Source organism: Acidovorax sp. LjRoot194, from assembly GCF_964253015.1.
GTDB lineage: Bacteria > Pseudomonadota > Gammaproteobacteria > Burkholderiales > Burkholderiaceae_C > Acidovorax.
Map to the genome: position 1 here is coordinate 392,260 of NZ_CAXUQB020000001.1, position 109,095 is coordinate 501,354.

Here is a 109,095-nt window from a genome sequence, read left to right on the forward strand (position 1 = left end):
TGCGGCCAGCTTCGCGCAGGACAGACTGCCCATGAACGCATTGTATTGGACCAACCGGCGGAAGGACTTCTCCTGCGTCGCAGCATTATCAAATCGCGATATCGGAGTCGGTTGAGGCTGAAAGCGTCGCCAACGTTCATCAGACGCGAAAGTTCAGCGATCACGCTGCGCTGAGTATCGACTACGACTTCCGCATGCACGAAACGAACAGACGTAAAAATGTGGGTTTTTTGCCGCACTATCTAGTCCAGACGCCACCCCACATTGTTCGCATACGCCTGGCCGCGATTGCTCCACCAGGTGTAGGCAGTGTCCGTGGCGGTAGGTTGTAACTGACGGTAAACGTCGATCAAGCCGCCGCCTTCATCAGTTGTGTGTAACAACTTTGTCATCCACGCACGTTCTTCGGGCAGGAAGCCGCTGTTTTTCTGGTTGCTGCGCCAGTTTTTCAGGTCGATCTGCTGGTGGGCGATGTTGACGTCGCCACACAGGATGAAATCGCGTTCGCCCTTGGTGCGCATGAGATGGGGGTGGAACTCCGCCAGGAAGCGGAACTTGGCCAGTTGCCGTTCTTCACCCGACGAGCCGCTGGGGAAGTAGGCACTGATGATGGAGAGCTTGCGCGCGGGCGTATCAAAGCGCAGTTCCACATAGCGGCCCTCGGCGTCGAACTCGGCCGAGCCATAGCCCACGACCACATCGGAGGGCTCGTGACGCGTGTAGATGCCCACGCCGGAGTAGCCCTTTTTCTGGGCGAAGTGAAAATGCCCCTGCAGGTCCGCCACGCGTTCGAAGCGGTTGGCAATGTCGGCCGCCTGGGCTTTGACTTCCTGCACGCAAATACAATCCGGCCGCGTGGCTGCCATCCAGCTTTCCACGCCTTTGCTGGTGGCCGAGCGGATGCCATTGAGATTGAGGCTGGTTAATTTGAACAAGGATTTTCCCATGGTGGATGTTGGCGCACAAAAAGATGGCCAGGGCGAGCTGGCACAGGATTTTGTACGTTTTGCCGTCGAATCGGGTGTGCTGCGCTTCGGCGAGTTCAAGACCAAGGCCGGCCGCCTGAGCCCGTACTTCTTCAATGCGGGGCTGTTCGACGACGGCAGCAAGATGGGCCGGCTGGCGGAATTCTATGCAAAAGCCTTGATCGCCAGCGGCATCGAATTCGACATGGTTTTCGGTCCGGCCTACAAGGGCATACCGCTGGCCGCCACGGTGGCCGTGGAGCTGGCGCGGCTGGGTCGCAACGTGCCTTTTGCGTACAACCGCAAGGAGGCCAAGGACCACGGCGAGGGCGGCACGCTGGTGGGGGCGCCGCTGAAGGGCCGCGTGCTCATCGTGGACGACGTGATGTCCGCAGGCACGGCAGCCCGCGAGTCGATCGCCATCATCCGCGCAGCCGGTGCCACTCCGCACGCGGTAGCTATTGCGCTGGACCGCCAGGAGAAAGCCACCGAGAATGGCCAGGACGTGGACCACAGCGCGGTCCAGTATGTGCGCCAGCAACTTGGCATGCAGGTGTGCACCATTGCGCGGCTGGCAGACTTATTGCTGTATCTCTCGCATAACGGGGGGGAGGGGATGCGTTCCCATCATGAGAATGTGCTGGCGTACCGCCAGCGGTACGGCGTCAATGAGAGGTAAATGACTTGAGCAGGTTGGCGTGGACCGTTGGGGCGGTGATGTGTGCCATGTTGGGTTCGGAGGCCGCGCGCGCGCAACCGCAGCCGGGCGGTATCTACACCTGCGTCGACCGCAATGGACGCAAGCTCACGGCGGACCGGCCCATTCCAGAGTGCCTGGACCGTGAGCAGCGCGAATTGAGCCCTTCGGGTACGGTCCGCCGCCAGATCGGCCCGTCGCTCACGGAGAACGAGCGTGCGGCCCAGGAAGTGCAGCGCCGCAAGGAGGCCGAAGAGCGCGCCCGTGTCGTCGAAGAGCGCCGGCGCGAGCGCGTGCTCACGGCCCGCTACCCCGACAAGGCCACGCACGATGTCGAGCGCGCCGCCGCCATCCAACTGGTGGACGACGTCACGGCCACGGCAGAGAAGCGCATTGCCGAACTCAAGCAGCAGCGCAAAGGCTTCGATACCGAAATGGAGTTCTACAAGAAGGACCCTAACAAGGCGCCCATGACACTGCGCCGCAAGATCGCCGAAAACGAAGACAGCATTGCCGAGCAGCAACGCTTTCTGGCCGGGCAGGACCAGGAAAAGCGACGGGTGCACCAGCGCTTCGATACCGAGCTGGCGCTGCTGCGCAAGCTGTGGGAATCGCAGCGAGCGCCTGTCCTAGCACCTGCGGCCACCGGCGCAGGAGAGCTTGCTGCGCCTGCGGCGTCACGCTAGGCGGTAGATTCAAAGAGCTTGTATCCGGCCTGCGCGCAGCGGGGCGATGGCACAAAAAAAAGGGGCGTGATGCCCCTTTTTCGTTGCTGCATGCCGGGGAGTTCTCCACCCCCGGAGTTGATCACTTAACCTGCCAGCTTGGCGCGCAGCACGTCGTTGACCTGCTGGGGGTTCGCCTTGCCCTTGCTGGCCTTCATGATCTGGCCGACCAGCGCATTGAAGGCCTTGTCCTTGCCCGCGCGGAACTGCGCCACGTTGTCCGCGTTGGCAGCGATGACTTCGTCGATGATCGCCTCCAGCGCGCCGGTGTCGTTCATCTGCTTGAGGCCCTTGGTCTCGATCACGGCATCCACCTCGTGGCCGTCACCGGTCCACAGCGCGTCGAACACCTGCTTGGCCGCGTTGTTGGAGATGGTGCCGTCGGCAATCCGAGTCAACAAGGCGACCAGTTGCGGTGGTTTGACCGGCGCATGCTCAATCGCAACCTCATCAGAATTGAGTCGGCGCGAAAGCTCGCCCATGATCCAGTTGCACGCGATTTTTGGTGAAATTGGTGCACCTGCCCCTTGTACCACCTGCTGAAAGTAAACCATCGTCGACTTGCTTTGCGTGAGGGCTGATGCGTCGTACTCCGACAAGTCATAGTCCTTTACGTATCGCGCAGCAACAACGCGGGGCAGCGCATCCATTTGGCTTCGCAGCTCATCGATCCACTGCTGCGAGATGTACAGCGGCGGCAGGTCCGGGTCCGGGAAGTACCGGTAGTCGGCTGCATCTTCCTTGGTGCGCATCGCACGCGTCTCGCCCGTGTCGGGGTCGAACAGCACGGTGGCCTGCTGGATCGCGCGGCCGTCTTCGATCTCCTCGATCTGCCAGCGGATCTCGTAGTCGATCGCCTGCTGCATGAACTTGAAGCTGTTCAGGTTCTTGATCTCGCGGCGCGTGCCCAGGGGCTGGCCCGGCTTGCGCACCGAGACGTTGGCGTCGCAGCGGAACGAGCCTTCCTGCATGTTGCCGTCGCAGATGCCGATCCAGGTCACGATCTTGTGCAGCTCCTTGGCGTAGGCCACGGCCTCTTCGCTCGAGCTCATGTCGGGCTCCGTCACGATCTCCAGCAGCGGCGTGCCGGCGCGGTTCAGGTCGATGCCGGACTGGCCCCCACCTCCGAGTGCTGAGTCCTCGTGCAGGGACTTGCCGGCATCTTCTTCCAGGTGAGCACGCACCAGGCGCACGGTTCGTTTCTCATCGCCCAGAAAGAACTGCACTTCACCGCCCTGCACGACCGGGATCTCGAACTGGCTGATCTGGTAGCCCTTGGGCAGGTCGGGGTAGAAGTAGTTCTTGCGGGCAAAAATGCTCTTCTCCGCAATGTGGGAGCCCAGAGCCAGTCCTAATTTGATAGCACACACCACCGCTTCGCGGTTCATCACCGGCAGCGTGCCGGGCAGCGCCAGGTCCACCGGCGATGCCTGGGTGTTGGGCTCGGCGCCGAAGGCCGTGGGCGAGCGGCTGAAGATCTTGCTCTGCGTGGCAAGCTGGGTGTGGGTCTCGAAGCCGATGACGACTTCGTAGCCGTGGATCAATTTGGGGGTCGTCGTCATGTCACAGGCCTCCGGGTTGGCGGAGGTGGTAGTCGGTGGCTTGCTGCAGGCGGTGCGCAGCGTTCAGAAGGCGGGCTTCCTGGAAGTAGTTGCCGATGAGCTGCAGGCCCACAGGCATGCCGGCTTCGCCAAAGCCGGCGGGCACGCTCATGCCGGGCAGGCCGGCGAGCGAGCCGGGCAGGGTGAAGATGTCGGCCAGGTAGTCGGCCAGCGGGTCGTTGCCGTGCTCGCCCAGCTTCCAGGCCACGGTGGGCGCCACGGGGCCGGCGATCACGTCGCAATCCTTGAACGCGTTCTGGAAGTCGTCGGCGATCATGCGGCGGATCTTTTGTGCCTGCAGGTAGTACGCGTCGTAGTAGCCGTGGGACAGCACGTAGGCGCCGATCATGATGCGGCGCTTGACCTCGTCGCCAAAACCTTCGGCCCGCGTCTTCTTGTACATGTCCACCAAGTCGGTGTAGTCCTTGGCGCGGTGGCCGAACTTCACGCCGTCGAAGCGCGACAGGTTGGACGACGCCTCGGCCGGGGCGATGATGTAGTACACCGGAATCGACAGCTCCGTGCGGGGCAGGCTGATGGGCACGAGTTTGGCGCCGAGCTTCTCGTATTCCTTGAGCGCGCCGTCCACGGCCGCGCGCACGTCGGGGGCCAGGCCTTCGCCAAAGAACTCGGCAGGGATGCCGATGCGCAGGCCGTCGATGGAGTCGTTGAGCGAGCGGCTGAAGTCTTCCGCAGGCACATCCAGGCTCGTCGAATCACGGTCCGGATCGGGGCCGCACATGGCGGACAGCAGCAGCGCGCAGTCCTCGGCACTGCGGGCCATCGGGCCGGCCTGATCCAAGCTGGAGGAGAAAGCGATCATGCCGTAGCGGCTGGCGCGGCCATAGGTGGGCTTGATGCCGGTGATGCCGCAGAACGACGCCGGTTGGCGGATGGAGCCGCCCGTGTCGGTGCCGGTCACGGCCGGCGCCAGGCGCGCAGCCACGGCCACGGCGCTGCCGCCCGAGGAGCCGCCGGGGACGCGGCTCGTGTCCCACGGGTTGCGCACCGGTGCGGGCGCATCGAAACCCACCGGGGCCACGGCAGAATTTTCATTGGCCGAGCCCATCGCGAACTCGTCGCAGTTGAGCTTGCCCAGCGTCACCGCGCCGGCGTCGGCCAGCTTGGCCACCACCGTGGCGTCGAACGGCGACTGGTAGCCCACCAGCATCTTCGAGCCTGCGGTGCTGGGGAAGTCGCGCGTGACGAAGATGTCCTTGTGCGCCAGCGGCACGCCTTCCAGTGCGCCTGCCGTGCCGGCCGCCAGGCGGGCATCGGCGGCGCGCGCCTGCGCCAAGGTGGCTTCTGCGTTCAGCGCCACAAAGGCGCCCAGTTGGGGGTGGGCCTGGGTGCGCGACAGAAAATGCTGCGCGGCTTCCACCGCAGAAAATTGCTTGGCGCGCAGGCCGGCGGCCAGTTCGGTCACGCCCAGGTCGTGCAGGGCTTTGTTCGTGGTCATGGTCATGCGGGCCTTCCTTACTCGATCACTTTGGGAACGAGGAACAGGCCGCGCTCCACGGCAGGGGCGCTCTTCTGATTGGCTTCCCGCTGGTTGGGCTCGCTGGCCACGTCGTCGCGCAGGCGCAGGGCCACGTCCTGGATGGCCGCCACGGGGTGCGCCAGGGGTGCCACGCCCGATGTATCCACAGCCCGCATCTTCTCCACGATGTCGAAGAAGCCATTGAGCTGTGTCAGCATGCGCTCACTTTCGGAGGGTGTCAGCTCAAGCCGCGCCAAATTGGCAATGCGGCCGATGTCCTGGGGGGTCAGTGCCATAGGGAGGAGAATCTAGAGAAACCAGAAGTAAAGCTGTGATCCACGCCGCGCCGGGGGGAGTTATTCACAGGGGATCGGGTATTATCCCGGCTTTGCCGCAATACCCTCTTTTCAGCCGGTCATTGTGCGAAAAAAGCGATATTTGACCCCCACTATTCCCTGACACACCCGGCGATGGCAGGCCGACGTGCATGCCGTGCCTGAGAGGATTTTTGAATGTTCGGAGCTTTCCGTCGGTACTTCTCCACCGACCTTGCCATTGATCTTGGCACAGCCAACACCCTCATCTTCGCCCGCGACAAAGGCATCGTCCTCGACGAGCCTTCCGTGGTGGCCATTCGCCACGAAGGCGGGCCCCACGGCAAGAAAGTCATCCAGGCCGTAGGCCGCGAAGCCAAGGCCATGCTGGGCAAGGTCCCAGGCAACATCGAAGCCATCCGGCCCATGAAGGATGGCGTGATCGCCGACTTCGTGATCACCGAGCAGATGATCAAGCAGTTCATCAAGATGGTGCACCCGCGCACGCTGTTCACCCCCAGCCCGCGCATCATCATCTGCGTGCCCTGCGGCTCCACCCAGGTCGAGCGCCGCGCCATCAAGGACGCCGCAGAAGCTGCTGGCGCCACCGCCGTCTACCTGATCGAAGAACCCATGGCTGCCGGCATCGGTGCGGGCCTGCCGGTCTCCGAAGCCTCGGGCTCCATGGTCGTCGACATCGGCGGCGGCACCACCGAAGTGGGCGTGATCTCGCTGGGCGGCATGGTCTACAAGGGCAGCGTCCGCGTCGGCGGCGACAAGTTCGACGAAGCCATCATCAGCTACATCCGCCGCAACTACGGCATGCTGATCGGCGAGCCTACTGCAGAAGCCATCAAGAAGAACATCGGCTCGGCCTTCCCCGGCTCCGAAGTGCGCGAGATGGAAGTCAAGGGCCGCAACCTGTCCGAAGGCGTGCCGCGCAGCTTCACCATTTCTTCCAACGAAGTGCTGGAAGCCCTGACCGACCCCTTGAACCAGATCGTCTCCGCCGTCAAGAACGCGCTGGAGCAGACCCCTCCCGAACTCGGCGCCGACATTGCCGACCGCGGCATGATGCTGACCGGCGGCGGCGCGCTGCTGCGCGACCTGGATCGCCTGCTGGCCGAAGAAACCGGCCTGCCGGTGCTGGTGGCCGAAGACCCGCTGACCTGCGTGGTGCGCGGCTGTGGCATTGCGCTGGAGCGCATGGACCGCCTGGGCAGCATCTTTACCAGTGAATGATGGCACTCCCCCCTGAGTCGCTTCGCGGCTTCTCCCCGCTCTCGCAGCGCCGTGCGCTGCGGGCAGGGGGACGCACCCAGCAGCCTGGCAAAGCCAGTTCTGCGGGTGCACTGGCGTTGATCTCGCCAGGTTCGTAGGCCGGGGGGCTGGCGCACAGCGCTATGAATCACTGACATGCCTCTGGGTACCCTCGAGCGCAGCGCTCCCCCCTTCTTCAAGCAAGGCCCTTCGGCCCTGTCGCGTTTGGCCGTCTACAGCGCTTTGGCGCTGTTTCTCATGGTGGCCGACGCTCGCTTTCAGCTCACCGGGCCTTTCCGGCAGGCGGTGGGCACGGTGCTGTACCCCGTGCAGTGGCTCATGCTCAAGCCGGTGGAGATGGCCGGCCACAGCTCGGACTATTTTCAGTCGCTGACCACGGCACAGCAAGAGCTGGACGACGCGCGCAAGAAGATGACCGTCATGGGCCAGCGCGCCACCCAGGCCGAGCAGCTGGCGCTGGAAAACACGCGCCTGCGGCAACTGCTGGCGCTGCGCGAGCGGCTCGAAACGCCGGCCCAGGCGGCCGAGGTGATCTACGACACCGCCGACCCGTACACGCGCCGCGTGGTGCTCGACCGTGGCCAGATGGGCGGCGTGGAGCTGGGCTCGCCCGTGATGGACGAGGCCGGTGTGCTGGGCCAGGTCACGCGGGTGTTCCCGCTGGTGAGCGAGGTCACGCTGCTGGTGGACCGCGACCAGGCCATCCCCGTGCTGAACATCCGCACCGGCGCGCGCGGCGTGGCCTACGGCGACCCGGTGGCAGGCCACGGCGGCGGGATGGAGCTGCGCTTCATGCCCGCCAACGCCGATGTGCGCGAGGACGACCTGCTCACCACCAGCGGTGTGGACGGGCTCTACCCCTCGGGCTTGCCCGTGGCCAAGGTCGTGCGTGTGGAGCGCCGGGCCGACTCGGCCTTCGCACGCATCTACTGCGTGCCGCTGGCGCAGGTGCAGGGCGCGCGCCACGTGGTGGTGCTCAAGCCGCTGGCCGACAACGTACTGCCCCGGCCCGAGCCTGCCCACCCGGCGCCGGCCAAACGCGGCACGCGCAAGGGATGACGACGATGCGGATGCTGCAACACGCGCTCGTCCGACCCGTGGCATCGCCCAGGCCATGCGCCCCGGCGGACACACTGCTGCAATTTCTGAAAGGCCCCACGCCATGATCATGCCGCGCGGCGAGCCCTTGCTCCTGCCGGTCAACCCGGTGTTCATAGGCGTCAGCCTGGCCGTGGGCCTGGCGGTCAACATGCTGCCGCTCGGCCGCATCGTCTGGACGCCTGACCTGCTCATGGTGCTGCTGGTCTTCTGGGGCGTGCACCAGCCGCTGCGCATCGGCATGGGCGTGGCGTTCGTACTGGGCCTGTGCATGGACGTGAGCCAGTCGGCGCTGCTGGGCCAGCATGCGCTGTCCTACACCGTGCTGTCGTTCGGCGCCATCGCCGTCCACCGCCGACTGCTGTGGTTCAGCGTGCCGTCGCAGGCGCTGCAGGTGCTGCCGCTGTTTGCGCTGGCGCATGCGATCGAGCTTTTGCTGCGCATGGCGGCGGGGGGCATCTTCCCCGGATTGTGGAGCTTTCTGGCGCCGCTGATCGAGGCGCTGCTGTGGCCGCTGGCCAGCTGGGTGCTGCTGGCGCCGCAGCGTCGGCCGCCGGACCGTGATCAGAACCGGCCGTTGTGATGAAGCTCCCCCTGAGTCGCTTCGCGCCTTCCCCCTCTCCTTCGGGAGGGGGACGCCACCCGTGGCCTGGCAGAGCCAGTTCCACGGTGGCGCTGGCCTGGGCCGTGCGCTCGCAATCGCTGCGCCGAGTGGTGAGGCAGCTTCTGCGCCACTTCGCGTCTTCGCTCTTTCTGTCGGGACGGGGGCACGCCCGTGGCCTCTTGCCGTCAGCTCCAGTGGTGGCAATCGCCGGGGGCATAGCCGTCTCGCAGAGCGCGCTTGGGTTTTGCCATGGAGCGCAACGATGACTGAGCTGCGCAACAGCGAAGCCGACGCATCGCGGTTTCGGCTGCGGGCGTTCATCATTGGGCTGGTGGTCCTGTTCGCGTTCGGCTTGGTGGTGTCGCGGCTGGTGTATCTGCAGGTGGTCCGCCATGACGACCTGGCCGCGCAGGCCGAGAGCAACCGCACGGCGGTCGTGCCCATCGTGCCGAACCGGGGGCTTATCCTGGACCGCAACGGCGTGGTGCTGGCCACCAACTATTCGGCCTACACGCTCGAGATCACACCCTCGCGCGCGGGCGTGCTCGATGAGACCATCGACGAGCTGGCCAAGATCGTGGACATCCAGACGCGCGACCGCCGCCGCTTCAAGCGGCTGATGGAAGAGTCGCGCAACTTCGAATCCCTGCCCATCCGCACACGCCTTACGGACCAGGAGGTCGCGCGCTTCACCGCGCAGCGCTATCGCTTTCCGGGCGTGGACATCAAGGCGCGGTTGTTTCGCAACTACCCGATGGGCGAAGTAGGCGCCCACGCCGTCGGCTACATCGGCCGCATCAACCAGCCGGAAAAGGCGCGCATCCAGGACTCGGAAGACGAGGCCAATTACCGGGGCACCGAGTACATCGGCAAGCTCGGGGTCGAACAAAGCTTCGAGTCGTCGCTGCACGGCACCACCGGCGTCGAGCAGATGGAGACATCGGCCGGCGGCCGCGCGGTGCGCAAGCTGTCGAGCCACGCGGCCACGCCCGGCGACAGCGTGATGCTGTCCATCGACATCAAGCTGCAGAAACTCATCGAAGAGCTCTACGGCAGCCGCCGCGGCGCGCTGGTCGCCATCGACCCGCGCAACGGCGAGATCCTGGCGCTGGTGAGCAAGCCCACGTTCGACCCCAACCTCTTTGTCGAAGGCATCGACGTGGAGAACTGGGCGGCGCTCAACGAATCCATCGACAAGCCCCTGCTCAACCGCGCACTGCGCGGCACGTACCCACCGGGCTCCACGTACAAGCCCTTCATGGCGCTGGCGGCCCTGCAGCTGGGCAAGCGCTCGCCCAGCCTGGTGGTGAACGACCCGGGCTCGTACACGTTTGGTGGCCACACCTTCCGCAGCCACGAAGGCGGCCTGGGCGGGGTGGACATGCACCGCGCCATCCAGTTCTCGAGCAACACCTACTTCTATTCGCTGGCCGTCGAGATGGGCGTGGACGCCATCCACGACTTCATGAAACCGCTGGGCTTTGGCCAGAGCACGGGGATCGACCTGAACGGTGAAGTGCGCGGCACGCTGCCCAGCACCGAGTGGAAGCGCAACACCTACAAGCGCGCCGACATGAAGCGCTGGTTCCCGGGTGAGACCGTGTCCCTGGGCATCGGGCAGGGCTACAACAACTTCACCATGCTGCAGCTCGCGCTGGCCGAGGCCACGCTGGCCAACGGCGGCACTCGCTACCGCCCCCACCTGGCCAAGGCCATCAAGAACTCGGTCACCGGCGTGGTGACCGAGATCGTGCAGCCCCCGGGCGAGAACCTGGGCTATTCCCCCAAGAACGTGGAGATCGTGCGCAACGCCCTGGTGGGCGTGAACAAGGGCGGCACCGGCACGCGCGTGTTTGCCGGCGCACCCTACACCTCGGCGGGCAAGACCGGCACGGCGCAGGCGGTCAGCCTGGGCCAGAACGTGAAGTACAACGCCAAGGCGCTCGAAGAGCACCAGCGCGACCACTCGCTATTTGCTGCCTACGCCCCCGCCGAGACGCCTTCCATCGCCCTTGCGGTGATCGTGGAGAACTCGGGCTTTGGCGCAGCGCATGCCGCGCCCATCGCGCGCCGTGTGTTCGATTACTGGCTGCAGGGCGACTACCCCAGCGAAGAAGACATCGCCGCCGTGCAGAAGGGTCTGGCCTCCGCCCCCATCGGCAAGCCCCGCCGGGCGGCCGACGTGCCCTTGCCGCTGCCCTGACGCAGCGCACCAACGTGTGAGGGGGGGCACCAGCCCCAACGGCTGCCGCCTGTGTTGCAGGGGATTGGATTTGCTATTGTTTTAATAGCTTTCCGCGCTTGTCCAGAAAGCGGTAGGCGGCTGTTTGATTTGAAATTGTGTGGCTTGATGAGCGACTTCCATCAGATGCCACATCCCCCAACCGTTCGTGCCGAGCTCGTCGAAGCCTTGCGCGCCCGGGGCACGCCCTGGCTTCGACAGATTCAGCCCGAGCGGCTTGGGGTGGACTGAGGCCTGCAGCGCATCCGGCGGTGGGACTTCAGGCCGGCGGCCGCACCTTCGCGTTGGCGGATGGCGCCAGCTGGCTGAACACCAGCGCCACCACGATGAGCGCCGCGCCGGCAAGGCCTGCCCACCCCAGCCGCTCTCCCAGCAGCGCCCAGGCGGTGAGCGCGGCAAACACCGGCTCCAGCCCGAAGACGATGGCGCTGCGCATGGCATCCACCCGCTGCTGGCCCCAGGCCTGCAAGCTCACCACCACCACGCTCGCCAGCAGGCCCAGGTACAGCAGGGCCACCCAGGCATCTGTGGGCAGCCGTGTGGCGGACTGCTCCAGCCAGCCCATGCCGTCACCCCGCCCCAGCAGCAGGGCGGTGGACGCCAGTGCCATCACCGTGGCCTGCGCAGCCGCCATGCGCGTGGCCCGCAGCGGGTGCGCGGCCGTGCGGCTGGCGCAGGCCTCCAGCGCCAGGATGTACAGCGCGTAGAACACCGTGCTCGCCAGCGTCAGCGTATCGCCCAGGTTCCAGGGCTCGTTCTCGTGGAACATCAGGGCCATGCCGGCACACGCCATGGCGCACGCGGCCCACAGTGCCCAGCCGTAACGGCGCCCCAGCGCGGCCATGGCGATCAGCGGCACCACCAGCACATTGAGCCCGGTCACGAACGCATTGCGGTTGCTGCTGGTGCGCGCCAACCCCTCGATCTGCAGCCAGAACGCCAGGAACAGCAACACCCCCAGGGCACAGCCCCACACCCGCTCGTCGCGCCGCATGCCCCACCACAGCGGCGCCAGCACCACCAGTGCGATGACAAAACGCAGCCAGATGATCTGCAGTGCATCGAGGTGCGCGGACAACAGCTTCATGGCGGGGAACGTGGTGCCCCACACCACGGTCACCACCAGCAAGGCCACCAGGCCCAGACGTTCGGGTTTCATTGGCTTTAAAAAAGAAAGGGCTGGTCGGTTCCCCGAACAGCCGCTTGCAAATGATGTCCTGCTCAGCGCCCTGTGCACAGCCTGCTGCCGCCGTACAGGCGCGGCCCACGCCAGGTAGCCGCGGAACTGGCTCTGCCAGGCCGCTGGCTGCGTCCCCCTCCCGTAGCGCGCAGCGCGTAGAGAGAGGGGTGAAGGCGCGCAGCGCCTCAGGGGGTGTCAATTAAAAAGATAGCGAGCCTGGAGATTCAGGCGCAGCATGTCGCCCTGCTGGCCATCAAACGTCGTGCGGCGGCCGCCGATCAGCTCGCCGCCCAGCTCCACGTTCTTGATCGGCAGGTAGTACATGCCGGCGTGCCATTGGTACAGCTTGTGGTTGCCTTCGGCGCCGTACGCGTTCACGTAGGCATCGCCCAGCTTGTTGCGCGAGCGCACCATGCCCAGCGACACGGTGCCGCGCAGCTTCTCGCTGAACACGTTGGACAGGCCCAGCACCACGCCGTGCGATTTGTCGAGGCGCACCGTGCCGCCATCCAGCACCGGGTAGTTGGTGCCCACCAGGTAGGCGCCATCACCGTCGCCGTCCAGGCGCGTGTACTGCGCCATCAGCGTGGTGGTGCCGGTGATCTTGTAGCCCGCGCCCAGGCCGAAGCCCATGCCGCGCTTGCTCACGCCGTCCACACGCTGCTCGTGCGACATCAGACGGGCGTTGACGTTGCCCCAGTCGAAGGCCTTGTCCACGCGGGCCACCAGGTTGGGGCTCCTGGCGCCGTCGGTGGGTTCTTCGATGGCGAACTGGAACTTGGCCAGGTTGGGGTCGTTGTACGTGTAGCGCACCTGCGTGGGGCGGCGGAAGGTCGCGCCGGGCGGGCCGTTGAAGTCCACCGTCTCGGGCAGGTTGTCGGTGTCCATGAAGGTCGACCAGGTCTGGCCGATGAGCCAGCCGGCGTACTCGCCGTAGGCATGGCGCAGGCGCAGGCGGCCCCGGTTGCACTCGCTGCCGCAGTAGGCATAGAAGTCGGCTTCGATCTTGGTGTTGAACGTGCCGATGGAGGTGGGCGTGGAGGTCTCGAAGCCGAAGCGCGAGGTCTGCGCGGTCAGGCTGGCCTTGCCCGAGTGGTTGTCACCCAGAGGCTGCTCCATCAGGTTGGTGAAGGTGTCGCCGGGTGCGGTGCCCTTGAAGTCCTTGACCATGTTGGCTTCTGCAAAACCGTAGATGCGGATCGATGTCTCGCTGCCCGGCAGGCGGAAGCTGCCCGGAATGTCGCCCAGCACCACGGCGTCCTTTTGCTTGAGCTCGACCGCGTCGATGCGGTCGTTCCAGGCCGATGCCGACGCGCCAGCGGGCGCTGCAGCCGGTGCCTGGGCCTGCTGGGCCTTGAGCTGGTTGAGCTCGGCACGCAGCGCCTTGAGCTCATTGCGCATCTCTTCGAAATCCTTGGGCGTTTGCGCAAACGCTGCGGGTGGCAGGCTGCACAGGCCGGCGGCCAGCAGGGCGAGGAACGTGTGGTTCAGTTTCATGGTCACTCCGGTAGGGGCTTGTGGTGGTTGTCGCAGAGCACCTGGATCTCAGGCGCCCATGCGTCCGATGAAGGCTCGGATGCGGTCGTTGGCGGGGTTGGTAAAAAATTCGCTGGGAGGTGCGTCGTGCGCGATGCGGCCCTGGTCGAAGAACATCACGCGGTCGGCCACCTCGCGGGCAAAGCCCATCTCGTGGGTCACCACGATCATGGTCATGCCGCCACGGGCGAGCTCGCGCATCACGTCGAGCACCTCCTGCACCATCTCCGGGTCCAGGGCCGAAGTGGGCTCGTCGAACAGCATCACCTGGGGCTGCATGGCCAGCGCGCGCGCAATGGCCACGCGCTGCTGCTGGCCGCCCGACAGTTGCCAGGGGTACTTGTGCGCGTGGTCCTGCATGCCCACGCGGCGCAGCAGGGCCATGGCCTGCTCGTTGGCCTGCGCACGCGGCGTGCGGCGGATGCGGCGGGGGGCCAGCGTCACGTTGTCCAGCACGCTCATGTGGCCGAACAGGTTGAACTGCTGGAACACCATGCCGACCTCGCTACGCTGCTTTTGCAGCGTGGCCAAATCGTCGGTGACTTCTTCGCCGCCGATGGTGATGAGGCCGGAGTCGTGCGGCTCGAGCCGGTTGATGGCGCGCAGCAGCGTGCTCTTGCCGGAGCCCGACGCACCGATGATCACGGTGACCTCGCCGGTGTTGAACACGGTCGACACATCCCGCAGCACCTGGTGGGCGCCGAACGACTTGCAGACCCGGTCCACCACGATGAAGGGTTTGGACGCGCCCGTCATTGATTGCGGCCTTCCACGTCGAAGCGGTATTCCACCGCGTTCGAGATCTGCGTGACCAGGGTGGTCAGCAGCAGGTAGGTGATGGCCACCGTGGACAGCGTGGCAATGGGCTGGAACGTGGCCGACTGGATGCGATTGCCCACATTGGTCAGCTCCACCACGCCGATGGCGTAGGCCAGCGACGAGTCCTTGAGCAGCGCCACGAAGTTGCTCACCAGCGGCGGCAGCGAGATCTTGAACGCCTGCGGAAACACCACGTCCATGAACACGTGCATCCGCCCCAGTCCCAGGGCCTTGGCTGCCTCGGTCTGGCCGCGCGGCACGGCCAGCAGGCCGGCACGGATGGCCTCGGCGTTGTAGGCACCCACGTTCAGGCCCAGCGCCAGCACGGCGGCCGCGAAGTCGGGCAGGTTCAGGCCCGGCACCAGCACCGGCAGCGCGAAGTACACGAACAGAATCTGCACCAAGAGCGGCGTGCCGCGGATGACCCAGATGTAGAAGCTCGCGACCCAGCGCACCGCTGCAAAGCGCGATGTGCGGGCGAGTGCCGCGGCGGTGCCCAGCACCAGCCCCACGCTGCCGCTGATCAGCGTGAGCCACAGGGTGGTGCGCGCGCCGTCAGAGAACGCCTGGGCGTTGGGGCCGATGGGATCGGGCAAAAAGGACAGCAAGGTGCCCAGCAGAGACAGCGCCAGCACCATCAGGATGACGGCCGAGACGAGCGTGGCGTTGCTGCGCTGCTGGCGGCTCCAGCGCTGCGGCCAAAAGGCAGTGAGCATGAAAAAAGACCCCGGTAGCTACAAGCGGGTCGTGCTTACTGGCAGCGGACGTCTTCGTTGAAATACTTCTTGGACAGCGCGGCATAGCTGCCGTCGGCCATGACTTCGGCCAGGGCCTTGTTCCAGCCGCCGGCCAGCGAGGTGTTGCCCTTGGCCACGGCGGCGGCGATGCGCTCGATGAACAGCATGTCGCCCAGCTTGAAGCCCGCGCCGGGGTTCTTCTCGGCCACGGCCTTGGCCACGAAGCGGTCGGTCACCCAGGCGTCCACGCGGCGCGAGTTCAGCGCGCTGCGGGCGTCCACGTCGGTGGGGAAGTTCTTCATTTCCTTGATGGAAGAGACCTTCTGCACGTTCTCGAGGTAGCTGGTGCCGGTCTGCACGGCCACCACCTTGCCCGCCAAGTCCTTGGCGCTCTTGATGGCGGGGTCCATGGCGATGATCATGCCGCCCGAGCAGTAGTGCGGGTCGGTGAAGGTCACGGCCTTTGCGCGCTCGTCGGTGATGCCGTGCGAGGCGATCACCAGGTCCCAGCGGTCCTGGCGCAGGCCGGTCAGCAGGGCATCGAAGCCCAGGGTCTTCCACTGGATGGTGACACCCATCTTCTTGGCCACCAGTTCGGCCGTCTCCACTTCGAAGCCCGTCAGCGTGGTGCCGTTGAAGAAATTGAACGGAGCGAACTGCCCCTCGGTCGCAATCAGGATCTTGCCGTCCTTCTTGACCTCTTCCAGCGTGCGGGCCTGGGCAGAAGTGAAAGCGGCACAAAGCGCGAGGGCGGTGGCTACAGCCTTGAACAATTTCATGGGAGGGGTCCTGTCAGGGGTATTTCAGGTACAAAAAATCCGGCATGCGGGTAGCAGGCCGGAGGCTGGTGGTTCGGACGCACAGCCATCGCAAAATGCGAAGCCTGCCGTCATCAAGTGGTAACGATTATAAATATGCGAATTTTTTCCTTGGGCCTGCGGACAACCCTCAAAGCCCCGTTGTGTGCCAATTCACAACAGGTTTAGAGCGGTGACTCCGAACTGGATGGGGTCCTGAAGCGCAAGCTACGGCCGACGGGTGTTGATACTGGCACGCGGCAGGCGAGTGCACCCGTGGATCCGGCTTCGCCGGTCCAGGGGGTGCGTCCCCCTTCAGGGGGAAGGCGCCGAAGGCGACTCAGGGGGTCATCTCAAGAACCCGTCGTAGCCGGTCTTGAGGATCAGCGTGCTCACCACCACGATGAAGATGCCGCGTACGAAGCCCGTGCCGTGCTTGAGCGCCAGGTGCGTGCCCAGCAGGCTGCCCACCACGTTGGCCACCGCCAGCGTCACCGCGAAGTGCCACCACACGTGGCCCTTGGCCGCGAACAGTGCGATGGCGGCAAAGTTGGTCGCGCAGTTGAGCAGTTTGGCCGACGCCGATGCGTTGAGGAAGTCATACCCCAGCAGCCGCACGAACAAAAAGACGAAGAAGCTGCCGGTGCCGGGTCCGAAGAACCCGTCGTAGAAACCGATCAGCACGCCGATCAGGCTGGCGGCCACCACCTCCGTGCGGCCGCTGTAGCGCGGCGTGTGGTGCCGCCCCAGCTCCTTCTTGGCCAGGGTGTAGGCCAGCACACCCAGCAGCACCAGCGGCAGCAGCTTGCGCAGAAAGTCCGCCGACATCACCGTCACGGCCCACGCGCCGGCGAAAGAGCCCGCGAACCCCGCGGCGGCCGCGGGCAGCATGGCGTGCCACCGCACCTGCACGCGCCGGCTGTACTGCCAGGTGGCCATGGCCGTGCCCCACACCGACGCGGCCTTGTTGGTGCCCAGCAGCGTGGCCGGCGGCGCCGCCGGAAAAGCCGCGAACAGCGCCGGCACCATCACCAGCCCCCCTCCGCCCACGATCGCGTCCACAAACCCTGCCAGCAGCGAGGCCAGGGTGATAAAAATCCATTCCATCGCTGGATTGTCGCACCCGGTGCGCTATCAATTCAGGAGTCATCGGTGCGCCCTGCGAGGCCGCACACGCTGCGAGCAGGCAAGAAAAAGGCGCTGGGATCGCCAGCGCCTGGAAAGGGTCTGCACCTCGTTGGGTGCTTTGAATATGTTTATTGGTAGAAAGTGTCTCCTCGGGCCCCTCGCTTGGCACACCGAAGCGCGCTCTCGAGTGCCGCAACTGTAACGGCCGCACCCCTGTGGTGCATTGGGGGTTTCCCGACCCCTTTCCGGGGCATGGGGCTGGGGCACCCCCTGCATCTCCCTGGCATTTTCTGCTGGCATGGCTCGTGCAACCTGCTTGTAACAATTTGCGATAAGGAGCCTTCATGCGGGGAACTGTGCACCGGATTGTGGCGTGGGTGGTCTTGACCTTGGGGCTGTGTGCGGCTGCGCTCGCGCAGGGCACGCCGCCGGACGCAGTGCCTGCGCCCGTGCGGCCCATGCTGGTGGCCCAGGACACGATCAGCGCTGCGCACACCGGTTGGATGATGACCTCGACCGCGCTGGTCCTGCTGATGACGCTGCCGGGCGTGGCGCTGTTCTATGCCGGCATGGTGCGCAAGAAGAACGTGCTCAACACCATGGCCAGCGTGGTCGCCGTCGCGGCGCTGGTCAGTCTGTGGTGGCTCGCGGCGGGCTATTCGCTGGCCTTCACGCCGGGCAGCCCGTGGTTGGGCGGGTGGGATCGGGCGGGCTTTGCCGGGCTGGACTTCGATCTCGCGGGCGGCAAGCTCGCGGTGAGCCATGTGGCGCCGCACATCCCCGAGTCGGTCTATGCCATGTTCCAGCTCACCTTCGCCATCATCACCGCCGCGCTGCTGGTGGGGGCGCTGGTCGAGCGCATGCGGTTTTCTGCGCTGCTCATCTTCACCAGCCTGTGGACCCTGCTGGTCTACGCCCCCGTGGCCCACTGGGTGTGGGAGCCCGGCGGCTGGCTCGCAAAGATGGGCGCGCTCGACTTTGCGGGGGGCTCGGTGGTGCACGTCAACGCGGGCGTCGCGGGCCTGGTGTGCGCCTGGTACCTGGGGCGGCGCACCGGCTACGGGCGCGAGCCGTTCGAACCCTACAACCTGGGGCTCACCATGGCGGGCGCCGGCATGCTGTGGGTGGGCTGGTTTGGCTTCAACGCGGGCTCTGCCGTGGCGGCCGATGGCCGTGCGGGGCTGGCGATGGCGGTCACGCACCTGGCGGCGGCCGCGGGCGCCCTGTCGTGGATGGTGGGCGAGTGGATCGTGCGCGGCCGCCCGTCGCTGCTGGGGCTGTGCTCGGGCCTCATCGCGGGCCTGGTGGCCATCACGCCTGCCGCAGGTTTTGTCACGCTGCGCTCGGCGGTGGTCATCGGGTTGGTGGCGGGCCTGGCCTGCTACTGGGGCGCCACGGGGCTCAAGCGCCTGCTGCGTGCCGATGATTCGCTGGATGTGTTCGGCGTGCATGGCATCGGCGGCATCGTGGGCTCGCTGCTCACCGGCGTGCTGGCCAGCCCCACCGTGGGCGGTGTGTCGGGCAGCCTGCTCACCCAGGCCATCGGTGTGGGCGCCGTGATGGCCTACAGCTTGGTGGTCACGGGTGTGCTGCTGTGGATCACCAACTTTGTGGTGGGCCTGCGGGTGGACGAGCTGAGCGAGCAGACGGGGCTGGACATCGCGCAGCACCGTGAGCGGTTGGGGTAGCTATGGCTCCCCCTGAGTCGCCTTCGGCGCCTTCCCCCTGGGGGGGGACGCCACCGGTGGCCTGGCGAAGCCAGTTCCACGGTGGCCCTCGCCTGGGGCGTGCGGGCTCGAAGGCCGTGGGCAGGGCCACCTTCAGACGTTACTTCCACTGAACTGTGATCCCTATGTCTCAAGGAGCGACCATGCCTGATTCCGACAAGCTGGCCATTGCCGCCCACCTGCACGTGCTGCTGCGCCGCAAGACGGGGCGTGTGACGGACACCGAGTGGATGGCCGTGAACGTGGACTATGCGGCCGAGGTGGTGCGCTTTGCGCGCCAGCGCGCGCTGGAAGACGGTGTGCCCGAGCTGGCCGACTGGGCCGACCGGCTGGACCACGCCATGCACGCGGTGCCACCGCCTGCGCCGCGCCGCCCCCTGCTGGACGTGGCGACCCAGGCCATGCGCCAGCGCAGTGCGCCTGCCGCGCCCGAGCCCGCTCCCGAGGTGCCGCGCTATGTGGGCGGTATCCGCTAGCGGATGTCCCGCCGCCGGTATGGCTCAGTGCGCGGGAGCGCCGCCGCCGGCAAACAGGGCGGCAGTGGGCAGCAGGCCTGTGAGCTTGTCGTCGCCATAGGTGCGCAGCCCCTGCGACACCACCACCTGGTAGCCGTTCAGCCACTGCGCCTGCGCGGCCTTGGCTTCGAGGTGGGTGGGGTGACTGATGATTGCCTGCAGGGCCTCGAGCGACTGCCAGTAGTACACGTTGGAGACGAGGCCCCGCGCCGTGTCCTCCCACGTTTCCTCGCCCAGGTAGCCGTCGATGGAGCGGGCGGCGGTGGCAATCGCCTGGTCCAGGCGGTGGAACGTGTCGTCGAACTGCCGGGTGGCAAAGATGAAGGTGGAGGAGTACATGGGGCGCGATGGTAGTCACATCGGATGTGGTCACCTCAGCTCACCTCCGATCCCGCTTGATTGACTGCCTGCCTGCGAGCATTGGCGGGTGGTGCAGGGGATCGCTGCGGTTTGTTCCGGGACCCTGCCCAGTGACTCCAAACAACCAAGAACCGTTCACGCTGAGCCCGTCGAAGCGCGGCGCAGGCTTCGACAAGCTCAACCCGAACGGATGGGGGAGTGCTTGAACCCGCCGCCCATCACGCCCCGCATCACTTCCGCATCAGGCCCCCGTCACGCCCCCAGTCACATCCCACGTCATGCCGCTTGGCGCGCGGCCTGCCGCGCTTTCACGATCCACTCCGCCGCCTTCTCCGCCAGCATCAGCGTGGGAGAGTTGGTGTTGCCGCTGGTGATGGTGGGCATGGCGCCCGCATCCACCACGCGCAGGCCGGCCACCACGGCGCCGGGGCCGTTGCGCGGGTCGCGCACGCGCATCTGCGAGTCCAGCACGGCCATCGGGTCGCCGTCGCGGCCCATCTTGGTGGTGCCCACGGGGTGGAAGATGGTGGTGGCGATGTCGCCGGCCAGGCGGGCCAGGTCTTCGTCGCTTTCGAACTGCACGCCGGGCTTCCATTCTTCGGGCTGGTACGCGGCCAGCGCGGGCTGGGCCACGATGCGGCGCGTGACGCGCAGGCTGTCGGCGGCCACCTGGCGGTCTTCGGGCGTGGAGAGGTAGTTGGGCGCGATGGCCGGTGCGGCCTTGAAGTCGGGCGCCTTGATGTTCACCGTGCCGCGGCTCGTGGGGTTCAGGTTGCACACACTGGCCGTGAACGCCGGAAAGCTGTGCAGCGGCTCGCCGAAGGCATCGAGCGACAGCGGCTGCACGTGGTATTCGATGTTGGGGTAGGGCTGGCTTGCGCTGCTGCGCGTGAACGCGCCCAGCTGGGACGGCGCCATGCTCATGGGGCCGCTGCGCTTCATGGCGTATTCCAGGCCGATCTTGGCCTTGCCCCACAGCGAGCCGGCCATGGCGTTGAGCGTGGGCACGCCATTGACCTTGAACACCGCGCGGATCTGCAGGTGGTCCTGCAGGTTGGCCCCCACGCCCGGCAGGTCGACGGCCACGTCGATGCCGTGCTGGCGCAGCAGCGCGGCGGGGCCGATGCCCGACAGCTGCAGCAGCTGCGGCGAGTTGACGGCGCCGGCGCACAGGATCACCTCGTCGGTGGCGTGGGCGGTGACCATCTCGTGGCCGTCCCACACCTGCACGCCGGTGCAGCGCTTGGTGCCGTCGGGCTGGGTCTCGACGACGAGCTTGGCGGTCTGCGCGCTGGTCCACATCTCGAAGTTGGGGCGGCCGTAGCAGGTGGGGCGCAGGAAGGCCTTGGCCGTGTTCCAGCGCCAGCCGCTCTTCTGGTTGACCTCGAAGTAGCCCACGCCTTCGTTGTCGCCGCCGTTGAAGTCGTCGGTGGCCGGAATGCCCGCCTGCTGCGCGGCCTGGGCGAAGGCGTCCAGCACGTCCCAGCGCAGGCGCTGCTTTTCGACCCGCCACTCGCCGGTGCTGCCGGTGGACTTGTTGCCGTGCAGGCGCTTGAAGTTTTCATTCACGCCGCCGGGCTGGTCCAGGCGCCAGTGGTCCTCGTGGCGGCGAAAGTGGGGCAGGGTGTTCTCCCAGCGCCAGCTGGCGTCGCCGGTCAGCTCGGCCCACTGGTCGTAGTCGCGGGCCTGGCCGCGCATGTAGATCATGCCGTTGATGCTGCTGCACCCGCCCAGCGTCTTGCCGCGCGGGTAGCGCAGGGTGCGGCCGTTCAGGCCCGCGTCGGGTTCGGTGTGGTAGAGCCAGTCGGTGCGCGGGTTGCCGATGCAGTACAGGTAGCCCACGGGGATGTGGATCCAGTGGTAGTCGTCCTTGCGGCCGGCTTCGATCAGCAGCACGCGGTAGCGGCCGTCGGCGCTCAGGCGGTTGGCGAGCAGGGCGCCGGCGGTGCCGCCGCCGATGATGATGGTGTCAAACGTGGTGTCGCTCATGGGCAGGGCAGATCGGATCGGGGCAGCGGTGCTGGCAGGGTGGGTCGGTGCGCCATTGTGCGGATCGCACATGCCCTGTCGATAGGGGTCCTGCCTATTGCTATTGTTTTAATAGCTGGTGGCGCTTTAAGGTCCAGCGGTAGGGGGCTGTTTGATATTAATTTCACGCACGGAAGGCCTGCAGCCCTGCCTTCGGCGGGCGTAAATCCTACGCGCTGCGGTGGCGCGGCTCCGCTACCATGCAGCCTCTCTCATCCCATGGCGGCCGCGCCGCCCAGTCCATGACCGACCCAGCACCCCGCATCGTTCGCACCGAAACGCCCCAGGGCGCGTGTGCGCAACTGCATGGGCGCTGGGGCGCGGCCGAGCTGGGCACCCGCAGGCAGTGGGCGGCCGTCTCGGGACAACTGCAATCCAACCCCGCCGCGCCTGACCTGGGCTGGGACCTGACGCCGCTGCAATGGCTGGACCATGTCGGCGCGCAGCTGGTGTGGAACCACTGGCAGCGGGCCTGGCCCGCGCAGCTGGACTGCACCGACGCCCAGCGCGACATGCTCGAACGCGTGGCGGAGCTCACCACCGGCACCGAACCGCCGCGCGAGCCGTGGCGGCTGGCCGAAGAGGTGGACCGGCTGGGCCTGCTGGTGCTGCATGGCGTGAACCACGCGCGCCACATGCTCGAAATGGTGGGCCAGCTGGTGCTGGACATGGGCCGCCTGGCGCGCAACCCGCGCCGCGGGCCCTGGCGGGATGTGTCGGGCCACCTGTACCGTATGGGAGCGACGGCGCTGCCCATCACGGCGCTGGTGGGCTTTCTGATCGGGGTGGTGCTGGCCTACCTCATGAGCCTGCAGCTGCGCCAGTTCGGGGCCGAGTCCTTCATCGTGAACATCCTGGGCATCTCGCTGATCCGCGAGCTGGGGCCCATGCTGGCCGCCATCCTGGTCGCGGGCCGCTCGGGCTCGGCCATCACCGCGCAGATCGGCGTGATGCGCGTGACCGAAGAACTCGACGCCATGCGCGTCATGGGCATCCCGCACGGCTTTCGGCTGGTGATGCCGCGCACCATCGCGCTGGCCATCGCCATGCCGCTCATCAGCCTGTGGACCACGCTGGCCGCGCTGGCCGGGGGCATGCTGGCGGCCGACCTGGCCATGGACATTTCTCCCGCCTACTTCGCGCAGGCGCTGCCCGCCGCGGTGAAGGTGGGCAACCTGGGGCTGGCCATGGCCAAGTCGGTGGTGTTCGGTGCCTTCATCGCGCTCATCGGCTGCCACTGGGGCCTGCGCGTCAAGCCCAACACCCAGAGCCTGGGCGAAGGCACGACGGCGTCGGTGGTGACGTCGATCACCATGGTGATCATCGTGGATGCGCTCTTTGCCATCGGCTTCAAGAACATCGGTATATGAGCGCCCTATCGAATCAATCGTCGCCCGGTGTCGCCATGACGGAGCGCATCGCGAAGCCCGAGCACATCGCCGTGGCGCCGGACGAGCCGCCGGTGGTGGACGTGCGCGGGCTGTGGAGCATTTTCGGCAAGGGCACGGAAGCATTCACCGTGCACCAGGACCTGAACTTCAGCGTGCAGCGCGGCGAGATGCTGTCGCTGGTGGGTGGCTCGGGCACGGGCAAGACGGTGCTGCTGCGCCAGATACTGGGCCTGGCCAAGCCGGCGCGCGGCACGGTGACGGTGCTGGGGCGGCCGGCGTCGGAGATGGGGCGCGAGGGCGCGGCCAGCCGCGTTGGCATGCTGTTTCAGCACGGGGCGCTGTTCTCGGCCTTCAACGTGCTCGACAACGTGGCCTTCGCGCTGCGGGAGCAGGGCACGCTGCCCCACGATTTGGTGCGCGACGCGGCGCTGGTCAAGCTGCAGATGGTGGGCCTCAAGCCCGAGCACGCAAGCCGCATGCCGTCCGATTTGTCCGGCGGCATGGTCAAGCGCGTGGCGCTGGCGCGTGCGCTCATCATGGACCCGCCGCTGCTGCTGCTCGACGAGCCCACGGCAGGGCTCGACCCGAACAGCTCCGACGAATTCTGCGCGCTGCTGCGCGAGCTGCGCGCGGCGCTGGGGCTGACGGTGGTGATGGTCACGCACGACCTGGACACCCTGTTCGCGCTGAGCACCCGCGTGGCCGTGCTGGCCGACAAGAAGGTCATCGTCACCGGGCCACCGCACGAGGTGGCGCATTTCAAGCACCCGTTCATCGAGCAGTTCTTCATGGGCGAACGGGGCCAGCGCGCCATGGCGCCGGTGCAGGCCCCCGCACCCGAATCCGCATCCGCATCAATCACTGAACCCGCACCTCCACCTGCATTGGCGCAGGGCCCCGCGCAGCCGGCCGCACCCCAGCCCGACAAGGAACACACCTGATGGAAAACAAATCCCACGCGCTTGCCGCAGGCGTCTTCGTGCTGGTGGTGGCCGCCATGCTGGCGGGCCTGGCCATCTGGCTCACGCGCGACAGCGCCAACTACGAGCAATTCGAGCTGTCCACCAAGGACGGCGTGGGCGGCCTGCAGCCCCAGGCCGCCGTGCGCTACAAGGGCGTGGCGGTGGGCAAGGTCACCCGCATCGGGTTCGACCCGCAGGTGAGCGGCAACGTGCTCATCCGCATCGCTGTGAACGAGCAGGCGCCCATCAGCCCCACCACCTTTGCCGTGCTGGGCTACCAGGGCGTCACGGGCCTGGCCCACATCCTGCTGGACGACGCCGAAAAGCCCTACCCCGAACTGCCCCCGGGCCCAAGCGGCCTGCCGCGCCTGCCCATCAAGGCGTCGCCGTTCGGCAAGCTGGCCGAACAAGCCCCCGCCATCCTGAGCCAGGTCGAAGAAGCCACGCGCCGCGTGAACCAGATCCTGTCGGACAGCAACCAGCAAAAGCTCTCCGAGGCCATCGGCAACATCGCGCTGGCCGCCGGCAGCGTCAACACGCTGACCCAGCGGCTCGATGCCACCGTGGCCCAGCGCCTGGACCCGGCCCTGGCGTCCATACCGCCCTTGGCCAACGACGCGCGCAAGACGCTGCAGTCGCTGCAGCAGGCGGGTGCCAGCGTGTCGTCGCTGGCGGCCGACGTGAGCAAGACCACCGAGCGCCTGGGCGCCGACGGCGGGCCCATCGACCAAATCACCATCGGCACGCAATCGCTGGCGCGCGCAGCCGACCAGTTCAGCACCACCACGCTGCCACGCCTGAACCGCGCGGCCGACGACACTTCGCGCGCTGCACGGCAGTTGAGCCGCACCGCGGGCGGCGTGTCGGACAACCCGCAACTGTTCATCTACGGCTCGGGACGCGTCCCGCCCGGCCCTGGTGAAGCGGGGTTCAGCCCCCCCTGAGTCGCCTGCGGCGCCTTCTCCCGAAGGGGGACGCACCCGGTGCCCCAGCGAAGCCGGTTCCACGGGTGCGCTGGCATCCCGGCAGCGCCAGTCGTGGTGAAGCGTGTGGCGATGCCGCCGAAATGGATCACTGAGGAATGCACATGAAGACTATCAAAAGCATAGCTGGCCGCGCTTATCTATCCAGCGCTAGCGCCGTTTTGGGCTTGATCCTGCTGGCTGGCTGCTCGGCCCTGCCCACGCCGCCCGCACGGCCCGTGCTGTACGACTTCGGCCCCGGCGCGCTGGCCCCGGTGCCCACCGACCGGCGCGCACCGCTGCCGCCGCTGGCGCTGGCCGACGTGGACGCGCCCGGCCTGCCCGAAGGCAGCAACGCCGTGCTGTACCGCCTGATGTACGCCGACACCCAGCAGCTGCGCCCCTACAGCCAGGCGCGCTGGAGCCAGCCGCCCGCGCAGCTGGTGCAGCAGCGCCTGCGCGAGCAACTGGGCCAGCGCCGCGCCATCCTCAAGGCCGACGACGCCGCCGCCCAGGCGCGCGACCCGGCCCAGGGCAGCCGCCTGCCATCGGTGCTGCGCGTGGAGCTGGAAGAGTTCAGCCATGTGTTCACCAGTGCCACGGACAGCGCCGGCGTGGTGCGGCTGCGCGCCACGGTGGTGGACCTGACGCTGAACGGCGAGGCACTGCGCGGCCAGCGCGTGTTCATCGTGCGCACCCCCGCGCGCAGCGCCGACGCCGCGGGCGGCGTGGCCGCTCTGTCGGACGCGTCGACACAAGTGGCGCAAGAGCTGGGCCAGTGGCTGGAGCAGGTGGCCGACGCGCGGCCCTGATGCCGCCGCCGTGAGGCGCGGCCCCGCGGGGCCACCCCGCCGTGCGTTCCATGGCGGTCTTTGTGCATGCACCGCCTTTCGTTCGAAAGAATTCCAGGCCGGTGCGCACAGCACGTGCGTTGCGTGATGGAAACAGGGACGCATTCCCAGGCGCATCCCCGGCGCACTGGCAGCCGCTGTGCGTACCATGCGGCTTCCCGTTTCCCAAAAATCACACAACACACCGAGAGGGGTTCCCATGTTCATCGTCTGGGGGAAGAAGCTCGTCTATCGAAAACTCGGCCATGTGGCCGATTTCTGCCCTATCTGCCGCAAGCCGCGGCCCTTCGTGCTGCGGCGCCTGGGCTCGGCGGGGCACGTGTACTACATCACCGTGAGCCAGGGCGAACTGGTGGGCTACGAGCGCACCTGTGCGCGGTGCGGCACCGCGTTCAACGCCGAGCCCACCCACTACGCGGCGGTGGCGTCCCAACCGGCGTCTTTGCCCGAGCTGGCGCGGCAGACCTTCCCGAACCTGGAGCAGGCCTGGAAGGAGCGGCTGGACCTGGAGCGGCAGCTGCGCGAAGACCCGCGCGCCCTGCATGCCGATGACCGCAAGGCGCTGATCCGCAGCCCGTTTTTGCTGCTGTCGCCCAAGGTCGAAAAGCGTTTTGCCTCCACCCATTTCGACAAGGAGGTCGGTATCTCGGCGCTGGTCGCGCTGGGCTTGATGATCGCCGGGCCCGCCCTCGTGCACAAGCTGTCCCCCGACTCGTCCGACCTGGCCGTGCTGGTGTTCATGGCCCTGGGCGTGCTGCTCGTGATCGTGCAGATGGTGCTGGCGGGCGGGCGGTTCATGCGGCGCGAGGTGGTGCCGGTGCTCGCGCAGTGCCTGCGGCCCCTGCAACCCACGCCCGGTGAGCTGCAGACCGTGATGGCAGAGCTCAAGACCCTGCGGCACAAGATGGCCTGCAAGCTCAAGCTGCCGGAGCTGGTGGCGCACCTCTCGGGTGAGGAAGCCGCGGCCGCTGTGCGCCGTTGAAGGCGGCTGGCGAAGCTGGTACGCGTCGCCGCTGCCTCCGCCGCTGCTGCTGGCGGACGCAGCGGGCCGCCCTGCGCCGCTGCACCTGCTACCGGCTAGGGGCTCTGGACTGTGCCTCTTTACTCCTGGCTCCTGCTGCGTGCATCCTGTAGCCACCGCCCATCAGGGCGGCGGTGCTGCCTTCGGCGCTGTGCCTGCCGCCACCGACGGCTGCCCCTCGATCCCCGTCACCACCCGCGCATAGCGCGCAAAGCTCCAGTACGCCCAGGCCCAGTCCATCAGCACGACCAGCCGGTTGCGAAAGCCGATCAGGAAGTACACGTGCGCGAACAGCCAGAACAGCCACGCGAAGTAGCCTGAAAACCGCACCGGCCCCGCGGGCGAGGTCAGGTCCACCACCGCCGAGTTGCGGCCGATGGTGGCCAGGTTGCCGTAGTCGCTGTAGCGAAACGGCTGCGTGGGCTGGCCCCCGAGCCGCCGCAAAATATTGGCCGCCGCGGTGCGGCCCATCTGCTTGGCACCGGGCGACACGCCGGGCACCGGCTTGGGCTCGTGGCCGGGCGCATGGCTCTGGGCCGAGGCCAGGTCGCCGATCACACTGATCTCCGGGTGGCCGGGCAGCGACAGGTCCGGCGCCACCACCACGCGGCCCGCGCGGTCGGTGGTGCAGCCGGTGGCTTCGGCCAGGTGCCGGCCCAGCGGCGAGGCCGCCACCCCGGCCGCCCACACAATGCATTTGCTCTTGATTTGATAGCTGTTGGCGCCTGCTGAACCAGCGGTAGCGGGCGATTCCACCATCAAACCTTCAGCATCAATGGCCGTGACACGGGCCTGCAGCCGCACCTCCACGCCCAGCTTCTCCAGTTGCTCCTTCGCGCGCTGGCTCAGCGCCTCGGGCATGGCCTGCAGCACCCGCGCGCCGCCTTCGAGCAGGATGATCTTGGCGCTGGCCGGGTCGATGTGGCGAAACTCGCCGGGCAGCGTGTGGTTGGCGATCTCGGCCAGCGTGCCCGCCATCTCCACCCCCGTGGGCCCGGCGCCCACCACGACGAAGTTGAGCCAGTCGGCGCGGCGCTGCACGTCGGCCTCTTTCTCCGCCGCCTCGAACGCCAGCAGGATGCGCCGGCGGATCTCGAAGGCGTCGTCCAGCGTCTTGAGCCCCGGCGCATGCGTGGCCCACGCGTCCTGGCCGAAGTAGCTGTGCGTGGCGCCTGCCGCCACCACGAGGTGGTCGTAGTGCAGAGGCTCGGACGGGTGGGGCCCGTCCTTCAAATGCACCGTGCGCGCCGCCACATCGATGCGCTGGACCTCGCCCAGCAAAGTGGTGACGTTGGGCTGCTGGCGAAACAGGTGCCGTATGGGCGCCGCAATGGCCGGGGCCGACAGCCCGGCCGTGGCCACCTGGTACAGCAGGGGCTGGAAGAGGTGGTGGTTGGTCTTGTCGATCAGCGTCACATCCACCGCGGCGCCCCGCAGCGCACGCGCGGCTTCCAGGCCGCCGAAGCCGCAGCCGATGATGACGATGCGGGGGCGGGGCGACGGAGGCGAAGAGGATGAAGGTGTCATCCGGCCATTATTAGCGCTCAGCATTGCGGTTGCTCTTCTTGGCCCTGACAAGCATGGCAGCACGACCTTGGCGCAGCTTGTCGGCCGAATTGTTCAAGTTCGGAGCTGCAACCCCTCGTTGGCGCGTTGATGGACGCAGCCCGCTGATGTGCGGAAGCGCTGCGCGAGGCTAGATTGAGTTAATGGTTAACGGTCTTCAATAAATTGAATTTAGAACCATCAAACTGGTAATAGTGGGTGCCAGATCCTTGCTCATTCCTGCTCCCTTGAACAATGAGAAGAGCACTGTCTTTCTGAAAAGCGAGGGGTTCCACGACCTGGAGCGGCCAATTGGATACAGTGAACGGCAGCATCACCACACGCCCCGTCACGGTGTCGATTGCACCGCCCATCACACAACCAGAACCGCAGCCCCACGTAGCAAGGATATAGTGCCCTGCAAAATTGATGGGTTGTCTTGCTGCGGATTTGAGTTGAGAGATGTACGGAGTAGCGTCAGCGGAAGTTAATTTCGGCAGTACTGAGCTTTTTTTAGTTGCAACGCCTATCTTGTATGTGTCGAAGCTGATGGGGTGAGAGTGGTCGGCGGCAGAAGCAGAGGTTGAATAAATGATTAATGCAATGCAAAGAGATTGCGGATTTATTTTCATTTTAGTACCAATGGTGCTTTTCCCAAAACGCTTTTGCCTTCTGTGATGAATGATAGCGTCCATATATATAGTGGATGCCCCCTTGGCATTCTTCCACTGCGTTGCCAAAAGATTTTTCTCCGTTGGGGTTTAACGGATATTGTGCCATCAGGAGTTGAAAAAGTCCTCTCGCTGTCGATGATCCATTGCGCACTCCAACAACACCTCCCGATTCTTGCGCCATGATCCATAGCAAATCGTCGAAATCCGTTACTGCTATATTTTCTTTCTCCATGGCTTCTTTTAGTGCCATTTGCACATGTAGCGACACAATGTTAGGGGATTTCGCTTTCCACTTGTGTCGTGCCGTTTTTAGAGGCCGGTGCGTATGCAGGTGGTCATGAGTCATACGAATTGAAAATATATGTAATTGTGTTGTTATGGGTACGCGACGCGAACCATAAGGGCCATGATTTCGTATGAAATATTACTTCGCAGTCATAGTATTGGTTGGTTTATTTTTGTCCAACTTTGATAGTCCATGCTGAAGACGTTTGACGCGCAGTTGATAAATTGGGCCTCATAATAGGCTGTAGCAAAATTCTGGATATGGCTGTCGTCGCGCAGGCACACCGTTGATTTATCAGTGGGCTGAGGAATCGATGGAAAGACGATCGGAGTGAAGCGGCTAGTTGAAATAATTAACCCTGCAAATATATCTGCAGGGTTTATTGTTGTTGGCATGTCTCGAATGCTCAGTTGCCGATTGATTGCAATTTAATAAAATATTAATTATTTAATTAAATATGCTGTTCGGCTTTTTAGTGCTAGGGTGGGGTGCAAATGCTATTGGGCATTGCTGTGGGGGTCACCCATTGAACGCCCCCTGAGCGCGAATGGCCCAATATGCGATTGAAATTCGAATACCGGGCTTTGCCGAATATATCTATCAATTAGATGGATCGGCAGTTCGTGAAATGGCTTGAACCTGACACAGGGCGGTCAGGCCCACCAATCTTCACGCCATGAATCCCAGATTCGCCGGATAGTCCGCCCCGCCAAAGTGGCTCAGATTCGGCAGCACGCCCGGCAGTTCGGTGTTGCTCACACCGAACCAGCTGGCCAGCGTGGCCGCGTACTGGTCGACCGAGGTGCTGGGCAGCAGGCGGCCCTGGCCCACGTGCCACTGGTCGTTGGCGTCGGCCGTGTTGGTGATGCTGACCGGCGGCGCCTTGCCGTAGAAGGCCTTGCCCTTGACCGCACCGCCGACCATCAGGTGGTGGCTGCCCCAGCCGTGGTCCGAGCCGTCGCCGTTGGAGCTGAGCGTGCGGCCGAAGTCCGACGCGGTGAACGCGGTCACCTTGTCGGCCAGGCCCAGCTCTGCCGTGGCGTTGTAGAACGCGGTCATGGCTTCGCTCACGCGCTGCATCAGGACGGGCTGCTGCGAGATCAGGTTGTCGTGCAGGTCGAAGCCTCCCAGCGACACCATGAACACCTGCCGTTTGCTGCCCAGCGCGGTGCGCGCGCCGATCAGGCGGGCCACCATCTTGAGCTGGTCTGCCAGCGGGTTGTTGGTGGGGAAGGCTGTGGTCAGGTTGACCCCGGCCAGCCCGGAGGTGATGGTGGCTTCGGCGCCGACGGCGCGTGCGGTGATGCGGTTGTATTCGTTTTCCAGCGCCTGGCCGCTGTTTTGCTGGATCAGCGAGGTGAGCGCCGAGCGCACGGCGGTCGAGCCGTAGACGTTGTTCTTGACGCCGTTGATCGGAATCGCGCCGCTGGTGCTGACCTGGTACTGCAGCGCCGAGTCGCCCGACAGGAACACCGCGTTGCCGGTGACGGAGATGCAGGTGAACAGCGAGGTACCGTTGGACGACAGCGCCAGGTCGCCCAGGTTGCCGCCCCAGCCGACGGTGGAGCCCTCGGGCGAGGACGACTGCCACACCGACTGCTGGTCGTTGTGCGAAAAGAGCTTGGGCGGCAGCGGGTACAGCGCGCGGTTGCTGCTGTTGTACTGCGCGCGCGTCAGCGGCACCACCAGTGGCCCCACGTTCAGCTGCACCGCAGCCTTGCCGGTGTTGAACAGGTTGGTCAGCCCCGTCATCGACGGGTGCAGCGCGTACTGGCGCCCGCCGGCCAGCGGCGTGGTGGGCGCCAGCAGCGTGGGTGTGAGCGCGGACTTTGCCAGGGCGATGCCACCGGCCGACTGCCCGCCACCGCCGCCGCGGATGGTGCTGTACTTGTTGTAGCTGTCGTCGTCGTAGGTGATGACGGTGTTGCCGTAGTCGTTGCCGCCATACAGAAAGACGCAGACGAGCGCCTTGTAGTCGGTGGCGGTGAAGGCCGCTGCCTCGCCGACGGCGGCGAGGTTGAGCGCAAATGGCAGGGCGGTGCCGGCGATGCCCAGTTGGGCCGAGCGGCGCAGGAAGGCGCGGCGGGAATGGAGTTCGGGCTGGATGAATTGCATGGCGGCCGCCTTACTTCTGGATCAGGTATTCGGCCGAGGCCATGACGAGGAAAATCGCAGCGGCGACGCGGTCGCGTTTGGCGTTGTCGGTGCTGGCCGCCGTGATGGCGGTCGCCTTGAGGGCGTCCGCAATCAGCTTGACGGTGCCTGCGGACAGCTGCCCGCCTGTCATGAGCAGGTTGACCCGCGCGACCAGTGCATCGGCGTCGGCGACGATGGCCAGCTCGGTGGTGTAGGCCGCCTTGATGTCGTAGCCGTTGGTGGCGTTGCTGCCGCCGTTGGGCAGGTCGGGCGCGTTGACGAAGATGCCGTTGCGGATCACGCCCTGCATGTAGTTGAGGTACCCGCCCACGCTGCTTTCGTTGACCAGCTGAAACTCGGGCGCCACCGCGCCGGCGGTCGCCAGCGAGGTCGAGGGCGGCACATAGCCGGGCCGAAAGAAGTTGAATACCGACGGCGAGCGCAGCGGGCTTTGCGCCAGGCGCGTGCCAACCGAGCTCAGGTCGCCGATCTTCCAGCTGCCGTACTGCGACGAGATGCCGAAGGTGCGTCCCCACTGCACGAAGCGCAGCATGGGCTCGCGCAAGCGGCCGAACATCGGGTCGGCCAGCCCTGCGGGACTGCGCGCATCGTTGTCCAGCAGCACGGCCTTGATCACGGCCCGCATGTCGCCGCGCACGCCGGCCCCGTTGTTGTTGAAGGCACCGGCCACGCGGCTCACGTAGCCGGGCGATGGGTTGCTGGTGACCAGGCGCTGAATCAGCTGCTTGCCGATGAACGGGCCCACATTGGGGTGGTTGAAGATGGTGTCGAGCGCCGTCTTGAGCGCCGCGGCGCCCGGTGTGCCAGCGGCCACCGTGGTGCCCAGAAAGCTGGCCGCCAGTGTGGAGTGCAGCGACGCGTTGAGCGACATGGGCAGCCGCGTGAAGTCGGTGCTGGGCACGGTGCGCGTGGTGCCGGGCACGGTGACCGGGCTGTTCTGCGACTGGTTGTAGTCGTAGCCGGTGAACACGCGCGCGAGGTTGGTGACGTCGCTCTGCGTGTAGCTCTCGACCACCTGGCCCGAGCCGTTGCGCTTGGCGGTGCCGTCTTGATTGAGTTCCACGAGACCGATGGACATCAGCTGCAGGATTTCGCGGGCGTAGTTCTCGTCGGGCTGGCGGCCTGAGGCGACGTTTTCCTTCTGGTTGCCGCGGGTGTTGAGGTAGTAACCCATGGCAGGGTTCAGCGTCACGTCTTCCAGCAGCTGGCGGAAGTTGCCGAACGCGTTGGCCACGAGCTGGTCCCAGTAGTGGGCCATGGCGTGGCTGCGCCAGTTGAAGTCCAGGCCCGAGAGCGACACCACGCAGATCTCCGACAGCGCGAGCGCCACCCGCTTGCGCAGGCCGTCGGTCGATGTCATGAGCTGCTGCCAGATCATCGCGTCGCCGGGGTAGGTGTTGTCGTAGTACGCGGTGGCGTTGTCCACGGCGTTGTAGCCGCGCTGGTTCAGCCAATCCCAGCCCTTGGTGCCCACGGGCTGGCCGAACTGGTCGTTGATCCACGCGTCGTAGCTGCTGGCCCGCAGGCTGGCGATGTCGGTGGTGGAGGCGGAGAACTGCGCCTGCAGCAGAAAGCGCGCGGCCTCCTGGTCGGTGCGTGCCGTGGGGTAGGCGGAGGTCGCCGGCGCGGGCGGTGGGGGCGACGATGGCGTGGGCGCCGGTGAGGGCGCAGGCGCAGAGCCGGGCGCGGGTGTGGGAGCGGGTGCCGGCGCGGGACCGGTAGGCGCAGGTGCCGGGGGGGCGCCGGGCGCGGGCGTGGCCGGGGGGGCCGCGTTCTCGTTGGCGGCATCGCCACCGCCGCCGCAGGCCGCCAGTGCGACGCTGGCCATCAGTGCGGCGAGTGTGGCGTCCCGGGGCAGGGGCGCGGCCGGGCGTGGGGCGGGTACGGGTATGGCAGCGCTGTGGGATTCCCGTGCAACCTCGGCGTCCGCTGCGGCGTGAGGCGCTTCTTTCATCTGTGTCATGGTGTTGTGCTGGTTGTTTTTCGCGAAGCACCTTCCCATGGAGCACACGCAGCACGCCTGAATCGGTGAAATGCTGCACGTCTGCTGAGGATGCCACGGCCCTGTAGCCAAGTGTATGGATTTGCAACTGGGAGCCTCCAGCGCTAAATCGTTATCAGTGACTACAAACAGTCACCAAATGAAACTGTTTCCACAGGGGCTCCGGTTTCGACTAGCTCCCAGCGTCGAGTCCCACACGCCCATCGTGCTGCGTGGCCCCTTGTCCGGCATGGCTGTAGTCCACCAGCCGACGCCGGCTTCCCTCCAATGCCTACGCGCCGCGGAGCGCCATGTTTTTACAGTGACTCCATCGCTGCAAGGCACCGTGAACCGCCATATCGGCGGAAGGCCACGGCGAATCAACCCTCTAGGAGGAAGACCATGAACGAAGACACCATCAAGGGCAACTGGAAGCAATTCAAGGGAAAGATGGTTGAGCAGTGGGGCAAGCTCACCAACGACGATTTCGATGTCATCGATGGCAAGCGCGAACAGTTCCTGGGCAAGGTCCAAGAGCGCCAGGGCATCGCCCGCGACGAGGCTGAAAAGCAGCTCAAGGACTGGCAGTCGCGCCACCCCGATTTCCGCTTCAACGACTGAAGCACCGGCTCTGCCGACCCTGATTCCCCTGACCCATACCAAATCACAGCAACGCTGATCGAGGAGAAAAACCCATGAAATTCGCACGTACCCTGATTGCTTCTGTCGCCGCTGGCCTGCTGGCCACTTCCGCCTTCGCGCTGACAGATGCCGAATACAAGACCGGCAAGGAACGCATTTCTGCCGACTACAAGGCCGCCAAGGCCCAATGCGACACGCTGAAGGCCAACGCCAAGGACATCTGCGTGAAGGAAGCCAAGGGCGCGGAAGACGTTGCCAAGGCTGAGCTCGACGCGCAGCACAAGCCCAGCCCCAAGGCCACCCGCAAAGTGGCTGAAGCACGCGGTGACGCTGCCTACAACGTCGCCAAGGAAAAGTGCGATGACCTGAAGGGCAACGAGAAGGATGTGTGCGTGAAGGATGCCAAGGCAGCCCACGTGAAGGCCAAGGAAGACGCCAAGGTTGCCGAAACCCAGGCCAAGCCTGCCGACAGCGCAGCTGAAAAGGGCGCAGCCGTGGCCGAAGCGAAGAAGGACGCCAACGCCGAGAAGAACGAAGCCAACTACAAGGCTGCCAAGGAGCGCTGCGATGCGCTGTCGGGCGACGCCAAGTCCAAGTGCGTGGACGACATGAAGCGCATGTACGGCAAGAGCTGAGCAATCAGCCTGATCACGCAGCCCTGCGCTGTTGATCGGGTGGCCATTGCGCCCATGGCCTGATGTTTGCCCAAGACAAATGCCCCGCCTCCGCGGGGCATTTGTCTTGGGCGCAGCGCATAGGGTCGCTGCGTTGCATCTGACCTGCATCAACATGCGGCGGGCCCCTTGAAACTAAGCTCGTTTCCTTGTCTTTCACACAGTGCGCGCGGCGCAGCAAGGGAACACTCCATGGCTCAACTCGAATGGTCGGACGCTCTCGCCCTGGACCTCGACCTGATGGACGACACGCACCGGGAATTCGTCGACCTGCTGGCCGTGGTCGACCACGCCGACGATGCGCAGCTGCTCCCTGCCTGGGAGCGGCTCGTGGAGCACACCGAGCAGCACTTTGGCCAGGAAGACGCCTGGATGGCATCGACACGGTTTGCCTCGGGCAACTGCCACAGCATGCAGCACCGCGTGGTGCTGCAGGTGATGCGCGAAGGCGCAGCGCTCGCGCGGCAGGGCGACGAGAAGGTGCTGCGCGTGATGGCGAGCGAGCTGGCATTGTGGTTCCCGCAGCATGCCCAGAGCATGGACGCGGCGCTGGCCCTGCACCTGCGCCGGGTGGGGTTCGACCCTGCCACGGGCGTGGTACATGCACCGCAGGCCTTGCCAGGTGAACTCATCCACGGCTGCGGCGGCGCCACCTGTTCGGACGCCTCCAGCCTGGGCGCAGTGCAGTCGGTGCAGGCCGCGTTGGCCTGACACCTGCGGCGATGCGGGGCTTGGCAGCGCTGCGCGGTGCTGTGCTGCGTGGCGGCCACGGTAGCGATGGCGTCATCCGTGAAAGTACGCACCCAGGCCGCCCCGCGGGTTCTTGCGCTGGGTCGCGCCGGCGGCGTATGGCATGCTGGCGGGGTGTTGTGCCACCGCCCCCTGCCATGGACACCCTCGCCTTCCCGGACCCCCTCATCGACGACGTGCAGCGTCTGCTGGCCCTGCAGCGCTACGCCATCCTGGATACGCCCATGGAGCCGGCCTACGATGAGCTGGCCGACATGGCGGGCCATGTCTGCGCCGCCCCGGTCGCGCTGGTGAGCTTCCTGGACCGCGAGCGCCAGTGGTTCAAGGCCGCGGTGGGCCTGGAAGTGCGCGAGACACCGCTGGACCAGTCCATCTGCCGCTACGCAGCACGCCAGACCGGCGTGTTCGTCGTGCCCGACCTGGCGCAGGATGCGCGCTTCGCGCACTTCGACATCGTGACGCAGGAGCCCCCCATGCGGTTCTATGCGGGCGCGCCCCTGGTCACCGCCGACGGCTATGTGCTGGGCACGGTGTGTGTGCTGGACTACGTGCCCCGCCTGCTGGCGCCGCGCCTGCAGGAGCTGCTGCTGGCCATCGCGCGCCAGGTGATCCGGCTGCTGGAGCTCAAGCGCGCCAACGAGCGCCAGGGCCACATGCTGGTGGAGCTGGAAGAAGCCCGCCGCCAGATGGCCGTGCTCGCCCACACCGACGTGCTCACCGGGCTGGCCAACCGCCGCTCGTTCACCGACCGGCTGCGCCAGGAGCTGGCCCTGCTGCAGCGGGGTGGCGAGCCCGCCTGCCTGCTGATGCTGGATGTGGACCACTTCAAGCGCGTGAACGATGTGCATGGCCACCATGCCGGCGACATGGCACTGCAGCACGTGGCCACGCTGTGCCGCGAAGTCTTCCGCGCTGCCGACGTGGTGAGCCGCTGGGGCGGCGAGGAGTTTCTGGCGCTGCTGCCGGCCACGCAGGTGGAGCAGGCCCAGGCCGTGGCCCAGCGCCTGCACGCTGCGCTGGCGGCCCGGCCTGTGCCGGGCATCGAGCCCACCCTGGTGCTGACGGCCAGCATGGGGCTGTCGCCGTTCGATCCGCAGCGCCCGCTGGACATCACGCTGCGCCACGTGGACGCAGCGATGTACACCGCCAAGCGCGAGGGGCGCAACCGCACGGTCGTGGCCTGACGCCGCGCGTTGCAATTTGCTATGTTTTTCATAGCTGATAGCGCTGTTGCAGAGCGCGGTAGAAGGCCTTGGGGACGGTATGGCACGCCTCATCCCTCGCGCTGGCGCGGCAGCATCAGGATCGCCATCCGCCAGCACAGGTCGCGCAGCGCCCGGCGCATCGCGGGGGACCCGGCACTGGCCCGGTCGGTGTCGGCGGCCCCGCGAAACGCGGCTTGCAGAACCTCCTGCTTGGCGCTGCGCAGCGCGCTGCGGTCCTGCGACCGCACGGCGGCCATGAGCCGGTCGCGGTAGCGCTGCACGCGCTGCGCCTCTGCCATCGACAACGCGGTGCCCGGCTGCGCCGCCGTGTCCTGCGGCAAGCCTTCGCGCACGCCCCGTGCGCCGTGCTCGCCGTGCTCGCCGTGCGCGCCGGGCTCGTGGCAGGCCGTGCCGGCCAGATGCCGCGCCCAGGCGTTGGCGGCCGGCGTGGGGGTTGCAGGTGCGGCGTTCATGAAGCCTCCGGGCGCGCAGGCGCGGGGCGAGCCGCCGCTGGCGCCGGGCGCTGGGGCGGCGTGCCTTGCGACAGGCCGTACCAGTTGACCTTGCGCGTGAGCACCATCACCGCCGCCAGCACCAGGAACAGCGCGATCGCGCCCACGGCCAGAGCGGTCTGCTCCAGCTGCAGCAGCGCGTAGAGCAGCCCGTACAGCAGCGCAATGCCCGCGCCCAGCGGAATCCCGCGCGCCAGGCCGCCCAGCATGTGGCTGGCGTAGTAGGCGAGCAGCAGCACGCAGGCGCTGGCGGCCGCCGCATACGACACGCCAAACGGCAGATGCTCCGACAGGCTCACCAGCAGCAGGAAGAAGCTGCACAGGGCGCTGCCCACCAGCAGGTACTGCACCGGGTGCACGCGCAGCTTCTTCATCAGCTCGAACAGGCCCACGGCCACGAAGGTCAGCGCAATGAACAGCACGCCGTATTTGGTGGCGCGGTCGCTCAGCGAGTAGGGGTTCACCGGGTCGACGAACGCCACGTTGAAGCTGTCGGCGCAGTCGCGCGGCGTGGCGCCGCCGGGGGCATAGTCGCCCGGGCTGTCGTCGTAGCCGCCGATGCAGATGCGACTGCCTTTTTCGATGTCCGCCTGCGCCGTGGTGGCCAGCGACGACAGGCGCCACTGGGCCGAGAAGCCATCCTTTCGGACCTCGCGCTCCGACGGCAAAAATCGCCCGCCGAAGGAGGGGTGCGGCCAGCTGCTGGTCATCTGCACCTCGGTGTTGCCTCCCAGCGGGACGATGGCGATGCGCTCGGTGCCCACCAGTTCCAGGTCCATGCTGACCGACAGGCCCGGGGCCTGGCCGCGCACCGTCTCGGGCAGCACCGCATGCAGCCCGCGGCTGTAGGTGGGGTGGAAGGTGCCGGGCTTGAGCGCCAGCGTCTGTTCGCCCAGCGTGAGCTGCGCCGTGCGGATGCCGCGGGCATCGCCGACGGCCATCATGATGATCGGCGCGCCGCAGTGCATGCGCGAGTTCTTCTGGGTGGTCTGCGGCTGCAGGCCGGCCAGCGAGCCCCATTGCGCAGTGAGGTGCGCCTTCAGGTTGAATGTGTTCACCTTGTGCAGGCCGCGCGCCCGCTCTTCCATGGCGGCGCCCGAACGCAGCTTGAGCTGCTCGGGCATGGCGGTCAGCAGGAACTCGCGGCGCTGCTCGACCACGCGGCGCTCGTCGCCCTTGCCGGTCTCCACGTCCCAGCTCTCCACGCAGGCGCTGTGGATCATGGGGCCCATCAGCGTCTGCGGCCCGGCCAGGCTTTCGGCCACGCTCTGCGCGGTCAGGCTGCGGTAGCGCTGGCGGTCGCGCACCACGTCTTCGATCATGGAAAGGCCAAACAGCAGCAGCACGGTGATGGCCGCCAGCGCTGCCAGTTTGGTAAAGAGTGGGTGTTTCAAGGAGTCCTCCGCAAGTGATGTGCAGGCAGTGTTGGCCGCGGGCGTGAGGTGTCGATGAAGTTTGTGAAGCGGGTGTGAAGTGACGAGCGCCACGCACTCCGCAGGTCGCGGGTCACAGGCTGACCTGGGCGGCGGCGCGGCGCCCGTTACCTGCGAGGTCATCGACGGCCGGCGCGCGCAGGGCTACAAACAGGCCTTCCATCCATGAAGAAAGGCAAGCGCATGCGCTGGATCGTCTCGGGAGTGCTGATGCTGGTGGCCGTGGTCCATGCCCTGCCGCTGGCCGGTGTGCTGGGGGCCGGCAAGCTGTTGCAGCTGTACGGCGTGCCGGTGCAGGACCCGGGCCTGGAACTGCTGCTGCGGCACCGTGCGGTGCTCTTCGGCCTGCTGGCCGCGCTGCTGGGATATGCGGCCTTGCACCCGCCGCTGCACCGCGCCGCGCTGGTCGCGGGCCTGGTGAGCGTGGTGTCGTTTCTGTGGCTGTGGTGGTCGACGGGCACCACCAACGCGGCGCTGGCCAGGGTGGCGCTGGTCGACGGGGTGGCGCTGGCGCTGCTGGTGGTGGGCGCGGTGGCACACCTCAGGGCAGGCGCTGCAGCCGCGCCCTAGCCCAGGCCGTGCGGTGCGCGGGGCGCAAACTCCAGCGCCACCCGCAAGCCCGGCGCCGTGTTGCCCACCACCATCTGCCCGCCATGCAGCGCCATCACGCGCCGCACGATGGCCAGGCCCAGGCCCGAGCCGCTGCGCTCGCCGCCGGGCCGTGCCGTGGTGAAGAATCGCTCGCCCAGGCGCGGCAGCGCGTAGTCGGGCACGCCGGGGCCCGTGTCCTGCACGGCCACGGTGCTGCCCTGCAGCGCCACCTGCACCGTGCTGCCCTCGGGCGCGAAATCGATGGCGTTGTCCAGCAGGTTGGTCAGCGCCAGGGTGACCAGCTCGGCCTCCCACGGGCCGCTGCCGCCTGTGCCTGCGAGGGCCAGGGTGATGCCGCGCTGCGCCGCGCGGCCGCGGGTCTGGCCGATGGCGGCTTCGGCGCAGGCCTGCAGCGCCACGGGGGCGCGGCCTTCGGCATGGTGGCGCTGCTCCAGTTTGGACAGCTCCAGCAGCCGGTCGATGATGCGCTGCAGGCGCTCGCTTTGCTGCACCACCTGGGTGGCAAATTCGGCCCGGTCGGCGGCGGGCAGCTCGTCCTGCAGCAGCTCGCCCGCGCCACGGATGGCGGCCACGGGGCTCTTGAGCTCGTGCGTCAGGGCGCGCACGTAGCCCTCGATGTAGTCGCGCCCCTCCAGCCGGGCGCGCATGCGGTCCATCGCACGGGCCAGGTCGCCCAGCTCTCCGGGCACCTGCGGCACGGCCAGGGCGGCGGTGGGTGGCGCATCGGCGTCGCGGTGTTCGCCGTCGGCGGGGCCCTGCACGCTCAAGGCGTAGTCGCGCAGGCGGCGCACGTTCCATACCATCCACAGCGTCACCGCCACGCCCACGGCGGCCGACAGCGCCAGCAGCAGCAGGCCGCCCATGAACACCTTGCGCTCCGCGCGGTCGATAAAGCGCTGCACGGTGCGCGTGGGCTTGGCCACCGTGAGCACGCCAGCGATCTCGCCCTTCACATAGATGGGGGCCGCCACATGCATCACGCCCGTGGTGTCATCGGTTTCCACATCGCGCGTGGAGCGCGCACCGTACTCGCCGCGCAGCGTGCGCGACACATCGCGCCACTGCGAATAGTCCGCGCCCACGGCCCGGTTCTCGGAGTCGAACAGCACGCGCCCCTGCCGGTCGGTCACGTAGATGCGGTAGTCCAGCGACTGCTTGGCAAACCCCCAGATCGCGGCATCCACCGGCCGGCTCGCGTAGCGGCGCACGTTCTGCGCAAACGGACTGGCCTGCCCGCTGCCGTCCGCCAACCGCCCGGCGGCCAGGTCTTCGCTGGCCAGCTCCGCGAGGATGTTGGCCGTGTCCACCATCATGTCTTCCATCACCTCGCGCACGCTCGGCTTGATCTCGGCCATGAACACCCGCAGCACGAAGAATGCGGCGATGCCGTTGATCAAAAAGAACGCGAACAGCAGCCGAATCCCCAGGCGCATAGCTAGCCCTTTGCCACGCTCGCACGCGTCAAAACCGGCGAGGCCCAGGCGAGCGCCACCGTGGAACCGGCTCCGCCGGGCCACGGGTGGCGTCCCCCTCCGGGGGAAGGCGCGCAGCGACTCAGGGGGGCTTCACTCATCGGGCTTCACACATCCAGGCAGTACCCCATGCCCCGGTGCGTGCTGATGTACTCCTTCGCTGCATCCACCTCGCGCAGCTTGGCGCGCAGGGTCTTGATGTGCGTGTCCACCGTGCGATCGGTGCTGTCGCTGTCGTCGCCCCAGGCGGCGGCCAGCAGGGCTTCGCGCGAATGGATGCGGCCTGCGCCGCGCAGCAGGTGGGACAGCAGGCGGTACTCGCGCCGGGTCAGCGGCAGCGGCTGGCCGCGCAGGCTGACGCGCTGGCCGGCCTCGTCGTCTTGGAAGAGGCTGCGGGCGCTGCCAGGGGCCGGCGGCGAATGGACTGCACCGGTTGCACCACCAGCGCTGGTGCGGCCACCCGCGCGGCGCAGCAGCGCCTTCACGCGGGCCGCGAGCTCGCGGGGGCTGAAGGGCTTGGCCAGGTAGTCGTCCGCGCCCAGCTCCAGGCCGAGCACGCGGTCGATCTCTTCGCCGTGGGCACTGAGCATCAGCACGGGCAACGTGGCCGTGGGGCTGGCGTTGCGCAGCTCGCGCAGCAGGTCGAGCCCGCTGCCGTCAGGCAGGCCCACATCCAGCACCAGCAGGTCGAAGTGCGCCGCGCGGATCTGGCGGCGGGCATCGTCCACCAGCAGGCTGTGCGTCACGGCCAGGCCGTCACGCTCCAGCGCATAGGCCACGGTGCGGGCGATCGCGGGGTCGTCTTCGAGCAGCAGCAGGCGGGCGGACATGGCTCAGCGGGCGATCAACACCGGAAAGATCTTGCCCAGACCGTCGGCCATCACTTCCACGGCCAGCGCCGCCAGGATCAAGCCCATGAGCCGGGTCATCACGTTGATGCCCGTCTTGCCCAGCACCCGGGCGATGGGGTCCGCCAGGGCAAAGCACACGGCGGTGGCCAGGGCGATGACGACGCCGTAGCCCACCAGCGCCAGGGTTTGCCAGACGCCCTGGGCGCGGTCGGCGTAGATCACTACCGTGGACATGCTGGCCGGGCCGGTCAGCAGCGGGATGGTGAGCGGCACCACGGCGATGGAGCTGCCCGCCGCGGCCTTCTCGGCGCCTTCTTCATATTCGTTGGTGGTGGGCTTGGCCTCGGCCGGCTGGGCGTTGAGCATGTTCATCGCACTGATGAGCAGCAGCATGCCGCCGCCCACCTGAAAGCTCTGCAGCGAGATGTTGAAGAAGTCGAGGATCTGCAGGCCCAGCAGCGCGCAGGCGGCGATCACGCAGAACACGCTGAAGCTGGCCACCTGGATGGTGCGCCGCCGCTGCGGGTACGAAAACCCCTGCGTGTAGTGGATGAAGAAGGGGACGATGGCCAGCGGGTTCACGATGGCCAGCAGGGTGATGAGGGGCTTGAGGTCCATCAGGGCGCTCCGAAGGTCAGGGGAGGGGCAGGGCGGTTCGTCGGCGGCCGGCGCGGGCGGCGCAACGGCGTTGCGGGCCCCCGGCTGTGCGCGAGTATGCGGTGTTTTCGGGCGGATTTGCCCCGCGCGCATGCTGCGCTGCAGCGGACCCGCGCCGGGCCCAGGCAGCGGTCAGCGCCCGCCCGACACGTCCATCAACGTGGCCGTGGTGTAGCTGGCCCCCGGCGACATCAGCCACACAATGGCCTCGGCCACCTCGTCGGCCGTGCCGCCGCGCTGCATGGGCACCTGGTACGACAGGTCGCGCACCCGGTCGGGCAGGCCGCCGCTGGCGTGGATGTCGGTCTCGATCAGGCCCGGGCGCACGGCGTTCACGCGGATGCCGTCGGCGGCCACCTCGCGCGCCAGGCCCAGGGTCATGCTGTCGATGGCGCCCTTGGCCGCGGCGTAGTCCACATACTGGCCGGCCGCGCCCAGGCGCGATGCGGCGCTCGACACGTTGACGATGCTGCCGCCCGCGCCGCCGTGCTTCGTGCCCATGCGCAGCACGGCCTCGCGCGCGCAGATGAAGCTGCCGATCACGTTGATGTCGAACATGCGCCTCCAGCGCGCCACGCTCATCGCCTCCACGCGCGACGGCACGTCCACCACGCCGGCGTTGTTCACCAGCGCGGACAGGCGCCCCAGTTGTTCATCGACCGTGCGGAACATCGCCAGCACCTGCGCTTCGTCGGCCACGTCGGCCTGCACGGCGATGGCCGTGCCGCCCGCCGCGGCGATGGACGCTACCACGGCCTGGGCGGCCTGCGCATCGCGGGTGTAGTTGACGGCCACGGCCCAGCCCTGGCGGGCGGCCAGGCGCGCGGTGGCCGCGCCGATGCCCCGCGAGCCTCCGGTGATAAGTGCTACTTGGTGGGTGTCTTTCACGGCGGGGCCTCCTGAAGAAAATGGCCCGCATTTGAACAGAGGACCGCGCTCCGTCCAGAATGTCGCTTTCGCCGCGCACATGGGTTGCATGCCGAAAGGCGTGCAGATGGCGGTCCCAGGCGCCGCAGCCCGCTGCCACGGTGGTGGTCAGCGCTCTGTCCGTTAACGTGTCCCTCCGCTTTTAGTCCCGCCGATCAACGCAGCAAGGAGTCATTCCATGGGTCAATTCGTCAATCTCACGTCCAGCGATGGTGTCGTGGTGCCCGCCTGGGTCGCGCAGCCCGATGGTCCGCCACGCGGCGCCGTGGTGGTGCTGCAGGAAATCTTCGGCGTGAATTCGCACATCCGCGCGGTGGCCGACCGCTTTGCCGCGCGCGGCTACCTGGCGGTGGCGCCAGCCACCTTTCACCGCGTGCAGCAGAACGTGGAGCTGGGCTACACCGGCGATGACATGCAGGCCGGCATGGGCCTCAAGGCCGCGGTCGAGGCTCTGCCCGCCCCGGGGGTGATGCCCGACATCCAGGCCGCCATCGACTACGCCGCCGCGCAGAGCGGTCGCAAGGTCGGCATCGTGGGCTTTTGCTGGGGCGGCCTGCTGACCTGGCGCGCGGCTTGCACGCTGACCGGCCTGTCGGCCGCCGTGCCCTACTACGGCGGCGGCATGACATCGGCCGATGAAGCGGCCCGCGTGCCGAACGTGCCGGTGCTGGCGCATTTTGGCCAGCGCGACCACTACATCCCGGTGGACAGCGTGCAGGCCTTCGCCCGCGCCCATCCCGAGGTCGAGGTGCATTTGTACGAGGCCGACCACGGCTTCAACTGCGACCAGCGCGGCAGCTACGACGAGGCCTCGGCCATGCTGGCGCGCGACCGCACGCTGGCGTTCTTCGACAAGCATCTGACGGCTTGATCCCCCCTGAGTCGCCTGCGGCGCCTTGTCCCCCCGGGGGACGACGCCCTCGCTGCGGGGCGGCCCTTGCTTGGTGTCGCTCGCCTGACCGCGCCCTCCGCGGGCGCCGGGTGTCGCGATGACTGCTCAATGTTTGGAGGTTGCCATGGCGAGTTCGACGCGTATCCAGGTGATGAAGCTTTTTTGGCCGCTACCGCTTGCCTATAAAGCGCTGGCAGCTATATCTTTGATAGCAATGGGGCTGCAAGCCCATGCCGCCGACTACAGCGGCCCGCTGTTCGACGCCCACTTGCACTACAACGAGGAGGCGTGGGACGGCAAGACCGGCCCGCACCCGCCCGCCGATGTGCTGGGTCGCATGCAGAAAAGCGGCGTGCGCGCCATCGTCGCCAACTCGCGGCCCAACACCGGCTCGCTCACGCTGGCGGGGCTGCCGCAAACGCGCGAGGCGGGCGTGGCCGTGGTGCCGTTCGTGCGGCTGTACCGCAACCGGGCGGACTACACCGGCTGGTTTGCCGACGAGAGCATCTACACCATGGTGCAGACGGAGCTGGCGCGCGGCACGCCCGCCGGGCCTTATCGCGGCATCGGCGAGTTCCACCTGTACGACAGCGCCAACGCCGACGGCCCGGTCGCCAAGAAGCTCATGGCACTGTCCGAAGAGCGTGACCTCGTGGTGCTGGCGCACGTGGACGACGCGGCCATCGATTTGCTGATGGCCAACACGCCGTCCAAGGGCCGCAAGCTGCGCCTCATCTGGGCGCACACCGGCATCGGCGGTGCGCCCGTGGAGCGTGTGGACGCGCTGTTCGCGCGCTACCCCGGCCTGGTGGGCGAGCTGTCGTACCGCCCGGGCCTGGTGTGCGACGACAACCAGCTGTGCCCAGCGTGGCGCACGCTGCTGCTCAAGTACCCCACGCGGTTCGTGCTGGGGTCCGACACCTGGGTCAACCAGCGCTGGCAGCACTACGAAAGCCTGATGGCGGGCTACCGCACCTGGCTGGGCGGCCTGCCCGCCGACGTGGCGCGCAAGGTGGCGTGGGACAACGCGGCGGGGCTTTTCGGCACGCCGGCACCGGCGCCCGTGGCGGCACGCTGACCCGCGGCGGGCGATGGGTGCTGGGGCTGTGTTCGGTCCCGAGCAGCCTCAGCCCCGCAACGCCGGGTGCTGCTGCAGGTCCAGCGCGTTGCCTGTCGCCGCACCGCTGGCCGTGTTGTCGAAGACGCACCACACACTGCTCGCCTCGTGCGTGGCGGCCTGGATGCGCCGGGCCAGCGCTTCGATCAGCGCGGGCTCGTAGGCGGAGTGATAGGTGCGCGGCGAGCCATGCAGCCGGCAGTACACCAGCCCGGGCCAGCCGCCCGGCATCCTGCCCGCATCGTGCAGCACCGGGTCGGCCAGCACGCGTGCGGCCTGCCAGTGGGACAGCAGTGCGTCGCCCTCGGGCGTGAACCAGCTGGCGTGGCGCGGCTCCACGGCAATGCCAACGGCGCCGCTCAACCGCCGCAGGTTGCGAAAGAATGCCTCAGCCACCGGTGTGTCGAGCACCAGGCTGGGCGGCAGTTGCACCAGCAGGCAGCCCAGGCGCTCGCCCAGGCCGTTGACCTGTTCCAGAAACGTTTGCTGCAGTGCCTCGGTGTCCTTGAGCCGCGCGTCGTGCGTGATGCTCCGCGGCAGCTTCACGCAGAACCTAAACGTGGGCGGCGTGGCCGCTGCCCAGCGTTCGTAGGTGCTGCGCTGGTGCAGCCGGTAGAACGATGAGTTGATCTCCACCGCCGGCAGTTGTCGGGCATAGCGCATGAGGTGCGAATCCGCCGGGTCCGCAGCGGGAAAGCGGTGCTGGCTATCGCGCGGCAGGCTCCAGCTGGCGGTGCCGATGCGCACAGGGGCGGGTGCTGGCGCTGGCGCAGCGGGGCCGGCGGCTGGTGCATTCATCTGCGAACTCCTGAGGGTGGTGCAGGCACCATGCTGGCCCCGCTGCGGCCGCGTGTGGGTAGGAAATGACCGCCGCGTTCGAGAGAGGTATTGCTTGCGCCGGAACAACGACCGATGGAATGAGTGCTGCGGGCTACGGGCGGCCGCCGGCCCCATAGCCACGCGTAGTTAATCCTCTGATCGCTTCAGCTAACCGCACTTTGGCGCACTGTTGGGGATACGGCCTTGGATGCGACTGACTGAACTATGAGTCGAAACAGTGTCAGGCGTAATTTAAATGTTGTGCGGGTCTCGTTGTTCAACCGATTCGCATAGTTTGGGCGCTGAACAACGGTGCCTGTTCTGGAATAGCTGCGGCTAGGATGGAGTTATGCGGGCCCATTCAGGGTTCGTGCAAAACGCCTAAGAGGTGATTTAGACATGCCGATACCTTCAGGACACTTTACAGGATAAGCAGAATGCCGAGGCCCTTGAATTTTTGGCTGAATACAGGCATCTTGTTTGCTGTTTCAATAGCAATTGGCCTTGCGATTATTGTTGGCGAGCAAAATCGGGAATCTGGTTATCTGTGGGTAAAATTTCTTGCATTAATTCTGCTGGCGTTTACGTATGCAAGATGGATCTTTAAAAAATTCTTTCAATTGACATTGAAGAATTTTATTCGGTATTTGTTGCTAATGCTTTTGCTGAGTGTTATCGCTGTCTGTATATTTTCTGTGGCAGTAGTGAAGTTGATCGGTCTTTAAAGACGATTTGCGCAAATAGGCACTAGCGTGACCAGCCTCCAGTTGCGCGACCAAGGTGGCCCAGCCGCCACCGCTGCCGATTCATGTCTCTCAGCGTTCGCGCAAGCGCTGGATCAGGCCGCTACGCTTGCGTACGCACTGGGCCGATATCGTCCCAATCGTCAACGAACAATCCACTGGCTCGAGAACGCAAGCAGCGTCTGGAAGGTGTCTGATGGTGCTCAAGCACCCGTGCGTGCGAGGTAGCGCTTGCGCCAGAACAGCGCCACCAGCGCCACCGCGATCGTGATCATCGAACCCATGGCCCACCAGAAGCCGTCGGCCTTGTGGATGAGCGGAATGAACTCGAAGTTCATGCCGAAGATGCCGGCGATCAGGTTCAGCGGCAGGAACACGGCCGTCAGCGCGGTCAGCGTGCGCATGATGTCGTTGGTGCGGTTGCTCTGTACCGAAAAGTGCATCTGCACGGCGGTCTCGGTGCTTTGCTCCAGCCGGCGCACGTGGTGCACCACGCGTTCGATGTGCTCCAGCACGTCGCGGCTGCGCACCTTGAGCAGGTCCAGCTCGCGCAGGCCGGTGGGCGTGTCGGGCAGGGCCCAGGTTTCCAGCGCGTCGATCCAGTCCTGCACGGCGGTGCGCTGGTCTTCGCAGATTTCGTCGAGCTGGTGCAGCGACAGCCGCGCCTCCAGCAGCGAGCTCCAGTTCACGTAGCGCGCGCGGGGCTTGAGCAGCTCGTTTTGCCAGTGGTCGAGCTGGCGCGTGAGTTCGCGGCGCAGGTCCAGGTAGCCGTCCACCATAAGGTTCACCACGCGCAGCATCAGGTCGGCAGGGCTGGTGGGTACTCGGGCCCCGGGCACCGGGCTGCTGCGGCCTTCGGCGGGGCCGGCGGGCAGGGCGGGCAGCGCTGCCAGCAGGCGCGTGGCGTAGGCGTCGCGCACCGAGCAGTCGGTGGGGTGCACCGTGAGCAGCAGCTGGTCGAACACCGCAAAGCCCACGGGGCTGGTGTCGATGCGCCGCAGTACGGGCGGGCCGCCGCGTCGCAGCGCGCTCGCCGCCGCCGCGTGGGCATCGTCCGGTGGCGATGGGGGCTGCGCTGCATCGCCGTGCGCACTGGCCAGGCGGCGAAACACCAGCAGGTCGTACTGCGAGGTGTAGTCGTAGTGCGACGGCAGTTGCGCGTTGAGCAGGTCGGACACGTGCAGGTCCACCAGCTGCAGGCCCACCAGCGCCTGCAGGCGGCCCTGGATCTCGGCCAGGCGGGCCTGGAACGTGGAGCGCGAGCAGGCGATCCAGACGAAACCCTGTGCGGGCATGTGCGCGGGCAGGCTGTCCAGCTCCTGGACGCCACCGCCGTGGATGTGAAAGATGCGCATCGAGGCCGGCTCGGTTGTGGAGGAGGAAGGCGCCGCTGGCGCGGGAGTGCCGGTCACCGTCGGCGGCTACCGGGTCAGCAGCCGGGCTGCGTCGCGTGCGAAATAGGTCAGCACACCATCGGCGCCCGCGCGCTTGAAGGCCAGCAGGCTTTCCATCATCACCGCGTCGTGGTCCAGCCAGCCGTTGGCTGCGGCCGCCTTGATCATGGCGTACTCGCCGCTCACCTGGTAGGCGAAGGTCGGCACCTTGAACTCGTCCTTCACACGGCGCACGATGTCGAGGTACGGCATGCCGGGCTTGACCATCACCATGTCCGCGCCTTCGGCGATATCGAGGGCCACCTCGCGCAGTGCCTCGTCGCTGTTGCCCGGGTCCATCTGGTACACGTTCTTGTCTGCCTTGCCCAGGGCGCCGCGCGTACCCACCGCGTCGCGGAAGGGGCCGTAGAAGGCGCTGGCGTACTTGGCGCTGTAGGCCATGATGCGCGTGTGAATGTGGCCCTGCACTTCCAGTGCATCGCGGATGGCGCCGATGCGCCCGTCCATCATGTCGCTGGGCGCGACGATGTCCACGCCGGCCTCGGCATGGGTGAGTGCCTGGCCGGTGAGGATCTCCACCGTCTCGTCATTGATGATGTAGCCGGTGTCGTCCAGCACACCGTCCTGGCCGTGGCTGGTGTACGGGTCCAGCGCCACGTCGGTCATCACGCCCAGGCCGGGAAATTCCTTCTTCAGCGCCCGCACCACGCGCGGGATCAGGCCGTCGGGGTTCAGGGCCTCCTTGCCGTCCGGCGTCTTCAGGGCCGGGTCGATGGCAGGGAAGAGCGCCATCACCGGGATGCCCAGCTTCACGCAGTCCTCGGCCACGGGCAGCAGCAAGTCCAGGCTCAGGCGGTCCACGCCGGGCATGGACGACACCGTCTCGCGCTGGCTCACGCCTTCATGCACGAACACGGGGTAGATCAGGTCGTCGACGGTAACGGCGTTTTCGCGCACCAGGCGGCGGGTGAAGGCGTCGCGGCGCAGGCGGCGGGGGCGGTTCTGGGGGAACGGGGCTGGGCTGGGGAGGTGCATGGTGAGATTATCCCCCTGAGGCGCTGCGGGCCGTCCTCCAAGGGGGGGCGCACCCGGTGGACCGGCGAAGGTTCTATGGTTCGAGTCAAGCGCTTGGGGTGATGCGATGAGCATCAAACGGCTTGCCCGATCGCCACACAGCAAAGGCAATGCGCAGCAGCTTGCGCGCCAGCACGACCAGGGCCTCTGTGCTCTTGAGCCCCCTGGCGCGCAGCGCTTGGTAGGTCGCCGCAAACGTGACCGTGTGGCACGCCGACATCGCCGCCATGAACATCTGGTGGCGCAGCGCCGGATTCCCTCGCTTGGACAAGTGCCTGCGCCCCCTGCTACGCCCAGAGTCGTGGGCCCGGGGATCCAGCCCGCTGTAGGCCACCAGCGCATCACAGCTGCAAAACGCCACGCGATCGAGCACGGTGACCAGCAACGCGCTCGATTGGGGACCGATGCCCACGATGCTTTGCAGCAACGTGCGAGCGCGGTGCAACTGCTCTTGCTCTTTGATCAACTGCGTAATGCGCCCATCGATGGTGTGCAGCAAGGTGCCAAAGGCGTCCTCCAGCCCCGCGGCCGCCTGCGCGATGCTCGTGCTGCAGTCGCGCAGCGACTGGCGCAGCGACTGGCGCAGCGCGGTGCGCTTGGTCACCACCGTCCAGCGCTGGCCCAGCAACTGCTCCAGTTCGGCCTGACAGGCGCTGGGGACACGGTGCGGGTGCAGCCGCTCGTGGTGCTCGGCCAGGTAGCGGGCAATGATCCGGGCATCCACCCGGTCGGTCTTGCCGCGCGCGCCCAGGCCCTTGGCGTAGAAGTACACATCGCGGGCGTTGAGCACGAACACCGTCAAACCCATGCCGGCGGCCAGGGTGGCCAGCAGCTGGTGAAAGCGGCCGGTGGACTCCATGGCCAGGAGCGCGCCAGGGGGCAGGGTGTGCAACCACTGCACGATGGCAGTGGACTCGTTAGCGACGGCAAGGCAAGCGTCCTGGCCGTGGGTGGCCACGACCAGCTCAGCCTTGGAGACGTCCACGCCGATGAAACAAAGGGGTACTTGCATGATGAGATTCCTCCAATGAACAATGACGATCGTTGGGGTGGAATCCCGCCACAGGCGTTAGCTTGCTTACAGATCGGCGCTGAGGTGCGGCTCAGTTCCTTATCGACGCTCAGGGGCGGGGTGGGGGCTATCTTCGCCAGTCGGTCAAAGCCGATAGCCGGTACTCAGGCCCTCCACCCCAACACCTCCACCATACAAGCTGGATCCACAGGTGCACTGGCCTGGGGCGAGCCGGTTTTGCAGGCCTGTTCCGGGGAGGGGCCGTTTGTCCTGGGGGAAGTCCGTTGACCGGTGCAAGTACGGTCATCCTGCACCCTGAAAAGGCCGCTTGTAACACGGTGTGTCCGGTGCTAAATTGGCGCCGGGCAGCTGGCTGCCCCCCGCTTTTCCTCCCTGAGCGGGGCCTTGAGTTGCAGCGATGCAAAAGAGGCTTCCCGGCCCGGCGGATTGCCGGGCTCTTTTTTTGGGCGTGGGGCGCAGCACATTGCTGCAAAGCGCATCCTTTGCGAGCCCTTGAGGGGCTTCTGCGCGCGAGGGGCTCGATCGGCCCTTAAACTGCCTCCATGCTCTGGGTCAAAGCCTTTCACATCGTCTTCGTGGCCAGCTGGTTTGCTGGTCTTTTCTACCTGCCGCGCATCTTCGTGAACCTGGCCATGGTGGCCCCGGGGTCGGTGGCTGAGCGTGACCGCCTGCTGCTGATGGCCCGCAAGCTCTTGCGCTTCACCACGCTGCTGGCGGTGCCGGCCCTGGCGCTGGGCGCGTGGCTGTGGCTGGGCTACGGCATAGGGCGCGGCCCCGCGTCGCAGGGTAATGGCTGGATGCACGCCAAGCTGGCGGTGGTGGTGCTGGTGATCGGCTACCACCATGCCTGCAGCGTGCTGCTGCGCAAGCTGGCGGACGGCAGCAGCCGCCGCAGCCACGCGTGGTTCCGCTGGTTCAACGAGGTACCGGTGGCCCTGCTGCTGTGCGCGGTGGTGCTGGTCGTCGTCAAGCCATTCTGATACCGGGGGCCAACGCCGGTGCACAAGACCTCCGCCTGGCCACTGGCGCTGATCTATGCAGCGCTGATCGTTTTTGCCAGCCTGTTCCCGTTTGACGGCTGGCGCGCCCAGGGCATCGACCCCCTGGTGTTCTTGCTGGCCCGCCTGCCTCCGCCGTACTGGACGGGCTTTGACGTGGCCACCAACGTGGTGGGCTACGCGCCGCTGGGCTTTTTGCTGGTGCTGGGCATGCTGCGCTCGGGCTGGCCGCGCGGCGCGGTGTGGCTGGCCACGCTGGCGGGCGGCCTGCTGTCGCTCTCCATGGAGTTTCTGCAGATTTACCTGCCCCGGCGCGTGCCGTCCAACCTGGACCTGCTGCTCAACATTGGCGGCACGCTGGCGGGCGCCCTGATCGCCGCGCTGCTGGAGCGCCTGGGCGCCATCGACCGCTGGAGCGATTTTCGGGGGCGGTGGTTCGTGAGCGACGCCAGCGGCGCCATGGTGCTGCTGGCGCTGTGGCCGTTGGCGCTGCTGTTCCCGGCGGCCGTGCCCTTCGGGTTGGGCCAGGTGCTGGAGCGGCTAGAGGCCTCGTTGATCGAAATCCTGGCCGACACGCCGTTTCTCGAATGGGTGCCGCTGCGCGAGGCGCCGTTCGAGCCCCTGTCGCCCGGCGGCGAGCTGCTGTGCGTCACGCTGGGGCTGCTCATCCCGTGCCTGCTGGGCTATTGCGTGATCCGCCAGATGGGGCGCCGCGCCCTGTTTGCGCTGGGCGTGGTGGGCGTGGGCGTCACGCTCACGGCATTGTCCGCTGCCCTCAGTTGGGGGCCGGTGCACGCCTGGGAATGGATGGGCATGCCCACGCGCGTGGGCGTGTGGGGCGCGCTGGCGCTGGCCGTGCTGACGCTGGGCCTGTCACGCCGCGCGTGCGCCGCGGTGCTGCTGGTGGCGCTGGCCTGGCACCTGGCGCTGCTCAACCAGGCGCCCACCAGCGCCTACTTTGCGCAGACGTTGCAAATCTGGGAGCAGGGGCGGTTCATCCGCTTTTACGGCCTGGGCCAGTGGCTGGGGTGGCTGTGGCCGTACGTGGCGCTGCTGTATGTGGTGGTGCGGGTGTCGAGGAGGGAGCGTACCCCCTGAGCCGCCTGCGGCGTCTCGGTGCGTTCGCCAGAGGCGACGGCTCCTCGGTGCCGTCCAGGCCTGCGCTGGCAAGCCTGGAGCCGCGGCACTCAGCCCCTCTTTCGCCGCGCGGGAGGGGGGCGCACCCGGTGGACTGGCAAAGCCCGATCCACGGGTGCGCTTGCGTGGCGCTGCGCCAGTGGTGGAGAGCGTGGTTCGTAAAATAGCGGAATGAGCGACACATCCACTGCGCCTGGCTACTACCAGCGCCACATCTTCTTCTGTCTGAACGACCGCGCCAACGGCGAAGACAGCTGTGCCCACCACAACGCCCAGGCGGGCTTTGACCGCTGCAAGTCCCTGGTCAAGGCCGCGGGGCTGTCGGGCCCCGGCCAGGTGCGCGTGAACAAGGCCGGTTGCCTGGACCGCTGCGCGGGCGGGCCCATCGCGGTGGTCTACCCCGAGGGCACCTGGTACACCTATGTGGACACGGCAGACATCGACGAGATCGTCGAATCGCACCTCAAGAACGGCCAGGTGGTGGAGCGCCTGGTCACGCCAGCGGAACTTGGGCGCTGAAACCGCGTCTGTCTCTGGTCTTGAATGTTTTGGGCCGCTACCGCTTGATGGTCAAGCGCTGGCAGCTATGAATTGAGTAGCAAACCACCGTGAACGCACACACCGAACGCCTGACCCTGTCCGGCCCCGCTGGCGCCATCGAGGCCGTGCGCGACAGCGCCGTGCTGGCCGACGGCGTCACCGCCCCGCGCGGCGTGGCCGTCATCGCCCACCCGCACCCGCTGTTTGGCGGCACCATGGACAACAAGGTGGTGCAGACCCTTGCGCGCGCTTTTGTGCACTGCGGCTGGACTGCGGTGCGCTTCAACTTCCGCGGCGTGGGGGCCACGGCCGGCGTGCACGACGACGGCCAGGGCGAGCTGCAGGACCTGCTGGCCGTGGTCGAGCAGGTGGCGCCCGCGGCTGAGGGGCAGCGCATTGCGCTCGCAGGTTTTTCGTTCGGCGCCTTCGTCACCAGCCATGCGCTGGCCGCGCTGTGGCCCGAGGGCCGGGTCGATACCGCCGTGCTCGTGGGCACTGCCGCCAGCCGCTTCACCGTGGCACCCGTGCCGCCCGACGCCCATCCGCACACCCTGGTTGTGCACGGCGAGGCGGACGACACCGTGCCGCTGTCGGCCGTCATGGACTGGGCCCGCCCGCAGATACTGCCTGTCACAGTCATTCCTGCGGGGGGGCATTTCTTTCACGGACAATTGCCGCTTCTGAAGAATCTGGTGGTGCGCCACCTGCAGGCCGGCGCTTGACGGCCGCGCCCATGGCGGGCGTCGCTGCCCGCCGGCCTGCCCAGCCAACCGGGCGCGTCCGCACTGTGCCCGCCATGCTCTCTGTTTCCTCTCTCCCTTTCTCCCTTTCTCCCATCCCAGCCCAGTCCCCTGCCCATGAAACGAATCCTGTCCGCGCTGCGATCCCTCGCCGTCTTTGTCGCAGTGGCCCCGGCCGCCTTTGGCGCTTTGGCCCAGGCGCCCCAACCCCCTGAAATCGCCGCGCGCACCTATCTGCTGGTGGACGTGACTGCCAACCAGGTGCTGGCCGCCAAGGACATCGATTCACCGGTGGAGCAGGCCTCGCTCACCAAGCTCATGACGGGCTACCTGGTGTTCGACGCGCTGCGCGCCAAGAAAATCTCGCTCGAGCAAAAGCTGCCCGTGAGCGTGCGCGCCTGGAAGATGCCCGGTTCGCGCATGTTCATCGACCCCAAGATGCAGGTGCCGGTCGAAGACCTCATCAAGGGCATGATCGTGCAGTCGGGCAACGACGCCACCATGGCCCTGGCCGAAGGCGTGGGCGGCACGGCCGAGAACTTCGTCAAGCTCATGAACGACCAGGCGCAAGCCCTGGGCATGAAGGGCACGAGCTACAAGAACCCCGAAGGCCTGACCGAGCCCGGCCACACCACCACAGCGCGCGACCTTGCCACGCTGGCCACGCGCCTGATGAAGGACTTCCCGGAGTACATGCACTACTACTCCACCAAGCAATACAGCTACCCGGGCACCCCGGCGTCGAACGGCACCAACCGCAACTCGCTGCTGTTCCGTGACCCGACGGTCGACGGCCTCAAGACCGGCCACACCGCCGCCGCCGGCTACTGCCTGGTGGCCACGTCCAAGCGTGAGTTCCCGGGCGTCGGCCAGCGCCGCTTGCTGTCCATCGTGCTGGGCGCCGCCAGCGAAAATGCGCGCGCCAATGAAAGCCAGAAGCTGCTGAACTGGGGCTACACCGCGTTCGAAGCCGTCAAGCTGTTCGACGCCGGCAAGCCCGTGGCGACACCCGCTGTCTGGAAGGGCACGGAAAGCACCCTCAAGATCGGCCGCGAAGACGCCATCGTCGTGGCCGTGCCTTCGGGCAGTGCCGGTAAGATCGCCACCCAGATCGTCCGTCCTGACCCGCTGGTGGCGCCTTTCACCAAGGGCCAGGCCATCGGCACACTCAAGGTCGTCCTGGGAGAGCAAGCGCTGGCCGAAGTGCCGCTGGTGGCTCTGGAAGAAGTTCCGCAGGCGGGCTTCCTGGGTCGCGCGTGGGATGCGATCCGCCTCTGGATAAAGTAAGGATCATCCCCCTGAGGCGCTTCGCGCCTTCCCCCTTCTCTCGAATGGCTGCGCCATTCGGGAAGGTGGACACCGCCAGCGCGGCGGGGCGGCCCTTGCGCGGCGGTCCTGGCATGGGCAGCGCGCTTTCACAGGGCGTGCCGCGTGTGGTGCATGGGCCTTCAACAGAGACGAGAAGCCGAGCGCTTGCCCGTTTTGGGTATTGCTGCTACATTAGAAGGCTTTTCGGAATTTCCGAAGGGATTCACGTTTTCGCTTTCACGAAGCAAATTCACGTTTAGGGACGTATTTCATGCCAACCATCAATCAACTGGTCCGTCAGGGGCGCGAGGTCGAAAAGACCAAGTCGAAAAGCCCCGCGATGGAAAACTCTCCACAGCGCCGTGGCGTGTGCACCCGTGTGTACACCACGACGCCCAAGAAGCCTAACTCCGCTCTGCGTAAGGTCGCCAAGGTGCGCCTGACCAACGGTTTCGAGGTGATCTCCTACATCGGCGGTGAAGGCCACAACCTGCAGGAACACAGCGTGGTGCTGGTTCGTGGCGGTCGTGTCAAGGACTTGCCAGGTGTGCGTTACCACATCGTGCGCGGCTCGCTCGACCTGCAAGGCGTCAAGGACCGTAAGCAAGCTCGCTCCAAGTACGGCGCGAAGAAGCCAAAGGCCAAGTAAGCCCTTTCGGGTTTCTTGCAAAGAATTTTCGGTGCTGTTTCCCGCGTGGCGCGGTGATACGGCGTAGTGGCCCCAAACGCAGGTGTTCTGCGCGGGTCGAGTAAGTGGGAGTCCTTCATTGGCTCTCGCGGTGTCTGAAAAGATGCCAACTGAAGCAAAGATAGAGGTGAAAAAATGCCACGTCGTCGCGAAGTCCCCAAACGTGAAATCCTGCCGGATCCCAAGTTCGGCAATGTAGAGCTGTCCAAATTCATGAACGTGATCATGGAAGGCGGCAAGAAGGCAGTTGCAGAGCGGATCATTTATGGCGCCCTGGAACTGATCGAGAAGAAGCACCCCGACAAGGACCCACTGGAAGCCTTCACCGTTGCCATCAACAACGTGAAGCCCATGGTGGAAGTGAAGTCCCGCCGCGTGGGCGGTGCCAACTACCAGGTGCCAGTGGAAGTGCGCCCTGTGCGCCGCCTGGCCCTGTCGATGCGCTGGATCAAGGAAGCCGCCCGCAAGCGTGGCGAAAAGTCGATGGCCCAACGCCTGGCCAACGAACTGCTGGAAGCGACCGAAGGCCGTGGTGGTGCCATGAAGAAGCGTGACGAAGTTCACCGCATGGCCGAAGCCAACAAGGCATTCAGCCACTTCCGCTTCTAAGCGAATCGACGACCGTTCTCGTCGCCAAGCGCAAGGCTGCCGGCATTTTTGCCTGCAGCCTTGTGGCGATTGAGGCGGTCACAAAATTGACGGATCGCCGCCCCACAATGGTTGCCCCGTCCCCCGAATAACACGACCCATCCAAGGACTCACCATGGCTCGCAAGACCCCCATCGAGCGCTACCGCAATATCGGTATCTCGGCCCACATCGACGCTGGCAAGACCACGACGACCGAACGTATCCTGTTCTACACCGGTGTGAACCACAAGATCGGTGAAGTGCACGATGGCGCTGCCACCATGGACTGGATGGAGCAAGAGCAAGAGCGCGGCATCACGATCACGTCGGCTGCCACGACCTGCTTCTGGAAGGGCATGGACATGTCCTACCCAGAGCACCGCTTCAACATCATCGACACCCCCGGCCACGTGGACTTCACGATTGAAGTCGAGCGCTCGATGCGCGTGCTGGACGGCGCCTGCATGGTGTATTGCGCCGTGGGTGGCGTGCAGCCCCAGTCGGAAACCGTCTGGCGCCAGGCCAACAAGTACAAGGTGCCCCGCCTCGCGTTCGTCAACAAGATGGACCGTACCGGCGCCAACTTCTTCAAGGTCTATGACCAGATGCGCCTGCGCCTGAAGGCCAACCCTGTGCCCGTCGTGATTCCGATCGGCGCAGAAGACAACTTCACCGGCGTGGTCGACCTGCTCAAGATGAAGGCCATCATCTGGGACGAAGCCTCGCAAGGCATGAAGTTCAACTACGAAGAAATTCCGGCTGAACTCCTGGAGTCCGCCAAGGAATGGCGCGAAAAGATGGTGGAAGCCGCTGCCGAAGCGTCTGAAGAGCTGATGAACAAGTACCTGGAAGAGGGCGACCTCTCCGAGGAAGAGATCAAGCTCGGCCTGCGCACGCGCACGATCGCCACCGAAATCCAGCCCATGCTGTGCGGTACCGCGTTCAAGAACAAGGGCGTGCAGCGCATGCTGGACGCCGTGATCGACTACCTGCCAGCGCCTACCGACATCGAAGACGTCAAGGGCACGGACGAGGACGAGCAGCCCGTCACCCGCAAGGCGGATGACAGCGAGAAGTTCTCTGCACTGGCGTTCAAGCTGATGACCGATCCGTTCGTGGGTCAGCTGACTTTCGTGCGTGTGTATTCGGGCGTGCTCTCCAAGGGCGACACCGTCTACAACCCCATCAAGGGCAAGAAGGAACGTATCGGCCGTATCGTGCAGATGCACGCCAACGAACGTATCGAAGTCGAAGAAATCCGCGCTGGTGACATTGCCGCCTGCGTGGGCCTGAAGGACGTCACCACCGGCGAAACGCTGAGCGACATCGACTCCCAGATCATTCTGGAGCGCATGGTGTTCCCTGAGCCCGTGATCACGCAGGCTGTGGAACCCAAGACGAAGACCGACCAGGAAAAGATGGGCATTGCCCTGCAACGCCTGGCCGCTGAAGATCCTTCGTTCCGCGTGAAGACCGACGAAGAGTCGGGCCAGACTCTGATCGCCGGTATGGGCGAGCTGCATCTGGAAATCATTGTCGACCGCATGAAGCGTGAATTCGGCGTGGAAGCCAACGTGGGCAAGCCCCAGGTTGCCTACCGCGAAACCATCCGCAAGACGGTGGAAGAAGCCGAAGGCAAGTTCGTGCGCCAGTCCGGCGGTAAGGGCCAGTACGGCCACGTCGTGCTCAAGATCGAGCCGAACGAAGCCGGCAAGGGCAACGAATTCGTCGACGCCATCAAGGGCGGTGTGGTTCCTCGCGAATTCATCCCTGCGGTGGAAAAGGGTTTCAACGAAGCCGTGACGCAAGGCGTGCTGGCTGGCTACCCCGTGGTGGACGTCAAGGTCACGCTGCACTTCGGTTCGTACCACGATGTGGACTCGAACGAACTGGCGTTCAAGATGGCCGCCATCTTCGGTTTCAAGGAAGGCTGCCGCAAGGCCAACCCCGTGATCCTGGAGCCCATGATGGCCGTGGAAGTGGAAACGCCTGAAGACTACGCCGGTACCGTGATGGGCGATCTGTCCTCGCGCCGCGGCATGGTGCAAGGCATGGACGACATGGTCGGTGGCGGCAAGGCCATCAAGGCTGAAGTGCCCCTGTCCGAAATGTTCGGCTACTCGACCTCGCTGCGCTCCGCAACGCAAGGCCGTGCCACCTACACGATGGAATTCAAGCACTACAGCGAAGCCCCTCGCAACGTGTCTGAAGCCATCATGGCTTCGCGCGCCAAGTAATTGGTGTGCTGGAGTGAAAGGTCTGCCTTGGGCAGGCCTTTCCTCTTTGTTTTGATGAAAATTGGCTGCTACCGCTTGTCTGGCAAGCGCAAACAGCTATAAAAACAGTAGCAAGATTCTTGCAATCTGCGACCCGGTGCCGTCCTGTTGCCCTGTGCGGGACGAATCAGCAATCGGGTGCAGACGTTAAACCCCAACACAGGCATTGCTCTTTGGAGAAAAGAAAATGGCAAAAGGTAAGTTCGAACGTACCAAGCCCCACGTCAACGTGGGCACGATCGGCCACGTGGACCATGGCAAGACGACGCTGACGGCGGCGATCGCCACGGTGCTGTCCGCCAAGTTCGGCGGCGAAGCCAAGGCCTACGACCAGATCGACGCAGCACCTGAAGAAAAGGCCCGCGGCATCACGATCAACACCGCTCACGTGGAATACGAAACGGCCAACCGCCACTACGCCCACGTGGACTGCCCAGGCCACGCCGACTATGTGAAGAACATGATCACCGGCGCAGCCCAGATGGACGGCGCCATCCTGGTGTGCTCGGCCGCTGACGGCCCCATGCCCCAGACCCGCGAGCACATCCTGCTGGCCCGCCAAGTGGGCGTGCCTTACATCATCGTGTTCCTGAACAAGTGCGACATGGTCGACGACGAAGAGCTGCTCGAACTCGTCGAGATGGAAGTGCGCGAACTCCTGGACAAGTACAGCTTCCCAGGCGACGACACCCCCATCGTGCGCGGTTCCGCCAAGCTCGCCCTGGAAGGCGACAAGGGCCCTCTGGGTGAAGAAGCCATCATGAAGCTGGCTGAAGCGCTGGACACCTACATCCCCACGCCAGAGCGCGCTGTGGACGGTGCCTTCCTGATGCCCGTGGAAGACGTGTTCTCCATCTCTGGCCGCGGCACCGTGGTGACCGGCCGTATCGAGCGCGGTATCGTCAAGGTCGGCGAAGAAATCGAAATCGTCGGTATCAAGGACACCGTCAAGACCACCTGCACCGGCGTGGAAATGTTCCGCAAGCTGCTGGACCAAGGTCAAGCTGGCGACAACGTCGGCCTGCTGCTGCGCGGCACCAAGCGTGAAGACGTGGAACGCGGCCAAGTGCTGTGCAAGCCCGGCTCGATCAAGCCACACACCCACTTCACCGCCGAAGTGTATGTGCTGAGCAAGGACGAAGGCGGCCGCCACACCCCGTTCTTCAACAACTACCGCCCACAGTTCTACTTCCGCACGACCGACGTGACTGGCGCCATCGAGCTGCCAGCCGACAAGGAAATGGTCATGCCTGGTGACAACGTGTCGATCACTGTGAAGCTGATCAACCCCATCGCCATGGAAGAAGGTCTGCGCTTCGCTATCCGCGAAGGCGGCCGCACCGTGGGCGCTGGCGTCGTGGCCAAGATCCTCGCGTAATCGTTACTAGTTGCACAAGGAATCGCCATGTCCAAGCAAAAAATCCGCATCCGCCTGAAGGCGTTTGACTACAAGCTGATCGACCAGTCCGCTGCCGAGATCGTTGACACCGCCAAGCGCACCGGCGCCATCGTCAAGGGCCCTGTGCCACTGCCGACCCGCATGAAGCGCTTCGACATCCTGCGTTCGCCCCACGTCAACAAGACGTCGCGCGACCAGCTGGAAATCCGCACGCACCAGCGTCTGATGGACATCGTGGACCCTACGGACAAGACCGTGGACGCCCTGATGAAGCTCGACCTGCCCGCTGGCGTGGACGTCGAAATCAAGCTCCAGTAATGGCTGCTTTCAAGGCGGGCCACGTGCCCGCCTTGGCAAAAATAACGCGAACTTGCTTGAAAAAGCAGTTCGCGTTATACTTTAGGGCTTCGCTTCTTTTGCGTCCGGTCTCGGGCGCTTTTTTGCGGAGTTTTATTAACCTTCTTTCATGCACGCGAGTGCAACGCCACAGCCAATTGAAGTTGGGGCGGTGAGAGTTTTGGAGAAAACCAATGAGTCTGAGCAACTCCCTCGGGTTGCTGGGTCGCAAGGTGGGCATGATGCGTCTGTTCACTGATGATGGGGACGCAGTGCCTGTCACGGTGGTGGATGTGTCCAACAACCGCGTTACCCAGATCAAAACCCAAGAGAACGATGGCTACGTGGCCCTGCAGGTCACGTTCGGTTCGCGCAAAGCATCGCGCGTGACCAAGCCAGAAGCCGGCCACCTTGCCAAGGCAGGTGTGGAAGCCGGTGAAATCATCCAAGAATTCCGCGTGACCGCTGAAACCGCCGGCAAGTATGCCGCTGGTGCCGCTGTGCCCGTGGCGGATGTGTTTGCCGTGGGCCAAAAGGTCGACGTGCAAGGTACTTCGATCGGTAAGGGCTACGCCGGCACCATCAAGCGCCACAACATGAGCTCGCAGCGCGCGTCGCACGGTAACAGCCGTTCGCACAACGTGCCTGGCTCGATCGGTATGGCACAAGACCCAGGTCGCGTGTTCCCCGGCAAGCGGATGACGGGCCACCTCGGCGATGTCACCAAGACCACGCAAAACCTCGATGTGATCCGCATCGACGAAGCGCGTCAACTGCTCTTGATCAAGGGCGCTATTCCGGGCTCCAAGGGTGGGTTCGTGACGGTGCGTCCAGCGGTCAAGGCCAAAGCACAAGGAGCGAACTAATGCAGCTCGAACTCCTGAATGACCAAGGCCAAGGCGCATCCAAGCTGGATGTTCCAGAAACCGTGTTCGGTCGTGAATACAACGAAGATCTGGTTCACCAGATCGTGGTGGCCTATCAGGCCAACGCACGCCAAGGCACGCGCGCCCAGAAGGACCGCGAGCAAGTTCGTCACTCGACCAAGAAGCCTTTCAAGCAAAAGGGTACGGGTAACGCACGTGCAGGTATGACCTCGTCGCCACTGTGGCGCGGGGGCGGTCGGATTTTCCCGAACATGCCTGACGAAAACTTCACGCAAAAGATCAACAAGAAGATGTACCGCGCCGGCATGTCTGCGATCCTTTCGCAGCTCGCCCGTGAAGGCCGTCTGGCTGTGGTCGACTCGCTGAAGCTGGACTCGCCCAAGACCAAGGTCCTGGCCGACAAGTTCAAGGCGATGAACCTGCAATCGGTGATGGTGATCGCCGAGGAAGTGGACGAAAACCTGTACCTGGCATCGCGCAATCTGGTGAACGTGCTCGTCGTCGAGCCCCGTTACGCCGATCCCGTGTCACTGGTCCGTTTCAAGAAAGTGCTCGTCACCAAGGGTGCAATCGACAAACTCAAGGAGATGTTCGCATGAGCACACTCAAGTTTGACGAAGGTCGTCTGATGCAAGTGCTGGTCGCTCCCATCGTGTCCGAAAAGGCCACCATGGTTGCTGAAAAGTCCAATGCTGTGACGTTCAAGGTGCTGCAGAACGCAACCAAGCCAGAAATCAAGGCCGCTGTGGAATTGATGTTCAAGGTCGAGGTCAAGGGCGTCTCTGTGGTGAACACCAAAGGCAAGACCAAGCGTTTTGGCAAGACCATCGGCCGCCGCGACAACGTTCGCAAGGCTTATGTCACGCTGCAGCCTGGTCAAGAGCTGAACCTCTCTGGGGAGGCCGCGTAATCATGGCTGTCATCAAGATGAAACCCACTTCGCCCGGCCAACGTGCCGTGGTGAAGGTCACACGTGACCACCTGTACAAGGGTGAAGCGTACGCCCCCCTGCTGGAACCTCAGTTCCAGAAGGCCGGCCGTAACAACAACGGTCACATCACCACCCGTCACAAGGGCGGTGGCCACAAGCACCACTACCGTGTGGTGGACTTCAAGCGCAACAAGGACGGCATCCCTGCCAAGGTCGAGCGCATTGAGTACGATCCCAACCGTACGGCCCACATCGCTCTGGTGTGCTATGCCGACGGCGAGCGTCGCTACATCATCGCTCCCCGCAACCTGGAAGTGGGCGCAACCCTGCTGTCCGGTTCGGAAGCACCGATCCGCGCTGGCAACACGCTGCCTATCCGCAACATCCCCGTGGGTTCGACCATCCATTGCATCGAGCTCAAGCCCGGTGCTGGTGCTCAGATCGCCCGCTCGGCGGGTGCTTCGGCAACGCTGCTGGCCCGTGAAGGTGTCTATGCCCAGGTGCGTATGCGCTCGGGTGAAGTGCGCAAGATTCACATCGAGTGCCGCGCCACCATTGGCGAAGTCGCCAACGAAGAACACAGCCTGCGCCAACTGGGCAAGGCCGGTGTCAAGCGTTGGATGGGTATCCGCCCAACCGTTCGTGGCGTGGCCATGAACCCGGTGGATCACCCTCACGGTGGTGGCGAAGGCCGCACCGGCGAAGGCCGCCATGCAGTCGATCCTTGGGGCAATCTGACCAAGGGTTATCGCACCCGCAACAACAAGCGCACACAGATCATGATCGTGTCGCGTCGTAAGAAGTAAGGGGTAGCAAATGACTCGTTCTCTCAAAAAGGGCCCGTTTGTTGACCATCACTTGCTGGCCAAGGTCGAAAAGGCCATTGCCACCAAGGACAAGAAGCCAGTCAAGACCTGGTCGCGTCGCTCCATGGTTCTGCCCGATTTCATCGGTCTGACCATTGCCGTGCACAACGGCAAGCAACACGTGCCGGTCTACGTTACCGACCAGATGGTGGGCCACAAGCTCGGCGAATTCGCCCTGACGCGCACCTTCAAGGGTCACCCCGCTGACAAAAAAGTCAAGAAATAAGGAACGACCATGTCTGAAACACGTGCAGTCCTCCGGGGCGTCCGTCTGTCGGTCGACAAGGGCCGTCTGGTCGCCGATCTGATCCGCGGCAAGAAGGTTGACCAAGCTCTGAACATCCTGACGTTCACGCAGAAAAAAGCTGCTGGCATCGTCAAGAAGGTTCTGGAGTCCGCCATCGCCAACGCTGAGCACAACGACGGCGCTGACATCGACGAACTGAAGGTCAAGACCATCTACGTCGAGCAAGGCACCACGCTCAAGCGCTTCACCGCGCGCGCCAAAGGCCGCGGCAACCGCATCAGCAAACCCACGTGCCATGTGTACGTGACGGTTGGCAACTAAAGGCTCGGGAAGACTATGGGACAAAAAATCCATCCTACCGGCTTCCGCCTTGCGGTCAGCCGCAACTGGTCCAGCCGTTGGTACGCCAGCAACCGCGACTTCGCGGGCATGCTGGCCGAAGACATCAAGGTGCGCGAGTACCTGAAGGCCAAGCTCAAGAACGCCGCTGTGTCGCGCATCCTGATCGAGCGTCCTGCCAAGAACGCCCGCATCACGATTTACTCGGCACGCCCTGGCGTCGTGATCGGCAAGAAGGGTGAAGACATCGAGAACCTCAAGAAGGAACTCGCTGCTCGCCTGGGCGTGCCCGTCGCAGTGAACATCGAAGAAGTGCGCAAGCCTGAAATCGATGCCAAGCTGATCGCCGACAGCATCACGCAACAGCTCGAAAAGCGGATCATGTTCCGCCGTGCCATGAAGCGCGCCATGCAAAACGCCATGCGTCTGGGTGCTCAAGGCATCAAGATCATGTCGTCCGGCCGTCTGAACGGTATCGAAATCGCACGTACCGAGTGGTACCGCGAAGGCCGTGTGCCACTGCACACCCTGCGCGCCGACATCGACTACGGCACCTCCGAAGCCAAGACCACCTACGGTGTGATCGGCGTGAAGGTGTGGGTCTACAAGGGCGATACCCTGGGCCGCAACGATCTGCCAGTGGCAGAAACGCCGCGTCCTGAAGAAGAGCGCCGTCCCCGTGGTCCTCGCCGTGATGGCCGCCCAGGTGGCGACCGTCCAGGCGCAGGCCGTGGTCCACGTCGTCCTGTCGGTGGCAACACCGCACCGGCCGACGGCAGCGACAAGCCAGCGGAAGCTGGTGGCGCTGATAACACCGCCGTTAAGCGCGTACGCAAAGTCGCCGCGCCCGCTACAGCAGCGGACGGAAAAGGAGAATAAGTATGCTGCAACCTGCTCGCCGCAAGTATCGCAAGGAGCAAAAGGGCCGTAATACCGGTGTCGCAACGCGGGGTGCCTCCGTTGCGTTCGGTGATTTCGGTCTGAAGTGCACCGATCGTGGCCGTCTGACGGCCCGCCAGATCGAAGCTGCACGCCGTGCGATTTCCCGTCACGTCAAGCGTGGCGGCCGTATCTGGATCCGCGTGTTCCCGGACAAGCCAATCTCTACCAAGCCCGCAGAAGTGCGTATGGGTAACGGTAAGGGCAACCCCGAGTACTACGTGGCCGAAATCCAGCCCGGCAAGATCGTTTTCGAGATCGTCGGTGTGCCCGAAGAACTGGCCCGTGAAGCGTTCCGCCTGGCTGCTGCCAAGCTGCCGCTGCGCACCACGTTCGTCAGCCGTCACATTGGCGCGTAATTCAGGAGAACAAGCAATGAAGACTACTGAACTGCGCCAAAAAGACGTCGCCGGCATCGAGACCGAAATCAAGGCTCTGCAAAAGGCCCATTTCGGCCTGCGCATGCAAAAGGCTACGCAGCAATTGGGTAACACCAACACGCTGCGCACCACCCGCCGCGATATCGCCCGTGCCAAGACCATCCTTGCTGAAAAGCAAGCCGCCAAGTAAGGAGCCCCCTATGACGGAACCTAAAAAATCCCTCAAGCGCACCTTGGTTGGCAAGGTGGTCAGCGACAAGCGTCAAAAGACTGTGACCGTGCTGGTCGAGCGCCGTGTGAAGCACGAGCTCTACGGCAAGATCGTTGCGAAGTCGAGCAAGTACCACGCCCATGATGAAAATGGCGAGTACAAGCTGGGCGACGTGATCGAAATCACCGAGAGCCGTCCGCTCTCCAAGACCAAGAACTGGGTTGCCAGCCGCTTGGTGCAAAAGGCCGGCCTCCTCTAAGCCCTTGCGGCTTATTGGCAGCACTGCCCTCCAGAACGACCCACAATGTGGGTCGTTTTGCTTTTGGGGCCCGCATTTTTCCAAGGCCTCGCATGTGGACGCGACAGCCAATCGGTCCATCACACAAACCAACCAACCCACAACCTAGGAGAGATCAATGATCCAAGTCGGTGACACCCTGCCCGCAAGCACCCTGATGGAATATTCGGAAGTCGAAGGCGAAGGCTGCAGCATTGGCCCGAACGCCGTGCCGGTCGACAAAGCCACCGCGGGCAAGACCATTGCACTGTTTGCACTGCCCGGCGCCTTCACGCCCACCTGCTCGGCCAAGCACGTGCCCGGCTACCGCGACAAGGTCGAAGAATTCAAGGCAGCCGGTGTGGATGAGATCTGGTGCGTGAGCGTGAACGACGCCTTCGTGATGGGCGCCTGGGCGCGCGACCAGAAGACCGACGGCAAGGTGCGCATGTTGGCCGACGGCGACGCCGTGTTCGCCAAGGCCACCGGCCTCACGCTGGACCTGAACGGCAAGGGCCTGGGCCTGCGCAGCAACCGCTACTCCATGCTGATCAAGGACGGCAAGGTCGCTACGCTGAATGTGGAAGCGCCGGGCAAGTTCGAAGTGAGCGACGCTGACACGTTGCTGCAGCAAGCCCAGAAGGCCTGACGGAGTTCAAGGGCCAAAGCGGATGGCGTCGAACAGCCGCTTCAACTTTGCGGTGCGTGTCGTCGCCAGCCACTGGCTGGCCCATTGAATCTCCCCTGCAACGCGAGCGCGTTCGCTGGCGTGCACCTGCGGTTGCTGCGCCAGGCGGTGCAACTGGGCCTTGAGGTTGTCGAACTGCGTTCGGCTGTAGTTGACGCCCTCGTTGACCACGAGGCCGGTAACGTACTGCCGCTGGTGCGCCGGCATCACGCGGGTCTTATCGGCACGAAGCGCAAAGCCCTCGTCCTGGGCGATGGCAGACACCCAGGCCCGCAGGGCGCCGAACCGGCCCCGCAGCGCCTGCGGGCCAGAGAACACCATGTCGTCGGCGTAGCGCGTGTAACGTGCACCGAAGCGCTTTGCCAGGGCATGCAGCCTCACATCGAGTCCAAAAGCGCACAAGTTGGCCAATGCCGGCGACGTGGGTGCACCCTGCGGTAGATGGGCCAGCGACAAACGCTGGCCCAGGGTGCGACGCTGCCCGAGGTGGGCCGGCGACGACCCCAATGCTTCCAGCAGCCGTTCGCGCACGGCCGATGGTGTGCGCGTTGTGGTCAGACGCGTCAACAATTGCGCAGCAGCGCGCCCATGCCCCAATGCTTGCCAAAGCGCCTGCACCCTGGTCGCGTTGATCGATGTGAAGAAATCAGCCAGATCAAAGCGGATCACGACGGCTTGGTTGGCATGAACCACCGCATGGCTACCGACTCCGCAGCCGCGAACAAAACCGTGTGCGGCTTCGTGCACAGGCACGGACGCCAGCAGCGTATCCAAAATTCGCCTTTGGGCCTGGGCCAGCCGTGGGCGTGGTGCTTCCAGAAGGCGCAGGCCGCCCTGGGCTTGGCCAACAAACGGTACCGGTAGTGCGAGGGTGGCAGAGCATGCCCGCCGTTGCGGCATTCTCGCCAATGGGCGTGTTCCGGCGCCAGCCACAACAGGTCTTCCAGCGACAGAGCAAGGGGCTGGGTGACGTCGGCAGCCGTGGCCAGCAGCGGAAAGCCCGGCGCGTGATCCATCCATGTGGGCTGCGGGCCGGTGGTGGCGGGACGCAACAACCAGCTGAGATGCATGCCTGTGTGTGGGCTGGCGGCCCACTCGCGGAAGGCCCGGGCAAGATTCTGCGAAGGCTGTAGAGCCAACGGCACGTCCGGATGCCCCTCCTCCTCCTTATCATCATCCTGCGTGCAGACCAGAAAGACGCCGTCATCATCGATTTCGGGCTCAGCGTGCGCGGTGTGGGGGTTGCGCTCCCCCGCCTTGCGCCACCAGCGGCCCCTGCAAAGCCAGGTGGCCACGTCCTCCAACTCCAGCCGTGCCCATTCCAGTGCCGACACCATGGCCAGGCGGCGGATTTGTTCAACCAGGCTGTCCGGCAGGATCGCGTCTTGCGCCGTGTGTGTGCCCAGGCAGGCCATCGCACGCGCCGCCAGCGCCTGGTGCGTGCGGCGCTCGGGCGCGCCCTGTGCATCGGCCAGCACAGCCATGGCCAGGGCTTTGGCCAGCACGCGGGCGCGGGCGGAGTTTTTCACGAGGGGCGCGCAATAAGGGGGCCTGGCACCAACCGGCGGGTTGGGCGCGAACATGTTTGCCAGGATGGCTGGTTGGTTCGCGCGCCGCAATGGACGCTTGGAGTGAGACACCGTGGGGCTACCCACGGTTCGAACCGGTGAAGGTTCGAGATGTTTGGCGCCAGGCCGCGGCGATTCTAGCGGCGCGCTGTGCGACCTGGGCATGTGTTCAACGCGGATGTGCGTTGCAGATATCGCGTCGGCCCGAGGCGCTGCACTGCGCAGGACCGCCAGCATCAGGAAATATCCACCTTGAGGTAGTGCGACCCCGCGATGGGGTTGTGATAGTACGGCGGGATTTGCTCGAACCCCAGGTCCGTGTAGAGCGCACGGGCCGATTCCATGTCGTCCAGGGTGTCGAGCAGGACGCAGGCGTAGCCTGCCTGCCGCGCCCGGTCGAGCATGGCGTCGGCCAGTTCGCGGCCCAGGCCGAAGCCGCGGAAGGCCTTGCGCACGTACAGGCGCTTCATTTCGCTGGCATTGGGATAGTCGGCGGTGTCCAGGGGCCGCAGGGCGCAGCAGCCGGCGACTGCACCATCCACCCTGGCCAGCAGCAGCGAGCCGCGCGGCTCTGCGTAGTCGCCCGGCAGGTCGGCCAGCTCGCTCTCGAAATCCTGAAAGCACAGGTCCACGCCCAGGGTGCTGGCGTATTCCCGGAAGATGTCGCGAACCTCCTGCATCTCGGCGTCCGAGGTGGGGGTCAGCAGGGTGACGGTGGGTTTGTCCACAACATGGTTGGTGCAAAACGGCGGAAGCGGCAGTGTAGCGAGTCTGCTAGAACGAGGGCGCGCCGGCCAGCGTGGAGACCCACCAGGCCAGCGCGGCGCTGGCTGCCAGCACCACCAGGGCCACCACACGGCTGGCCCAGTCGTCGCGTGATGGGGCGGCGGGGGCGGCCAAGTCCTTGTCGCCATGCACCATGGGCCGCACGATGCGCTGGCGCCGCACCAGCACGTAGAACGCGATGGCCAGCAGGTGCAGCACCACGAGGCCGATTACGAGGTACTGGCCGATCTCCTTGTGGTAGCTGGTGGCCTGGCCGACCACCGCGTTGGACACGAAGCGGGTCAGCGGCCCGGCGAACGCGATCTCATCGTCGCTGAGCAAGCCCGTGGCCACCTGCGCGACCAGCACCGCCAGCAACCCGAACACCGACAGCGCGCCCAGCGGGCTGTGGCCGATGCCATCTTCCGGGTGGGCAGAGCCTTTCAGGTGGCGCACCAGGCGCGCCGGTGAGTACAGAAACGACGTGAAGCGCGACCACCGGCCGCCCACCAGCCCCCACACGATGCGAAACACCAGCAGGGCCAACACCACATAGCCCAGGCGGAAGTGCCATTCCATGGCATTGCCGCCGACCTTGGCGGTGACAACCAGCCCGATCACGCCGGCGGCCAGTGCCCAGTGAAAGAGGCGGACGGGAAGGTCCCAGATGCGTACGGTGTGCTGTGGCTGCGTCATGGTGGCTGCGGCGGCGTGGCTGGTGGATGGGTCGGCAGAGCGGGATGGATGCACGAACGGATCGGTCCATCCAAGGGCGATGGCCGCATTGTGCGGGAGACAAGGCACCGCGCAAAGCGCCCGGCGCACACCGAAGCAGCACGAACAGCGCCAAACCGGCATACTGCCTGCGCTGGGAATCTGTTCGTGATCTGGCGTGGGCCGCCATGGGTGCGCCTGCAGGGTCGCTGTCGGTTCCAAGCCGCCGATTCTTGTTCCCACCCCACGATAAAAAGGAAATTCCCATGAAAGCAATCGCCGCGCTCGCCCTGGCTGCCGCCACCCTCACCTTGTCGGCACCGGCCTCCGCCCAGTTCGCCAAGGCCGAGGACGCCATCAAGTACCGCCAGAGCGCGCTGTTCGTGATGGGCCAGCACTTTGGCCGCCTGGGCGCCATGGCCAATGGCCGCATCCCGTTCGACGCCAAGGCCGCACAAGAAAATGCCGACGTGGTGGCCCAGATGGCCAAGCTGCCCTGGGTGGCTTTCGGCCCGGGCACCGACAAGGGCGCCCCGACCAAGGCCCTGCCAGAGATCTGGACGGAGCAGGCCAAGTTCAAGGAACACGCCGAGAAGCTCGAAGCCGAGTCGGTGAAGCTGGCCGCTGCAGCCAAGACAGGCAACCTGGACAACCTCAAGACCGCCTTCGGTGCCGCGGCCGGCACCTGCAAGGCGTGCCACGACAACTATCGCGCGAAGTAAAAGTACATCCCCCTGAGCGGTTGCACCGCTCGGTGCTGGTCGCCAGAGGCGACAGCTCTTCGGGCCGTCCAAGCCTGCTCAGGCAGGCTCGGAGCCACGGCCCGCAGCCCCTTCTCTCTGCGCGCTACGCGCTCCGAGACGTGGGACGACGCCAGCGCGATGAGGAGGCCCTTGCGCGGCGTCCCTGGTCTGGGCCACGCCAGTGGGGCACGTCAGCTATTAAAATGGTAGCTGCTTGCGCAGGCTCCATAAGCGACAAAGGCCGATTTCGTAAGAAATCGGCCTTTTGTTTTGGAGGTGCAGTCGCGCTTCAGGTCTCTGCAAGCAGCTTCTCGATCAGCTGGTGTAATTCCGGGAAGTTAGGCGCGCCGACGTAGGTCTTCACGATCTCGCCGCGCTTGTTCACGATGAAGGTCGAAGGGGTCAGCCGAACATCGCCCCAGGCCTTGGCGACGTTGCCGGTGTTGTCGATGGCCACCTTGAAGGGCAGCTTGCGGGTTTCCGCGAAGTTCACCACGTAGCTCGGTGGGTCGTAGCTCATGGCCACGGCCAGGGTGTCGAAGCCCTGGCTGTTGTACTTGTTGTAGGTGGAGACGATCTCGGGCATCTCGGCCACGCAGGTGGTGCAGCTGGTGGCCCAGAAGTTGACGAGCGTCACCTTGCCCTTGAGGTCCGTGGTGGACTTGCTGGTGCCGTCCAGCAGCACAAAGGTCGATTCGGGCGCGGTGGAGCGGCCCGTGTCCAGGTACACATAGGCGCCCACGGCAGCGAACGCCGCCACCGCCACACCCGCCGCCCAATGTTTGATTGCCATGACTTTCGCTTTCGTCCATCCGTCGATGCTGAACTGCCGGCCGTCCTTCGGTCCGCCTGACGCAACTATTGCAGGCCCGCTTGTGAAGGCACCGCCCGGAGCAGATTGTGCCGGACCGGGCGTTGCGGCGCTGGTGCAAAGCCCTGAGACCCCGCCGCCAACCATCGGATGGAGCGGCGCCACGGGCAAAAGTTCTGCGCGCAGCATGATCTGGCGCCAACCTGAAGCGCTCTGCCGATAATGGGCCGATGAATTGGACACTGACCGGGGCCCGGGCCCTGCCGCTATCGCTCTCGGTATCCGTGGCGCTGGGACTGCTGCTGGTGGGCTGCAGCCCGGCGTTGAACTGGCGCAACGTGCCCCTGCCCGAGGCCGCCATCACCATCACGCTGCCCTGCAAGCCTGACCAGGCCACGCGTGCGGTCGAGCTGGCCGGTATGCCGGTCGAGCTGGCGATGACGGGCTGTGACGCCGACGGCGCCACGCTGGCCGTGTCACACACCGCGCTGGCCGACCCGTCGCAGGCGGGCGCAGCCCTCACGCACTGGCGCGCCGCCGTGCTGGCCAACCTGGGGCCCGCAGCCGCGGCGTCGGCCACCGACACGCCCTACACACCCACGGGGGTGCTGCCCCTGCCGCAGTCGGTGCGCACGGTGGTGCAGGGCCAGCGCGCCGATGGCAGCGCGGTCAGCGCGCAGGGTGTGTGGTTCGCACGCGCCGTGGGGCCGCAGGTGCGGCTGTACCACGCGGTGGTCTACACCGCCAAGCCGCGTCCCGAGGTGGCCGACACCTTCTTCGCCGGGCTCGCGTTTCAATGACGAGCGCACCCCACCTGTTGCCGCGGCGGGCGGCCATCATCGTCTTTGTGGCCTTTGCGTTCGCGTACTTTCTGTCGGCGCTGGTGCGGGCCGTCACGGCCACGCTGGCGCCCACCCTGGCGCAGGAGTTTTCGCTGCATGCCAGCGACCTGGGCCTGCTGGCGGGCGGGTACTTTTTAGGCTTTGCGGCCACGCAGCTGCCGCTCGGTACTTGGCTGGACCGGCACGGGCCCCGCAAGGTGGCGCTCGGCTTCTTGGGCGTGGCGGTGGTGGGCAGCCTGGTGTTTTCGGTGGCCACGGGGTTTTCGGGCCTGCTGGCCGGGCGCGTGCTGTGCGGCGCGGGCGTCAGCGCCTGCCTGATGGCGCCGCTCACCGGCTACCGCCGCTGGTTCGAGCCCACCACGCAGATGCGCGCCAACTCCTGGATGCTCATGACGGGCTCGCTCGGCATGGTGGCGTCCACGCTGCCGGTGCAGTGGGCGCTGCCGCTGGTGGGCTGGCGCCCGCTCTTTTGGGGCCTGGCCGCGCTGATCGCGGTGTCGATGGTGGTGATTGCCGTCTGGGTGCCGGGGTGGGCGGCTGTGGGGCAGGGCGGGGCGGACTCGTCGGCAGGCCGCCGAGATGCGCCGCCGCCCGAGGCGCCGGGCTATGCGGTGGTGTGGAGCCATGCGTACTTCCAGCGGCTGGCCCCGCTGGGCTTCTTCGTCTACGGCGGCATGGTGGCCATGCAGACGCTGTGGGCGGGCCCGTGGATGCAGCGCGTGGCGGGCTACACGCCGCTCGAATCGGCCACGGGGCTGTTCTGGATCAATGTGTCCATGCTGTGCACCTTCTGGACCTGGGGCATGGTCAACCCGTGGCTGCTGCGCAAGGGCCTGGGGCCTGACCGGCTGATGGCGGCGGGGCTGCCGTTCTCGCTGCTGATCCTGCTGGCCATCATCGTGGCCGGCCCGCGTGCCGGCGGCGGGGCCTGGGCGCTGTTTTGCGTGTCGTGCACCTTTGTGTCGCTGTCGCAGCCGGCGGTGGGCATGGCGTTCTCGCAGGCGCTGGCAGGGCGGGCGCTGTCGGCTTACAACCTGGTGATCTTCGCAGGCGTGTTCGTGGTGCAGTGGGGCATCGGCCTGGCCGTGGATGCGTTCGCCGCGATGGGGCTTGGCACCGTGCCGTCGTTCCAGGCCGCCATGGGGCTGTTCCTCGCGTGCAACGTCTCGGCCTATGCGTGGTTCATGCTGCGGGGGCGGCGCCATAATGTGATCCAAACATCCGCCCCATGAGCACCACCAGCATCCTCCTCATCGCCCACGCCCCGCTGGCCCATGCACTGCGTGAATGCGCGCTGCATGTGTTCCCCGACTGCGGCAGCAGCGTGGCCGCGCTGGACGTGCCGCCCAACCAGCCGCCCGAAGAGTCGCTGGCCCAGGCGCGCATCCTGCTGGACCAGCTGGGCACCGACTCCACCCTGGTGCTCACCGACGTGTTCGGTGCCACCCCCTGCAACATCGCGCAGCGCCTGACCGACGGCGTGCGATCGCGCTTGGTGACGGGCGCCAACCTGCCCATGCTGCTGCGCGCCGTGAGCTACCGCAGCGAGCCGCTCGACTCCGTGGTCAACCGCGCCGTAGTGGGCGGCACGCAGGGTGTGATGCAGGTGGCGATCTCCGCGCCGCAGAACCAGAACCGCCGTAATTCCCATGATCAAGACACGTACGACCATCAGCAATAAATTGGGCCTGCATGCCCGCGCCTCGGCCAAGCTGACCAAGCTGGCAGGCAGCTTTCCTTGTGACGTGTTCATGAGCCGCGGTGACCGCCGCATCAACGCCAAGAGCATCATGGGCGTGATGATGCTGGCCGCCGGCATGGGCACCGAGGTCGAGGTCGAGACCAGCGGCGACCGCGAGCAGGAGGCCATGGACGCGCTGCTGGCGCTCATCGCCGACAAGTTCGGCGAGGGTGAGTGAGTTGGCCAACTGTCCATTTTTCATCACCCTGTTGAACCTGTAGCCCCACCACCATGACCTTTTCCGTCCACGGTCTCGCAGTCGCCCGGGGCATCGCCATTGGCCGGGCGGTGCTGGTGGCATCGAGCCGCGTGGACGTGGCCCACTACTTCATCCAGGCCGAGCAGATCCCGGCCGAGATCGAGCGCGTGCGCCAGGGCCGCAATGCCGTGGTCGAGGAGCTGCAGCGCCTGCAGGCCGACATGCCCGCCGACGCGCCGCACGAGCTGACCGCGCTGCTCGACGTGCACCTGATGCTGCTGCAGGACGAGGCCCTGACCGGTGGCGTCAAGCACTGGATCACCGAGCGCCTGTACAACGCCGAATGGGCGCTGACCACGCAGCTCGAGGTCATCGCGCGCCAGTTCGACGAGATGGAGGACGAGTACCTGCGCGAGCGCAAGGCCGACCTGGAGCAGGTGGTCGAGCGCATCCTGCGCTACATGAAGGGCGTGGCCAGCCCCGTGGCGCCGCCGCCCAGCAGCCCGCGGCGGCACAAGCAGCTGGGGCTGCAGCAAGACCTGCTGCTCGACGAGACCGTGGACGTGCCCCTGGTGCTGGTGGCGCACGACCTGTCGCCCGCCGACATGCTGCAGTTCAAGCAGAGTGTGTTCGCCGGCTTCGTGACGGACGTGGGCGGCAAGACATCGCACACCGCCATCGTGGCGCGCAGCATGGACATCCCGGCCGTGGTGGGCGCGCGCGCGGCCAGCCAGTTGGTGCGCCAGGACGACTGGGTCATCATCGACGGCGACGCGGGTGTGGTCATCGTCGACCCGTCGCCCATCATCCTGGCCGAGTACGGCTTTCGGCAGCGCCAGGTCGAGCTCGAACGCGAGCGCCTGGCCCGGCTGCGCCATACGCCCGCCGTCACGCTCGACGGGCACAAGATCGAGCTGCTGGCCAACATCGAGCAGCCCGGCGACGCCGCTGCCGCCGTGCGCGCCGGGGCCGTGGGGGTAGGGCTGTTTCGCAGCGAATTTTTGTTCATGGGCAAGACCGGCAACCTGCCCGGCGAGGACGAGCAGTACCGCGCCTACTGCGAGGCCATCGAGGGCATGCAGGGCCTGCCCGTGACCATCCGCACCATCGACGTGGGGGCCGACAAGCCGCTCGACAACAAGGCCCACAAGGACAGCTACCTGAACCCGGCCCTGGGCCTGCGCGCCATCCGCTGGAGCCTGGCCGATCCGAGCATGTTCCGCACGCAGCTGCGGGCCGTGCTGCGCGCGGCGGCGCGTGGCAAGGTCAACCTGCTGTTCCCCATGCTGGCCCACACGCACGAGATCCAGCAGACGCTGGCCCAGGTCGAGCTGGCCCGCGCCGAGCTGGACGCCCGCGGCGAGCCCTACGGCCATGTGGAGCTGGGCGCGATGATCGAGGTGCCGGCCGCGGCGCTCATGGTGCGCACCTTCCTCAAGTACTTCGACTTCTTGTCCATCGGCACCAACGACCTGATCCAGTACACCCTGGCCATCGACCGCGCCGACGAAGCCGTGGCCCACCTGTACGACCCGCTGCACCCCGCCGTGCTGCGCCTGGTGGGCGATGTGATCGCCGAGGGCCACCGCCAGGGCAAGAGCGTGTGCGTGTGCGGCGAGACCGCCGGCGACGTGACCATGACGCGCCTGCTGCTAGGCCTGGGCCTGCGCAGTTTTTCCATGCACCCCGCACAGATCCTGGCCATCAAGCAGGAGGTGCTGCGCGCCGACACGCGCAAGCTCGCGCCGTGGGCGCAGCAGGTGCTCGAGGGTGAAGAGCCGGGGACGCTGCTGGTTTCGTGACGTGTGGACATCCGCTGCGCTGCGCTGCGCTGCGCTGTGGCGTTGCGTTGCGTTGCGTTGCGTTGCGTGGCGGGATGTAGGTACCGTTGCCGTTGCTACTGAATTGATAGCTGCTTGCGCTTGCTGATTTAGCGGTAGCGGCTTGTTGTGATCAAAAATCTGGCTTTGTGCCCTGTGCCCTGTGCCCTGTGCCGCGGCCATTGCTCCCGTCGCGCAACCGCCGCATTTCCCCGCTCACCCGGCGTGGCCGCCCGGCGCAACGCTTCGACATTCATCCCCCAGCGCACCCATGCACACCGCTCCCGCAGACCCGTCCCTCATCGATTCGCCCCAGGCCCTGCGGCGCCTTCTGGCGACCCTCGGCCTCGTCGTGCTGGGCAACAGCAGCATGTACGTCGTCTCGGTGGTGCTGCCCGCGGTGCAGGCCGAGTTCGGCGTGGGCCGTGCCAGCGCCTCGTTGCCCTACACGCTGATGATGGTGTGCCTGGGCCTGGGCGGGCTGGTGACGGGCCGGCTGGCGGATCGCCATGGGCTGACCCCGGTGCTGTGGCTAGGCGCGCTGGCGGTGTTCGGCGGCTTTCTGGGCGCCAGCCTGTCCGGCAGCATCTGGGCGTTCGGCCTGGCGCACGCCGTCATGGGGTTCATCGGCGGGTCGTCCACCTTTGCGCCGCTGCTGGCCGACACGGCGCTGTGGTGGAACCGGCGGCGCGGCATCGCGGTGGCGGTGTGCGCCAGCGGCAACTACGTGGCGGGCGCCATCTGGCCGCCCATCGTGCAGTACGGCATCGACACCATCGGCTGGCGGCCCACCTACCTGGCGCTGGGGGTGGTCTGTGGCGTGGGCATGCTGGCCCTGTCGCTGCGCATGCGCCAGCGGCCGCCATCGATCATGGCGGCGGGTGCCGGTGCGGTGCACGGCCAGACCGGCCGCGGCCGGCCCTTCGGCCTGGCACCCGGCACCGCGATGGCGCTGCTGTGCGTGGCGGGCGTCGCATGCTGCGTGGCCATGGCCATGCCGCAGGTCCACATCGTCGCCTACTGCACCGACCTGGGCTTCGGCGCCGCCCAGGGCGCGCAGATGCTGTCGCTCATGCTGGCCTGCGGCATCGTGAGCCGCCTGGTCTTCGGCCTCATCTGCGACCGCATCGGCGGCATCCGCACGCTGCTGCTCGGGTCTGCGCTGCAGGGCGTGGCGCTGCTGCTGTTCCTGCCCTACGACGGCCTGGTGCCGCTGTATGTGATCTCGGCGCTGTTCGGGCTGTTCCAGGGCGGCATCGTGCCGACCTACGCCATCATCGTGCGCGAGCACTTTCCGCCCAGCCAGGCCAGCGTGCGCGTCGGCGCCGTGATCATGGCCACGCTGGTCGGCATGGCCCTGGGCGGCTGGCTGTCGGGCTGGATCTTCGACCTGACCGGCAGCTACCACGCCGCCTTTCTGAACGGCATCGGCTGGAACCTGCTGAACCTCTCCATCACCGGCTGGCTGTTCCTGCGCCTGCGCAGCCAGCACGCAGCAGCGCGTGGTACGGCGCTATCGAAATAGGAGCTGCTAGCGCTTGCTGATCGAGCGGCAGCTCCCCATTTCACTCACATCGTTCAAAACAGGGCGCGCCCAATGCCAGCGCTCCCGTGGATCTGGCTCCGCCAATCCACCGGATGCGTCCCCCCTCGGGGGGGAGGGCGCGCAGCGCCTCAGGGGGGCTTCACTTCGCCCGCATTCCCATGATGGCTGCGCTGATGATCATGGCCGTGGCCAGTGCAATGCTCCAGCTGAACGTCCGCCCGCTCACCACGATCAGCAGGCTGGTGGAGGCCAGTGGCGTGATGTAGCTCAGGATGCCGATGTGCCGCGCGTCGCCCAGCTTCAAGGCCTTGTCCCACAGGAAGAACGAGGCCCCCAGCGGCCCCAGGCCCAGCAAGGCCAGCAGTGCCCAGTCGCGCGGCTGCAGCGCCACCGGCGGTTCCAGCGCCACATGGCACAGCAGCGACAGCACGCCCGACACCAGCCCGAACAGGCCGATGGCCGTGGTCGGGAACGCCGCCACCCGCTTGGTCAGCAGCGAGTAGGTGGACCAGATGAACGCGGCCGCCAGCGCGGGCAGGTAGCCCCAGGCCAGCGTGCCGCTCAACTCGCGGCCGCCCGCGATGGCAATCGCCGCGCCGCCAAAGCCCAGCAGCGCCGCCAGCACGTGCGGCAGGCGCAGCGACACGCCGGGCAGCACCACGGGGGCCAGCACCACGATGAACAGCGGCCACAGGTAGTTGACCAGGTTAGCCTCCACCGGCGGCGCATGGCGCAGCGCGATGAACAGCAGGAAGTGATACGCGAACAGGCCGTACACGCCCAGCGCGAGCGTGCGCAGCGGAATGCGCCACTGCGACGGATCGCGCACCACGAACGGCCAGGCCGGCACGCTGCCGATGATGAGCGCGATGCCCGTGAGGAGGAACGGCGGCACATGGGTGAGCGACACCCCCAGCGACGCGAGCGAGGCCCACAGCGCAATGGCGCCCAGGGCGTAGAGATTGGCTTGCATGCCGCCGACTGTATGCGCACCGGGCCGCCGGCATCGTCGCGCAACGATGGCGTGTCGTCGCGCAAGAGGGGGAGGGCCAGGCGTCTGCGGCTGCTACGGCCCCGCGCGGCGCAGCGCTGCGGTCAGCGCCGACGGCGATCGGTAGCCCGTGCGACGCGCCACCTCGGCCACCGCCATGCCGCTGTCGCGCAGCAGCCGCGCCTGCGCCAGCCGCTGGCCGCGCAGCCAGGCCATGGCGCTGATGCCCAGGTCATCGCGGCAGCGTGCTGCGAACTGGCTCGCGCTCAGGTGCACCCGTGCGGCCAGGTCTGCCACGGTGATGTGTGCATCCCCCTGCTGTGCAGCCCAACCCTGCAGTTGGGCCCAGTCGATGGCCCTGCGCCGGGACGCAGGCCCCGCAGTACCGCTGTGCGTCGCTGCGGGTGCCGGCAGGGCCTGCCAGGCTTCCAGAAGCAACGCGGGGCCGTGGGCCTGGGCCATCGAAAGGCCCTGCTGCAAGGCGCTCGCCAGATAGTGGGCCAGGGCCAGTGCCGGCGCGGGAGGCTTTGCGCATTGCGACCACGCGTGGTCCGGGCTGTCGAGCACCAGGCACACGCTTCCGTGGCGGGATTCGAAGTCGTGGCGGGCGCCGGGTTCAATCACGTATCCTCTGCCAGGGGCGACGCGCAGGCCGCGCCCCTCCACTTCCAGTTCCAGCGCACCGGACACACCCATCAACACCTGGAAATGCCCATGGCTGTGGCTCCCTGGCGAGGCACCGTAGCTGCGCAGCGACAGGCTCGGCGCAGCGGCGTGGTCCATGGCAGCCCCGTGCGAAGCGTCAGACGCCAGCGGCGTGCGCCTGCTGGTCGGCGTGGTAGCTCGAGCGCACCATGGCGCCCACGGCCGCGTGGCTGAAGCCCATCTTGTAGGCCTCTTCCTCGAACATCTTGAAGGTGTCGGGGTGCACGTAGCGGCGCACCGGCAGATGGCTGTTGCTGGGCGACAAATATTGGCCGATGGTCAGCATGTCGATGTCGTGCGCGCGCATGTCGCGCATCACCTGCAGAATCTCTTCATCGGTCTCGCCCAGGCCGACCATGATGCCGCTCTTGGTCGGCACCTTGGGGTGCAGCGCCTTGAACTTCTTGAGCAGGTTCAGGCTGAACTGGTAGTCCGACCCCGGGCGCGCTTCCTTGTACAGGCGGGGCGCGGTCTCCAGGTTGTGGTTCATCACGTCGGGCGGCGCAGCCTTCAGGATCTCGAGCGCGCGGTCGTCGCGGCCACGGAAGTCGGGCACCAGGATTTCGATCTGCGTGGTGGGCGACAGCTCGCGGATGTTCTGGATGCATTCGACGAAGTGGCCGCTGCCGCCGTCGCGCAGGTCGTCGCGGTCCACGCTGGTGATCACCACGTATTTAAGGCGCAGCTGGGCGATGGTGCGCGCCAGGTTCAGCGGCTCGTCCTTGTCCAGCGGGTCGGGGCGGCCATGGCCCACGTCGCAGAACGGGCAGCGGCGGGTGCACTTGTCACCCATGATCATGAAGGTGGCCGTGCCCTTGCCGAAGCACTCGCCGATGTTGGGGCAGGAGGCCTCTTCGCACACCGTGTGCAGGTTGTTCTGGCGCAGGATGTCCTTGATCTCGTAGAAACGCGTGGTGGGCGAGCCCGCCTTCACGCGGATCCACTCGGGCTTCTTGAGGACTTCGCCCTGTTCCACCTTGATCGGAATGCGCGACAGCTTGGCCGCGGCCTTCTGCTTGGCCAGCGGGTTGTACGTTTCGGTGGATTGCGCTTCGCGGACGACTTCAGGGGTGCTCATGGCGTGTAGGCAGCGTGGTGGAGGTCAAGGCGCAAGGCGGATGCTGAGCTGCTGGCCCAGCACCTGCGCGGCTTCGTCCCAGGTGGTGTGGACCCCGATTGTAGAAAGGTCCACCGTTTGCAATCCTGCGTAACCGCAAGGGTTGATGCGGCCGAAGGGTTCCAGGTCCATCGCCACGTTGAGCGCGACACCGTGGTAGGTGCAGTGCCGGCTCACCTTGATGCCCAGCGCGGCGATCTTTCCCAGGCCGTCGAAGTCGGGCTCCGGCGGCGCGCCATCCACGGCGCGCTTGTGCGGGCGCTGGGGCAGCATCGCGTGGCTGTGCGGGTCGGCAAGGCGGACGTAGATGCCCGGTGCCCCCGCCACGCGGTGGCCCGTCACGCCGAAATGCGCCAGGGTGCGGATCACCGCTTCTTCGACCCGGTAGACATACTCCTTGACGAAGTAGCCGGCCCGCCGCAGATCGATCAACGGGTACGCCACGACCTGCCCCGGGCCATGGAAGGTGACCTGGCCGCCCCGGTTGGTCGGCACCACAGGAATCTCGCCGGGCTGCAGAAGGTGGTCGCTCTTGCCCGCAATGCCCTGGGTGTACAGGGGGGGGTGCTCGCAGAGCCAGAGCGCGTCGGGGCTGCTGTCCGCGCGCGTGGCGGTGTAGTCCTGCATGGCCTGCACGGTGGCGGCATAGTCCACCCGGCCCAGCGTGCGGATCTCGATGCTCATGCGCTGCGGCCGGTCAAAGAACGATCTTCACCAGCGGGTGCGAAGACAGTGCGGTGTACAGGCCATCCAGCTGTTCGCGGCTGGTGGCGGTGATGGTGATGGTTATTCCGAGGTAATTGCCGGCCCGGCTGTCGCGCAGTTCAATGGTGGCGGCGTCGAAGGTCGGGTCGAACTGGCGGGCCAGTTCGGTGACGGCGTGCACGAAGCCGTCCACCTTGGCGCCCATGACCTTGATCGGAAAGCTCGACGGGTACTCGATCAGAGAGTCTTTGCGCGAATCGTTAGGCTGTGGGGGCACGTGGCCGTTTGCGGGCGGCAGGGGGGATGAGGTCATGGTGAGCGGTGCTTCGGTTTCAATAGCGGGAAAGCCTTGTCCATTGTGCGCCAAGGTGGGGAGCGCCTGCCGGCGCAACGGGGCCATCGTGCATCAACTCGGTGCAAGTCTGCACCCGGTATGTGCGCGCAATGTGTGGCGCCACCGCACTCCCCGGCATGCATCGACACGGGTTTTTGCCGCAGGATTGCGGGTCTTTGCAGACCTACATGGGTTTTTACTTATAATTAGAGGCTTTGTGAAAGTTTCGGTCTGTAACGCGGGCGTCATTCAACAATGAAAACAATCGCTCCTGAGACAGAAACTGAGGCTGATGAATCCGACTTCAAGCCCTTGACCGCGCAAGAGGCCGAGCAGTGGCGCAGTCGCCATGTGCCGATCTCGGTGTGGAAGGTGGTGCTGGGTCAGGCGATGGTCGGAATGCTGGTGGCCCTCGGGGCCTGGGTTCTGACCGGCAGGGTGTCGGTGGGCTGGTCCGCAGCGTACGGCGCTCTGGCGGTGGTGCTGCCGGCGGCCTTGTTTGCACGGGGGGTGCTGCGCCACAAGGCGTCTGCCAATCCGCGTGCCGCCATGGTGGGATTCTTCGGCTGGGAAATTGCCAAGATTGTCTTGACGGTGCTGCTGCTCGCAGCGGCACCCCGGCTCGTGCCGGGCTTGAGCTGGATCGCTTTGCTGGTAGGCATGGTGATCACAATGAAAACGTATTGGGTGGCACTGATGGTGCGGCCCGGTGTTCGAAAAACCGATTGATAGTTACAAGAGAGTTGTCCGATGGCCGCAGAAGCGCACGCTCCGACTGCAAGTGAATACATCGTTCACCACCTGCAGCATCTTCAAAACGTCAACCAGACCAAGATTGTTGACTTCACGGTCATCAACTACGACTCCATCATCGTGGGTTTGGTTCTGGGTGCCCTCACGCTTTTGATCCTGTGGTCAGCCGCCCGTAAGGCAACGTCTGGCGTGCCGGGCCGCTTCCAGGCGGCTGTGGAGATGCTGGTCGAAATGGTGGACAACCAAGCCAAGGCCAACATCCACAACGCCGAAAGCCGCAAGTTCATCGCACCCCTGGGTCTGACGGTATTCGTCTGGATCTTCCTGATGAACTTCATGGACATGCTGCCCGTCGACCTGCTGCCCGCCATCTGGGCCCAGATCTACGGTGCTGCCGGCCACGACCCACACCACGCCTACCTGCGCGTCGTGCCCACGGCCGACCTGTCGACCACCCTGGGTCTGGCATTCGCCATCCTGATCCTGCGCTTTTGGTACAGCGTCAAGATCAAGGGCGCTGGCGGCTGGGCACACGAACTCGTGTCGGCTCCGTTCGGCACCAGCAAGAATCCCATCTTCGCCCTCATCCTGGGCGTGATCAATCTGCTGATGCAGATCATTGAATATGTCGCCAACACCGTATCGCATGGCATGCGGTTGTTCGGCAACATGTACGCCGGTGAACTGGTGTTCATGCTGATCGCCCTGATGGGTGGTGCGGCTGCACTGTCGCTGTCGGGTGTGCTGCTGCCTGTGGGCCACGTCATCGCTGGCACCATCTGGACGCTGTTCCACATTCTGGTGATTTCGCTGCAAGCCTTCATCTTCATGATGCTTGCGCTGATCTACCTCGGTCAGGCGCACAACGCGCACTAACGGTTCCCTTTCGTTTCCTTTTCCTTTCTCAACCTTTCTTTTTTAAACTCAGGAGTCATCATGGAAAACATTCTCGGTCTCGTCGCTCTGGCTTGTGGTCTGATCGTTGGCCTCGGCGCTATCGGCGCTTCCATCGGTATCGCACTGATGGGTGGCAAGTTCCTCGAATCGTCGGCACGTCAGCCTGAGCTGATCAACGAACTGCAAACCAAGATGTTCATCTTGGCCGGTCTGATCGACGCTGCGTTCCTGATCGGCGTGGCTATCGCTCTGCTGTTCGCTTTCGCCAACCCCTTCGCTTCCACGTTCTTGGCCAACCTGCCCAAGTAATTCCCGTTCAACGCCACTCTAGAAAGGTGTTGCCGTGAGTATCAACGCGACCCTGTTCATTCAGGCCATCGTTTTCCTGATCCTGGTGTGGTTCACGATGAAATTCGTGTGGCCCCCGATCGCGAAGGCGTTGGATGAACGAGCCCAGAAAATCGCCGAAGGCCTCGCTGCTGCCGACCGTGCCAAGTCCGAACTGACCGCTGCCAACCAGCGCGTCGAGAAGGAACTGTCACAGGCACGCAACGAAACGGCCTCGCGTCTTGCGGACGCCGACCGACGTGCCCAGGCCATCATCGAAGAAGCCAAGGCACGCGCCACGGAAGAAGGCAACAAGATCGTTGCTTCCGCCCGTGCCGAAGCCGAGCAGCAAACGGTGCAAGCCCGCGAAGCCCTGCGTGAGCAGGTAGCAGCGCTGGCCGTCAAGGGTGCTGAGCAGATTCTCCGCAAGGAAGTCAATGCCGGCGTTCACGCCGACCTGCTCAACCGCCTGAAGACCGAGCTGTAAGGGGACACACATGGCTGAACTCGCCACCATTGCCCGCCCTTACGCCGAAGCCCTGTTCAAGGCCGCTACCGCGGGTGCGGGCATGGACCTGGCCAGCACCGCTGACTGGGTCGATGAACTGGCGGCCATTGCCGCCAACCCCCAGTTGCGCCAGTTGGCCGACAACCCCAAGGTGACGGCAGACCAGGTGTTTGCCGTTGTCACGGGTGTTGCGCGTTCGGCACTGTCCGATACGGCCCAGAACTTCCTGCGCACGATCATCGATAACGGGCGCCTCACCGCGCTGCCGGAAGTCGCTGCACAGTTTCGTGCCCTCGTGAATGGCCGCAGCGGCTCTTCGGATGCCGTGGTGCACAGCGCCTTTCCGATGGACGCCGCCGCACTGGCTGAGGTCGGCTCTGCGCTCGAAAAGCGCTTTGGCCGCAAGCTCAACCTCACCGCTCAGCTGGACCAGTCCCTGATCGGTGGCATTCGCGTAGTGGTGGGTGACGAGGTGCTGGACACTTCGGTCAAGGCCCGTCTTGAACAAATGAAAGCGGCCCTCACCGCGTAACGCGCGGCGAGGACAGCGAACCAAAGAAAGAAGGAAAGAGTCATGCAACTCAATCCCGCAGAAATTTCTGAACTCATCAAGAGCCGCATCGAAGGTCTGGCCGCCAGCAGCGATATCCGCAATCAGGGTACCGTGGTGTCCGTGTCCGACGGTATCGTGCGCGTTCACGGCCTGTCGGACGTGATGGCCGGTGAAATGCTCGAGTTCCCCGCTACCAAGGACGGCCAGCCCTCCTTCGGCCTGGCACTGAACCTCGAGCGCGACTCCGTCGGCGCCGTGATTCTGGGCGAGTACGAACACATCTCCGAAGGCGACACCGTCAAGTGCACGGGCCGCATTCTGGAAGTGCCCGTCGGTCCCGAGCTGATCGGCCGCGTGGTGAACGCCCTGGGCCAGCCTATCGACGGCAAGGGTCCCATCAACGCCAAGCTCACCGACGTGATCGAAAAGGTCGCTCCGGGCGTGATCGCCCGTAAATCGGTGGACCAACCCCTGCAGACCGGCCTGAAGTCCATCGACTCCATGGTGCCTGTGGGCCGTGGCCAGCGCGAGCTGATCATCGGTGACCGCCAGACCGGCAAGACCGCTGTCGCCATCGACGCCATCATCGCCCAGAAGGGCCAGGGCGTGACGTGTATTTACGTCGCCATCGGCCAGAAGGCTTCGTCCATCAAGAACGTGGTGCGCGCGCTGGAACAAGCCGGTGCCATGGAATACACGATCGTGGTGGCCGCATCGGCCTCCGAATCGGCTGCCATGCAGTACGTGTCGGCCTACTCGGGCTGCACGATGGGCGAGTACTTCCGCGACCGCGGCCAGGACGCCCTGATCGTTTATGACGACCTGTCCAAGCAGGCCGTGGCCTACCGCCAGGTATCGCTGCTGCTGCGCCGCCCACCAGGCCGCGAAGCCTACCCCGGCGACGTGTTCTATCTCCACAGCCGCCTGCTCGAACGCGCAGCCCGCGTGAACGCCGACTACGTCGAAGCCTTCACCAAGGGTGAAGTCAAGGGCAAGACCGGTTCGCTGACGGCACTGCCCATCATCGAAACGCAAGCCGGCGACGTGTCCGCCTTCGTTCCTACCAACGTGATCTCGATCACGGACGGCCAGATCTTCCTGGAAACCAGCCTGTTCAACGCCGGTATCCGCCCCGCCATCAACGCCGGTATCTCGGTGTCGCGCGTCGGTGGTGCAGCCCAGACCAAGCTGGTGAAGAACCTGTCCGGCGGTATCCGTACCGACCTGGCCCAGTACCGTGAACTGGCTGCATTCGCGCAGTTCGCTTCCGACCTGGACGAAGCCACCCGCAAGCAACTGGACCGCGGTGCCCGCGTGACCGAACTGCTCAAGCAGGCACAGTACAGCCCCCTGTCCATCTCGCTGATGGGCGCGACGCTGTTCGCTGTGAACAAGGGCTTCATGGACGACATCGACGTCAAGAAGGTTCTCGACTTCGAACACGGTCTGCACCAGTTCCTCAAGACCAGCCACGCGCCCCTGTTGGCCAAGCTGGAGCAGGCCAAGGCCATGGACAAGGATGCAGAAGCCGAATTGACCGCTGCTGTCGCTGCGTTCAAGAAGTCGTTCGCTTAAACCGGACGAGGAGCGATCATGGCAGCAGGCAAGGAAATACGCGGCAAGATCAAATCGGTGGAAAACACCAAGAAGATCACCAAAGCCATGGAGATGGTGGCTGCATCCAAAATGCGCAAGGCGCAGGAACGGATGCGGGCTGCCCGCCCTTACAGCGAAAAGATCCGCAACATTGCAGCCAATCTCGGCCACGCCAACCCCGAATATGTGCACGCGTTCATGAAAGTGAACGATGCCAAGGTGGCGGGCGTGATCGTGGTGACCACGGACAAGGGCCTGTGCGGCGGCATGAACACCAACGTGTTGCGTGCCGTGACGACCAAGCTGCGTGAGCTGCAAGGTGCTGGTGTGTCGACCGAGGCCGTGGCCATTGGCAACAAGGGCCTGGGTTTCCTGAACCGTGTCGGCGCCAAGGTTGTTTCGCACGTGACGGGTCTGGGCGACACGCCCCATCTGGACAAGCTGATCGGTCCGGTCAAGGTGCTGCTCGACGCGTATGCGGAAGGCAGGATCAACGCGGTGTACCTGAGCTACACCAAGTTCATCAACACCATGCGCCAGGAATCGGTGGTGGAGCAGTTGCTCCCCCTGTCGTCCGAGCAGATGCAGGCCGACAAGACCGAGCACGGCTGGGACTACATCTACGAACCCGATGCACAGACCGTGATCGACGATCTGCTGGTCCGCTATGTCGAATCCCTGATCTACCAGGCCGTTGCGGAAAACATGGCGTCCGAGCAGTCGGCACGCATGGTGGCCATGAAGGCCGCCACCGACAACGCCGGCAGCGTCATTGGCGAGTTGAAGCTGGTCTACAACAAGACGCGCCAGGCAGCGATCACGAAAGAACTTTCGGAAATCGTGGCTGGCGCCGCTGCTGTGTAAAGCAGCTCAACCAAATCTAAATTGGAGCGAGAAAAATGGCTCAAGAGAATTCCCAAGTGAACGCTGGCGTTCAGGGCAAAGTTGTTCAATGTATCGGCGCTGTGGTGGACGTTGAGTTCCCGCGCGACAAGATGCCCAAGGTGTACGACGCTCTGAAGCTCGAAGGCACGACCCTGACGCTGGAAGTGCAGCAACAGCTGGGCGACGGCGTGGTGCGTACCATTGCGCTGGGCTCGTCCGACGGCCTGCGCCGCGGCATCATGGTGACCAACACCGGCAACGCCATCACCGTGCCCGTGGGCAAGGCAACCCTGGGCCGCATCATGGACGTGCTGGGCGCGCCCATCGACGAACGTGGTCCGGTCAGCCAGGAACTGACGGCATCCATCCACCGCAAGGCCCCTGCGTACGACGAACTGTCGCCTTCGCAAGAGCTGCTGGAGACCGGCATCAAGGTGATCGACCTGGTGTGCCCGTTCGCCAAGGGCGGCAAGGTGGGCCTGTTCGGCGGCGCCGGCGTGGGCAAGACCGTGAACATGATGGAACTCATCAACAACATCGCCAAGGCTCACTCGGGTCTGTCGGTGTTCGCTGGTGTGGGCGAGCGTACCCGCGAAGGGAACGACTTCTATCACGAAATGGCCGATTCCGGCGTGGTGAACCTGGAGAAGCTCGAAGAGTCCAAGGTCGCCATGGTGTACGGCCAGATGAACGAGCCCCCAGGCAACCGTCTGCGCGTGGCCCTGACCGGTCTGACCATTGCGGAATCTTTCCGTGACGAAGGCCGTGACGTGCTGTTCTTCGTGGACAACATCTACCGCTACACGCTGGCCGGTACCGAAGTGTCCGCTCTGCTGGGCCGTATGCCTTCCGCCGTGGGCTACCAGCCTACGCTGGCCGAGGAAATGGGTCGCCTGCAAGAGCGCATCACCTCGACCAAGGTCGGCTCGATCACGTCCATCCAGGCCGTTTACGTGCCAGCCGATGACTTGACCGACCCATCGCCCGCCACGACGTTCGCTCACTTGGACTCCACCGTGGTGCTGTCCCGTGACATCGCTTCGCTGGGTATCTACCCCGCCGTGGACCCGCTGGACTCCACCAGCCGTCAGCTGGACCCGAACGTCGTGGGCGAAGACCACTACGCCACGGCCCGTGCGGTGCAAGGCACGCTGCAGCGCTACAAGGAACTGCGCGACATCATCGCGATTCTGGGCATGGACGAACTGGCTCCCGACGACAAGCTGGCCGTGGCCCGCGCTCGCAAGATCCAGCGTTTCCTGTCGCAGCCTTTCCACGTGGCCGAAGTGTTCACGGGTTCCCCAGGCAAGTACGTTCCGCTGTCGGAAACCATCCGTGGTTTCAAGATGATCGTGAACGGCGAGTGTGACCACCTGCCAGAACAAGCGTTCTACATGGTCGGTACCATCGACGAAGCCTTCGAAAAGGCCAAGAAGGTGGCCTGATTGCCCGGTGGCTGAGCGGCGCCACCGTGCCGCCCGGCCTTCCACTGCAGTCAAGCAACCCATCCCCTTTTCCTAGGAGCAATGATGAACACCATCCACGTTGATGTGGTCAGTGCCGAAGAGTCCATCTTCTCCGGTGAAGCACGCTTTGTCGCGCTGCCTGGTGAAGCTGGCGAACTGGGCATCTTTCCCCGCCACACCCCGCTGATCACCCGCATCAAGCCGGGCTCGGTGCGCATCGAAATGGCCGACGGCCGCGAAGAATTCGTGTTCGTGGCCGGTGGCATTCTGGAAGTGCAGCCCAACCGCGTGACCGTGCTGTCCGACACCGCCATCCGCGGCAAGGACCTGGACGACGAGAAGGCCAACGCTGCCAAGGCTTCGGCCGAAGAAGCGCTGAAGAACGCCAAGAGCGAGATCGACCTGGCCAAGGCCCAGTCCGAACTGGCTGTGCTGGCTGCCCAATTCGCGGCCCTGCGCAAGTTTCGCCAGAAGAAGTAAGGCGACGTCCGAGTTGCTGTATCGGCAACCCTTCAAGAAAAACCCGGCTTTGCCGGGTTTTTTTATGGACCGACGGATGACCAGTTCGGCAACTTTGTCCGCCATCGAGTGAGCCATCTAGCCAGCCGAACATTTCGGCTGAACGTCGGCCCTGCGCGGCCTGCCTTCTCTGCACTTGGAGCACTTGCCAGCTGATGCTGGTGCGCCGCCAGCCGGGTCCATCGATAGCGGGCAAACCAAGCGTGCAGGTCAGGCGAGAGTTACTGCTCACCAACGACAACGGGCTCCTTCGTGGAGCCCGTTTTGTGCAGCGGAGACATCGTCAAACCGCCCTGCATAGCTGCGACACCCAAAGGCATCGCCACGATCGGGTGGCAAACAATGATGCCCCCCGAACGTTGTTGCTTACATCGCGCTGATTTCGCCCGAAGGGATCGTGCCGGTACGCACGGCTTCAGCAGCCTGGGCGCGCACGGCAGCGCGGTCAGCCGTGGACTTGTAGGTCACGACGCGCGAGCCTGCGGGCTCGATGCTGCGGGTCTGGGCCACGGTAGAGGCTTCGGCAGCCACTTCAGCACGGGTGCGGTTCGTGTCGAACTTGGTGGCGAATTGCGAAGCGTCGGCTTCGTCAGCGTGGGCGCCGAAGGCAGCGAAAGCGGACACAGCGGCGATGGAGAGGAAACGTGCGGTCTTGTTCATGATGAAAGTCCAGTGTATTTTTTAGAAATCAGGTTTTTATAAAGAGAGTCAGGAAGCTGAATCCGTCGGATTCAGATCAGCCTTGCTCACCCGAAGGGATCTGGCCGGTGCGCACAGCGTCAGCAGCCTGGGCACGCACAGCAGCGCGGTCAGCGGTGGACTTGTAGGTCACAACGCGCGAACCTGCTGGCTCGATGCTGCGGGTCTGAGCAACGCTCGAAGCTTCTGCAGCCACTTCAGCGCGGGTGCGGTTGGTTTCGAACTTGGACACATATTGCGAAGCATCGGCTTCGTCGGCTTGTGCACCGAAGGAAGCGAAAGCGGCAACGGCGGCGATGGAGAGGAAGCGTGCGGTGTTGTTCATGATGAAAATCCTTGAAGTTAAAAAAGCGTCTCAATAAAGCCGGGACAAAAACCATTCTTGAACCGGGTTCGGTGAGTCGCCTTGCGGGTTCGGCTCATCGATGGGTTGAACTGTACGCCGGTGGTGTTCAGAGAAAAACCACCTGGTCGCGAACTGACTGTTCCAGTATTGAGAACAATGATCACGGCTACACTGATGTGCATCAGCACCGTGCAGACACACTGCCGCCAATATCAGGCGCTAGTCACGCTGACAATCGTTTGCAATCCGGTGGAACTGCAACGAAGTCCTTGTTACTAAACTAGCGACGAACCTCATTGATCACCTGTTTCGCGTGAACGTTTCCAACCGCCTCTCTCCTGCAGATGCCATTGCTCGACCTTCGCTGGACGCCTTCCAGCAAGCCGCGCAGGAGGGGGATTGGGTGCACGTCAGCCGCGATGGCTCTCAGTGGAAGGTGCTAGGGACCGGGACCACGCCTTCCCAGCGGACGGTGGCCTGGATCGAGCCCGGGTCGGATTCCACGTCCGCATTCGTGGGCGCCTTGGGCCAAAGCTTTTCGCAAGGGATACAAGCGTCGGTGGTGCGCGAGCTAGGGCTTGGACCTGCGCCTGGTAAGCCGCTCTCGTCTCGCACGGTGATGCAGGCGATCGACATGGCGCAGACCAGCCGGCAGACGTTGCAAGGCGTGGATTTTCTGACCCAGCTCACGATGAGCGCAGTCGGCCAGTCGTCGGGCTTCAACGAGGCCTGCCGCGCCAGCGGTGTGCCTGCGACAGCGGTGACCGCACAGCAGCGCGAGTCGATCGACGCCGCCATGCAACAGCGGTTCGAAGCCGCTGCGCAGGAAGGGCGCTCCCCCGTGGCCCTTCAAGTGGCCCGTGAGTGGCTGCGTGAAGAGCTGCAGACACTTCAGCTTTCCGGCCGATAGGCAAGCCGACGCACAGACTTTCGGCATAAAAGCACTGTACGCAATTGTTGCTGTACAGGTGGGACTTCCTCTGTGAAAATCCCGCAGTGCAGGCTCATTTTGTAACATTTATTACCAATGCCGGAGGCCATCCGGGCGAATGTGTGCCGCCCGAGTTTCCGCAGCTTGCAGTTTCGGGGCTGGGCACTGACGCCATGGAGCCAGTGGCACCACATGCCCTGGCGGATCCTTCGGAGGCCGCATCCACCCCTCTGCACGAGCACGAAGTGGTCGAGCGCGATGCTTTGTTCCGCACCCTGGTGCAAGCGCATGGGGTGCGTCTGCACCGCTTCATCATCAAGAACATCGGTAACTCCACCGATGCGGAAGATCTGGCGCAGCAGGCCTTTCTCGAAGCCGTGCGCTCTTACGAAACATTCAAAGGCCAGTCGGAGCTCTCCACCTGGCTTTACGGCATTGCGATGAATCTGGTGCGCAATCACCTGTCGCGGGCACCCCATCGCCGTTATGAGTTCACGGACGAATCGGAGCTGTCCGAGATGGCGAGCGACAGCCTCACACCGGCGCAGGCCGTGGAACAGGCACAGCACATGCGCTACCTCGAAGAGGCGATGGCCGAGCTTCCGGAGAGCATGCGAGACATCCTGCTGATGGTGGCAGTGGATGAGCTGTCTTACGAAGACGCCGCGGCTTTGTTGACGGTGCCTGTGGGCACTGTTCGCAGCCGGCTGTCACGTGCACGCAGCGCTCTGCGCGCAAAACTCTTCGCCCGCGGCGTCGAGTTTGAATTCTGATCTTGGCGTGCCCGCGGTGATCGCGCCGCGCAGATGAGAGATCCAGAGATTCCTGGCACCAGGTGGGCCAGACTCCGGTATCGGCTCAATATGCCGCGCGCTGGGCGTGCCGTGATCAGCACGGTGTGCGCCATCGACGCTTCAGGTCCCCCATCCACCAGTTCGTGCTGACCGCCGTGCGGTGCCGCGACGGCATGCGCGTGATGCTGCGGGGCCAGCCAGCGCATGACTACTGAAGGACAACAAGCGGGCAGGATGGCGCAACGGCAGGGCGGCCCCTTCTCGCACGCCGACGCCATGCGCAACGATCGCTCCCACCGCATCACTTCACTGCTGCGTGGCAGGATTTCCCGTCATGGGTTGCACGAACATCGGCGTGACAGGCGCTACCGGCGCCGCCTGCACGGGCAACGGGAAGTTCTGAGGGGGCATGACCACCGCCGGGTTGCTGCGCAGTGCATCGGCCGCTGACACCAGATTGGACGGCAGCGACACCAGCCGCGGCTTGATCATGAATACGCGCTCGCGCGACTGCACGTTGTTGATGCGGTTGGAAAAGAACAGGCCGACGACCGGCACCGCGCCCAGGCCGGGGACCTTGTTCAGCTCGTTGGTTCGCTGCGTGCTCTTGTAGCCGCCAATCACCAGGGTCTGCCCCTCGCCGACGATGGCCTGCGTACTCACCACGCTGCGCCGAACGGTAGGGATGGTGTCCACCGTCGTCTCCTGGATCTGCCCGTCTTCGATGTCCACATCGAGCTGAATGACCGGGCCTTCGTCGCGCTGGACGAAATGCGGTGTCACCCGCAAGGTGGTGCCTGCCGTGATGGGCGTGATGGTGGCCACGCGCTCGCCGATGCTGCGGATGTAGAAGGTTTCCGACAGATCCAGCAGCGCGCCGATGTTGTCGATGGTGAGGATGGACGGGCGGGACTGTATGGACGCTTCGCCAGCGCCTTCCAGCGCGCGGATGCGGCTCATCAGGAAGTTGCCCGAACTGACGACCAGGCTGGTGGGGTCCACGCTGGCGCCACGCTGCAGGGCGCCCAGCACCAGGTCGTTGCCATCGTCGACCCGGGTCATGTTGCCAAAGCCGCCGACACTGCCACCGCGGCGGCCGCTCCAGGAGATGCCCAGCTCGTCCAGGCGGCTGGAGTTGATGTCGAGGATCATGGCCTCGATCTCGATCAATGGGGTGGGGATGTCGAGCTGATCGATCAGCGCCTTGTACAGCGGAATGCGTTCCGGCGTGTCCTGCACGATGATGGCGTTGAGCCGCGAGTCCGCCTGGATGGACGGCGCCAGTCGCCGGGTGGACGACACACTCGCGGCGCCTGCCGACCCACCGCGGCCGCTGGAGCCGGACGCCGCTGCGCCTGATGCACCCTGGGTGTTCGATGCGCCCGAGCCGGACGCCGTTCCGTTGGGCGACGCTGCAGGCCCGGTCTGCATGCCGGAGCTGGCCGGGTCGAACGAAATCCCGGCCGTATTGGCCGCCACGGGCATGCCCGCCATGCCACCGGATTGGCCAGCCACCGACGACAGCAGGGCGTTGTTGACCCCCGCCGTCCCGCCGCTGCCGCTGATGAGGTTGCGCAGCACCTGCGCAAGGCCCGGCGTCGTGATCTGGCGGTCGCGATAAAGAATGGTGCGGTCGTCCACCGACGCGTGTTTCAGGCGGAACACGGCCACCTGCTGCCCGCCAGCCATCAGTGGCAACGAGGCCATGGTGCGCTCGATCAGGGCCACGTAGGCCGGAGGGCCGGAGACCAGGGCCACACCCTGCTCGGGCAATTCACCCCACCCGAAGCGCGTGTCCAGCACGCCCAGGCTGGTCAGCGCCTGGCGGACCGCGGCGATGCCGCTGCCGCCGCCGGTGATGCTGCGGGTGCTCATCTCGGTGGTGCGACTCACGAACAGCGTGCCGGCGTGGGTGAACCAGGTCAGGCCGTAGACGCTGGCCATGCGGTCCATGAACTCGGTCGGGTTCTGCGCGTTGAAGCGTCCGTTGACCTTGCCTTCGACCAGCGGCGAGAGCTCCAGCGACAGGCTGAAGCTGCTGGCGAAGTCCCGCAGCACGTTGGCGATGGGGGCGTTGTCCGCGTAGTAGCTGTAGGGCGCGTTGGCCCACGGCGGTGTGCCGGCCTGTACAGGGGCGGCGCCCAGCAGCAGGGCGCATGCCAGTGCGATGGCAGAGCCGACGTGGCCCGCGGCCGGCATGCGTGGGAAGAAAGAGCGTGGAGTGGCGTGCATAGGATTCAGAACGTGCGCAGGGACCGGGGATCAATCAGACGGTGGCGATGGCCTTGGACCAGAACGCCAGGGCATTCACCAACCCGCCCACGGCGTCGTCGATGTCCTGGCTGGAGGCCGCGGCCGCGGTCTGCTGCAGCCAGATGGCGCGCCCGCGCTCATCGACCACGCAGCCACTGGCGTGGTCCTTCATGGTGCCGCAGGCCAGGCGGGCCACGCCCAGCAGCATGTCGTCGCGGGCCGGGCCGGGCTCGGGCAGGGTGCGCAGCCGCGCGCTGACGGCGACACCGCCCTGGGGCAGCGCACGCAGGCGAATGCGGTAGATGCCGTCTACCGTCATGTCGACGGGGGCACTGCTGCTGGCGGCGCCAGGCGCCGTCAGGCCGTACTGGCTGGCATAGGCCTGCAGCAGGCGGTCGGAAGCGGGATCGGCGGGGGCGGACGATTTCATGGTGTGTCTTGGAATCAAGAGCCAGGGCTACGACAGGCCGGGATCGGAATTCATCTGCTGCAACAGGCGCAGCAGTTCCGCCACGGGCTCCACCAGCTCGGAAGGGATGTACTGGCCGGCTTCCGCATGTTCGGTGAGGGCGCGGGCCAGCGGAATGTTCTGCATCACCGGCACACCGGCTTCGCGTGCCGCCGCCATCATGCGTTCGGCCAGCGCGCCTTCGCCCTTGGCCAGGACCACCGGCAGCGGCGTTTCTTCGGAGTCGTAGCGCAGCGCCACGGCCAGGTGGGTAGGGTTGGTCACCACCACGGTGGCCTTGCGCGAGCTCTCCACCGCGCCGTGCTGCATCATCTCCTGGTGCAGGTGCTTGCGCTGGTGCTTGATGTGGGGGTCGCCCTCCATCTCCTTGTATTCCTGCTTGATCTCGTCCTTGGACATCATCAGCCCCTTGCGGTACTGGTAACGCTGCCACGCGAAGTCGGCCAGCGCTATGGCGCCATACGCCAGGCCGATGTGGATGAGCATGGTCTTGAGGAGCGCGGCCACCACCTGCCCCAGACCCGGCAGGCCCGCCTGCGGAATGCTGGTCATGATCGGCAGCGCGTCCTTGATCAAGAGAGTCAACAGGGTGGACAGAAAAGCGATCTTGAGGATCGACTTCAAGAACTCCATCAGGTTCTTCTTGGTGAAGATGTTCTTGAGGTTGTCCAGGACGTTGAGCTTCTTGGCCGAAGGCTTGAGCTTCTCGAACGCGAACAGCACGCCCACCTGCAGCGCGTCGGCAAACACCCCGGCGCCCAACACGATGCCGATGATGGGCAGGGTGAGCCACGCAGCCTCCCGGAGCAGCTCTTCCACCAGCGTATTGGCCGCCTCGTTGAAGCCCAGCTTGAGCAGCGTGGTGGGCAGCAAAATCATCTGGCCCATCACCTCCACCATGTGCCCGGCGCTGGCCAGCAGGTAGCCGAAGATGGCCAGGATCAGGAAGGTCTGGGTGAAGTCCTTGCTGTACGCGACGTCGCCCTTTTGCCGCGAATCGCGCAGGCGCTTGGAGGTGGGTTGTTCGGTCTTTTCGCTCATGGTGCTCCTCAGCCGCCGGACGGCGCCGCCCACTGCTCGCGCAGGAAAGGCAGGATGTGGCCCATGGATTCGACCTGCTCGGCGCCATACTCGAAGAGCGACGCCCCATAGAGCAGCAGCACCAGCATCGCCAGTGCGCTCTTGATGGGCATGGCCATGAAGAACACCTGCAGCTGAGGCGCAAAGCGGCTCACGAGCGCCAGGCCGATCTCGGCGAGGAACATCGCCACCAGCACCGGCGCCGCCAGCAGCATGGCCATGCGCACCAGGCGGTCGAGCTGATCGAGCAGCAGGGGGATCGATTCAGGCCGCAGCGTGGGCGCCCACTGGGTCACGCTCCACAGGCCGAAGCTGTCGTACAGCACGCCCAGCAGCAGCGTGAAGCCCCCCGTGATGAGAAAGAACACGATGAACGCCTGGTTGAACAGGATGCCCAGCGGCGACGAGTCGTTGCCCGTCAGCGGGTTGAGCGTGGACGCGATGCTGGCCCCGCGCTGGTTGTCCACCAGGAACCCGACGGCTTCGAAGATCCAGAACGGGATGGCGGCGATGTAGCCGATGACGAAGCCGATGAACGCTTCCTTCATGATCAACAGCAGCAACTGCGCCGCGTGCAGTTCGGCCACCGCGATCTGCCCGGACAGCGCGGGCACCATGACGATGCCCAGCGACACGGCCACGGAAATGCGCAGCAGGCCCGGCACCAACTGGGTGTTGAAAAGCGGCAGGACGATGAACATGGCCAGGATGCGCGGTTGTGTCAGGGCCAGCGTTCCGATGAACGTCTTGGCTTCCTGGTAAGTAACCGGCAGGTCCATGCGGTTCCGTCCTGTGCGTGTGCGGGCTGAGGGCGTTGCTGTCCGTGCGGGGCTCAGCGGCCCAGCGACGGGATGGAGTCGAAGATCTGCACCGTGAAATTGAACATTTCGCCGCCGACCCAGCGGGCCGTCAGCAAAATGGTCACGGACACGGCGATCAGCTTCACGCCGAAGGACAGCGTCTGCTCCTGGATCTGCGTGAGCGCCTGGAACAGCGAGAACAAGGTACCCACGACCGAGCCCACGACGATGGGTGGCAGGGACAGCCAGAGCACCAGGTACAGCGCCTGGGTGAAGAACGAAACGACGTCGACGGATTGCATGTCAGTGGCCCAAGGTAGGGTGTGCCGCGCGTGGTGTTGCTGCCGTCAGCGCCAACAGGGGAGTGTGTTCAGGCATAGGTGAGCACCAGGCCCTGGATCAGCCGCGACCAGCCGTCCACCATCACGAACAGGAAGAGCTTGAGCGGCAGCGAGATGGTCACCGGCGAGACCATCATCATCCCCATCGCCAGCAGGATGTTGGAGACGATCAGGTCGATCACCACGAACGGCAGATAGAGCAAGAACCCTATCTGGAACGCCGCCGTGAGCTCCGACACCACGAAGGCCGGCATCAGCACGATGAAGTCGCGCTGCGTGATGCCTTCCGACAGCTTGGGGCCCCACATGCGCTGCGCAGTGCGCACAAAAAAGTCTCGCTGCTCGGCCCGGCTGTTCTTGAGCATGAATTCGCGCAGCGGCTCCGCTCCGTCGCGCACCGCGCCGACCAGGGTGGGCACGCTCTTGAGCGTGTCGGGGCGTTCGGTGAGCCGATCGAACATGTGCATGCCCACCGGCGCCATGACATACGCCGACAGGATCAGCGCCATGCCGTACAGCGCCAGGTTGGGGGGCATCTGCTGCACCCCGATGGCATTGCGCAGCAGCGACATCACCACGGCGATCTTGAGGAAGCTCGTGCTCACCACCACCAGCGTGGGCATCAGCGCCATCAGGGCCAGCAGTACCGCCAGCGTGATCGGATCGAAATTGGTCATTGGGGGCTCAGTGGCTGGCGGAGTGCAGGCTGCGCACGGACACGCCGATCTGGCCGTCGATGTCCACCAGGTCGCCTTCGCCCACCAGCGCGCCGTTGGCACGAATGCGCACGGCACCTGCCAGCGGGTGGCCCAGGTCCAGCGTCTGGCCGGGCTGCAGCGCGCGCAGCTGCGCGAGCGTCAGGGTCACATCGCCCAGGTCGAAGGAAAGCCGCACCGGCACCGTGTCGAGTGCCGCGGTGTCGGTGGAAGGGGTGTCGGAGGTGGCGGGCATGGTTTCGGTCCAGGGGTGGATGACGGTAAGGCGGGTCGGCGGTGCCGTATCTGCTGCATCGGGCGCAGAGGTCACGGAAGGCCACTGCACGTGCACGCCCCGGCGTCCGTCGGCGCTCAGCCACAGCGCACGGTCGGCCGTGGCGAAGAAAGCATCCAGCAGCACCACGTCGCCAAGCGCCAGCGTGGCGGCATCGCTGGCGGGCAGGCGGGTGAAGCCGACTTCCGCACGCAGGGTGACGGGCAGGCTGTCGTCCAGCGGGCCCGGCTGCGGCGGGCGCTTGCCGACCAGGCCTGCCACGAGCAGCAGCCCCAGCCCATCGAGGTGCAGCGAGCCGGCAATCGCCTGCACGCCGTCGTCAGCGGCCAGATAGACATCGCAGGCATGGGGCGGCAGGTTCTGCACGTCGCCCGGCTGCGCCGGGCCCCAGGCCAGCAGCTCTGGCGTACCACGGCCCAGGGCCTGCAGGCTCTGGAGCAGCTCGCCCGCGCTGGCTTCCAGCACGGCATCGGCCAGGGTGGACGGGATGGCGGGCAGCGCGGCACCTTCCAGCACGCTGGCCAGGGCCTGTTCGATGGCTGCGGCGGGCAGCCGCAAGGCCATGGCGGCACCGGCCCATTCCAGGCGGAGAACGTAGCCGGGCTCGGGCCAGGGCGCGGCCGAGCCGGCCACCGGATGAAGGCGGGCCTGCCAGGCGGACGCGCCCAGGCGCAGCGGCAGCCCCGCGGCGCGCTGGGCAATGGTGGTGCGGGCCTGGGCCTCGTTGCGCGACAGGCGCAGGGGCTGCAAGGCGGCGGTGGCGTGGGGGGAGGACATGGGTGCTCGGTAAAAAGGCGAGTCGATGGGTGGTTCGGTCAGCGGTGCAAGCGGTGGGATACAGGCAGCAGGTGGGGTGTCACCCGCCGGCGTGCGCCTCCACCAGGCAAAGGTCTTCCGGGTCGTCGGTCTGCACCCGCACGGACACGCCCTGGGCCAGGCGCTCGGCCAGTCCGTCCGCCAGCCACTGCGCATTGCGCACCAGGCGTTCGCGCGACGACTCCTGCATGCAGGTGAACTGCGCCACGACGCGGCCACCGTCTTCGAAGATGTCGACCACCACGCCCGGCAGGCTGTCGTCCGCCAACTGGATCTGCACCGAGCGCCGGCCGGTGCTGCCGTCGCCCACCAGCAGCCGCTGGGCCATCTGCGACAAGGTCTCGCCAATGCCCCGGGGCGCATCAGCGGGGGCCGCGGCGGTTGCGGCAGCCGTGGTCTGGGCCGCCTGCTGCGGCACCTGGCCTGGCAGTGCGGCGGCACCGGGGCCGAAGAGGTCGAAGGGGCGCGGGGCACTGGGCGGCTGCGCCGCGCCAGCGGGTGGCGCCGCACGCTGCTGCTCCAGCAGGCTGCGCAATGCCTTCGCATCGTCGGACAGCGTGTCGGTGTCGCGCGGGTCGCTGCCGGTCTGTGCGCCGGTGCCGGTGCGGGCTTCGAACGCCGTCGAAGCCGGCATGCCCAGGTCCAGGTGGATCGGCCGTTCAGTGTTCATGCCAGCACCTGCGCAGCCATGGGTGGTGCGATAAAAAATGGCCCCTTCCGCTGGATGGACGTGCTTCTTAAGCTATCAAATGTGTAGCATTCGGTGTGTGGGCGGTTTTTGCCGCCGCAGGGTGCGCCTTGCAGGGGGGTCATGCCACAGTCTCCGGGTCGTACGCTTCCCAATCTTCGCGGTCGCGCTTCACGCTGGCAGCCTCTTCCATCTCCAGGTCTTCCTTGCGCTCGGTCTCGCGCATCTGCTCTTCGGTGTAGTTGCGCGCCAGGTCGACGAACTTGGATTTCTGCCGGCTCGCCTCCTGGTGGGCAGCGCGCGCGGTCTCGAGCTTCTCGTTGGCCTGCTCCTGCACCTTGGTGGCCGCCACGACCGCGTCCTGCTGCTGCGCCTCGCGCTGGCGCAGGCCGACCACGGCCAGCTGCACGTCTTCGATCTCGCGCAGCCGCACGATGCGCTCGCACAGGTCGCGGTAAAGCTGCATTTCGTGCGCCAGCCCTTCGCGCACCAGCCGCTCCAGCAGCGCCTGGGCCGCCTCGCGGGCCTCGCGGGCCTCGCGCAGCGCATCGCGCTGCACGCGCACGGCCGTCTCGGCCTTGTTCTCGCGAAAGGCCTTGATGGCGAGCAGGTCGCGAAAGATGCTCACCGGCGTACACCCGAGCCCACCAGGGCAGACAGTTGTTCCAGCGTCTGCTGCATGGTGGCGTGCTCGTCCGTGCGCTGCCGCAGGAAGCTGCGGATGGCTTCGATCTTGTCGATGGCCTCGTCCGTCGTCGGATCGCCGCCGCGCTTGTACTCGCCGATCTTCACCAGCAGCTCGACCTCTTCGTACTTGGCCATCAGCTCGCGCAGCCGGCCGGCCAGCTTCTTGTGCTCGGGCGTGATCACGGCATTCATCACGCGCGATGCGGACGCGAGCACATCCACCGCAGGGTAGTGGTTGGCGGCGCCCAGCTTGCGCGACAGCACGATGTGCCCGTCCAGGATGGACCGGGTTTCGTCGGCGATCGGCTCGGTCATGTCGTCGCCTTCCACCAGCACGGTGTACAGCGCGGTGATCGATCCCTTGTCGTTCATGCCCACGCGCTCCATGAGCTTGGGCAGGGTGGCGAACACGCTGGGCGGGTAGCCGCGCCGTGTGGGCGGCTCGCCCGCTGCCAGGCCGATCTCGCGCTGCGCCCGGGCAAACCGCGTGACCGAGTCCATGAGGAACAGCACCTTCTTGCCCTGGTCGCGGAAGTACTCGGCGATGGCGGTGGCCACGTACGCAGCCTTGGCGCGCTCCATGGACGACTTGTCGCTGGTGGCGCAGACGATCACGCTCTTGCGCCGGCCTTCCTCGCCCAGTTCGTGCTCCAGGAACTCGCGCACTTCGCGGCCCCGCTCGCCGATCAGCGCCACCACGGTCACGTCCACGGCAGCGCCTTTGACCAGCATGCCCATCAGGGTCGACTTGCCCCCGCCCGCCGCCGCGAAGATGCCCATGCGCTGGCCTTCGCCGCAGGTCAGCACCGAGTCGAGCACCCGCACGCCCAGCTCCATCGGTTCGGTGATGATGCGGCGCTTGAGCGGATCGGGTGCATCGGCGAACACCGGGTAGAACTTGGTGGCCTCCAGCGGGCCGCGCTCGGCCTCGTCCAGGGGGCGGCCCAGGCCGTCCAGCACACGGCCCAGCAGGCCGAAGCCCACGGGCACCATGTGCGCGCGGCCGGTGGGGATGACCTCGGTCGCGGCAGAGATGCCGTACATGTCGCCGATAGGCGTAAGCAATGCGGCATCGCGCGCAAAGCCCACCACCTCGGCCTTCATCTCGAAGTCTTCGCCGGGGTTGCGCAGCACGCACACCTCGCCGACCTTCACCGTGGGCACCACGGCCTTGATGATGGTGCCGATCACCTGCGTGACGCGGCCCTTGATCTGCAGCACCGGCGTGTCGTCCAGCGCCAGCTGCATCATCTCGGCGATGTAGTCGAACTGGCGCACCGAGCGCGTGGCGCCCTGCGGGTGGCCCGTGGTGCTGGGGGGGGTCATATGCGGCTGCCCAGCACTTTCTGGAAGGCGCCTTGCAGCGCGGCGATCTGTCCGTCGATGCTCGCCTCCACCAGGCCGATCTCGCTTTCCAGGATGCACGCCTCCTTGCCCAGGCGGCCGTCGGCCACGATGTCCAGGTAGCCCACGCCGGGGTACGCGGCCAGCAGGTCGTTGACCCGTGCGCGCACGGTGTCCACCTGCTGCGGGTGCAGGCGCAGCGTCATCTGCTTTTGGTTGCGCACCACCGACAGTGCGTTCTTCACCACGATGATCACGCGGTCCGCGTCGTCGTAGCCGTCGATGATCTTGCGCACCGCAGACATCACCAGGGCGACCATGTCGGTCTCGACCTTGGAGAAGTAGTCCACCGTGCGGCTCACGTTCTCGATCATTTTCTCGGCCTGCTCCAGCTGGGCCTCGGCCACGCCTTCCTCATAGCCGCGCTGGCGCTCTTCTTCGAAGGCGGCCTGCGCCTGCGCCACGATGGCATCGGCCTGCGCACGTGCCGCGGCAATCAGGCCCTGTGCGTCGGTCCAGGCGGCCACGTCGGCGGCGCGCACCACGCGGCTGCCCGGTGCGATGCGCGCTTGCAGCGTGCGCTGGGGGGTCAGCGGGTCGCGGGGAAGTTGGAAAGCCATGCAGGGTCCAGTCGGGCCAGTAGTTGAAGGCAAAGTTGTCGCGCGCCTTGGGGATCCAGGGCGCTGGCGGTGCGCACCGCGGTGTCTTCCACTGCCGTGGGGGGCAACTTCCAGTCGGCGCGCAGTTTGATGGGCGCGGGGGCGTCCTGCCAGGACTGGGCGATGACGCCTGCACCCAGCAGGTCTGCCGCCTCGCCCAGGTCCGACTGGGTCCACCGGCCGGTTTCTGCCAGGCCGGGGTGGACATCCGCTGCGCCGTGGAGGGCCCAGTCCAGGCCCGATGCGCCCAGGGATTCACGCGCCGCCAGCACCGCGTCGCGGGCGATGGTGCGGCGCAGATAGGCGCCCAGCAGCGCCACCCCTGCATCGCGTGCCACGCGGCCCAGCAAAGCCGGTGTGGCCAGCGCCACGGGCAACGCTGCATGGGACAAGTCCAGCACCGGCTGCGCGTGGTCGCCCAGCTGGGCCAGCAGTTGCGCGGACCAGCGCCGGTGCAGTGCGCGCAGCACGGCAGGGGGCGCGGCCAGGGCCGCAGGGCCCTGCGCCGGCATGCCGGCATGCGCCAAGGCCTGCGCGCGGCCGGCGTGCAGGCTGCGGCTGGGCAGCAGGTTGAACTCCTGCAGCGGTGCCTGCAAAAGACGGTGGGAGAAAGCGGCCTGTGCGGGCATGCGAAAGGGGCGGGCTGAGCGTGAAGGCGGATGGAGTGGTGCGGTCAGGCAGCCCGTGCCAGGCCATCACCGCGTGCGGCAGCCTTGCGGGCCGGCAGCACATAGCGCCACAGCAGAAAGCCCAGCGCCGCCAGGGACAGCACCGCCACGGCCAGCAGGCCCCACAGCACGCCGCCCAGCGTGCCAGCGCTGCTGCTGGGCACCGCCATGCCCCAGACCGTGCTGCCTGCGCCGGCACCTGCCTCTGCGCGGACACCGTTGGTGCGGGGCTGTGCGGACACGAAAATCACCGAGACCCGGTCCGCCGTGAGGCCCGGAATGCTGTTCGTGACCAGCCTGCGGATCTGCGGCTGGATGACATCGAGGTTGTAGCCCTCCTGGTGCTTGATGAACACGGCCGACGTCGACAGCACGCCGGTTTCGCCCGCGGGGCCACGCTCGGGCAGCACCACGTGGACGCGGGCGGCCAGCACGCCGTCGATCTTGGACAGTGTGTTGGACAGCTCCTGCGACAGCGCGTAGATGTAGCGCGCACGCTCTTCCAGCGGCGAGGAGATCAGGCCTTCCTTCTTGAACACCTGGCCCATGCCGGCGAAGCGTTCGCGCGGCAGGCCGTTCTCGCGCAATATCTCGAGCGCACGGCCCACCTGGGCGGCATCCACGCGCACGCCGACCATGCCTTCCTTGCCGGCAATCTTCTCGGCGGGAATGTCGGCTTTCAGCAACGCCGAAAGCACGTCGTTGGCTTCGTCTTCGGGGATCGACCCCATCAGGTCCACGCGCGCCCCGCAGGCAGCCACCAGCGCCAGCAGGGCGCAGGCGAAGGACACGCGCAGCCAGCGTACCAGCGATGAGGAGCCCGTCGAGCCCGTTGAAAAATGCAGCTTCATTGGATACGTACCAACTGATCGAAATTCTGGGTGGAGCGGCTCACGGCCTTGCCGACGAGGTCGTACTGCACGGACACCTGCACCAGCTGCAATTGCAGCTTGAGCAGGTCTTGCATGCCCATGGACTGCGAGTTCGCGTCCAGCGACGCGGACACCGACTTCCAGGCCGACTGGAAGTCGCTGGACACACCCTGCATGCCGGCCAGGATGCGGTCGCCCACGGACGAAGGTCCCTTCACCGCCACCGCACCGCTGGCGGCTGCGGGCTGCGCCGCCATGGACGCGGCCACGCTGTCCATGACGGTGGGGGCTGCTGGCGGTGCCTGCATCAGCGCAGCGAACCGCGCGGTGGCCGACGCATCGGGCACGGCGGTGACGACCGAAGGCGATGACAGGGCCGGCAAAGTGGTGGCAACCAGTGGGCTTGCAACGATGTCCATGGTGGTTCCTAGGGTCAGGATGGGGATGTGGAAAGACCGGGTTGCTGCGCGCTGCCGGGAATGCCGACGGGCTGGCCCAGCAGGCGCTGTGCCAGCCGCACACCTTCGGTGGTGTCTGCCGTGTTGCCATTGTCACCGCGTGCTGCCACGGGGCGCAATACGCGCATGGCTTCTCCGGCCCGGCCGTCGAGCTGCAGTGACAGTCCGAGAAACGCCTGGACCAGGTCGGTTTCTTCGCCCGCCGATGTACGGGCACTCGCCAGCCGCGTCGCCGCATCGCCAGCGCGGCCCGCATTGAGCAACGCCGTGGCCATGCCAATGTGTCCGAAGGCACGCTCGGGACGCACGCACAAAAGCGCGCCGAAGATACGTTCGGCGCGCTTGACGTCTGCGCGGGCGGAGGCCATGAACCCGACCTCGGTCAGCAGGCGAATTTCCGGGGCATCAAGCAGACACAGCCCCTTTGGCGGACGACAGCAGGCCCAGCAGGGCTTCGGCACGGTCGCCGACCTTGCCGGTGATGGCGTTTTCCTTGCAGTACTGCAGCAGCGTGGTCACCGTGTCCTGGGCTTCCTCGAATTCGCGCTTGAGCAGCAGGCACTCGACGATGGCCATGGTGTGGTCCAGGTTGTCCGGGTCGATGGTGGCCAGGAACGAGTACACGTTCAGCGCCTCGTCGTAGCGCTCCATCATGCGGTAGGTCAGCGCCAGGCCCTGCAGGTAGGCCGTGTCGGTCGGCTTGTACAGCGTGAGCAGCGAGAAGTAGCGGTAGGCGGTCTCGTAGCGGTTTTGCCCGACCAGTTGATAGGCCAGTGCGTAGATGGCGTCGGCGTCGGCCGTGGACAGGCGTGTGTTGGACGGCAGGGACTCGAGTGCGGCCTTGAGGTCCAGGATGGACTGGACGGCGGCGGAGGGAGAAGCGGTGTTCGACATGGCGGCTGGGTTCCTCTCGGGGTTCAGATGTTGCGCGCGATGCCGCGGTTGGTTTCGATGGACGCCTGCTGGATGGAGGACAGCTTTTCGCGCACGTCGCGGATCACGTCCATCATCTGCTGCATCATGTCGTTGGCATGCTGCACGCCGGTCTCGGCGACCTTGGCCTGGGTTTCCAGGTTCATCTTGTCGGCTTCGAGCAGATCGGCCTTGTGGGTGAACGAGGCGCCGATGATGCCGCCCAGGCCTGCGGTAATGCCGCCCGAGGCTTGTGCGTAGCTCACCTGCGCCTGGCCGGTGGCCGTCAACTTGGCGGCATCGGCCTTGGCACCGGTCATGACGGCGGCCTTGGGGCTCATCGCATCGGCTTCTGCACCCATCTTGGCGCCTTTGACCGTGTTGGAAATGGAAGCCGCCGACAAGCCGACCTGCATCACGCCACCCGCAATTTGCATGGCTCCCTGCACGACGGCCGCCGTGAGGCGCTCCGCCGCCGCATCCTTCATCTTTTCGGCTGCGTTCTGCAGTGAAGACACTTGCGCCTGCATGTCGGTCGTGCGCTGCGTGCGGGCCGTGTCGCGCATTTGCTGCGCGAGCTTCTGGAACAGCGCCATGAAGGCAAAGATGTCCGCCGTGACCTGGGTGTCGGAAAAGCCGCCCAGATTGTTCAGCGCTGCTTCCTGGGCCTTCGGGTCGCTGGACGATGAAGGCGTCTTGAGTGCATCCGCCGCGCTCTTGGCGCCGCCTGCGGGGCCGCCTTTCGCGCCCAGCAGCGCCTCGATGTCGATTTCGGAATAGCCCTTGGCCCCGGCGGTCTTGCCTGCTGCCTGGGTGGGCCCGGTGTCGCCCAGCGGGGCGAGGGTGGGGGCTCTGTTGATGCCGTCGATGCTCATGAAATTCTCCTTGGCGCCTGGTGCGTCAAATGGTTTGTGCCTTGCCGGACAGGTTCGATGAAATCTGGGCGCGGCTTTCGCCGGCGGAGTTGATCATCTTGCTGACGATGTTCATGCCTTCCATCATCTGGTCGAGCACCTTCTTGATCTCGTCCCGGTCCTCGTCCATCTGCTTTTGCAGCTTGGCGAGGATGGCGTCGATCTTTTTCTTGTCGGCCTGGATGAGGGTTGCGTCGCGCTGGTCGTGGGCCACCGCAATGTCCACACCGCCCTTGGCGGCCGTGGTCGCACCGGCAACGACGCCCGCCACCGCCTGGCCCACGCGGGCCGCCGTGAGGATCATCTTTTGCACATCGCTCACTGCCGATGCGCCGCCGGTGAGGGCGATGGACGCAGCCATGATGGCGATGGTGGCCACCACCGCGAACGTGGCCGACACAATGGCGGCCTGTTCGTCGTTGGCGCCGAATGCCTTGGCCAGTTCACCCATGCCCTTGCCGATGATCGAGCCCGGGTCCATCCACTGGGTGACGTGATCGAACCCCTTGCCCCCGTTGGCCTTGTCGACCTCGCTGGCAATGTCGACCGCAGACGAGGCCAGGGCAAGCACCGCCAAAGCCAGCAATGGGGCTGCCGCACCGCCGGTTGCCACTGTGGCGACAGCGGCTGCCACCACCGCGAATGCAGCGGCGATGGCGCCGGCGATCTTCTTGAACCAGTTCAGCACGCCGCCGGCCTTTTCCTTGGCCGCAGCATCTTCACACTTCTTGATCCATTCGTTGATCTTGTTCGTGGCGCGCTGGTTCTGGTCCTCCATCTTTTTCTTGTTGGTATTGATGCCTTCCTTGGCCGTAGACAGCTGGGCTTCCTGGGTCTTGCCCTGCAGGACCAGCAGCGTGGCCGCCATGTCTTCGGCCGAGAAGTTGACCGTGACGCCGTCCAGCTGGGGCGCGCCGTTGCCGTTGACGATGGAGTTGCCGCCCGTACTGCCCTGTGGATTCAAGGTCTTGATCGTGCCGGCAAGGTCCACGAGTTCCTTGATCGACTGGGTGGGGTCGAGCCGTGCCTGCTGCATGCGGCTGGCCACATCGGCACTCAAGTTGTCGGACTGAAAGGGGGTGAAAGCAGCGGGGCCGCCTGCCACGCGGGTGATGTCGTTCATGGGATATCCCTGTTCAGTGCGTGGACGTGGACGTAGACGATTTGGCGCTGTTCATCAGCTCGAGCATGGCCTGCGCGCGCGACTTGAGCTCTGCGCGTTCTGGCGTGTCGCTCTGGCGCAGTACGAACTGCAGCGCTTCCTTGGCTTCTGCCGTGTAGCCCAGCGCGATCATGCATTCGGCGGTGTGGTACGTGGGCAGCGGGTCGCCCATGTCCATCAGCGAGGCCATCGAGTAGTACTTGATGGCTTCCTTGTAGCTCTTGAGCATTTGCAGGCTGGCAGCAAACGCGTTCATGAATCGCTTTTCCATGTGGTTGTGGGTGACCAGGAAGCCGAATGTGCGCATGGCATCCTGGTATCGCGTCTGGCTGTACAGGCTATGGCCCAGTGCGTACAGCACTTCGTAGTCCGTGTCGTCGTAGTCGTAGACGGAACCCAGGGTTCCACCGTTCGTCAGCAATTCCGCAATCTGTTCTGGAAGATTGTCGGGAATCGAGACGGGAGCGTTTTTTGTATTCATGGGTGACTCTCGGGGGTTGGCTGGGGCTCGCGTTCGCGTGATCTCAGCGCATGTTGCCGATGATGGAACTGCGGCTGTCCTGCATCTTCTTGATGAAGTTGGTCATCACGTCGAAGGCTTCGTTGCGCTTGTTGGACAGGCTTTGCAGGCGCAGCATGTCCATTTGCTGGGAGTTGCTCATGCTGTCGATCTGCGACTTGACCTGCTGGATGAAACCATCGAGCTGGCCTTTGGTCGGCTGGGGCGTGGTTTCCGTGATGGATGCGATGCCCTTCTTGCCGCTGTAGTCGCTGGAGCGGAACGCCCAGTTCTTGGATTTGTAGTCGTCCGCTTCCTTTTTGCCAGCTTCGTCCACCTTGTGCGTGGTGCCGTCGCGCAGCTTCACTTCCCAGGACTTTTCGGCGCCGAGCTCGGGGGGCAGCGTGATGCCGGCACTCGCCGCTGCGGACTTGAGTTCCGCGGCGGAACCGGACATGTCAACCTTGTCGCCCGCCTTGGCATCCGAGGCCACACCGGCTGCTGCCTTGTTGAGCGAGCCCAGGATCTGATTCAGCTTGGAGATCTGGTCGTTCTTGGCCTGCACCGAAGCAATCTGGTCTTTCAGCTGTGCTTCGAGCAGATTGGCACGGTTGGATTGAACGGCCATCATGGCGGTTTCCAGATCCATGCCCTGGACATTGATGGAGCTGACGCCCCCGACATTTACGTTATTGCCAACAGTCGACATGATGGAGTCCTTCAAAAAATCTGTGGTGATTGATCTCAGCGCATGTTGCCGATGATGGAACTGCGGCTGTCCTGCATCTTCTTGATGAAGTTGGTCATCACGTCGAAGGCTTCGTTGCGCTTGTTGGACAGGCTTTGCAGGCGCAGCATGTCCATTTGCTGGGAGTTGCTCATGCTGTCGATCTGCGACTTGACCTGCTGGATGAAGCCGTCGAGTTGACCTTTGTTGGCGTCAGCAGCCTTGGTTCCGCCGCCCAACTCCGTAGGCAGCGTGATGTTGGCACTTTGTGCTGCCGTCTTGATCTCGGCTGCCGTGGATGCCAAGTTGACTTTGTCGCCTGCCTTGGCATCCGACGCCACGCCGGCCGCTGCCTTGTTAAGCGAACCCAGCAGTTGATTGAGCTTGGAGATCTGGTCGTTCTTGGCCTGCACCGAAGAGATCTGGTCTTTCAGTTGTGCTTCGAGCAGGTTGGCGCGGTTGGACTGAACGGCCATCATGGCGGTTTCAAGATCCATGCCCTGGACGTTGATTCCTTGAGCGCCGCCAATACCGGAGATGCTTGACATAGTTTTCTCCTATTGAGATAGTTTGTTGATTTTTTTATCAAATCATGGAGCGGGGGCGACGTGCCCCGCCTGCGCCGGGCGCAGAAAACGAAGCGCGGGCCTGCTCTTCCTTCACATCCTGTTCCACCGCAGCCATGTCTTCCAGGAAGGCCTTCTGCGCGGCTTCGATACCCTTGAGGTCGAGCTGGGCGTCCAGGACACTGCGCACCTTCTCGGGGTCCAGGCCCTGGCTGCGGTAGAACTCGTCGGCGGCTGCCAGCTGGCCTTGCACTTCATCGATCAGCGCCTGAGCGCGGGCTACGATGTCCTGGGGGTTGTCTTGTCCTGCCATTTCGAAACTCCTGTTGATATTGGGCGGTGGTGGTGCGAAATGAGCCGCACGACACCGGGTAAGTAACCACCCCGCGGGTCCGGTTCCACGGTCGCGCAGAAATTTTCGGCAGGCCTGGCAGGGAACCCGATGGCGCCAGCTGTTACCCACCCAGGGGTGCCATGCGCGCGAGCCCATAAGAGAATTCCCTATGTCCAGAATCGAATCGTTCAACACCCCGTCTTTTGACAGCATGTCGTTGCGCGGCGGGCTGCAGGGCGGGGGCCAGGCTTTGGCCGGGCAGTACGCCGGCCAGCAGATCCATGTGGACGACGGGCTGTCCGTGCTGGCCGACGCGGCGGAAGAAATCAGCCTGCACCATTCGGAAAAGGCCGAGACCAAGCACGCCTCCGAACGCAAGAAGGAGGCCACCCGGCCCATGGAGCTGATGAGCCCCGAGGCCATCACGGCCTACATGGAGGCGGCCCAGGCCTTCGAGGACCCCGAGCAACTGGTGCAACTGGCCAAGCGGATGCTGTCCGGCCAGGGCGACCCCGCAGCCCAGGCCAAGCAGGCCTTCCAGGGGCCCACCGAGCAGTTCATGGCGCTGCAGTACGCGCTGCACCAGGGCGAGCGCGAAGGTGCGCCGGCCGAGGTGCTGGACGCGCTGCGCGAGGCCCTGGACGACCTGGAGATGGAGCACGGGCCGCGCATGCGGGCCGATGTCAACACCATC

The 109,095-nt window shown here is 65.6% G+C and carries 120 protein-coding genes and 1 pseudogene (1 of these 121 only partly in view); 60 read left to right on the forward strand and 61 right to left on the reverse strand.

The window, feature by feature from the left end; all coding sequences use genetic code 11:
• Positions 1-245: 245 nt before the first annotated feature.
• A pseudogene (locus ACSQ3N_RS01830) lies at positions 246-935 on the reverse strand (exodeoxyribonuclease III); the annotation flags it as partial.
• A 10-nt stretch (positions 936-945) separates the two neighbouring features.
• On the opposite strand from ACSQ3N_RS01830, the gene pyrE reads away from it, so the two are divergent.
• Together pyrE and ACSQ3N_RS01840 are read left to right on the forward strand one after the other, a co-directional pair.
• Positions 946-1,644, forward strand: a complete 699-nt coding sequence (pyrE, locus tag ACSQ3N_RS01835; protein WP_056164911.1) for an orotate phosphoribosyltransferase — start codon at positions 946-948, stop codon at positions 1,642-1,644.
• Positions 1,645-1,691: 47 nt separating this feature from the next.
• Positions 1,692-2,348: a DUF4124 domain-containing protein gene (locus ACSQ3N_RS01840; protein ID WP_235507286.1), complete on the forward strand. Its 657-nt coding sequence runs from the start codon at positions 1,692-1,694 to the stop codon at positions 2,346-2,348.
• 125 nt (positions 2,349-2,473) lie between these two features.
• Here the strand turns inward: ACSQ3N_RS01840 and gatB are convergent, their stop codons facing one another.
• Genes gatB through gatC form a run of 3 tightly spaced genes read right to left on the reverse strand, consistent with a single transcriptional unit; the run spans position 2,474 to position 5,764 of the window.
• Complete coding sequence (gene gatB / locus ACSQ3N_RS01845; RefSeq protein ID WP_436145459.1) at positions 2,474-3,949, reverse strand: Asp-tRNA(Asn)/Glu-tRNA(Gln) amidotransferase subunit GatB; 1,476 nt, start codon at positions 3,947-3,949, stop codon at positions 2,474-2,476.
• A gap of 1 nt (position 3,950) precedes the next feature.
• A complete protein-coding gene (gatA, locus tag ACSQ3N_RS01850) occupies positions 3,951-5,453 on the reverse strand; it encodes an Asp-tRNA(Asn)/Glu-tRNA(Gln) amidotransferase subunit GatA (protein ID WP_436145460.1) in 1,503 nt (500 codons plus the stop codon).
• 11 nt (positions 5,454-5,464) lie between these two features.
• A complete protein-coding gene (gene gatC, locus ACSQ3N_RS01855) occupies positions 5,465-5,764 on the reverse strand; it encodes an Asp-tRNA(Asn)/Glu-tRNA(Gln) amidotransferase subunit GatC (protein WP_056164851.1) in 300 nt (99 codons plus the stop codon).
• 216 nt (positions 5,765-5,980) lie between these two features.
• On the opposite strand from gatC, the gene ACSQ3N_RS01860 reads away from it, so the two are divergent.
• The 4 genes from ACSQ3N_RS01860 to mrdA all read left to right on the forward strand — a co-directional run bounded on the left by ACSQ3N_RS01860 (position 5,981) and on the right by mrdA (position 10,968).
• Entirely contained in the window at positions 5,981-7,024 is a 1,044-nt protein-coding gene (locus ACSQ3N_RS01860) for a rod shape-determining protein (protein ID WP_005798130.1), read from the forward strand.
• 174 nt (positions 7,025-7,198) lie between these two features.
• Positions 7,199-8,122: a rod shape-determining protein MreC gene (gene mreC / locus ACSQ3N_RS01865; RefSeq protein ID WP_436145461.1), complete on the forward strand. Its 924-nt coding sequence runs from the start codon at positions 7,199-7,201 to the stop codon at positions 8,120-8,122.
• A 103-nt stretch (positions 8,123-8,225) separates the two neighbouring features.
• On the forward strand, positions 8,226-8,744 hold the full coding sequence (mreD, locus tag ACSQ3N_RS01870; protein ID WP_436145462.1) for a rod shape-determining protein MreD: 519 nt from the start codon (positions 8,226-8,228) through the stop codon (positions 8,742-8,744).
• 283 nt (positions 8,745-9,027) lie between these two features.
• Positions 9,028-10,968 (forward strand): penicillin-binding protein 2, encoded by a 1,941-nt coding sequence (gene mrdA, locus ACSQ3N_RS01875; RefSeq protein ID WP_436145463.1) that lies wholly within the window; start codon positions 9,028-9,030, stop codon positions 10,966-10,968.
• 298 nt (positions 10,969-11,266) lie between these two features.
• Here the strand turns inward: mrdA and ACSQ3N_RS01880 are convergent, their stop codons facing one another.
• The 6 genes from ACSQ3N_RS01880 to ACSQ3N_RS01905 all read right to left on the reverse strand — a co-directional run bounded on the left by ACSQ3N_RS01880 (position 11,267) and on the right by ACSQ3N_RS01905 (position 17,183).
• Positions 11,267-12,166, reverse strand: a complete 900-nt coding sequence (locus ACSQ3N_RS01880; RefSeq protein WP_436145464.1) for a DMT family transporter — start codon at positions 12,164-12,166, stop codon at positions 11,267-11,269.
• Between the two features lie 216 nt (positions 12,167-12,382).
• Positions 12,383-13,684 (reverse strand): DcaP family trimeric outer membrane transporter, encoded by a 1,302-nt coding sequence (locus tag ACSQ3N_RS01885; protein ID WP_436145465.1) that lies wholly within the window; start codon positions 13,682-13,684, stop codon positions 12,383-12,385.
• A 48-nt stretch (positions 13,685-13,732) separates the two neighbouring features.
• Positions 13,733-14,479: an amino acid ABC transporter ATP-binding protein gene (locus ACSQ3N_RS01890; RefSeq protein ID WP_436145466.1), complete on the reverse strand. Its 747-nt coding sequence runs from the start codon at positions 14,477-14,479 to the stop codon at positions 13,733-13,735.
• The gene (locus ACSQ3N_RS01895) at positions 14,476-15,258 is read right to left on the reverse strand and encodes an amino acid ABC transporter permease (protein ID WP_436145467.1); all 783 of its coding nucleotides are present in this window, start codon (positions 15,256-15,258) and stop codon (positions 14,476-14,478) included. The genes ACSQ3N_RS01890 and ACSQ3N_RS01895 overlap by 4 nt, the downstream gene beginning before the upstream one ends.
• Positions 15,259-15,293: 35 nt before the next feature.
• The gene (locus ACSQ3N_RS01900; protein ID WP_436145468.1) at positions 15,294-16,058 is read right to left on the reverse strand and encodes an ABC transporter substrate-binding protein; all 765 of its coding nucleotides are present in this window, start codon (positions 16,056-16,058) and stop codon (positions 15,294-15,296) included.
• A 366-nt stretch (positions 16,059-16,424) separates the two neighbouring features.
• Positions 16,425-17,183, reverse strand: coding sequence for a sulfite exporter TauE/SafE family protein (locus ACSQ3N_RS01905; RefSeq protein WP_436145469.1), 759 nt, complete (start codon positions 17,181-17,183; stop codon positions 16,425-16,427).
• 365 nt (positions 17,184-17,548) lie between these two features.
• Between ACSQ3N_RS01905 and ACSQ3N_RS01910 the strand changes: the two genes are divergently transcribed.
• Positions 17,549-18,892, forward strand: coding sequence for an ammonium transporter (locus ACSQ3N_RS01910; protein WP_436145470.1), 1,344 nt, complete (start codon positions 17,549-17,551; stop codon positions 18,890-18,892).
• Positions 18,893-19,074: 182 nt separating this feature from the next.
• A complete protein-coding gene (locus ACSQ3N_RS01915; protein WP_436145471.1) occupies positions 19,075-19,407 on the forward strand; it encodes a hypothetical protein in 333 nt (110 codons plus the stop codon).
• Positions 19,408-19,431: 24 nt separating this feature from the next.
• Here ACSQ3N_RS01915 and ACSQ3N_RS01920 read toward each other — a convergent pair whose 3' ends face one another.
• Positions 19,432-19,785 (reverse strand): antibiotic biosynthesis monooxygenase family protein, encoded by a 354-nt coding sequence (locus ACSQ3N_RS01920; RefSeq protein WP_436145472.1) that lies wholly within the window; start codon positions 19,783-19,785, stop codon positions 19,432-19,434.
• Between the two features lie 297 nt (positions 19,786-20,082).
• Positions 20,083-21,795, reverse strand: a complete 1,713-nt coding sequence (locus ACSQ3N_RS01925; protein ID WP_436145473.1) for a GMC family oxidoreductase — start codon at positions 21,793-21,795, stop codon at positions 20,083-20,085.
• Positions 21,796-22,076: 281 nt separating this feature from the next.
• On the opposite strand from ACSQ3N_RS01925, the gene ACSQ3N_RS01930 reads away from it, so the two are divergent.
• The 5 genes from ACSQ3N_RS01930 to ACSQ3N_RS01950 all read left to right on the forward strand — a co-directional run bounded on the left by ACSQ3N_RS01930 (position 22,077) and on the right by ACSQ3N_RS01950 (position 26,982).
• Positions 22,077-23,204, forward strand: a complete 1,128-nt coding sequence (locus ACSQ3N_RS01930; protein WP_436147904.1) for an MlaE family ABC transporter permease — start codon at positions 22,077-22,079, stop codon at positions 23,202-23,204.
• Positions 23,205-23,239: 35 nt separating this feature from the next.
• Positions 23,240-24,166, forward strand: coding sequence for an ATP-binding cassette domain-containing protein (locus ACSQ3N_RS01935; RefSeq protein ID WP_436147905.1), 927 nt, complete (start codon positions 23,240-23,242; stop codon positions 24,164-24,166).
• Complete coding sequence (locus ACSQ3N_RS01940) at positions 24,166-25,131, forward strand: MlaD family protein (protein WP_436127434.1); 966 nt, start codon at positions 24,166-24,168, stop codon at positions 25,129-25,131. The genes ACSQ3N_RS01935 and ACSQ3N_RS01940 overlap by 1 nt, the downstream gene beginning before the upstream one ends.
• Positions 25,132-25,274: 143 nt before the next feature.
• Positions 25,275-25,961 (forward strand): ABC-type transport auxiliary lipoprotein family protein, encoded by a 687-nt coding sequence (locus ACSQ3N_RS01945; protein ID WP_436145474.1) that lies wholly within the window; start codon positions 25,275-25,277, stop codon positions 25,959-25,961.
• Between the two features lie 238 nt (positions 25,962-26,199).
• Positions 26,200-26,982: a hypothetical protein gene (locus tag ACSQ3N_RS01950; protein ID WP_436145475.1), complete on the forward strand. Its 783-nt coding sequence runs from the start codon at positions 26,200-26,202 to the stop codon at positions 26,980-26,982.
• Between the two features lie 162 nt (positions 26,983-27,144).
• Here ACSQ3N_RS01950 and ACSQ3N_RS01955 read toward each other — a convergent pair whose 3' ends face one another.
• The 5 genes from ACSQ3N_RS01955 to ACSQ3N_RS01975 all read right to left on the reverse strand — a co-directional run bounded on the left by ACSQ3N_RS01955 (position 27,145) and on the right by ACSQ3N_RS01975 (position 33,646).
• Positions 27,145-28,548 carry an NAD(P)/FAD-dependent oxidoreductase gene (locus ACSQ3N_RS01955; RefSeq protein ID WP_436145476.1) on the reverse strand — a complete coding sequence of 468 codons (1,404 nt, stop codon included), beginning with the start codon at positions 28,546-28,548 and terminating at the stop codon, positions 27,145-27,147.
• A 179-nt stretch (positions 28,549-28,727) separates the two neighbouring features.
• A complete protein-coding gene (locus tag ACSQ3N_RS01960; protein ID WP_436145477.1) occupies positions 28,728-29,261 on the reverse strand; it encodes a hypothetical protein in 534 nt (177 codons plus the stop codon).
• Positions 29,200-29,586, reverse strand: coding sequence for a hypothetical protein (locus ACSQ3N_RS01965; RefSeq protein ID WP_436145478.1), 387 nt, complete (start codon positions 29,584-29,586; stop codon positions 29,200-29,202). The genes ACSQ3N_RS01960 and ACSQ3N_RS01965 overlap by 62 nt, the downstream gene beginning before the upstream one ends.
• Before the next feature lie 609 nt (positions 29,587-30,195).
• The gene (locus tag ACSQ3N_RS01970; RefSeq protein ID WP_436145479.1) at positions 30,196-31,641 is read right to left on the reverse strand and encodes a DUF1501 domain-containing protein; all 1,446 of its coding nucleotides are present in this window, start codon (positions 31,639-31,641) and stop codon (positions 30,196-30,198) included.
• A 10-nt stretch (positions 31,642-31,651) separates the two neighbouring features.
• On the reverse strand, positions 31,652-33,646 hold the full coding sequence (locus tag ACSQ3N_RS01975) for a DUF1800 domain-containing protein (protein ID WP_436145480.1): 1,995 nt from the start codon (positions 33,644-33,646) through the stop codon (positions 31,652-31,654).
• 420 nt (positions 33,647-34,066) lie between these two features.
• Between ACSQ3N_RS01975 and ACSQ3N_RS01980 the strand changes: the two genes are divergently transcribed.
• The 4 genes from ACSQ3N_RS01980 (at position 34,067) to ACSQ3N_RS01995 (ending at position 36,914) form a co-directional block, all read left to right on the forward strand.
• The gene (locus tag ACSQ3N_RS01980) at positions 34,067-34,285 is read left to right on the forward strand and encodes a CsbD family protein (RefSeq protein ID WP_056410127.1); all 219 of its coding nucleotides are present in this window, start codon (positions 34,067-34,069) and stop codon (positions 34,283-34,285) included.
• Positions 34,286-34,359: 74 nt separating this feature from the next.
• Positions 34,360-34,941, forward strand: coding sequence for a hypothetical protein (locus tag ACSQ3N_RS01985; protein WP_056410125.1), 582 nt, complete (start codon positions 34,360-34,362; stop codon positions 34,939-34,941).
• A 231-nt stretch (positions 34,942-35,172) separates the two neighbouring features.
• Positions 35,173-35,691 carry a hemerythrin domain-containing protein gene (locus ACSQ3N_RS01990; RefSeq protein ID WP_396506692.1) on the forward strand — a complete coding sequence of 173 codons (519 nt, stop codon included), beginning with the start codon at positions 35,173-35,175 and terminating at the stop codon, positions 35,689-35,691.
• Positions 35,692-35,867: 176 nt separating this feature from the next.
• Positions 35,868-36,914 carry a GGDEF domain-containing protein gene (locus tag ACSQ3N_RS01995; RefSeq protein WP_056410122.1) on the forward strand — a complete coding sequence of 349 codons (1,047 nt, stop codon included), beginning with the start codon at positions 35,868-35,870 and terminating at the stop codon, positions 36,912-36,914.
• 89 nt (positions 36,915-37,003) lie between these two features.
• Here the strand turns inward: ACSQ3N_RS01995 and ACSQ3N_RS02000 are convergent, their stop codons facing one another.
• Entirely contained in the window at positions 37,004-37,408 is a 405-nt protein-coding gene (locus ACSQ3N_RS02000) for a hypothetical protein (protein ID WP_436145481.1), read from the reverse strand.
• Positions 37,405-38,841 carry a cell envelope integrity protein CreD gene (gene creD / locus ACSQ3N_RS02005; protein WP_436145482.1) on the reverse strand — a complete coding sequence of 479 codons (1,437 nt, stop codon included), beginning with the start codon at positions 38,839-38,841 and terminating at the stop codon, positions 37,405-37,407. The genes ACSQ3N_RS02000 and creD overlap by 4 nt, the downstream gene beginning before the upstream one ends.
• Before the next feature lie 204 nt (positions 38,842-39,045).
• Between creD and ACSQ3N_RS02010 the strand changes: the two genes are divergently transcribed.
• On the forward strand, positions 39,046-39,450 hold the full coding sequence (locus tag ACSQ3N_RS02010) for a hypothetical protein (RefSeq protein WP_082516787.1): 405 nt from the start codon (positions 39,046-39,048) through the stop codon (positions 39,448-39,450).
• On the opposite strand, the gene creC is transcribed toward ACSQ3N_RS02010, so the two are convergent.
• The 4 genes from creC to ACSQ3N_RS02030 all read right to left on the reverse strand — a co-directional run bounded on the left by creC (position 39,447) and on the right by ACSQ3N_RS02030 (position 43,360).
• Positions 39,447-40,925, reverse strand: a complete 1,479-nt coding sequence (creC, locus tag ACSQ3N_RS02015) for a two-component system sensor histidine kinase CreC (RefSeq protein ID WP_056164804.1) — start codon at positions 40,923-40,925, stop codon at positions 39,447-39,449. The two genes, ACSQ3N_RS02010 and creC, sit on opposite strands and share 4 nt — an antisense overlap.
• Before the next feature lie 146 nt (positions 40,926-41,071).
• Positions 41,072-41,794 carry a winged helix-turn-helix domain-containing protein gene (locus ACSQ3N_RS02020; RefSeq protein WP_056164802.1) on the reverse strand — a complete coding sequence of 241 codons (723 nt, stop codon included), beginning with the start codon at positions 41,792-41,794 and terminating at the stop codon, positions 41,072-41,074.
• 3 nt (positions 41,795-41,797) lie between these two features.
• The gene (locus ACSQ3N_RS02025) at positions 41,798-42,433 is read right to left on the reverse strand and encodes a MarC family protein (RefSeq protein WP_056164801.1); all 636 of its coding nucleotides are present in this window, start codon (positions 42,431-42,433) and stop codon (positions 41,798-41,800) included.
• Positions 42,434-42,604: 171 nt separating this feature from the next.
• Positions 42,605-43,360: an SDR family oxidoreductase gene (locus tag ACSQ3N_RS02030; RefSeq protein ID WP_056164799.1), complete on the reverse strand. Its 756-nt coding sequence runs from the start codon at positions 43,358-43,360 to the stop codon at positions 42,605-42,607.
• 217 nt (positions 43,361-43,577) lie between these two features.
• Here ACSQ3N_RS02030 and ACSQ3N_RS02035 point away from each other — a divergent pair, with 217 nt between their 5' ends.
• On the forward strand, positions 43,578-44,270 hold the full coding sequence (locus ACSQ3N_RS02035) for a dienelactone hydrolase family protein (protein WP_056164798.1): 693 nt from the start codon (positions 43,578-43,580) through the stop codon (positions 44,268-44,270).
• Between the two features lie 235 nt (positions 44,271-44,505).
• Entirely contained in the window at positions 44,506-45,369 is an 864-nt protein-coding gene (locus ACSQ3N_RS02040; protein WP_056164796.1) for an amidohydrolase family protein, read from the forward strand.
• A 48-nt stretch (positions 45,370-45,417) separates the two neighbouring features.
• Here the strand turns inward: ACSQ3N_RS02040 and ACSQ3N_RS02045 are convergent, their stop codons facing one another.
• The 4 genes from ACSQ3N_RS02045 to ACSQ3N_RS02060 form a co-directional block, all read right to left on the reverse strand.
• The gene (locus ACSQ3N_RS02045; RefSeq protein WP_056164794.1) at positions 45,418-46,206 is read right to left on the reverse strand and encodes a DUF72 domain-containing protein; all 789 of its coding nucleotides are present in this window, start codon (positions 46,204-46,206) and stop codon (positions 45,418-45,420) included.
• Between the two features lie 967 nt (positions 46,207-47,173).
• A complete protein-coding gene (locus ACSQ3N_RS02050; RefSeq protein WP_056164792.1) occupies positions 47,174-48,325 on the reverse strand; it encodes a magnesium transporter CorA family protein in 1,152 nt (383 codons plus the stop codon).
• Between the two features lie 66 nt (positions 48,326-48,391).
• A complete protein-coding gene (hemB, locus tag ACSQ3N_RS02055; protein ID WP_056164789.1) occupies positions 48,392-49,399 on the reverse strand; it encodes a porphobilinogen synthase in 1,008 nt (335 codons plus the stop codon).
• 85 nt (positions 49,400-49,484) lie between these two features.
• A complete protein-coding gene (locus tag ACSQ3N_RS02060) occupies positions 49,485-50,450 on the reverse strand; it encodes an IS110 family transposase (protein WP_436145483.1) in 966 nt (321 codons plus the stop codon).
• 563 nt (positions 50,451-51,013) lie between these two features.
• On the opposite strand from ACSQ3N_RS02060, the gene ACSQ3N_RS02065 reads away from it, so the two are divergent.
• The 21 genes from ACSQ3N_RS02065 (at position 51,014) to ACSQ3N_RS02165 (ending at position 66,248) form a co-directional block, all read left to right on the forward strand.
• On the forward strand, positions 51,014-51,451 hold the full coding sequence (locus tag ACSQ3N_RS02065) for a CopD family protein (RefSeq protein ID WP_056164787.1): 438 nt from the start codon (positions 51,014-51,016) through the stop codon (positions 51,449-51,451).
• A gap of 18 nt (positions 51,452-51,469) precedes the next feature.
• Entirely contained in the window at positions 51,470-52,567 is a 1,098-nt protein-coding gene (locus ACSQ3N_RS02070; RefSeq protein ID WP_056164786.1) for a VanZ family protein, read from the forward strand.
• A gap of 210 nt (positions 52,568-52,777) precedes the next feature.
• On the forward strand, positions 52,778-53,125 hold the full coding sequence (locus tag ACSQ3N_RS02075; RefSeq protein ID WP_056164784.1) for a (2Fe-2S) ferredoxin domain-containing protein: 348 nt from the start codon (positions 52,778-52,780) through the stop codon (positions 53,123-53,125).
• A gap of 89 nt (positions 53,126-53,214) precedes the next feature.
• Positions 53,215-53,868, forward strand: coding sequence for an alpha/beta hydrolase (locus ACSQ3N_RS02080; RefSeq protein WP_056164782.1), 654 nt, complete (start codon positions 53,215-53,217; stop codon positions 53,866-53,868).
• Between the two features lie 135 nt (positions 53,869-54,003).
• Positions 54,004-55,173, forward strand: coding sequence for a D-alanyl-D-alanine carboxypeptidase family protein (locus ACSQ3N_RS02085; RefSeq protein ID WP_056164780.1), 1,170 nt, complete (start codon positions 54,004-54,006; stop codon positions 55,171-55,173).
• Between the two features lie 292 nt (positions 55,174-55,465).
• Positions 55,466-55,843, forward strand: coding sequence for a 30S ribosomal protein S12 (gene rpsL, locus ACSQ3N_RS02090; RefSeq protein ID WP_015012185.1), 378 nt, complete (start codon positions 55,466-55,468; stop codon positions 55,841-55,843).
• 174 nt (positions 55,844-56,017) lie between these two features.
• A complete protein-coding gene (rpsG, locus tag ACSQ3N_RS02095) occupies positions 56,018-56,491 on the forward strand; it encodes a 30S ribosomal protein S7 (RefSeq protein ID WP_005798541.1) in 474 nt (157 codons plus the stop codon).
• 154 nt (positions 56,492-56,645) lie between these two features.
• The gene (gene fusA, locus ACSQ3N_RS02100) at positions 56,646-58,748 is read left to right on the forward strand and encodes an elongation factor G (RefSeq protein ID WP_056164778.1); all 2,103 of its coding nucleotides are present in this window, start codon (positions 56,646-56,648) and stop codon (positions 58,746-58,748) included.
• A 226-nt stretch (positions 58,749-58,974) separates the two neighbouring features.
• Complete coding sequence (gene tuf / locus ACSQ3N_RS02105; RefSeq protein ID WP_436145484.1) at positions 58,975-60,165, forward strand: elongation factor Tu; 1,191 nt, start codon at positions 58,975-58,977, stop codon at positions 60,163-60,165.
• A 27-nt stretch (positions 60,166-60,192) separates the two neighbouring features.
• Positions 60,193-60,504 (forward strand): 30S ribosomal protein S10, encoded by a 312-nt coding sequence (gene rpsJ, locus ACSQ3N_RS02110; protein WP_005796953.1) that lies wholly within the window; start codon positions 60,193-60,195, stop codon positions 60,502-60,504.
• A gap of 212 nt (positions 60,505-60,716) precedes the next feature.
• Positions 60,717-61,388, forward strand: coding sequence for a 50S ribosomal protein L3 (gene rplC, locus ACSQ3N_RS02115; protein WP_056416664.1), 672 nt, complete (start codon positions 60,717-60,719; stop codon positions 61,386-61,388).
• Entirely contained in the window at positions 61,388-62,008 is a 621-nt protein-coding gene (gene rplD / locus ACSQ3N_RS02120; protein WP_010467171.1) for a 50S ribosomal protein L4, read from the forward strand. Before rplC ends, rplD begins: the two co-directional genes overlap by 1 nt.
• Positions 62,005-62,319 (forward strand): 50S ribosomal protein L23, encoded by a 315-nt coding sequence (gene rplW / locus ACSQ3N_RS02125; RefSeq protein ID WP_010467173.1) that lies wholly within the window; start codon positions 62,005-62,007, stop codon positions 62,317-62,319. The genes rplD and rplW overlap by 4 nt, the downstream gene beginning before the upstream one ends.
• A 2-nt stretch (positions 62,320-62,321) precedes the next feature.
• The gene (gene rplB / locus ACSQ3N_RS02130; RefSeq protein WP_010467175.1) at positions 62,322-63,146 is read left to right on the forward strand and encodes a 50S ribosomal protein L2; all 825 of its coding nucleotides are present in this window, start codon (positions 62,322-62,324) and stop codon (positions 63,144-63,146) included.
• Between the two features lie 10 nt (positions 63,147-63,156).
• Positions 63,157-63,432 carry a 30S ribosomal protein S19 gene (gene rpsS / locus ACSQ3N_RS02135; protein ID WP_056164774.1) on the forward strand — a complete coding sequence of 92 codons (276 nt, stop codon included), beginning with the start codon at positions 63,157-63,159 and terminating at the stop codon, positions 63,430-63,432.
• A gap of 9 nt (positions 63,433-63,441) precedes the next feature.
• Positions 63,442-63,774: a 50S ribosomal protein L22 gene (rplV, locus tag ACSQ3N_RS02140; RefSeq protein WP_005796970.1), complete on the forward strand. Its 333-nt coding sequence runs from the start codon at positions 63,442-63,444 to the stop codon at positions 63,772-63,774.
• 15 nt (positions 63,775-63,789) lie between these two features.
• The gene (rpsC, locus tag ACSQ3N_RS02145; RefSeq protein WP_056164772.1) at positions 63,790-64,671 is read left to right on the forward strand and encodes a 30S ribosomal protein S3; all 882 of its coding nucleotides are present in this window, start codon (positions 63,790-63,792) and stop codon (positions 64,669-64,671) included.
• 2 nt (positions 64,672-64,673) lie between these two features.
• Positions 64,674-65,090, forward strand: a complete 417-nt coding sequence (gene rplP, locus ACSQ3N_RS02150) for a 50S ribosomal protein L16 (protein ID WP_056164770.1) — start codon at positions 64,674-64,676, stop codon at positions 65,088-65,090.
• 16 nt (positions 65,091-65,106) lie between these two features.
• Entirely contained in the window at positions 65,107-65,301 is a 195-nt protein-coding gene (gene rpmC, locus ACSQ3N_RS02155) for a 50S ribosomal protein L29 (protein WP_010467182.1), read from the forward strand.
• Positions 65,302-65,311: 10 nt separating this feature from the next.
• Positions 65,312-65,581 carry a 30S ribosomal protein S17 gene (gene rpsQ / locus ACSQ3N_RS02160; RefSeq protein ID WP_056164767.1) on the forward strand — a complete coding sequence of 90 codons (270 nt, stop codon included), beginning with the start codon at positions 65,312-65,314 and terminating at the stop codon, positions 65,579-65,581.
• A gap of 157 nt (positions 65,582-65,738) precedes the next feature.
• Positions 65,739-66,248: a peroxiredoxin gene (locus ACSQ3N_RS02165; RefSeq protein WP_056164765.1), complete on the forward strand. Its 510-nt coding sequence runs from the start codon at positions 65,739-65,741 to the stop codon at positions 66,246-66,248.
• Positions 66,249-66,254: 6 nt separating this feature from the next.
• Here the strand turns inward: ACSQ3N_RS02165 and ACSQ3N_RS02170 are convergent, their stop codons facing one another.
• The 4 genes from ACSQ3N_RS02170 to ACSQ3N_RS02185 all read right to left on the reverse strand — a co-directional run bounded on the left by ACSQ3N_RS02170 (position 66,255) and on the right by ACSQ3N_RS02185 (position 69,316).
• Positions 66,255-67,061 (reverse strand): reverse transcriptase family protein, encoded by an 807-nt coding sequence (locus ACSQ3N_RS02170; RefSeq protein WP_235507283.1) that lies wholly within the window; start codon positions 67,059-67,061, stop codon positions 66,255-66,257.
• Positions 66,953-67,870, reverse strand: a complete 918-nt coding sequence (locus ACSQ3N_RS02175; RefSeq protein WP_235507282.1) for a hypothetical protein — start codon at positions 67,868-67,870, stop codon at positions 66,953-66,955. The genes ACSQ3N_RS02170 and ACSQ3N_RS02175 overlap by 109 nt, the downstream gene beginning before the upstream one ends.
• 221 nt (positions 67,871-68,091) lie before the next feature.
• Positions 68,092-68,583, reverse strand: a complete 492-nt coding sequence (locus ACSQ3N_RS02180; RefSeq protein WP_436145485.1) for a GNAT family N-acetyltransferase — start codon at positions 68,581-68,583, stop codon at positions 68,092-68,094.
• A gap of 46 nt (positions 68,584-68,629) precedes the next feature.
• On the reverse strand, positions 68,630-69,316 hold the full coding sequence (locus tag ACSQ3N_RS02185) for a cytochrome b/b6 domain-containing protein (RefSeq protein WP_056164761.1): 687 nt from the start codon (positions 69,314-69,316) through the stop codon (positions 68,630-68,632).
• A gap of 284 nt (positions 69,317-69,600) precedes the next feature.
• Here ACSQ3N_RS02185 and ACSQ3N_RS02190 point away from each other — a divergent pair, with 284 nt between their 5' ends.
• Positions 69,601-70,056, forward strand: a complete 456-nt coding sequence (locus tag ACSQ3N_RS02190) for a c-type cytochrome (RefSeq protein ID WP_200926874.1) — start codon at positions 69,601-69,603, stop codon at positions 70,054-70,056.
• Positions 70,057-70,366: 310 nt separating this feature from the next.
• Here the strand turns inward: ACSQ3N_RS02190 and ACSQ3N_RS02195 are convergent, their stop codons facing one another.
• On the reverse strand, positions 70,367-70,870 hold the full coding sequence (locus tag ACSQ3N_RS02195) for a TlpA disulfide reductase family protein (RefSeq protein WP_056164759.1): 504 nt from the start codon (positions 70,868-70,870) through the stop codon (positions 70,367-70,369).
• A gap of 248 nt (positions 70,871-71,118) precedes the next feature.
• On the opposite strand from ACSQ3N_RS02195, the gene ACSQ3N_RS02200 reads away from it, so the two are divergent.
• The 6 genes from ACSQ3N_RS02200 to ACSQ3N_RS02225 all read left to right on the forward strand — a co-directional run bounded on the left by ACSQ3N_RS02200 (position 71,119) and on the right by ACSQ3N_RS02225 (position 77,015).
• The gene (locus tag ACSQ3N_RS02200; protein WP_436145486.1) at positions 71,119-71,688 is read left to right on the forward strand and encodes a hypothetical protein; all 570 of its coding nucleotides are present in this window, start codon (positions 71,119-71,121) and stop codon (positions 71,686-71,688) included.
• Positions 71,685-72,962, forward strand: a complete 1,278-nt coding sequence (locus ACSQ3N_RS02205; protein ID WP_436145487.1) for an MFS transporter — start codon at positions 71,685-71,687, stop codon at positions 72,960-72,962. Before ACSQ3N_RS02200 ends, ACSQ3N_RS02205 begins: the two co-directional genes overlap by 4 nt.
• Positions 72,959-73,411: a PTS sugar transporter subunit IIA gene (locus ACSQ3N_RS02210; RefSeq protein ID WP_056164753.1), complete on the forward strand. Its 453-nt coding sequence runs from the start codon at positions 72,959-72,961 to the stop codon at positions 73,409-73,411. The genes ACSQ3N_RS02205 and ACSQ3N_RS02210 overlap by 4 nt, the downstream gene beginning before the upstream one ends.
• The gene (locus ACSQ3N_RS02215) at positions 73,380-73,649 is read left to right on the forward strand and encodes an HPr family phosphocarrier protein (RefSeq protein WP_056164752.1); all 270 of its coding nucleotides are present in this window, start codon (positions 73,380-73,382) and stop codon (positions 73,647-73,649) included. The genes ACSQ3N_RS02210 and ACSQ3N_RS02215 overlap by 32 nt, the downstream gene beginning before the upstream one ends.
• A gap of 53 nt (positions 73,650-73,702) precedes the next feature.
• Positions 73,703-75,472: a phosphoenolpyruvate--protein phosphotransferase gene (gene ptsP / locus ACSQ3N_RS02220; protein WP_436145488.1), complete on the forward strand. Its 1,770-nt coding sequence runs from the start codon at positions 73,703-73,705 to the stop codon at positions 75,470-75,472.
• Positions 75,473-75,761: 289 nt separating this feature from the next.
• Positions 75,762-77,015, forward strand: coding sequence for an MFS transporter (locus ACSQ3N_RS02225; RefSeq protein ID WP_436145489.1), 1,254 nt, complete (start codon positions 75,762-75,764; stop codon positions 77,013-77,015).
• Between the two features lie 160 nt (positions 77,016-77,175).
• Here ACSQ3N_RS02225 and ACSQ3N_RS02230 read toward each other — a convergent pair whose 3' ends face one another.
• The 5 genes from ACSQ3N_RS02230 to ACSQ3N_RS02250 form a co-directional block, all read right to left on the reverse strand.
• The gene (locus tag ACSQ3N_RS02230) at positions 77,176-78,009 is read right to left on the reverse strand and encodes a DMT family transporter (RefSeq protein ID WP_436145490.1); all 834 of its coding nucleotides are present in this window, start codon (positions 78,007-78,009) and stop codon (positions 77,176-77,178) included.
• Positions 78,010-78,102: 93 nt separating this feature from the next.
• Positions 78,103-78,810 carry an AraC family transcriptional regulator gene (locus tag ACSQ3N_RS02235; RefSeq protein ID WP_436145491.1) on the reverse strand — a complete coding sequence of 236 codons (708 nt, stop codon included), beginning with the start codon at positions 78,808-78,810 and terminating at the stop codon, positions 78,103-78,105.
• 19 nt (positions 78,811-78,829) lie between these two features.
• A complete protein-coding gene (lipA, locus tag ACSQ3N_RS02240) occupies positions 78,830-79,810 on the reverse strand; it encodes a lipoyl synthase (RefSeq protein ID WP_056164742.1) in 981 nt (326 codons plus the stop codon).
• A gap of 24 nt (positions 79,811-79,834) precedes the next feature.
• Entirely contained in the window at positions 79,835-80,533 is a 699-nt protein-coding gene (gene lipB / locus ACSQ3N_RS02245; protein ID WP_436145492.1) for a lipoyl(octanoyl) transferase LipB, read from the reverse strand.
• A gap of 13 nt (positions 80,534-80,546) precedes the next feature.
• Positions 80,547-80,867, reverse strand: a complete 321-nt coding sequence (locus ACSQ3N_RS02250; RefSeq protein WP_056164737.1) for a YbeD family protein — start codon at positions 80,865-80,867, stop codon at positions 80,547-80,549.
• 276 nt (positions 80,868-81,143) lie between these two features.
• On the opposite strand from ACSQ3N_RS02250, the gene ACSQ3N_RS02255 reads away from it, so the two are divergent.
• The 9 genes from ACSQ3N_RS02255 to ACSQ3N_RS02295 all read left to right on the forward strand — a co-directional run bounded on the left by ACSQ3N_RS02255 (position 81,144) and on the right by ACSQ3N_RS02295 (position 88,353).
• Entirely contained in the window at positions 81,144-81,617 is a 474-nt protein-coding gene (locus ACSQ3N_RS02255) for an ATP synthase subunit I (protein WP_436145493.1), read from the forward strand.
• Positions 81,618-81,638: 21 nt separating this feature from the next.
• A complete protein-coding gene (gene atpB / locus ACSQ3N_RS02260; protein WP_056164733.1) occupies positions 81,639-82,517 on the forward strand; it encodes a F0F1 ATP synthase subunit A in 879 nt (292 codons plus the stop codon).
• A 60-nt stretch (positions 82,518-82,577) separates the two neighbouring features.
• A complete protein-coding gene (gene atpE / locus ACSQ3N_RS02265; protein ID WP_007847749.1) occupies positions 82,578-82,847 on the forward strand; it encodes a F0F1 ATP synthase subunit C in 270 nt (89 codons plus the stop codon).
• A 34-nt stretch (positions 82,848-82,881) separates the two neighbouring features.
• Positions 82,882-83,352 carry a F0F1 ATP synthase subunit B gene (locus tag ACSQ3N_RS02270; protein ID WP_007847746.1) on the forward strand — a complete coding sequence of 157 codons (471 nt, stop codon included), beginning with the start codon at positions 82,882-82,884 and terminating at the stop codon, positions 83,350-83,352.
• A gap of 10 nt (positions 83,353-83,362) precedes the next feature.
• On the forward strand, positions 83,363-83,905 hold the full coding sequence (locus ACSQ3N_RS02275; protein WP_056164731.1) for a F0F1 ATP synthase subunit delta: 543 nt from the start codon (positions 83,363-83,365) through the stop codon (positions 83,903-83,905).
• Between the two features lie 42 nt (positions 83,906-83,947).
• Complete coding sequence (gene atpA / locus ACSQ3N_RS02280; protein WP_056164729.1) at positions 83,948-85,501, forward strand: F0F1 ATP synthase subunit alpha; 1,554 nt, start codon at positions 83,948-83,950, stop codon at positions 85,499-85,501.
• Positions 85,502-85,519: 18 nt separating this feature from the next.
• Positions 85,520-86,386, forward strand: a complete 867-nt coding sequence (gene atpG / locus ACSQ3N_RS02285; protein ID WP_056164728.1) for a F0F1 ATP synthase subunit gamma — start codon at positions 85,520-85,522, stop codon at positions 86,384-86,386.
• 35 nt (positions 86,387-86,421) lie between these two features.
• Positions 86,422-87,852, forward strand: a complete 1,431-nt coding sequence (gene atpD / locus ACSQ3N_RS02290) for a F0F1 ATP synthase subunit beta (RefSeq protein WP_056164723.1) — start codon at positions 86,422-86,424, stop codon at positions 87,850-87,852.
• Positions 87,853-87,936: 84 nt separating this feature from the next.
• Positions 87,937-88,353, forward strand: coding sequence for a F0F1 ATP synthase subunit epsilon (locus ACSQ3N_RS02295; RefSeq protein ID WP_056164895.1), 417 nt, complete (start codon positions 87,937-87,939; stop codon positions 88,351-88,353).
• A 405-nt stretch (positions 88,354-88,758) separates the two neighbouring features.
• On the opposite strand, the gene ACSQ3N_RS02300 is transcribed toward ACSQ3N_RS02295, so the two are convergent.
• Positions 88,759-89,052 carry a hypothetical protein gene (locus ACSQ3N_RS02300; RefSeq protein WP_056164722.1) on the reverse strand — a complete coding sequence of 98 codons (294 nt, stop codon included), beginning with the start codon at positions 89,050-89,052 and terminating at the stop codon, positions 88,759-88,761.
• A 76-nt stretch (positions 89,053-89,128) separates the two neighbouring features.
• Complete coding sequence (locus ACSQ3N_RS02305; protein ID WP_056168637.1) at positions 89,129-89,416, reverse strand: hypothetical protein; 288 nt, start codon at positions 89,414-89,416, stop codon at positions 89,129-89,131.
• Between the two features lie 334 nt (positions 89,417-89,750).
• Here ACSQ3N_RS02305 and ACSQ3N_RS02310 point away from each other — a divergent pair, with 334 nt between their 5' ends.
• Both ACSQ3N_RS02310 and ACSQ3N_RS02315 read left to right on the forward strand, forming a co-directional pair.
• Positions 89,751-90,347, forward strand: a complete 597-nt coding sequence (locus ACSQ3N_RS02310; protein ID WP_056164716.1) for a hypothetical protein — start codon at positions 89,751-89,753, stop codon at positions 90,345-90,347.
• 86 nt (positions 90,348-90,433) lie between these two features.
• A complete protein-coding gene (locus ACSQ3N_RS02315; protein WP_235507281.1) occupies positions 90,434-91,141 on the forward strand; it encodes an RNA polymerase sigma factor in 708 nt (235 codons plus the stop codon).
• Between the two features lie 327 nt (positions 91,142-91,468).
• On the opposite strand, the gene sctC is transcribed toward ACSQ3N_RS02315, so the two are convergent.
• From sctC to ACSQ3N_RS02425, 22 genes are all read right to left on the reverse strand, one after another.
• On the reverse strand, positions 91,469-93,394 hold the full coding sequence (sctC, locus tag ACSQ3N_RS02320) for a type III secretion system outer membrane ring subunit SctC (protein ID WP_082516786.1): 1,926 nt from the start codon (positions 93,392-93,394) through the stop codon (positions 91,469-91,471).
• 34 nt (positions 93,395-93,428) lie between these two features.
• Positions 93,429-93,845, reverse strand: a complete 417-nt coding sequence (locus ACSQ3N_RS02325) for a CesT family type III secretion system chaperone (protein WP_436145494.1) — start codon at positions 93,843-93,845, stop codon at positions 93,429-93,431.
• Between the two features lie 27 nt (positions 93,846-93,872).
• Entirely contained in the window at positions 93,873-94,925 is a 1,053-nt protein-coding gene (gene sctU / locus ACSQ3N_RS02330; protein WP_056164892.1) for a type III secretion system export apparatus subunit SctU, read from the reverse strand.
• An 8-nt stretch (positions 94,926-94,933) separates the two neighbouring features.
• A complete protein-coding gene (sctT, locus tag ACSQ3N_RS02335; protein ID WP_056164708.1) occupies positions 94,934-95,743 on the reverse strand; it encodes a type III secretion system export apparatus subunit SctT in 810 nt (269 codons plus the stop codon).
• A gap of 53 nt (positions 95,744-95,796) precedes the next feature.
• A complete protein-coding gene (gene sctS, locus ACSQ3N_RS02340; RefSeq protein WP_056416730.1) occupies positions 95,797-96,066 on the reverse strand; it encodes a type III secretion system export apparatus subunit SctS in 270 nt (89 codons plus the stop codon).
• Positions 96,067-96,134: 68 nt separating this feature from the next.
• Positions 96,135-96,782 (reverse strand): type III secretion system export apparatus subunit SctR, encoded by a 648-nt coding sequence (gene sctR / locus ACSQ3N_RS02345; RefSeq protein WP_056164704.1) that lies wholly within the window; start codon positions 96,780-96,782, stop codon positions 96,135-96,137.
• 7 nt (positions 96,783-96,789) lie between these two features.
• Positions 96,790-97,872 carry a type III secretion system cytoplasmic ring protein SctQ gene (gene sctQ, locus ACSQ3N_RS02350; RefSeq protein ID WP_056164702.1) on the reverse strand — a complete coding sequence of 361 codons (1,083 nt, stop codon included), beginning with the start codon at positions 97,870-97,872 and terminating at the stop codon, positions 96,790-96,792.
• A 79-nt stretch (positions 97,873-97,951) separates the two neighbouring features.
• Entirely contained in the window at positions 97,952-98,581 is a 630-nt protein-coding gene (locus ACSQ3N_RS02355; RefSeq protein ID WP_056164700.1) for a hypothetical protein, read from the reverse strand.
• A gap of 139 nt (positions 98,582-98,720) precedes the next feature.
• A complete protein-coding gene (sctO, locus tag ACSQ3N_RS02360) occupies positions 98,721-99,227 on the reverse strand; it encodes a type III secretion system stalk subunit SctO (RefSeq protein WP_056164698.1) in 507 nt (168 codons plus the stop codon).
• The gene (sctN, locus tag ACSQ3N_RS02365) at positions 99,224-100,564 is read right to left on the reverse strand and encodes a type III secretion system ATPase SctN (protein WP_156371979.1); all 1,341 of its coding nucleotides are present in this window, start codon (positions 100,562-100,564) and stop codon (positions 99,224-99,226) included. Before sctN ends, sctO begins: the two co-directional genes overlap by 4 nt.
• 44 nt (positions 100,565-100,608) lie before the next feature.
• Entirely contained in the window at positions 100,609-101,250 is a 642-nt protein-coding gene (locus tag ACSQ3N_RS02370; RefSeq protein ID WP_082516785.1) for an HrpE/YscL family type III secretion apparatus protein, read from the reverse strand.
• The gene (locus ACSQ3N_RS02375) at positions 101,220-101,918 is read right to left on the reverse strand and encodes a SctK family type III secretion system sorting platform protein (RefSeq protein WP_436145495.1); all 699 of its coding nucleotides are present in this window, start codon (positions 101,916-101,918) and stop codon (positions 101,220-101,222) included. The genes ACSQ3N_RS02370 and ACSQ3N_RS02375 overlap by 31 nt, the downstream gene beginning before the upstream one ends.
• 44 nt (positions 101,919-101,962) lie before the next feature.
• Positions 101,963-102,808, reverse strand: coding sequence for a type III secretion system inner membrane ring lipoprotein SctJ (gene sctJ, locus ACSQ3N_RS02380; protein ID WP_056164692.1), 846 nt, complete (start codon positions 102,806-102,808; stop codon positions 101,963-101,965).
• The gene (gene sctI, locus ACSQ3N_RS02385; protein WP_056164690.1) at positions 102,805-103,248 is read right to left on the reverse strand and encodes a type III secretion system inner rod subunit SctI; all 444 of its coding nucleotides are present in this window, start codon (positions 103,246-103,248) and stop codon (positions 102,805-102,807) included. The genes sctJ and sctI overlap by 4 nt, the downstream gene beginning before the upstream one ends.
• A 14-nt stretch (positions 103,249-103,262) precedes the next feature.
• The gene (locus ACSQ3N_RS02390) at positions 103,263-103,655 is read right to left on the reverse strand and encodes a hypothetical protein (RefSeq protein WP_056164688.1); all 393 of its coding nucleotides are present in this window, start codon (positions 103,653-103,655) and stop codon (positions 103,263-103,265) included.
• 37 nt (positions 103,656-103,692) lie between these two features.
• Positions 103,693-104,181 (reverse strand): tetratricopeptide repeat protein, encoded by a 489-nt coding sequence (locus ACSQ3N_RS02395; RefSeq protein ID WP_056164687.1) that lies wholly within the window; start codon positions 104,179-104,181, stop codon positions 103,693-103,695.
• 23 nt (positions 104,182-104,204) lie between these two features.
• On the reverse strand, positions 104,205-105,074 hold the full coding sequence (gene sctB, locus ACSQ3N_RS02400) for a type III secretion system translocon subunit SctB (RefSeq protein ID WP_056164685.1): 870 nt from the start codon (positions 105,072-105,074) through the stop codon (positions 104,205-104,207).
• 25 nt (positions 105,075-105,099) lie between these two features.
• Positions 105,100-106,236: a type III secretion system translocon subunit SctE gene (gene sctE, locus ACSQ3N_RS02405; protein WP_056164683.1), complete on the reverse strand. Its 1,137-nt coding sequence runs from the start codon at positions 106,234-106,236 to the stop codon at positions 105,100-105,102.
• 13 nt (positions 106,237-106,249) lie between these two features.
• On the reverse strand, positions 106,250-106,756 hold the full coding sequence (locus tag ACSQ3N_RS02410; RefSeq protein ID WP_082516784.1) for a SycD/LcrH family type III secretion system chaperone: 507 nt from the start codon (positions 106,754-106,756) through the stop codon (positions 106,250-106,252).
• A 43-nt stretch (positions 106,757-106,799) separates the two neighbouring features.
• The gene (locus tag ACSQ3N_RS02415) at positions 106,800-107,483 is read right to left on the reverse strand and encodes a hypothetical protein (protein ID WP_436145496.1); all 684 of its coding nucleotides are present in this window, start codon (positions 107,481-107,483) and stop codon (positions 106,800-106,802) included.
• 35 nt (positions 107,484-107,518) lie between these two features.
• Complete coding sequence (locus tag ACSQ3N_RS02420; protein ID WP_436145497.1) at positions 107,519-108,049, reverse strand: hypothetical protein; 531 nt, start codon at positions 108,047-108,049, stop codon at positions 107,519-107,521.
• Positions 108,050-108,086: 37 nt separating this feature from the next.
• A complete protein-coding gene (locus ACSQ3N_RS02425; protein ID WP_056164678.1) occupies positions 108,087-108,380 on the reverse strand; it encodes a hypothetical protein in 294 nt (97 codons plus the stop codon).
• Positions 108,381-108,570: 190 nt separating this feature from the next.
• Between ACSQ3N_RS02425 and sctW the strand changes: the two genes are divergently transcribed.
• A protein-coding gene (gene sctW, locus ACSQ3N_RS02430; RefSeq protein WP_056164676.1) for a type III secretion system gatekeeper subunit SctW crosses the window boundary here: on the forward strand, positions 108,571-109,095 show its 5' end (the start). The gene runs 579 nt beyond the window's last position; 525 of the gene's 1,104 nt are visible here — the first part of the coding sequence; its start codon is at positions 108,571-108,573; its stop codon lies off the right edge, out of view.

Coding starts and splice junctions, on each gene's coding strand:
- pyrE (WP_056164911.1), top strand. CDS start 946: ATGGTGGATGTTGGCGCACAAAAAGATGGCCAGGGCGAGCTGGCACAG.
- ACSQ3N_RS01840 (WP_235507286.1), top strand. CDS start 1,692: ATGTTGGGTTCGGAGGCCGCGCGCGCGCAACCGCAGCCGGGCGGTATC.
- gatB (WP_436145459.1), bottom strand. CDS start 3,949: ATGACGACGACCCCCAAATTGATCCACGGCTACGAAGTCGTCATCGGC.
- gatA (WP_436145460.1), bottom strand. CDS start 5,453: ATGACCATGACCACGAACAAAGCCCTGCACGACCTGGGCGTGACCGAA.
- gatC (WP_056164851.1), bottom strand. CDS start 5,764: ATGGCACTGACCCCCCAGGACATCGGCCGCATTGCCAATTTGGCGCGG.
- ACSQ3N_RS01860 (WP_005798130.1), top strand. CDS start 5,981: ATGTTCGGAGCTTTCCGTCGGTACTTCTCCACCGACCTTGCCATTGAT.
- mreC (WP_436145461.1), top strand. CDS start 7,199: ATGCCTCTGGGTACCCTCGAGCGCAGCGCTCCCCCCTTCTTCAAGCAA.
- mreD (WP_436145462.1), top strand. CDS start 8,226: ATGATCATGCCGCGCGGCGAGCCCTTGCTCCTGCCGGTCAACCCGGTG.
- mrdA (WP_436145463.1), top strand. CDS start 9,028: ATGACTGAGCTGCGCAACAGCGAAGCCGACGCATCGCGGTTTCGGCTG.
- ACSQ3N_RS01880 (WP_436145464.1), bottom strand. CDS start 12,166: ATGAAACCCGAACGTCTGGGCCTGGTGGCCTTGCTGGTGGTGACCGTG.
- ACSQ3N_RS01885 (WP_436145465.1), bottom strand. CDS start 13,684: ATGAAACTGAACCACACGTTCCTCGCCCTGCTGGCCGCCGGCCTGTGC.
- ACSQ3N_RS01890 (WP_436145466.1), bottom strand. CDS start 14,479: ATGACGGGCGCGTCCAAACCCTTCATCGTGGTGGACCGGGTCTGCAAG.
- ACSQ3N_RS01895 (WP_436145467.1), bottom strand. CDS start 15,258: ATGCTCACTGCCTTTTGGCCGCAGCGCTGGAGCCGCCAGCAGCGCAGC.
- ACSQ3N_RS01900 (WP_436145468.1), bottom strand. CDS start 16,058: ATGAAATTGTTCAAGGCTGTAGCCACCGCCCTCGCGCTTTGTGCCGCT.
- ACSQ3N_RS01905 (WP_436145469.1), bottom strand. CDS start 17,183: ATGGAATGGATTTTTATCACCCTGGCCTCGCTGCTGGCAGGGTTTGTG.
- ACSQ3N_RS01910 (WP_436145470.1), top strand. CDS start 17,549: ATGCGGGGAACTGTGCACCGGATTGTGGCGTGGGTGGTCTTGACCTTG.
- ACSQ3N_RS01915 (WP_436145471.1), top strand. CDS start 19,075: ATGCCTGATTCCGACAAGCTGGCCATTGCCGCCCACCTGCACGTGCTG.
- ACSQ3N_RS01920 (WP_436145472.1), bottom strand. CDS start 19,785: ATGTACTCCTCCACCTTCATCTTTGCCACCCGGCAGTTCGACGACACG.
- ACSQ3N_RS01925 (WP_436145473.1), bottom strand. CDS start 21,795: ATGAGCGACACCACGTTTGACACCATCATCATCGGCGGCGGCACCGCC.
- ACSQ3N_RS01930 (WP_436147904.1), top strand. CDS start 22,077: ATGACCGACCCAGCACCCCGCATCGTTCGCACCGAAACGCCCCAGGGC.
- ACSQ3N_RS01935 (WP_436147905.1), top strand. CDS start 23,240: ATGACGGAGCGCATCGCGAAGCCCGAGCACATCGCCGTGGCGCCGGAC.
- ACSQ3N_RS01940 (WP_436127434.1), top strand. CDS start 24,166: ATGGAAAACAAATCCCACGCGCTTGCCGCAGGCGTCTTCGTGCTGGTG.
- ACSQ3N_RS01945 (WP_436145474.1), top strand. CDS start 25,275: ATGAAGACTATCAAAAGCATAGCTGGCCGCGCTTATCTATCCAGCGCT.
- ACSQ3N_RS01950 (WP_436145475.1), top strand. CDS start 26,200: ATGTTCATCGTCTGGGGGAAGAAGCTCGTCTATCGAAAACTCGGCCAT.
- ACSQ3N_RS01955 (WP_436145476.1), bottom strand. CDS start 28,548: ATGACACCTTCATCCTCTTCGCCTCCGTCGCCCCGCCCCCGCATCGTC.
- ACSQ3N_RS01960 (WP_436145477.1), bottom strand. CDS start 29,261: ATGGACGCTATCATTCATCACAGAAGGCAAAAGCGTTTTGGGAAAAGC.
- ACSQ3N_RS01965 (WP_436145478.1), bottom strand. CDS start 29,586: ATGACTCATGACCACCTGCATACGCACCGGCCTCTAAAAACGGCACGA.
- ACSQ3N_RS01970 (WP_436145479.1), bottom strand. CDS start 31,641: ATGCAATTCATCCAGCCCGAACTCCATTCCCGCCGCGCCTTCCTGCGC.
- ACSQ3N_RS01975 (WP_436145480.1), bottom strand. CDS start 33,646: ATGACACAGATGAAAGAAGCGCCTCACGCCGCAGCGGACGCCGAGGTT.
- ACSQ3N_RS01980 (WP_056410127.1), top strand. CDS start 34,067: ATGAACGAAGACACCATCAAGGGCAACTGGAAGCAATTCAAGGGAAAG.
- ACSQ3N_RS01985 (WP_056410125.1), top strand. CDS start 34,360: ATGAAATTCGCACGTACCCTGATTGCTTCTGTCGCCGCTGGCCTGCTG.
- ACSQ3N_RS01990 (WP_396506692.1), top strand. CDS start 35,173: ATGGCTCAACTCGAATGGTCGGACGCTCTCGCCCTGGACCTCGACCTG.
- ACSQ3N_RS01995 (WP_056410122.1), top strand. CDS start 35,868: ATGGACACCCTCGCCTTCCCGGACCCCCTCATCGACGACGTGCAGCGT.
- ACSQ3N_RS02000 (WP_436145481.1), bottom strand. CDS start 37,408: ATGAACGCCGCACCTGCAACCCCCACGCCGGCCGCCAACGCCTGGGCG.
- ACSQ3N_RS02010 (WP_082516787.1), top strand. CDS start 39,046: ATGAAGAAAGGCAAGCGCATGCGCTGGATCGTCTCGGGAGTGCTGATG.
- creC (WP_056164804.1), bottom strand. CDS start 40,925: ATGCGCCTGGGGATTCGGCTGCTGTTCGCGTTCTTTTTGATCAACGGC.
- ACSQ3N_RS02020 (WP_056164802.1), bottom strand. CDS start 41,794: ATGTCCGCCCGCCTGCTGCTGCTCGAAGACGACCCCGCGATCGCCCGC.
- ACSQ3N_RS02025 (WP_056164801.1), bottom strand. CDS start 42,433: ATGGACCTCAAGCCCCTCATCACCCTGCTGGCCATCGTGAACCCGCTG.
- ACSQ3N_RS02035 (WP_056164798.1), top strand. CDS start 43,578: ATGGGTCAATTCGTCAATCTCACGTCCAGCGATGGTGTCGTGGTGCCC.
- ACSQ3N_RS02040 (WP_056164796.1), top strand. CDS start 44,506: ATGGGGCTGCAAGCCCATGCCGCCGACTACAGCGGCCCGCTGTTCGAC.
- ACSQ3N_RS02045 (WP_056164794.1), bottom strand. CDS start 46,206: ATGAATGCACCAGCCGCCGGCCCCGCTGCGCCAGCGCCAGCACCCGCC.
- ACSQ3N_RS02050 (WP_056164792.1), bottom strand. CDS start 48,325: ATGCGCATCTTTCACATCCACGGCGGTGGCGTCCAGGAGCTGGACAGC.
- hemB (WP_056164789.1), bottom strand. CDS start 49,399: ATGCACCTCCCCAGCCCAGCCCCGTTCCCCCAGAACCGCCCCCGCCGC.
- ACSQ3N_RS02060 (WP_436145483.1), bottom strand. CDS start 50,450: ATGCAAGTACCCCTTTGTTTCATCGGCGTGGACGTCTCCAAGGCTGAG.
- ACSQ3N_RS02065 (WP_056164787.1), top strand. CDS start 51,014: ATGCTCTGGGTCAAAGCCTTTCACATCGTCTTCGTGGCCAGCTGGTTT.
- ACSQ3N_RS02075 (WP_056164784.1), top strand. CDS start 52,778: ATGAGCGACACATCCACTGCGCCTGGCTACTACCAGCGCCACATCTTC.
- ACSQ3N_RS02085 (WP_056164780.1), top strand. CDS start 54,004: ATGAAACGAATCCTGTCCGCGCTGCGATCCCTCGCCGTCTTTGTCGCA.
- rpsL (WP_015012185.1), top strand. CDS start 55,466: ATGCCAACCATCAATCAACTGGTCCGTCAGGGGCGCGAGGTCGAAAAG.
- rpsG (WP_005798541.1), top strand. CDS start 56,018: ATGCCACGTCGTCGCGAAGTCCCCAAACGTGAAATCCTGCCGGATCCC.
- fusA (WP_056164778.1), top strand. CDS start 56,646: ATGGCTCGCAAGACCCCCATCGAGCGCTACCGCAATATCGGTATCTCG.
- tuf (WP_436145484.1), top strand. CDS start 58,975: ATGGCAAAAGGTAAGTTCGAACGTACCAAGCCCCACGTCAACGTGGGC.
- rpsJ (WP_005796953.1), top strand. CDS start 60,193: ATGTCCAAGCAAAAAATCCGCATCCGCCTGAAGGCGTTTGACTACAAG.
- rplC (WP_056416664.1), top strand. CDS start 60,717: ATGAGTCTGAGCAACTCCCTCGGGTTGCTGGGTCGCAAGGTGGGCATG.
- rplD (WP_010467171.1), top strand. CDS start 61,388: ATGCAGCTCGAACTCCTGAATGACCAAGGCCAAGGCGCATCCAAGCTG.
- rplW (WP_010467173.1), top strand. CDS start 62,005: ATGAGCACACTCAAGTTTGACGAAGGTCGTCTGATGCAAGTGCTGGTC.
- rplB (WP_010467175.1), top strand. CDS start 62,322: ATGGCTGTCATCAAGATGAAACCCACTTCGCCCGGCCAACGTGCCGTG.
- rpsS (WP_056164774.1), top strand. CDS start 63,157: ATGACTCGTTCTCTCAAAAAGGGCCCGTTTGTTGACCATCACTTGCTG.
- rplV (WP_005796970.1), top strand. CDS start 63,442: ATGTCTGAAACACGTGCAGTCCTCCGGGGCGTCCGTCTGTCGGTCGAC.
- rpsC (WP_056164772.1), top strand. CDS start 63,790: ATGGGACAAAAAATCCATCCTACCGGCTTCCGCCTTGCGGTCAGCCGC.
- rplP (WP_056164770.1), top strand. CDS start 64,674: ATGCTGCAACCTGCTCGCCGCAAGTATCGCAAGGAGCAAAAGGGCCGT.
- rpmC (WP_010467182.1), top strand. CDS start 65,107: ATGAAGACTACTGAACTGCGCCAAAAAGACGTCGCCGGCATCGAGACC.
- rpsQ (WP_056164767.1), top strand. CDS start 65,312: ATGACGGAACCTAAAAAATCCCTCAAGCGCACCTTGGTTGGCAAGGTG.
- ACSQ3N_RS02165 (WP_056164765.1), top strand. CDS start 65,739: ATGATCCAAGTCGGTGACACCCTGCCCGCAAGCACCCTGATGGAATAT.
- ACSQ3N_RS02175 (WP_235507282.1), bottom strand. CDS start 67,870: ATGTTCGCGCCCAACCCGCCGGTTGGTGCCAGGCCCCCTTATTGCGCG.
- ACSQ3N_RS02185 (WP_056164761.1), bottom strand. CDS start 69,316: ATGACGCAGCCACAGCACACCGTACGCATCTGGGACCTTCCCGTCCGC.
- ACSQ3N_RS02190 (WP_200926874.1), top strand. CDS start 69,601: ATGAAAGCAATCGCCGCGCTCGCCCTGGCTGCCGCCACCCTCACCTTG.
- ACSQ3N_RS02195 (WP_056164759.1), bottom strand. CDS start 70,870: ATGGCAATCAAACATTGGGCGGCGGGTGTGGCGGTGGCGGCGTTCGCT.
- ACSQ3N_RS02200 (WP_436145486.1), top strand. CDS start 71,119: ATGAATTGGACACTGACCGGGGCCCGGGCCCTGCCGCTATCGCTCTCG.
- ACSQ3N_RS02205 (WP_436145487.1), top strand. CDS start 71,685: ATGACGAGCGCACCCCACCTGTTGCCGCGGCGGGCGGCCATCATCGTC.
- ACSQ3N_RS02210 (WP_056164753.1), top strand. CDS start 72,959: ATGAGCACCACCAGCATCCTCCTCATCGCCCACGCCCCGCTGGCCCAT.
- ACSQ3N_RS02215 (WP_056164752.1), top strand. CDS start 73,380: ATGATCAAGACACGTACGACCATCAGCAATAAATTGGGCCTGCATGCC.
- ptsP (WP_436145488.1), top strand. CDS start 73,703: ATGACCTTTTCCGTCCACGGTCTCGCAGTCGCCCGGGGCATCGCCATT.
- ACSQ3N_RS02225 (WP_436145489.1), top strand. CDS start 75,762: ATGCACACCGCTCCCGCAGACCCGTCCCTCATCGATTCGCCCCAGGCC.
- ACSQ3N_RS02230 (WP_436145490.1), bottom strand. CDS start 78,009: ATGCAAGCCAATCTCTACGCCCTGGGCGCCATTGCGCTGTGGGCCTCG.
- ACSQ3N_RS02235 (WP_436145491.1), bottom strand. CDS start 78,810: ATGGACCACGCCGCTGCGCCGAGCCTGTCGCTGCGCAGCTACGGTGCC.
- lipA (WP_056164742.1), bottom strand. CDS start 79,810: ATGAGCACCCCTGAAGTCGTCCGCGAAGCGCAATCCACCGAAACGTAC.
- lipB (WP_436145492.1), bottom strand. CDS start 80,533: ATGAGCATCGAGATCCGCACGCTGGGCCGGGTGGACTATGCCGCCACC.
- ACSQ3N_RS02250 (WP_056164737.1), bottom strand. CDS start 80,867: ATGACCTCATCCCCCCTGCCGCCCGCAAACGGCCACGTGCCCCCACAG.
- ACSQ3N_RS02255 (WP_436145493.1), top strand. CDS start 81,144: ATGAAAACAATCGCTCCTGAGACAGAAACTGAGGCTGATGAATCCGAC.
- atpB (WP_056164733.1), top strand. CDS start 81,639: ATGGCCGCAGAAGCGCACGCTCCGACTGCAAGTGAATACATCGTTCAC.
- atpE (WP_007847749.1), top strand. CDS start 82,578: ATGGAAAACATTCTCGGTCTCGTCGCTCTGGCTTGTGGTCTGATCGTT.
- ACSQ3N_RS02275 (WP_056164731.1), top strand. CDS start 83,363: ATGGCTGAACTCGCCACCATTGCCCGCCCTTACGCCGAAGCCCTGTTC.
- atpA (WP_056164729.1), top strand. CDS start 83,948: ATGCAACTCAATCCCGCAGAAATTTCTGAACTCATCAAGAGCCGCATC.
- atpG (WP_056164728.1), top strand. CDS start 85,520: ATGGCAGCAGGCAAGGAAATACGCGGCAAGATCAAATCGGTGGAAAAC.
- atpD (WP_056164723.1), top strand. CDS start 86,422: ATGGCTCAAGAGAATTCCCAAGTGAACGCTGGCGTTCAGGGCAAAGTT.
- ACSQ3N_RS02295 (WP_056164895.1), top strand. CDS start 87,937: ATGAACACCATCCACGTTGATGTGGTCAGTGCCGAAGAGTCCATCTTC.
- ACSQ3N_RS02300 (WP_056164722.1), bottom strand. CDS start 89,052: ATGAACAAGACCGCACGTTTCCTCTCCATCGCCGCTGTGTCCGCTTTC.
- ACSQ3N_RS02305 (WP_056168637.1), bottom strand. CDS start 89,416: ATGAACAACACCGCACGCTTCCTCTCCATCGCCGCCGTTGCCGCTTTC.
- sctC (WP_082516786.1), bottom strand. CDS start 93,394: ATGCACGCCACTCCACGCTCTTTCTTCCCACGCATGCCGGCCGCGGGC.
- ACSQ3N_RS02325 (WP_436145494.1), bottom strand. CDS start 93,845: ATGAAATCGTCCGCCCCCGCCGATCCCGCTTCCGACCGCCTGCTGCAG.
- sctU (WP_056164892.1), bottom strand. CDS start 94,925: ATGAGCGAAAAGACCGAACAACCCACCTCCAAGCGCCTGCGCGATTCG.
- sctT (WP_056164708.1), bottom strand. CDS start 95,743: ATGGACCTGCCGGTTACTTACCAGGAAGCCAAGACGTTCATCGGAACG.
- sctS (WP_056416730.1), bottom strand. CDS start 96,066: ATGCAATCCGTCGACGTCGTTTCGTTCTTCACCCAGGCGCTGTACCTG.
- sctR (WP_056164704.1), bottom strand. CDS start 96,782: ATGACCAATTTCGATCCGATCACGCTGGCGGTACTGCTGGCCCTGATG.
- sctQ (WP_056164702.1), bottom strand. CDS start 97,872: ATGTCCTCCCCCCACGCCACCGCCGCCTTGCAGCCCCTGCGCCTGTCG.
- ACSQ3N_RS02355 (WP_056164700.1), bottom strand. CDS start 98,581: ATGAACACTGAACGGCCGATCCACCTGGACCTGGGCATGCCGGCTTCG.
- ACSQ3N_RS02370 (WP_082516785.1), bottom strand. CDS start 101,250: ATGGCTTTCCAACTTCCCCGCGACCCGCTGACCCCCCAGCGCACGCTG.
- ACSQ3N_RS02375 (WP_436145495.1), bottom strand. CDS start 101,918: ATGCCCGCACAGGCCGCTTTCTCCCACCGTCTTTTGCAGGCACCGCTG.
- sctJ (WP_056164692.1), bottom strand. CDS start 102,808: ATGAAGCTGCATTTTTCAACGGGCTCGACGGGCTCCTCATCGCTGGTA.
- sctI (WP_056164690.1), bottom strand. CDS start 103,248: ATGGACATCGTTGCAAGCCCACTGGTTGCCACCACTTTGCCGGCCCTG.
- ACSQ3N_RS02390 (WP_056164688.1), bottom strand. CDS start 103,655: ATGGCCTCCGCCCGCGCAGACGTCAAGCGCGCCGAACGTATCTTCGGC.
- ACSQ3N_RS02395 (WP_056164687.1), bottom strand. CDS start 104,181: ATGTCGAACACCGCTTCTCCCTCCGCCGCCGTCCAGTCCATCCTGGAC.
- sctB (WP_056164685.1), bottom strand. CDS start 105,074: ATGAGCATCGACGGCATCAACAGAGCCCCCACCCTCGCCCCGCTGGGC.
- sctE (WP_056164683.1), bottom strand. CDS start 106,236: ATGAACGACATCACCCGCGTGGCAGGCGGCCCCGCTGCTTTCACCCCC.
- ACSQ3N_RS02410 (WP_082516784.1), bottom strand. CDS start 106,756: ATGAATACAAAAAACGCTCCCGTCTCGATTCCCGACAATCTTCCAGAA.
- ACSQ3N_RS02415 (WP_436145496.1), bottom strand. CDS start 107,483: ATGTCGACTGTTGGCAATAACGTAAATGTCGGGGGCGTCAGCTCCATC.
- ACSQ3N_RS02420 (WP_436145497.1), bottom strand. CDS start 108,049: ATGTCAAGCATCTCCGGTATTGGCGGCGCTCAAGGAATCAACGTCCAG.
- ACSQ3N_RS02425 (WP_056164678.1), bottom strand. CDS start 108,380: ATGGCAGGACAAGACAACCCCCAGGACATCGTAGCCCGCGCTCAGGCG.